Here is a 115,343-nt window from a genome sequence, read left to right on the forward strand (position 1 = left end):
ATGCAGATGGCCAAAACCAGTGCTGCGTTAAAGCGACTATCCGATGCAAAGCTCCCTTATATATCCGTGTTAACCGACCAAACCTTTGGTGGAGTCTCGGCAAGTATAGCTATGCTTGGTGACATCAATATAGGTGAACCTAAAGCGCGAATTGGTTTTGCCGGTCGCAGAGTGATTGAGCAAACGGTACGTGAAAAATTACCTGACGATTTTCAGCAGAGTGAGTTCCTACTCGAGCATGGTGCTTTAGACATGATTGTTGATAGACGTGAGATGCGCGCCCGAGTAGCTAAGCTAATCGCAATGATGACTAACACTCAGATTCAAGTTGAGCATTAAAAACCTCCCCCTCAAATGACCAACAACGATCTCTTTAGATTAACGACCGAGGGGGAGAACATTCTTTATCGCTGAACATACAGCAACACTTGTAACGTTAGAATTCCGTTTCTCCCCTTTCCTTCGCTACGATCAATAAGAGATTGAAGAAGTAAGACCACTCGACTGCATTCCATTGGATTGCTTAATTTGCACTGGCTTCTTATGGTTAAAATGCCTATTGTACAAACCATAAAATTATAAAGACTCGCGGCCTTTGCCACAGAGACTCTCCATTTAAAGCGAAAAGACTTACTATGAATTTTGATATCAATGCACTGAAACATCACCAACTGGTCGAAGATGGTCAATTAGAAGGATGTTACATTCATCAGCCTGTGCAAGGCAGTCAGCCAGATGACAAGGCTGTTTTAGAAGAACGCCAAGCGTTGGAAAGCCAAGGATATAAGGTGGTTCAGGTTAAAGCAAAAGGCGGAACAACAACGTTTGCCGAGGCTATGCAAGAGCTTGCGAAGAAGACAGGCCGCCAGCCTAAATAGTAAGCGAGTGGATAGAGGGAGTTACAAAGTTCGCTAACAGCAGTCCTTCGTGCCCCTCTACCGCGCGATCTCAATATGCGCCATTTCATACTGACAACAAGGGCTGTAATTGGTGCTTTTTTGAGTTAGTTAGCCCTTATTGTCATAGCCTCCCCTTTCATGTTTCAAAGGGATTGCTTTTATCCGTTGACGACTCATACCACTTGACCTGTCTACAGGTAACGACTTTAGAATGATTAGCCTTATGCTTATCATGACTAAAGAGGCACATTTCGTTGTACCAATTACGAGACTTACAGCAGTCAAAGATATTTCAGCTCTTCGACCATCTACCATCGACAATGAAAGGGATCACTCTTGCCCTTATATCTACAGCACTGTTTACGATCGTTGGGGTATTTGTTCGACAGCTCAGCACAGACTATGACACCTTTCAGATCCTGTTCTTTCGCCAGCTCATCTTTATGTTGTTGCTCATGCCTGCGATCAGCAAAAATATCGGCGTGCTACTTAAGCCCAACAAAATATCGCTTCACCTACTAAGAATACTAGGCGCTTTTACCGCTCTATATTTTGGCTTTATTGCAGTAAGCAATATTCCATTTGCTGACGCAACAGCACTCGGTTTCTTGCAGGTGCTTTTTGTGGCTCTAATCGCTCATTTCGTGTTGGCAGAGCAGATCACCAGCAGTCGAATTTTCACGATTGTGGTTGGATTTATCGGGGTAATGACGGTTGTTCGCCCGACCTTTGCTGCAAGCCATAACCTTTATGTTTTATCTGGCGTGATTGCCGCACTAGGCGCGTCGGTAGCGGTAGTGTGTGTTAGGAAAGTGGCACAGAGCGAACCCAAGATAACATTAATGGCATACCAAGCTCTGGCAATTGGTTTGATGACATTAATACCAACCCTTTACTTATGGCGCACGCCAACAGTCGAAGACTTCATGTTACTGCTGTTAGTTGGCCTCATCTCTTCGTTTGCTCAGTATGTTGGTATCTCTGCATATAAATGGGCACAAGCCAACATCATTGCCAATGTTGAGTATGTAAAGATTATCTATTCACTTATTATTGGCTTAGTTGTCTTTTCTGAAATTCCTGATTTATGGTCAATGATTGGCGCACTGATTATTCTTATTAGTGCATTGATTCCATTGATTTGGTCTCACTATCAAACAACCAAAGAGGATAGCCCTAAGTGTTGAGCATCAAACAATTTTGTGAGCGACTTGAGGTATCTCGAACAACGGTTCTCTACTACGAGCGAAAGGGGCTAATCACTCCTACAGCTAGAGCATCTAACGGTTATCGCCAATATGGCGAACGAGAACTTGAAAGGTTTAGAGCAATACTTGCCTATCGTTCTTATGGTATTCCCGTCAGTGAGATTGAGAGCCTGCTACAGCAATCTCAGGATGAAGATCGAGATACGGTACTAAGACAACAGTTTGCTGCCCTCGATCTAGAGATTCAAAAGTTACGCCAGCAACAACAATCCATAATGGCTTTACTCAAAGAGCCTGAACTTCTTAATCAAGGCCTACTCACCAAAGAGCGTTGGACAGAGATACTTAAAGAGTCAGGGATGGATGAACAGGGTATGATTAATTGGCACAAACGCTTTGAGCAGATGGAGCCACTAGGACATCTCAAATTCCTCCAATCTTTAAATATCGATGAAGATGAAATTGAGCAAATAAGGGCGTGGTCACGAAAGCCGTGAGGTGTTGAAATAAATTGCCCACATTCCACGAGTTAAAGGCTATTAGGTGATTCATCGACGCATTTTTCTAGGATTTGTTCTAGGTTGGTTTATTGTTATTACCTGAATTCCTAAAGGCCTCGCAGTTCGAGGCCTTACGTTTTTCATTTAACGTTTACAGCTACCCTACTTCACTGATTTCTCTTGTTAACTTACCTTACTGACCTAAGTTACTGAGTAAGCTGACTGAACTTCGGCAAGCTCTTCACAAACCTCTGGTGTACATCCATATAAGTTTGCATATAGATTTCATCGATATTGTCACTACTCGGGAAGCTGGATGAGAAATCTGCGTGGTTGCGGTCGATGGACAATTTAGCGGCCTCGACAATATGAGCAATGAACATTCTAGGGTCTTCTAAGCCGATAGAGATACGCATTGTGGTCGGTTTGATGCCTGCTTCATTGAGCGCCTCGTCGCTGAGCTCCGAGTGCGTGGTCAGTGCCGGACACAACGCGACCGTATTGGTTTGCCCTAAGCTGACTTGCATGCCGATTGCTGGCTCAAGCATGTCGAAGAACTGTTTAAAGCCATCTCGATTAATTGGCGGACGATCGCCGTTACCTTCCATATCGATAGTGAAAAGCGCCGCTGGTAGCCCCAAGTACATGTTGTTCTGGCAGTGTTCATAGTTGTCACTGTCTGGCAAAGCTGGACACGACACATTGATGTCTGGGTGAGCATCAAAGATCTTCGCGAGAGTCAGGGTATTAATCGTTTTTTGCACCACGCGCATCTCATAGGTTTTCATGCCATTGAGCACTTCAAACGCTTTGTCTGCATCTAAGAATGCGCCCTTAATGTAGTACACATTCCAAAACAGCGTTTCGTTCCATGGGATTTTGGCCTCATCACCGTTAGGTTTGGTGAAAATCACCTCCTCTCCTTTTGGCACAAACATAGTCTCATTGCGACCAATCACAACCCCAGCGGTTGTGGTACCAGAACCCGCCAGTTCTTTGGTGTAGGAGTGAATCACATAGTCTGGCCTTTCCATCACATCATCACGTTTCAGTACTGGATGTAATAAAGGCGTTCCCACTGTCGAGTCAACAATTACGTCCCAACCTCGAGAGTGGCCGGCTTTACTGATACTAGCAACATCTAACACGTATCCATGCGGGTTACACGGTGACTCTAGGTAAACGTAGATTTTCTTACCCGCGGCTAGGCGGTCTGCGTATTTATCGGCAACCTCATCAAGGCGCGTCGCAAACTCATCCCCGGAGTAACCATCGACCCACTCTACCGCGACATTAAGGTTCGACGGCTTGCCAAACCAATCTTCCAACAGCTGGTAAGAACCGCCGTAGATGTTGCGTGAAGCTAAGACTATATCTTCATGCCCGAGCAAATGGCTCAACAACCCATCAATGGCCGCCATACCCGAGTTAAAGTTCCATGCGAGGTACTCATTGGCTCTAGAGCCAGCCTCTAGGTCAACCATGTGGTTTGCCAGTGAGATCGATGTCGGGTTAAGCAGTCGAGAATAGATATCGTGTAGCGGCTCTTTACCATTGAACGCATCTTCAATCCATTCTGTACACGCAAACAAATAGGTCGCGGTTCTTGTAATCACAGGGCTAGCAGAGAAAATAGCAGCCACATTATCGAAAATTGGATACGCACCTTTAGACGCAAAATTACCATTATTGGTGGCGATAGACTGGTAAGTGGCGCGCAGTGGGTTTTGCAGATTATCGAGGATCTTAGCGATCTGGAATGACAAAAAACGTTTGGCGTTAAACCAAGCGATTCGGTCGCTCTTATCGAGTTCTGAAAGTCCATCAACCGTCAGTGCCCAAAGATCGTGAGTCTTGGTATTAGCTTGGTACAAGGTCGTCGCCAGTTCAATCAGCGTGACGCCGTAATCACTGTTTGGGTCGATACCAAAATGCTTTGCTTGCTCAATGGCAAGGGCTTCTGCTTGTTCATGTTTGGTTGTTTTACGCAGCGGGCTAAGTTGAGTTGATGTATTCATAATTCCTAAGTCATTCCATGCTTGTTGTTCCTCCTTTAATTTTAGTTTTGTGCAGATGTTAAAAATTGCTATTTGCGAAGTAAGACATACACTTTGAGCAATAATATTGCCAAACTTAACTCAATGTTCATGGAATATGCTAATGGATGAGATCGACAAAAAGATACTGGCTGAACTGCAAAGCAACGCGCGACTCACTAACCAAGAGTTGGCCGATCGCGTGGCACTGTCACCCTCTCCTTGTTTGCGTCGAGTTCGAGCATTAGAGAAACAAGGGATAATTCGTGGTTACCATGCCAGCGTTGACCAAGAAGCATGCGGCCTGCCGGTTAATGTGTTTGTGTTGGTGAAGCTTGAAAAGCCGACAGAAGAGAACATGCGAGACTTTGAACAGCACATCGAAGTGATTGACGAGGTGTTGGAGTGCTTTTTGATGACAGGTAATCACGACTACCTATTGCATGTAGTCAGTGAGTCGCTCAAAAGCTACGAGCAGTTCATCCGCAAACAACTAACTCGCCTGCCCAATATTGCTTCTATTGAATCCAGCTTCGCGTTTGGTCAGGTAAAAACAAAGACCAAGTTGCCAGTAAGATAGAGAAGTGCGTTTGTGCACGCTAAGAGTATGTTAATCCTTATACTTGAGCAGTTGCCAAAAGTTGCGTCACTTTAAGATTTATTAGTTCTACGACCTTTTTTACAAACTGGGTCCTTTCATTCCCCGACAATTCTAGGGCTGCAGCTAGGTTGGGGATAGCCCAATGAAGGCGATGTGGAACGTGCGAACAAACCACGTTGACGCATCCAATAAACAGGTGACATTGTTCATCGCTTGATTGGTCACACAGCGTAATCACGTAATCAAATTTTTCATTAGCCTTTTTGTATTCAAATACCGTTTTACTCTCGGCCTTGACCGCCACATCGAGCACATTAGACAGCTCATCTAAGATAACTTTAGGGGTTTCCCCAGGTTCGAAACCTGAGCAGGTAGCTCGTATCATCCCATTAGATTTCTGTTCTACCATCGCTTTGGCGATAGCCGCTCTCACGCCTTTTTTAACGCAAACAAATAGAACGCTGATAGGAGCTACATCCATATTAAATACCCCTTTTGAGTTAGTCACCGTATATTAAACATAGATAGTTAAAGGAGATTTTCAACAGCAAGCTTACTGGTGACAACCAAGAAGCTCCGGCCTAAGTATTCGACCAGATGGATTAATCCCGCTCTTAAAGAAGATATTTATCCTATATTTTTCATATAACTTCGAAAAATAACATGGAAGTAATTTAAGCATGGCAAAGCTATCTTCAATTAGTCCTAAAGTGCTGCTTGTACTCTTTCTTTTGCTTACGTCTTTGACATACGGTGGCATATCGCTCTATGTACTCACTAATCACAGTCAATCGACCGTCAAACAGTTGCAAAGCGGTAACAGCCGTTTTGAGCTTGAGTCTGCAAAAATTTTTATGGAGAAATACCTAGAAGTTGCAGAAGATCGCATTGTTTTAGCTTCGCAATACCAAGGAGTCATCGACGCAGCGTCGAGCTCAGATCTAGAGCGCCTGTCATTTAACCTAGAGCGATTCAAAGGACAGAATCAATCTATGCAATTTGCTGTGCGAGATCGCACCGGTCAATTGTTGTTTGAAGATACCTTTCGCCACCCTGCTTCAAAACAAGAGCAAGCCATCTTTAACGCAATCGCTAATCAAGAAGTAGAAGAGCGTATTTTGTACCTTTTGCATGACGATGCTAATCATATTTGTATCAAACTCTTTATGCCTCTATACCAAAATGGAGATTTTACAGGAGTTTTATATGGTGAAACTGCCGTCGATTATGACGATTTCTTTGGTTCATTTGTCACCAATCGTGAGCGCTGGTATGAGCTTAGTCAAACAGAGTCACCGATAGCATCTTTGATCGAAAATGATGCCCCCCACAAGCATAGTGATCATTCACATACCACAGTGGAGAACAAATACAGTGAGGAAGAGTGGCTATTGACTCAAACGGCGTTGACCAGAGGAGGGTTAGTGTTAACCCAAGGGATAAGCCGCTCTTTTGTAACAGAGCAGTTATTGAGTTTACAAAAGGAACTGCTAAACGGGCTTTTGATTGTTTTAGCTCTTGGTTCTATCTTAGTTTTTTTGATGGGGCAAAAATTATTTGTTAACCCCCACCGAGAATTAGAAGGGTCGAAGAAGCTACTTGAAGAATCGAATAAGCGATTAGCAGAACAAGAACGTGAAAGTCACCTTCTTGCAACGGTAGTTAAAACGGCCAGAGATGGCGTTGTTATAACGGATAAGAAAGGACGCATAGAGTGGGTAAACAGTGCTTTTGAGACAATGACGGGCTATCACTTAGATTCAATAAAAGGACTAAGACCAGGAGCCTTTTTACAAGGGGAAGACACTTGTATCAAAACGGCTAGCCGTATAGGTTCAGCTATCCAAAAAGGCAACCAAGTTAAAGCGGAAATATTGAATTACGCGCTCGACAAAACCCCCTATTGGATCGACATTGATATCGTACCTTTACGTAATGATAAAGGTGACGTTGAGCGTTTTATCGCGATTGAACGTAATATCACAGAATTTAAAAAGCTTGAGCTTGAATTAGAAGATCAAGCAAATAAAGCAAGCCAAGCGAGTGAGGCAAAATCACTATTTTTGGCCACCATGAGCCATGAGATTAGAACTCCGATGAACGGCTTGCTTGGGATTCTACAAATGCTTGTCGACGACTTGGAAAAAGAAGAACAGAAAGAGGTTCTTCGGTTAGCGCTTGATTCAGGAGAGCACCTAATTGCGATTCTCAATGATATTTTGGACTTAGCGAAAATAGAAAAGGACAGTTTAGAGATCGATTCACACCCATTCAAAATGTCCGACATTACCAATCCCGTCTTGAACACATATCAAACCTTGTGCTCTGAAAAAGGCATTGGATTTTCTTTGCTTGATGATAGCGATGCCGCCTTCTCATACAATGGCGATTCCGTCCGAATCCGACAAGTCATTCTTAATTTAGTCGGAAATGCACTTAAGTTCACCGAAAGTGGCTCAATCAACGTCACTATCAAACCTCTAGGCGGTTCTGCGATGGAGTTCGCTGTAGAGGATAGCGGCATCGGGATCCCAAATAGTAGGCTGCTCTCCATCTTTAATGAGTTTGAGCAAGCCGATCTATCTACGACAAGGAACTATGGCGGCACTGGGCTTGGATTAGCAATTTGTCATAAGCTTGTGACTTTGATGAACGGACAGCTCCATGTAACAAGTGAACTAGGTACAGGAAGCCGCTTTAGTTTTGTCATCGACCTGCCAACGGTTGCGTCTGAGGATGAGAAAATAACAACAACGCAAGAAGTCGACCTCACTCCGTTTAAAGTTCTAGTAACCGATGACAACAAAATGAACCTTCTCATCGCCAACGGTTTTCTAGATAAACTGAACGTTGAGTGTCTCACTTGTAACAACGGTTATGAGGCTTTAGCGCATCTTGAGACAGGTCGTTTCAACCTCGCCATTATTGATAACCATATGCCAAACATGAATGGTCTAGAAACAGTCAAGAAAATAAGACAAGCTGGACATGACGATCTTGTTATCTTCGGCTGGACAGCAGATATCATGCAAACATCGACACAAGCTTTCTTAGAGGCTGGTGCAAATGAAGTGTTAGCGAAACCCTTGATAAAAGATGACCTCGTCGAAGCACTTTCTCGCTACCTCAACCACATTAAAACGGTAGACAGAGCAAGCTAGCCAGGCTTTTATAACTGGCTCGTTTTATCATAAGCTTGTTTTTTCATAATTAACGCGGCAAGCTTTCGCTTCATTGTATAGAAGGCATTGGATAATCATCTCCAATCATACAGATAAGTGCGCCGCCAAAAGCTTTGTCGTAACGTATTTTTCCTGTCGCATCAGAGCTTTCTATGCTCGAACTGCCGTCCACAATCTTATTAATTTCTTGTGCAACTTTTGTTGGTACCAACCAGATACAAGCTGCAACAGAGCAAGTGGATGACGACGATTCGCAACCGGTCTCGGAGCTTCCTCGTACCCAAAGGCTATCCTTTTCCTTAAGCAGTAATTGCGTTGCTATGTAATCTGGATGGTCGATGTACTGATCGCCCCCTATCCATGTATCGTCATAAGGTAGGTATGGCCCTTGCCATGTGGATAAGCCCGGATTTTCAATTAAGTGATTGATGTTTAAGTAGCCGAAGTTCGTATCGGTATCGGAGGTAATCGGAGGCAGAGAGCCATTATCACGAGAATATTGCTCCGCAGCATCCAAAACAGTATTCAGTTGCCCGATTAGAAATTTTGCCTCATCGACACGGGACATACGGTTCCCGAACTGGTTGTAGATAAAAAAAGCGGCAATGAGCATCAATAAGCCAAACGTTACAAGTTTCCATTTTTTTATCTGACGCAAAAGTTTCAACATCTATTTTTATCTCTCATCAAGAAGGTTCTGATAACGCTAAGGTCGCCCCTATGGGAAAGATTATACCAGAGTAAAATCAAGCGTTTTGCATTGAAACGTACTTGTCCATGTCTGCGGCAAATAAGCCTAGTTCTGATGTGCCCAACTTCTAGCTAGAACCTCCCTAAAAACAAACAATCATCACACCCTATTTCACTGACTTAACCCCTTACATCAACCTTGTGTTGATTGATTCAGTAAAACAAACCAAAGCGATGGGAATCGATTCGAAGTGATCGTTTTATCTGACTGTCATCTAATTTTTGTACTTTGATATAACAAATAGCTTAAAAGATATTGAGCGATCGTTCAATTGCGTGAAATTTCCACTATAGTTGTTTGGTCAAACAACTCACAACAAGGAAAAGTTATGAATCCAAATACCGAATCGCAATCAACGCCGACTCGATCTACCCCTCAAGAAGCATTTGATTGGTACGACGAATATGCACACGGCCTGATTGATCGCAGAGAGTTTATGGCTCGTCTATCTGGTCTAGCTGTACTTGGCTTAACCATGACGACGTTAACTTCTGCACTGATTCCTAATTATGCGCAGGCAGAACAAGTCTCTTTCAATGATCCTTCCATCAAAGCAACCTACGAGAAGTTTCCTTCACCTAAAGGACACGGCGAAGGCTATGGCTACTTGGTGGTACCCAAAGAGCTAAAAGGCAATGCGCCTGTTGTATTGGTCATTCATGAAAATAGAGGCCTCAATCCATACATAAAAGATGTGGCAAGACGACTCGCTGCGGCGGGGTTTATTGCGTTTGCACCTGATGCACTCTATTCGCTTGGCGGGTATCCAGGTAATGATGATGAAGGTCGAACAATGCAGAAGTCACTATCACGAGAGAAAATCGAAGAAGACTTTATCGCTGCTGCAAACTTCTTGAGATCCCATGAAAAAAGTAATGGCAAGCTAGGCGCAGTCGGATTTTGCTTCGGTGGCTATATCGTAAATATGTTGGCGGCGGTAATGACAGAACAACTCGATGCGGGCGTTCCGTTCTATGGTACTCCTGCCGCACCTGATTTAAGAAAGAATGTAAAAGGCCCCTTGCTCATCCAATTTGCAGGAATCGATAAACGTGTGAACGCGACTTGGCCAGACTATGAAGCCGAACTCAAAGAGAACGAAGCAGACTACACTGCTTACATCTATGACGGCGTGAACCATGGCTTCCATAACGATTCAACTGGCCGCTATGCTGAAGAAGAAGCAGAGTTAGCGTGGGAACGTACACTTGAGTTCTTTAACCAAAAGCTTTCTTAATAGGCAATAGAGTAATTTGATCTGTTGTGGAATCTAAATTTACATTGTGCAGTTATCTGGAAGGTGTTACTAATTTGTCCTATGAACAGAATTGACCTAAATGCAAAAACCACCACTACCACCATGAGGTTACTCAGGGTGTAGGCTTTTGCGTCGTCAAAAAACCTCTGAGTGAGTCATCGCCAGAGGTTTTTTTGTATCTAGGCTTTGTATTTCACTCAGAACAAATAAGAGATGTTCGTTCTACGCGAATTAAATTGAACTTCAGCTATTAATTATAGATAGAAGTGGTAACTCAGTTAGGAGAAGACATGCAACCTAAAGATAATAAAGAGCAAGTAAGCCCAGTTTCATCTCGGTTTGAAGAAACTGCTGTAATACCTGGCTCGGCACAAATAACACCGATTCTTGTTTATGGTAAGCGTCGTATTAAAAAAGAAAAACTTGGCGAATTTAAAAGTGCATTTCAAGCTTTCTCCAAATCAGCTTACGAAGAAAACCCAGACATAAAAGCAATCTTTGCCTTTCCTGATAAAGAAGATCCTTTGGCATACTGGCATATTTTATGGATACGAGGTGCCCGAGCGTTTAACGATTACTTGTCTCGCCCTACTCAAGGAAAACCCTTATGGGATACGTATGATTTCTCATCTGAAAGCCCAGACACTTTAGCTGTGTATGGCGGGTGGGATGAAGAGACAAGAACGAAAACTCAAGCTGTTTCAGGCGTACGCTACGAATTTAAGAATAGTATTGCAGGCTTCATGAAACCTGATGGCGGTAGAGAAGAAGGTCCTCCGTTATTTGGGTTTACTACGCGTTACGTAAAACCTGGCCGAATACAGAATCTAGGCACTTCATTCCAGACCGTATGTGACATGTGGTTCCAAAAGATTCCAGGTATCTTGATGGCTGCTGTCTTCCCAGATGAAAACACACCTAATTTGGTTCACGACTTGAGAATATTTGCCAACCATAGCTCTTACTTAGCGCATGTCGACAAGTCTGACAATTTGCTAACGGAAGCAATGGCTGCATGGTTTGAAAATTACGACACCAGCATCCCATTTTCAGGACAACTTTATGCCGCGAACACAAAAGATGAAGCTCTGCATACAAGTTCGATTAAATCGAGTTCCACGCCCAGAGCCCAACTTGAGACATTCCATTTCGGCGAAGATGGTATGTTGGGGCAAATGCCGAATATGACTCGAAATGACTAACAACGGGCTCAGTATCTATCGAGCAACTCTAGTTCATAAAGGCCTCGCACACGCGAGGCCTTAGTTTTTTCTCTCTAGCAACAAATATAATCTAGAAACTACTGTAAGAATGAGGAACGCGATTTTCTTCATCCCAGCCTGACAGCTCAATATTGATCAATAACTTGCGCTTCTCATTGCACAGTGAAGCGATATTGATGATAGGCAGCTGGCTGCAAAACTGCGCGGTGAGTATCACCTTTTTACTCTCACTAAGGCTACTTCGACATTGCGCCAAAATCGCCTCAGTATCTAGCTGGTGTGCGTTCTCGATAATTTGGATATCAGCGTTTTCTTGATAGCAATCTATCAGCCAAGATACAGCAGGCTCTTCGATGCTGGTGAGCACGATAACATCTTTTGTTGTGACCAGTTCTTTGAGTTCAGATAGTTTGAGTTCAGTTTCCATAATTACTCTCATTCAGCTGCAAATACATTAAAGTCGATTGCCCAGTTTAGCCTGTGCCAAATGGTAACCTCTGTCTATCATCTCTTGTGAACGATCAAACTCTAAAGTGCCACAGGCATTGCGTGGGAGTTCGAGCGTAATATCGGCGGGATAAGCGGCCAGTTTTTGGCGAGCGATGGTCGATTGCATTGCATCAAACGCTTGGTTAGCAATGTCGTAGGCCGCAAAATTGAAGCTCATTTTACTTTTTACACTGCTGCCTAGATTATCGATAAAATGAACAACCTTCTCGTGGAGGTTGCTCTCTTTCGTTGGTAGAGAAACAGGTATCACTTCCTGTTGAAGCATTTCAGGTTCACCCCCTAAGTTCACAGCCAGTGTAAAGTCTGTGTTGTCACCGAAGGTAGGCGCAATTGGTACGGGATTGAGTACTCCGCCATCAATGAGTTCTTCGCCATTGACGACATGAGGTGTAAAGAACAATGGCAAAGAGATAGAGGCACGAATGGCATCAAACAGAGAACCTGATTGCAGCCAAACCTCTTTTTCATCGGCGACGTTAGCGGCAACGGCGGTATAAGGGATGGGCAGATCTTCAATTGAAATCTCGCCGATCAGTCCACGCAGTGTGTCGATGATCTTGTCGCCTTTGAACATACCACTCGATTGCCATGAAAAGTCCAACAACATCGCCATGTCCCCTTGGTCGATACTGGTGACCCACTCTTCAAATTCATCCAACTTGCCCGCAGCGTAGACACCACCGATAAGTGCGCCAATTGAACAGCCAGAGATGGATTTGATCTGATAGCCATGCTCAATTAACCAACGGATCACTCCAACGTGAACCAAGCCTCTTGCGCCGCCACTGCCAAGTACCAATGAGATCGTTTTTGCCATCGTATCAATCCTTTAATTCATTAGCTCTTCAAAGCTTTAGGCAAAAATTATATCACCTCGTCTAACTGTACGCAGTGTCATGCTTTGAAAAGACCTAAAGCCGCTGGTGAACATCTTCATTTTGGGATAGTAAAAATTATCTTCTAGCGTATACCTTGGTCTCAGGCGACTGAACAACGTTGAAGGGTGTTTCACCATCCACCCTCCAAAACGTCAGAAAGCACTGATTGGTGGACGTTATCTGCCGCTTTAGCACCAAGCATTTCTTGTTGGATATTCGTTTATTACCAATAAAGCTCATCACCTACAAATAAACAGACACATACTATCTATCAAGTCTAATACTAGTCGGCTTGCTCTACGACTAATGTCTAACCGACTGAGTCTATTTGTTTTTTTTGGTTTGGTATAAGGTACTAACAACTAAATGTTAATGAATCTTTAATTATAAGTTGACGCATTGTTTGCGCTTCTGCGTGAGTAAACAACGTTTGTTGGAATAACACACCTAAGAGTGTGAACGAAAGGAATCAAAATGAGCACTACTTTAGAGTCCGCACATATACAAACAGAGAAGCCTCAAGCCAATGAGGATGAACTCACCTATGAACAACAACATAAACCAAGCTCAGAGTTTGAATCCCGAGAACAGTATCTAGAACACGAATTGCAAATCATGTCGCCTAAGCGCTGGCGTCCAAATTTGCCGTTTAAAGATTATCGATTTGAGATAGAAGACACCATCCCAGCGATGGCTGCGACCATTGGTAAAGTAGTAATGGTCGGTGCAATTGCTGCCACTTTTGCTGGAGCGCTTGGATTAAATGAAGACTTTATTCTAGAAAACGTTCGATACGAACTCCTTATTGCCTCTGTTTTCATCATCCTTTTCTCTGGTTTTCTATTGCCGACTGCAAACCTCGCAGGTACACACGGCCCACTTATCCCTTTGATTCCGATTGTGGTTGCAGCAGGTGGACACCCGATGGCGTTTGGCCTGTTGATTGGCGCTTTTGGCTTACTCTTAGCCATCAGTAAAGGTGGCAGTATGTTAGCCAACCTCACCAGTAAAGGCGTGTGTGGTGGCTTGCTACTCTACCTTGGCTTTGTGGGCACCGCTTCTCAAGTGAAAAAGCTATTCGCTTGGGCTGAAGGAATCGGCATGAGCCACATCGCTTTTGTTGTGATTTTTTGCACCATTATTCTGTACGCGCTATTGGAGCACTTCCGTAAGCGTTGGTTAGCTGTACCTCTTAGCTGCTTGTTGGGTGGTACGATTGCATTTGCCATGGGTGCCCCATTCGCTTTCCACACTGAGCCAGGCTTGCCTAATATGAACCCTATGTATTGGTGGGGAGAAGATACAGGTTGGATGCTAGGTCTACCGACGATTGAGCACTTCATGGTGGTATTGCCGTTTGCAATTTTGGCTGTCGCTATGTGGTCACCAGATTTCTTAGGACATCAAGTATTCCAAAAGATCAGCTACCCAGAGCGCACCGAAAAAGTACACATGAACATTGACGACACCATGACCACTGCGTCTATTCGTCAAACGTTTGGTTCTCTGCTTGGTGGTACTAACTTTACGTCTTCATGGGGGACTTACATCGTACCAGCGGCGATTGCTAAACGCCCTATTCCTGCGGGCGCTTTGCTCACGGCTCTGTTCTGTATCATCGCCGCAGTTTGGGGCTACCCGATGGATTTAGCTATCTGGCAACCTGTACTGTGTGTTGCGCTGATTGTGGGTGTATTTGTGCCATTGTTAGAAGCGGGAATGGAAATGACGCGTGAAGGAAAAACCACACAGTCAGCAGCGATTGTTGTATTTTCTTCAGCGCTCGTTAACCCTGCATTTGGTTGGGCTCTCACCATGCTGTTGGACAACTTAGGCTTAGTTGGTTGTAAAGAACGTAGTAGCGAACTGAGCAAGATGAGCCGTTGGGTATTGCCAGGCATTATGTTTATTGTGCTAACAAGTGTCATGGCGTTGGTTGGCCTTCTACCAGGAATTCCAGCGATTATCCCAAGCTTTCGTTAAGCTAGATTAATCGTTAACTTCGCTAGAAATACAAAGGCCTCGAACATGCGAGGCCTTAGTTTTTCTATCAAGGGTTAATAGCCCTACTTCACTGGCTTTAATTCATTCGGGTAATGAAGGTTTGCTCGTCATCGACAAAAGCCACGTAGTCGCCGTGATAGATGAAAACGCGCCCTCTGCCCTCAACGATACACGCAAGCTGCGGGTTCAAATCTTCTTCAAGATCCTTACTTTGGTAGGTGCCAGTATCAGTGATGACGCCACGGAGTGTCGGTAAAAACCCACAGCTGCGCTTAGCTTGATCAATCAGGCTTAATTCACTGCTAATAGAAAAGTAAGACGGGATAGGACCAGCATCTTCGATAAACATCGGTTTCAGTTCTTCAAAAGCTGTAATCACCAGCCAGTCGATGCCGTTCACATGATGGATAAACATTGTTTATAAATACCTAGATTCTCGATAGTTCTGATGCGGGGATTCTATCACTATCAAGGGTAGAACGTGGGAGAAATTGAGTTTCACTCGGAACACAAGAAGGCCCCGCAATCGCGAGGCCTGCGTTTTTCTATCGAACCGTTACCGCTATCCTTTAACAACGACAGCCCCCTACTCCAACTTCGCTGACTTCACCACTTTCATTAACGTTGTGTTCAATTGCTGTGATTGCTCTAGCACCGGGAAATGGCTTGCCCCTTCAATGTAGAAAACACTGCAAACCCTGATGTGTTTCTTGTTCACTTCCGAGTCCGCCAACGTCAAAATATTCTTGCTAAAAAGGTAGAAAAGTTTATAGTATTTTTTAGCTAAACTTGAGAATCAATATGTCATTACAAAAAAAACAATCCAAAGTATCACTGAACATTAAAATTTCATCAGACTTAGATGTTCGTCTTAAACGAGCGAGAAAAGCAGCGCGTGAACAGGGGTTGATGTTCAACGTATCTCAAGAAGTTGAAAAGTTTCTTGAGAAGGAAATAAAGAAAGTGGAACGCCAACTATCAATCGATGAAGAGATTAAGAATAACCTCGAGGATCTTGGTGGGCTTGATATAGATAAAATGATGAAATCAATGGATTAATCAAAAATAACAAAGCGTGGAGATAATTATGGGCACAATAATCGGACTGTTAATTTTAGCTGGTATCACTGTATTCCTAAAGCGTCAAACGGGACTTCATTTGCATGAGTGGATTGCAAAGAAATATAAAGACTCTCAAGACAAAAAATAATGGACTCTATCAGTTTGACAGGCTCCATCGATTTGACTTAAAAAACTAAGGCCCCGTAATCGCTAGGCCTTGGTTTTATCTTCTAACGGCTATAACTATCTTTTAATAACTACCGCACCCAACTTCACCGCTTTCATCAACGTTAGGTGAACTGCTTTGGTTACTCTAACAATAGGAAATGACCAGTCAGATAAATGAGTGTCGCTATTGGTTCTGTAGCTTATCGAATCCATTAATTCGCTGATGAAGCTGCGTGCCCATAGTCAACGACACCGACAAGCTAATCAAAGCAATCACTGCTCCTGTAACAAACACCCATTGATAACCAGACATCCAGATGATTCCCAACAAAAATGGAAGGAACACCGCTGCAATATGGTTGATGGTGAATGACAAACTCGCCGTTGAAGCCACTTCATCTTCCCTAATTGTCTTTTTAAAGTAGGTGTTTAAAGCTATCGCAAAACTAAAAATGATACTGTCGATAACATACAGCGCCGCTGCCGCATAATGATCATCCACAAATGCGTAAGATAAGAACACCAACACTAACGCGGCATACTCAATGATCAAAGCGAGCCTCTCTCCGACTCGATCGATAAATCTCCCAACATAAGGTAGAACAAGCGTCGCAGCTAAGCTGGAGACCATAAACAGAGCGGCCATCATCGCGATCGAATACTGAAACTTGGTCACCATCAGTAAGCCAGCAAATGCCGCAAATATTTGTCTCCTTGCCCCACTCAAAAAGGTAAGAATGTAATAGGTCGTGTACTCGCGTCGGACAATGAGTTTGGTGTGTTGCTTCACCTCTGTGTGAGTATCTTGAAACGTGACCAAGTAAACCGCCAGCCAGAAACATATAGCTCCACAAGTAAAAAAAATGGCCTTATCTGAAACATCAAACAGATAGCTCGCGACCATGATGCCTAGAAAGGTCACCATCGAGAAAAAAGAGGCTGCAGAGCGAATTTTCCCCAGTGATTCACTAAAGTTCTCGGCTTCTAACAATTGTGTTGAGAGTGATTTGTTCACCGCCTCTAAATAATGGAAACCAATAGACATGATCGTCGTGCTGAAATAGAAGCCATAAATCGAAGGCAAATACCCAGTCACGGCAACACCTAGCCCTAATGTTGCAACCGACAGTACAGCGACTCTTTGTTCTGAAGCGATGAACAACAGAAACAAAACAGTAAATGAAAGCAAGCCTGGGATTTCCCTAACACTCTGCAATGCACCCACATCAGCACCGGTCATACCAACAGTGTCGACAGCGAAGTTATTCATCACAACTCGCCATCCAGTATTCGCTATCACTGACGCGATAGCGATAATAACCAACATCGCGAATGAGCTCCGCGATGTTAAAAGCCTAAGCCAAAGAGTCATTTAAGCCGCCGATTCTAAAAGAAAATTTTGAATATGATCGCGCATAAATGAAGCCGTCATTAGTTTTCCGTTCATATTCAGATCCTCAAAAATAATGGTATGTTCTGAGCTTGGTAACGATATGCAACTAAGAAAAAGAACACAGAGACAATACAACCCGCTAACAAATTGTTACACGATCGTTTTTAGAATGTTATTTCTTGAGATTGGTAAGTATTCAGAGAGGTTTTACTTATTTGAGATATTCATTGGAGACTGTTATTTGTCACTGAACATACAGCTGCACTGGCAACGATCGGTATTCAGTTCCTCCCCTTTCTCGTTGCCAGCAAGAAGTTGGAGATGTAAACCAAGGGGAGGTTAGGAGGGGATTTTCAGCCGATTCTCAAGTGTATCTACCACTTTGATTCGCTCTACAGAACACAAAAGGCCTCGCACACGCGAGGCCTTGTTTTGTCTAAGTTTCAACGAACGATCAACGAAGTAATTGGCGGTGTCAAACCAAATCAACTCGAGAGCCATTCATCCAATACTTTGATGAATTTAGGGTTGATTAGATAGCCGATGGAAGCATGTGGATTGCTTTCTCCGTTGCGAATATTGAGGTTGTAGATCGGGTGGATGTCTTTCATTCCGCCGGGTATCAGATCCAGTTTGAGCATATCTTTAAAGTCATTTCTAATTTTGCTGTCATGAGAGATAAAATCATCTTCTGCCGAAATGTTTATCCACTGCTGAATGTTTAAAGGGTACTTCTTCTCATCTTTCAAGCGGCTCCCCTCTAGCCTGTCTTTTACGTTTTCATCTCCTAAGGGTGACCCGAGCGTCAGCAATAAGTTGACCTTCTTGTCTGCTCCATAGTCGTGTCTATACTCTCCGTAATGAGACAGCTTCCATAACACGTCATAACTGATCATCGACCCAAGGCTATGCGATACAATCATCACATCATCTTGATTATCAAACGCTTCCTTCAGCTCAACCATTAGCCTATGCCTGACATCGCTACCAAAATAGGTATCTTCATTCCAATAGTGAGACATATCCGGCGCGACCTTCGTTATGAGTGTCTCAGCCACACCCAGCTTTCCAAACAGCGATGAAAAAGTATCTGCTAACGCCTCTTTTAGAAAACCAATTTTAGATACCTTGTTATACGTTGTTTTATTGAACTGACTTGTCTTGTACTTTTTGAGTTCAGACAACGCTTGCTGTCGACTTGCAGGGTCTTCCGTTGGTTTCTCTAACAATGTGTTTGATAGTTCACCGTAATAGACAAACCGTTTATCGACATCTTTAAAAGCTTGTAATGAACTTGAGTCTTCACAATCTCGCTGCAAGCCATGTTCTATGGCCTCGTACCAAAGTGATTGAAGGGAATCTTTATCGGGCTTTTGAGCGCGACCATGAATGAATATTATTTTCTTAGCCATAGCAGGGCGTCCTAAACACATAGTTAAAGTGATTGTCACTAGAAAGCACCACTAGATTCGGTCAGCCCTTGCTAATAACAGTGGTGCTGATTACGTATCTAGAGGTGGTTGATAGAGCATTTATATAACTATGAGGCCGTTGTTTAAGGACCATAAACGAATGAACGATGCGATCATTGCTCGCAAATTGGGAATGAAATTAGCTAGCAAAATCTCCAACTAACAAAAAGACCTCGCACACGCGAGGCCTTAGTTTTATCTATCAAAGTTTACAACCGCCCTACTTCACTGACTTCACCGCTTTCATTAACGTTGCGTTGAACTGCTGTGGCTGCTCAAGCATTGGGAAGTGGCCTGAATCTTCAATGTAGTAAATGCTGTAATCCTTAATGTGTTTCTTATTCGCTTCTGAATCGGTTGGCCATAGGCGGGCGTTAACCAATATTACTGGCACATTCACGTTCTCATACACGCGGTGGGCTTCGCCTGTTACGTATTGGCCTAGATAATGGTGGAACTGGTTTATCGCGATAGCTGGCGGTGCTGAAGCCATGTCTTGCGTTACCCAGTAAAGTAAATCCGTGTCTACGTCTTTTGGTAGCGAGTCTTTCACGAACATAGTAATGCCCGCTTGGAAGTCTGCTTCAAATGGTTTGGTCATTGCATCTAGGTCGCTTTGTGAAACCGCTAGTGCGACGTTTTGCGATGTATCGACACCAATAATGCCCTTCACTCTTTTCGGCATCAGTTTAGCGGCTTCTGCAACTACACCACCAGCCATTGAATGACCAACTAAGACAACGGATTCGAGTTGTTCTTTCTCGATGACTGCTTTGATGTCTTCAGCGAACGCAACCATGGTGTACTCTTCACGATTGAACGATGAGTTACCGTGCCCGGCTAAGTCCATAGTGATCACTTGATACTGCTTTGAAAACTCACTCACTTGGTTTTGCCAAAGCCTGCTGTCTAAGCTCCAACCGTGAATGAAGATCAGCGCCGTCTCCCCGCTCCCACTTTTGCCATACGCAATTTGCTCACCATCGTGAGATATCGCAATACCGTACTTAACCGTTGAATCATGAGCCATGGCATTAAAGCTACCAAGTGTCATAAATACCAAGAGTGTGATGTTTAGAATTAAACGTTTCATAGTGTCTCTCTACTTACTTTGGAGGGAACACAGAAAGCGCCCCTCTCAATCAATATAGGCACTATAAAGTGTGAAGTTGTAGACGGATAAAGAGAAATCTAGGAGAAAGGGGGAATCAACATTCAAAGAGAAAGCTAACGATGGGGTTAGTTACTTAACTAAATAAAGCGTAGTTGAACCAAGTTAGGGGCTGAAATAGCCTTTTATTTGACTTACATTCCTTTACTAAATATAAAGAAGCTTTACCATAAACATCAAATAGTACAAACAGTTAGAATCAGTATGGCTAGAAAACAATTTGATAAAACGTTTATTACTCTAGCGGATATATATATCGCTTATAGAAAAGCTAAATCAGAAGCTTTCTACGATAACTCCGCACCAACAGCATTGGATTTTGCTGAGTTTGAGCAAAACATCAAAGAAAACATTGAGACCTTGTTCAAGGAAATCACAGAAAACACCTGTACATGGTGGGAGAAAAAAAGCTTCATTGGCGACTATTACTACGTCCCTAAAAACCTTGATGACACTGCATGGAACAATGAACAACAAGTTCATTACCGCTCTGTTGACCCTTCAGTAGATTGGAAGTTGAGATTCAATGAAAGTGGTAACAAGAAGCTAGATGCTAAATACCGATTAGTTATTAAACCAACTGTAAACTACCAAATAATTTCAGCGCTCTGGATTCTTAAAGTTGGACACCAATTCGAGTCAAAACTAGACAAAAATCTGTCATATGGGAATAGGCTTCGCAGAAAACGTCACAATTCATCTAATGGTGAGTTAAATCATGATTCGTCTGGGCTTTTTTCTCCATATTTTTCAGCTTATAAGTCTTGGCGAGAAAATGGCTTGTCTGCAATGAGAAGTCTTCTCGAAAAAGGCAAAAATGCAACTGCAGTAACAATGGATCTGGCTGGGTTTTACCACAATGCTTCCCCGAACTTTCTGTTGAAACCTTCTTTCTTATCTGAAATTGATATTACTTTAACCAAAGACCAAAAGAGGTTTACAAAGCAATTGCTTTCTTCGATGAGATATTGGTACTCACTCACGCCTGACTTTGCAGAAAGACCAGAGGGAGCTTTACCCGTCGGTATTTCAGCGTCAAAAGTAATTTCCAACGTTCTCCTATACCAACTAGATAAAGAAATTCATTCTAATCTCAAACCAGCATATTATGGTCGATATGTCGATGATATCTTTTTAGTCTTTGAAACGCCCGCGAATACTAATACTGGTGATGCAATTATTTCTCATATAAGCAAAGAAGTAGATTGTATAAAAATATCTCGACAGAAAGGGAAACAACCAAGTTTAAGACTGAGGTTTATATACGCGCAAGACTCTGATCTGACATTTACCGCAAGTAAGCAAAAGATTTTTAGTTTGTCATCTGAACATGGCGAAGATTTCATCAATCAAATTGAAAGCCAAATTCGAGAACAATCTAGCGAATATCGGTTACTTCCAGAAGTACCTCATTCTTCCGCTCTTATGGCAGAAAAGACACTACTCGCCTCTCCTGACGCATCTTTGATTGCTGACGCTCTTAGAAAAGCTGATGTAGTTTCAGTTAAGAGAATGGGGCTTTCTCTACTAATCAGAGATATTGAAAGCTATACTTCTGACTTAGTTGCAAAAGACTGGATCGGAATCAGAGAAGAATTCTATGGTCTTGTCGAACGCTATCTATTAACGCCTAAAGGGCTATTTGATTTATCCGGTTATCTTCCTCGTGTATTTAGTCTGATGATTTCGAATCAAGACTTTAATGCAACTAAGGCATTTCTTTCTGAGTTGAACAAATGCCTTGAACTTTTAGAGCAAACAACCGAGCCTAGTTCAAAAGCACAACTCACCTCTTGCAGAGAATATTTATTTTTGTCACTCAAAGAGACTGCTTTAAAAGCGTCAACATCTAAAGGGTTTAGTAACTGGGATTCTCTCTACTCTAGTTTAGAAAGCTTAGATGAAATACGCACAACGTCGGGAGAAAAAAATACCTCAATTGAAGACATACGACGATATAGTAGGCTATTGCTACTATCTGACTTGGGAAGTCGTCCATATAAAGACTTTTGGTATTATGACCAAGAAAGAGAATTCAGAACTAAACGCTTCCCTCGTGCTAAAAGTATTCAGAAAGTACTAAGACTCAAGTTAATCAAACGTTTTCGGGAAGAAGCCAATCTTAAGACCCCCCATTGGCCTGCATTGGCATTTCCAACGCGGCCATTAAGTATCCAAGAAATAGCAATAATCTGCCCTACAGTTCTGAGTGATTCTAAGTTATTCGAAGATTCTATTTTAGGGCTGAGAGGAGCAGGAACGTATAGTCTTGGTAACCTTGGGCTCAATACCGATGAAATAGATGGCGAATGCTACACCGTTCCTAAATATAGCGAAAGAAAGGTAATCGTAGCTCTCACAAATTTTGAGACTACTGACGAACAGTTTATGAATGCTCTAAAAGGTACTCCTGATAGAAGCGTAGAAAGGTATGAGTCAGTAAACCGCTTAATAAATAACATACTAAAAACTAAGCCGAAAGCTGATTACATCGTTTTCCCAGAATGTTCTATGCCACGACGCTGGGGCTTCAACATAGCCAGCCGATTGGCTAGACAAAATATATCATTCATCGCTGGCCTCGAGTACTATCAACACAACAATCGGAACAATATTATTCGGAATGATTGCTTAGTTTCTCTCACAACGCGTGCTACAGGGTATTTAAGTAATTTGGTATTCATGCAGCCGAAACTCATGCCCGCTCATGAAGAAAGCGTAACACTAAGCAAAAAACGTAAAAAACTCTATGCACCTCTTTGTAATGATAAAGCACTACCAATTTATAAACATGGCTCTTATCAATTTGGAGTTATAGTGTGTAGCGATCTCACTAACCCACAGAACCGAGTTAGGTTTCAAGGAAAGGTTGATAGTCTCTTTGTTCTAGAATGGAACCCCGACGTAAAAACTTTTAGTTTTTTAGTTGAAGGGGCTGCTCATGACGTTCATACATTTGTTGTTCAAGTAAACAACCGAAGATATGGCGATAGTAGGGTCAGAGCACCCTACAAAGTCGACTACAAAAGAGACTCAGTTCGTATTAAAGGAGGAGTTTCAGATTACTTTGTGTTAGCCAAAATTGATTATGGTAGCTTACGAAGCTTTCAGAATAAATCGTCGCGAAATAGCAATAATGATGAATTCAAGCCTGTACCTATCGGATTCAAAATATCTAAAAACCGTAATTAACAAAAGAACAAAAACAAATGATTAGTAGTGAAGTTTGTATCAAGCTCAAGGAACACCCATTAGTAGATGCCGCATTGTGGGACAGCATTCTAAATGTACTATCTAACATAGCGACCATTTCCGCAGCAATCATAGCTGGGATTGCAGGATATATTGCCTATCAACAATTAATTGCTAGTCGCAAGCAAAATGCTGCAACTTTTTACAAAGAATATTTGCAGCTTTGTATCGACAATCCCAATTTTGCACAAGGAATATACACACCAAACAACAAGAGAGAATATCGATGGTTCGTATCTCAAGTTCTTTTTACTTTTGAGCAAGTGCTGATTGCAAACAGAGGGGATCAACAATGGGTAGAGACAATAGAGTATCAATTATCTACCCACAAACAACACCTCTCAGTATCTAGAACAGCCAATAGTGGAGAGTGGGAAAAAGAACTAGATACACTTATCAAAAAATTGTTAACTGATAACTAACCTCCCCCTTAAGACCTAAACTGATACTCTTTTAAATATTACAAAAAAGGCCTCGCAATGCGAGGCCTTTGGTTTTTCTATCTATCAGAAGATATTAGTCGCCAAGTGCTGCGCCAAATTTCTCTGAGATTGAAGCTACGATAGCATCTATCGAAATCCTGCCCTTTCTCAGCCTAACTAAAGAAACAATACTGAATTCACACCTTGTTGATTTATAAAAACCAATAAATTCAATGATTAATATCTTTTATTGTAACGAACAAAAGACGTAATCAAGCTCACAACTTAGTGTGATCTCCGTCAAATATAATCAGATATTGCTAACTATAATGCAGCTCATTTTATTGTTAACTAAGAAAAATATGAATAATAAGGTTCTTGTAATATCTAGCGTAATTCTGTCTTTTATACTCTCAGCTTGTGGCGGTGGTTCTAGTAGCTCTAGCGACCCAATATACCCACCAACAACTCCGGAATGGGAGCAGTTAAGTCACGGCATTACCTACGATAACATTAGTTATGGTAGTGATTATGAAGTTAATTATCATGGTAAAACGATTTACGCTGTATCAAGTTATGATGCTTCTCGAGGGGCGCACAATTACAACTTGTTTAGTTACAAGGTAAATGAAACGGGCTCACGTTCAATCGGCTTTTATGGTGTTATTGTTCGGAGTGAGCTTGACGACCTTGATTACTTATATACCTATAACAACGGTGGAATCATCCAATATAGTTCAATTACGTGGACACGTGAAATATATAGCGGCGAACTTGAAGGTAATGCGAACGGACTAACTTACACCTTTAAGTCCATTGATCACCTGCCTCGTGTAAGCCGTGAAATGAGCATAACATCTGGTCACGTAATGATCTCAGATCCTACAAGAGACAAGCAATATATTGGAAACTACGTAAGCGGTATTCAATTGACTCAAATAGGTTATGAAAGTTATGCGTTGAATGCTGAGTTATTTAACAACGACTACGTTTTTGATTACTACTTATCCCCTACTACGCATGGGAGCACCAATTTATCAATCTCCGAACAAGGTAACCAAATCTCACTGATTAACTCTAGTTACAGCGAAACCGTTACTTTATTTGGGCATGAACATCTGTTGTCATTTGACGTACAGCATGATTCCAGAACAGACGATATTCTTTACACTGTTAGTTCATTCACAGAAAATTTTGGTTTGAATAGAACGGACTCGATTGACTATGAATACTCCAACATCACAGAACTAGGCAATTAACTTAGTCCAAAGTCATCCCAAACAAAAAGGCCTCGCAATGCGAGGCCTTTGTTTTTCTATCTATCAGAAGAGATTAGTCGCGAAGTGCTGCGCCAAATTTCTCTGAGATTGAAGCTACGATAGCATCTACTGAACCAGCGATGTCTGCATCTTCTAGTGTGCGCTCTACAGACTGTAGGCTAAGTGCGATTGCTAGGCTCTTCTTACCTTCTTCAACGCCTTGACCAACGTATACGTCGAACAGTTTAGCGCCTGTTAGGAATTCGCCACCAGCAGCGATACACGCTTCTACGATGTCGCCAGAAGCGACTGCTTCGTCAACAACTACTGCGATATCACGACGGTTTGCAGGGAACTTAGATACGGCTACTGCTTCAGGAAGCACGCGAGTGTTGATAGCTGCCCATTCGATTTCGAATACGATAGTGCGGCCGTTAAGACCAAACTTGCGCTCTAGTTCTGGGTGAACAGTACCAATGATACCCACTTCTTTGCCGTCTACTACGATAGCCGCAGTTTGACCTGGGTGAAGTGCTGGGTGCTTCGCTGCTTTGAAGCTGTATGCGATTTCGTTTGCAGAAAGCTCAAGAACGGCTTCTAGGTCACCTTTAAGATCGAAGAAATCTACAGTGTTAGTTGCAATGTCCCAGTGCTCTTCGCCACGAGTACCAGAGATAACGCCCGCAAGCATCATTTCTTGGCGCATGCCGTTTTCAGCAGTTGCTTCAGGGATGAAACGTAGGCCTGATTCGAATAGACGAACGCGAGACTGTTGACGCTTCTGGTTGTGAACAACTGTGTTTAGAAGACCTTGGATTAGGCCAAGACGCATTGCTGACATGTCCGCAGAGATTGGGAATGGCAGGATTAGCGGCTCAACACCAGGTACAACAAGTTTTTGCTGTTCTGGTTCTACGAAGCTGTATGTGATTGCTTCGTGGTAGCCACGGTCTACAAGAAGGTCACGAACGCGCTTAAGCGGTTGGTTAGCTTCTTTGTGGTCATTCATTTTAAGTGCCGCTTTAGGCGCTTGGTTTGGAATGTTATCGTAACCGTAGATACGACCTACTTCTTCAATTAGGTCTTGCTCGATTGCGATATCAAAACGCCAAGATGGAGACGTTGCCGTCCAACCAGCTTCTGTCGTTTCAACTTCACAACCTAGGCGAGTAAGAATTTCCACTACGTCTGTAGATGGAATTTCGTGACCTAGTAGGCTGTCTAGCTTAGCGCGACGTAGAGCAACTACGTTTGCTTTAGGAAGATCAGCTTCAGATTCGCTGCCGTTTACTGGCGCAACTTCACCACCACAGATTTCAACTAGAAGCTGTGTTGCACGCTCCATTGCTGCTGCTTGTAGCGTTGAATCAACACCACGTTCGAAACGTAGAGAAGAATCAGTGTGAAGACCGTAAGCACGTGCGCGACCACGGATGTGATCCGGTGCGAAGAATGCTGCTTCAAGAAGTACGTCTGTTGTTTCAGTCGTAACACCTGAATCTTGACCGCCAAAGATACCAGCGATTGCTAGTGCTTTGTTGTGGTCAGCGATAACAAGTGTGTTGCTGTTTAGTTCAGCTTCGTTGCCATCTAGAAGTGTTAGCTTTTCGCCCTGTTCTGCTAGACGAACCACGATACCACCTTCGATCTTAGCTAGATCAAATGCGTGCATTGGTTGGCCTTGCTCTAGCATCACGTAGTTTGTGATGTCTACAACTGGGTCGATTGAACGGATACCACAACGACGCAGTTTTTCTTGCATCCAGATTGGAGATTCCGCTTTCACGTTTACGTTCTTAACCACACGGCCAAGATAACGTGGACAAGCATCAGTTGCTTTGATTTCAACAGATACTGTGTCTTCAATGCTTGTTGCAACAGCTTCAACTGTTGGCTCTGTAACGTCTGCGCGGTTTAGTACGCCAACTTCACGAGCAAGGCCACGGATGCTGAAGCAGTCTGCGCGGTTTGCTGTTAGGTCTACGTCGATAGTTACGTCGTTAAGCTCAAGAAGCTCACGTACGTCCATACCTAGCGTTGTGCCTTCTGGCAGCTCAAGGATGCCGTCTGACTCTACGTCGATACCTAGCTCAGAGAAAGAACAAAGCATGCCGTGCGATGGAACGCCACGTAGTTTTGCTTTCTTGATTTTGAAGTCACCAGGAAGTACTGCGCCAACTGTTGCTACTGCTACAGTTAGGCCAAGACGACAGTTAGATGCACCACAAACGATGTCTAAAAGTTCTTCTTCGCCGATATCAATTTTTGTAACTTGTAGTTTGTCTGCGTCTGGGTGCTGACCGCACTCAACCACTTTACCTACTTTAACGCCGGTGAATTCACCAGCAACAGGTTCTACATCGTCAACTTCCAAACCAGCCATAGTGATTTGGTGAGCTAGCTCTTCGCTGTTAATTGCAGGTTTAACCCACTCGCGTAGCCAAGATTCACTGAATTTCATAGTTTTGACTGCCCCGGATTACTTGAATTGTTTAAGGAAACGAAGGTCGTTCTCGAAGAACGCACGAAGGTCATTTACGCCGTAACGAAGCATCGTTAGACGCTCTACACCCATACCGAATGCAAAACCAGAGTATTTCTCAGGGTCGATGCCAACAGAGCGAAGTACGTTAGGGTGAACCATGCCACAGCCTAGAACTTCTAGCCATTTGCCATCTTTACGTTTCACGTCAACTTCAGCTGAAGGCTCTGTGAATGGGAAGAATGAAGGACGGAAACGCACTTCAACTTCTTCTTCAAAGAAGTTACAAAGGAAATCGTTAAGAATGCCTTTAAGTTGTGCGAAGTTTACGTTCTCATCAACTAACATACCTTCCACTTGGTGGAACATTGGCGTGTGAGTTTGATCGTAGTCGTTACGGTAAACACGACCCGGAGCAATGAAGCGGAATGGCGGTTTGCCGTTTTCCATCGTACGGATTTGAACACCAGAAGTGTGCGTACGTAGCATTAGATCAGGGTTGAAGAAGAAAGTATCGTGATCAGTACGAGCTGGGTGATCGTCTGCGATGTTTAGTGCATCAAAGTTGTGGAATGCATCTTCGATCTCAGGGCCAGACTCAGTGCTAAAGCCAAGCTCACCAAAGAACTGTTCGATACGCTCAACCGTGCGAGTAACTGGGTGAAGACCACCGTTCTCAATGCGACGACCTGGTAGGCTCACATCGATAGTTTCTTCAGCTAGTTTCGCTTCAAGCTCTGCACGTTGTAGTGCGTCTTTGCGAGCTGCGATCGCTTGTTGAACAGCACCTTTCGCTTTGTTGATCTCTTGACCAGCAGTGCGACGCTCTTCAGGTGGAAGTTTACCTAGGCTTTGTAGTTGAAGAGTTAGTTCACCCTTCTTACCTAAATACTGAACTCGCACTTCATCAAGTGCGACTAACGAATCTGCTGTATCAATAGCAGTCGTTGCATTAGCAATGATCTCTTCTAGATGTTGCATCATTTCCTCATCTACCAGTTGGTAGTGTCCGTATCGGATGATTAGTTTTTTTAGATAGCTACACATAGTAATCAAACACGCATCCAATGCCAAATTGAATCGTTAAAAGAGCAAGTTATTGACTAAAAACACGGCAAATTTAACAGGATATTAATGAGGAGTAAGAGGAAGTGGCACAAATACGAGTACCACTCCTTTGTTTAGAAGTGAGCGAGACTTTAGATTTACAGAGAGCTGAGTTCTAAATCTCTAGTGAACCGAGATCTAAAACTAAAGCGAACTTGGATCTGAACTTGAAATAAACCAGTTTTAAATCTGAATCGAACAAACACTGTTTTTGCCTGCACTTTTCGCTAGATAAACAGACTCATCGGCGGCTTTAATTAACTCGTTCATTGAGCCGAATTCTTGAGTTATTTCAGCCACACCGACACTAATACTGCCAATCCAAACTTGATGACTGGTTTCAACCTCTAATTCAGACACTTTCTGGCGAGCCGTTTCCGCGATGTGCATGCCACCTTTGAGGTCGGTGTTAGGGCAAATAACCAAGAACTCATCGCCACCTAACCGGCAAACAATATCATCATTACGGAACGTATTTTTCAGTTCACGCGAGAGGGTTTGTAGAACCAAATCACCTGCATCATGACCACTGGTGTCATTAATGCGCTTGAAGTTGTCGGCATCAATCATAATGCACACTAAAGGCATACCCAGTTCTTTGGAGTCTTGCCAATGTAGCGCTAACTGTTTAAAGGCACTGCGGCGGTTAGGTAAATGAGTGAGTGAGTCTGTTAACGACAGTTCTTCAAGTTTCTTACTCGCTCGTTTCAATTCTGCCGTCCGTTCCTCGACTTTGTCTTCGAGTAACTGATTGAAGCGTAACAACTGTTTGTTTCGTTCAGAGACTTGTTCAAACAGGCCGTTAAGCGCAGCCAACAGCGGGACAGTCGCAGAATCTTGCTGCTTTTCTTCTGCTTCAAAGGCTTGTAGAGGTGTTGCGCCCTCTTCTATGGCGGTGATTTGTCGCGCCATGTTTTGGTCGATGCCGAGAATGTGGTAAGCAAGCCAATGGATGAGGAAGTCCAATAACTGCCGTGCTGACACCTGATCTTCTTCCAAGATGAAAGCTTGCATACTGTAGATATCTTGCATAAACACACGATGCGCTTTGATGTGTTCTTCAATGTGTAACTGATGTACACCGCAATCTCTCATCAAAGATTCTTCTTCTTTAAAGTGAAATTCGGCATAGCGTGTGAGATCAAGTAAAGCGATGTTAATGTCGTCTATAGAGATTGTATTCTCTGACAAAAGATTTCCGTAGTGGTTGATAAAACCAACAAGGTATTGATGTTGTTCATCGACAACACCAATGCCCGTTTCAAAGTTTTGATCCCAATTAAATAAACTCATAGATCCCTTAGGGCCGATACCACCAGCACGATTTACATGCATATTCGGAGGTTATAGATACTCAAAAAATATAACCATCTTACCTGTGGGACTATTCGATTATTTGCTCTATTTTATAAAAAGATGACGTTGAACATTATAAATATAGCGCGTCTTAAATCTGAGACGCCCCCTTTAACAAGAACGCCCCACCAAACTAACACTAGAAATAATATTCCAACGCTACCTCAACAAAATCATCCTTACGAGCGAAGAACAATAAGTCTTCTGGGGTTTCGTTCTCAAACAACCAAGCATTCAGTCGCCACTTGAGGTTGTTATTGATACGGCTTGAAGCTTCTAGCTTCGCACTGTAGACATCGCTGTTATCTAAGTCTTGAGTAATGCCCGTTAATACTTCGGTGCCGTCTTCATCATTCAAGGCGAAGCGAGCCCCGAGGAACACATCGTTTTGGCCGATGGTTTGGGCATTGTTGCCTCGGCTGTCATACAGGTATTCAGCAATGAAGCCGATGTCCCAATACGATTCAAGCGCCCCAACCCATGTGTATTCAAAGCCTGTCGCCACGCCTGTGTGGTTGTCGTAGCTGTCGCGATAAATGCTTTCCAGCTTCCATAACCAGTCACCGATAATGCCTTGCACATCGAGTCCGAAGTGCTGCATTTGTGCGTAGTATGGCTTGAGCTGATTGCCTTCCACACGGTAGTAAGGGTCGCGATTTGTGCCGCCTAAGTAACTTAAACCGACATCCCAATCGCCGTACATTTGGCTATAACGCAATGCCACATCGACGTGCTTTTCTTCTCTCGAAGATTCGTACAACGCATCATCGGATACTGGCACTGTTGGCCTTAATCTGCCGTCTTCCCCAGCGAAGGTACGCTCACGAAAATATGGCAGCAACATGGCGTCTATGGTTCCCCAGCCTTTGATCGAGGTGAAGTGGACCATTGGCTGACCTAACTTAGATTCGCCATCGACCGATTCAATGGCATCGGTTTGGTTTACCACATCCACCAAATGCGCTGATTCGGTTACACCCCAAAACACCTTCCCGACACCCGCTCGCAGTTCGTAATCATCCCAATACGTGAGGTACAGAGCTTCACGAACATCACCATGAGTTCGCTCATCATCTTCGCTGTCTAGGCGGTAAAACGGCGTGAAGGTAAAGCTGCCATTGCCCTCTTGTTGTTCCCAATAAAACTCTGGTTGCAACACCAACGAGCTTTGCCCTTTATCTTGCCCTTGCAAGCCGTCGCTAAAGAACTGCCTGTGTTCAAGGTTAACCTGCCCTGCTAGCTCCGGGGTGACCTGTTCTACGAACTCAGAGCTAAAGCCTGCCGCCACACATGGCAACGACACCTGCATAAGCCCGACTGTCGCCGCCAAGGTTAAAGATAACTGCGTTCCTGTTAACACAATCCTTTTCATATTCTTGCCTTACTTTGCACGTTTGAGTGTGTTTTTCTGGAAATCTTTATCCTTAAGACCGGTTTGGAACGCTAAATCTGTCGTGGTTAGTACAGTACTTTTGCCTGTTTGGTGGTTTTGCATCGACATGGTGTGTGCGCGCCAGTATTGGTTTAGGTATTGTTTGTAGTCTTGGAACGACAGGGTTTTCAGCAATGCGCCTTTACGGTCGTAAAACTCCACTTGAACAGGGCGGTAATATTGCTGGTCTAGCCATACCTTTTGCATGGTGTAACCAGAGTTTTTATCGGTCGGAACTTGCTCCAAGACAAAGGTATCAACGCCTTCGATTTTGGCGTCTTCAATGTAGTTGAAGGTGTACTTTTCTAGCTCAAACGAGCTTAAGTCTTCGTAAGCAAATTCACTGCCCATAAACGGGCCCGATTTGTTGCGTGAAGAGATGCGCTTTACACGCTTAAGTGCAGGCAGATACAGCCACTGGTCATCGGATTTGGTGATGTGTGAATGGTTTAGGAAAGCCGTACCTTTTACATCACGTGGCTCATCAAAAATGGTTAAGCCTTTGTCGCCATCGTCATCGACTTCCAAAGATTTCAATCGCATTAGGCGTGTGCTGCTTTCGCCCTGTTTATTGCGAAGTAGCATTTCCATGGTTGCGACAGAATCGCCCCACCCAACATCGACCGCTTTACGCTGCTCGGCAATTTCTAAGCCTTTCGCTGGGTCTGCTAACGCTGGGAAAGCGGCAAATGTGCTCACAGTCAACGAGCTGACAGTAAATAATGTAGTAACGAATGTTTGTTTAACGCTTTTCATAAATATCTCCTTGAGTCAGCCCACCGCAGCAGGCTGACGTTTCCTTATTTGGTCGATGTAGTCAGTTCGGCCGTCGAGTTAGGCTGTGCTGTTTTAGATAGCTCTGTTTTAGACGGTTGCGATTCGTGCTGAGGTTTATCTGCATAGTGAGTCTGTTTGTCGAAGATCATCAGTAAGCTTGGTAGTAAGATGAAGTCGACCACCAGTGCAATGAAAATCACAATCGCACTGAGTAAGCCCATGTCGGAGTTGAGTCTAAAGCTCGACATCGCCAGAACAGAGAAACCAGCCACGAGTACGACAGTGGTGATCCACAATGCGCGTCCAACGGTGTGGAAAGCGTAACGAACCGCTTCTTCTGCTGATTTCCCTTCGATTCTGGCGCGTTGGTATTTACTTAAGAAGTGCACCGCATCATCAACCACGATACCCAGAGTGAGCGTAACCACCACGGACAAACCAAGGTTGATTTCACCAGAGATAAGCGCCCATAAACCAAAGCCAATGATCGCAGGCGCAATGTTTGGCACTAGGCTGATCATGCCTAAACGAACCGAGCGCAATGCAAAGATCATCAAGCCAGAGATAAGCACTAAGGTGATAGGCAGAGTTGAGAGCATGCTCGCCATGTTGGTCTCACCAATGTGGGCAAACATCAGTGATGGGCTCGACGCGACTACTTCATACTGAGGCGCATTAGCGGCAAACCATGAGTAAATACGCTCTTCGAGTTCCACTAGCTCGACGCTGCCGAGGTTATCGACGGTAAGGACCATTTTGATCGATGACTTATCGACGTTGATTTGGTTGTTCAAGTCCAAGCCATAAGGCAAAGACATCTCATAAAGCAGTAGGTATTGCGCGGCAAGTTCACGGTTAAGCGGTAGCTTGTAGTAGCTGTCATCGTCGCCATGCATATTCTTGTTCAAACGCATGTAAACATCAGAAAGCGTTGCCACGTGGTCGGTCTCTGGTTGGACGCGTAGCCACTCAGTAAAGTCGCCTATCGCTTGCAAAAACACAGGATCGGCAATCGCTTGAGACTCGTTAGTTTTCACGGCGATGCTGATGGTGGTCATGCCGCTTACGGTCTGTTCCATGAAGTCGGCTGCTTGTCTGAATTCACTTGAGGTATCGAAGTACTTCACCGATTCATCGTTCACTTTATTGAGTGGAATTAACGCCGCAGCACCAACAATCACCAGAGTTGAAATCGGCAGCAGTGCTTTACGGTTAGTCACCACAAAATCACCGAGCTTATCCATGAAGGTGACTTTGTCTGCCGCCTTAGGATTGGCAGATAGGCGTTTAACTGGCAGCAGTTTTAACAATGCAGGCAGCATAGTTACAGATAGGAAGCACGCGATGAGTACGCCCAACGCCGACAAGTTACCGAAATCACGCAGCACTGGAGAATCCGACATGTTCATCATCAAGAAACCGATCGCAGTCGTCACTGAGGTGATCAGAATCGGCATCGCATTGAGCTTGATGCTGTATTGAATGGCTTGTGCTTTCGCCATCCCGCGCTGCATGGCTTGTCTCATAGTCACAATCACGTGAACACAATCGGCAACGGCAAGGGTTAATACCAAGGTTGGAACGTTGACCGTTGCGGTGCTGAGGAACATCCCTGCCCAACCAGATAAACCCATGGTGGCAACGATTGAAGAGATGATCACAATAAGCGTCGCCACCACACTAAAGAGCGAGCGCAACATAAAGGTCAGGAACACCAACACCACCAATAGCATTAATGGTACCAGCGTTGAGCTGTCTTCTTGAGCCGAGGTCATAAAGGCGTTATTCATGGCTATGATACCCGCTTTATGGAATTCGACATTTGGGTACTGAGCTTGGTACTTGCCGATCATGGCGTTGATGGCCGCAATCACCTCTTGCACTTCCGCGGTCTTATCCACTTCTGGCAATTGCACGGTGACGTTCACAATGGTCACGTCGCCAGAGGCTGACACCAAGGCATTCTTAAGCAGTGGTTCGTTTAGGGCGATCTGTTTGACTTTGGCGATTCGCTCGGGCGTGTGCTCGTATTCTTCATACAGCAGGTCTTCCACTAAGAGGTCATCTTCAATGGCTTCGGTATGCTGATAATTGGCAAGGGAATCGACACGGCTTGAGTACGGGATCTGCCACGCATCGACCGTGAGGTTTTGAATTAAGGTGAGAGTTTCTGGGGTGAAGACATTGCCATCTTCAGGGGCGACAACAATCGCAAGGTTGTCGGTTTTCGCAAACGTAGTTTGGATCTCATCAAATGCCATCAACTGTTTGTTGGTGCCTTCGAAGAAGATGTTGTAGTCCCCTCTAAAGTAGAGGTTCTTTGCCCCTAATGCAGAGAGAATGATGATTGAAAAAACCACCAGCAGAACGATAAACGAACGCTTGGTCGGTATTGAGTGCCAACTGTTATTTAGATCCCCGTTTACGCTATCGACGTTACGGTTATCTCGATTTTGGTGATCGAAAGCTGGCTTCTGGCTGTCATGTTCCATCACAGTCTCCATTTGTGACGATTCGTCATTGTTGTGTCTTAAAAAGCCAGCCGAAGCTGACAAAAACACAATTCTTAGTCATATACTCAAGAAAACCAAAACCACACTAGGCTAAACTTAAGTTTATGACGAATCGTCACTAATGGTTATTAATAAACCCACATGAGTGGGTTTAATGGAAGCTATCGACCTACAGATTCTAAGTAGGCAATCTCTTCGCTGAACAGTTCTTGTTCTACACGACGCCAAGTTTTGCGGTAGTCCCAATCAGTAGAAAGAGGCTGCCAGTTGAGGCCGTCTAGTAGCATGTTCGCGTTGTATAATACTGAATACGGGTCTTGTAACCGCTTAATACAATGACTGTTTGAAGCATTCTGTGACAAGGCATTTGAACCAAATGCGATTGACCAGTTTGCAAACACGATGGCGTCTGAACCCATACCGGAAGGGAACTTTAGGTCACCAGCATCAACTGCTTGGTTAACCATTAAATCGGCTTGTTCAATCACCAATTCTTCCAGTTCATTCATCTCGGCTACGCGTGCACTAGACGCTTTCTCTAGTACCCACGGGCTTTTTGCCATGATCGCACAGGTTGATAGTACCGGCTCCATGCGAACATAGATTCGGTAAGCAACGTGTAATGCAACGACCTTTTCGCGTGTGTTGCCTTCAAACTCTCCTGAACGAGCAAACATTAATGCTTCGGCCTTTAAAGAGTGAATACACAAGGCTAAAACTACGTCCTCTTTGCTGCAAAAGTGATTGTATATCGTACCTTTTGAATAAGAACTCGCTGCCGTTAGCTTATCCATCGTGAGGTTTCCGAACCCTTGTTCTCGAACCAGATCTTTTGCTAGCAACATCAATTCTACTTCTCGGTCTGCGATAGACTGCTGCTTTTTAGACAACACGCCTTTGCAACCAAAGATACCTTGTTTATCGCCTTTACAACCAAAGCCAAACATAATTTCTCAGTCCGTATTTTAGCTTAGCTATCATCTAAGCTTCGCCAGTATTTAAAACACTCCTATCCAAGATATTAACACGAATAGTAAATTCATGTAGTTAACCATTTTGTGACGCTTCGTCATTTCTGACTTATCGTCATAATAGCGCAAATATTGATCATATCAAGGTGTTTTATAAATTAAATACAATTTATGAATAGAAAGATAAATGTATCAATAGTCAAAAGGTGTGATGATGATGTGAGCGTGCTACGAGAAAATTGGCGAGTCATGCTGCCTTTATGGGGCAGACGTCTCCTTATGGTCAATATTTGGCTTACTAATGTCGTTTTCTGTTAAGTTGCTATAAATTCGGTAAGGGGTGACTTACAATAGTGACAACGACTTACCTTTTTTGAGAACACGATATTGAGCGCCAAATATTCTTATTTAGCTTGGCAAGTGAATACTTCTAGCCCTGCAGAAAAGCTGGTTTTATTGATGCTTGCAGACGGTGCTGACGAATTCGGCTACACCAATGTGTGCCTACAAACAGCAGGTCAACTTTGTGCTCTCTCTACGTTTGGTTTAGCCGACTGTCTTAAGTGTTTAGTCGACCAAGGTTTTCTCGATAAGGTGAAAGTAGATTATCGAGATAAAAAAGAGATTCACGTTTTCAAAATGCTCATTGAGCAAGAGCAAGCTACGGCGCACGTTGAGGTTCAACCGACCAATAGTATTCCGGTCTACTCTACTGCACCTGCACCTGCACCTGCACCTGCACCTAAGTTTCAGCCTGCTCCGGCGCCAATGCAACACATGCAACAGGCCCCTCGCCCACAAGGCCGAGGCTCAATGACCAGCAACACCGTTTCAACGCATGATTTGGATGAAGAGATCATTCCAACATGGGCGGAACGTGCGTTTAAATTCTCCGGCCTTGCTGGTGACCATAGTTTAGTATGGAAAAAATTTGTCCTCTGGTATAAAGCCAAAGCCAATGAACTAATGCCAATATCACGCATCGAATCTAAGTTGCAGTACTGGTTAGTTAACGAGAAGCAAAATGAAAGACAACAACAGCAGAAGACCTCTCAATATTCAGGAAATGCAGGACAAGCTCAAGGAAATGGGTATCGACAAAAGCTTAGCCCATCTGAACGCTTCAGGCAGCAGCTCATTCAAAAAGGCAAAAAGCCAACCTTCTGAGCCAACTTCACCTGTTGTACCTGACGCTACCGTTCTGCCTAAAGGTTCAGTAGTACCTGACGTTATTGAAGCGCAAAGTACCGAAGTGAAAGTAGCGGCTGCACAAGCTGCGGATTCTGGTGCGTCTCAACAAGTGCCTGTTGTTGATCAAGATCCTGCAGAATTGGAACTAACGGATTGGTGTATTCACGTGTTCGGCTCTTTCTTGAGCGTGTACGAAACACAGTGGGAATATCAGTACGGTAGTGAGCCAAGCGGTAAGTTTATTGAGTTTGCTAACTCTGTTGATTCAGACGGCCTTAACCGTGTGCTAATGCACTGTCACGAGCGTATTCAGCTTGGCAACAGTTGGCCGCCGCAAATGGGTGAGCTTTGGATCCTAAAAGATTCTCTAACGGAAGAAGAGTTGCTGGATAGCCGTATCCGTGTGTTGTCGCGCACTGCGGTGAACAAGATTGAAAAATGGTTAATCCAAAACAAACTGTACGACTTAAAGCGCACCGCAGAAAACAAGTTGGATGGTCTGTTTAAGAAGTACTACTTGGAAGCGAAGCGTTTAGATGAGAAAGGCATGCTGGAAACGGAGTTGCCGCAATTCCTTCTTGCCGCTAACTCAGTGAAGAACCTGAACGATTTAAAACGTGAAGAGTACGAAAGCCAACACGGCAAAGCGATTAACCCAAGAATCCAGCGTATTCTAAACAGTAAAAAGTAACCATCCGCTCGCTATCTGTTCTAAGAAAACAGAGTTGCGATTGCACGGTTAACAGATACAAAAATGCCAGCTATCAAGCTGGCATTTTTTTATGAATTCTCACGAACTCTTTAACGACTATCCGACCGTTATTTACGATCGTTTTACTGTTTAATTACAGTAGGTGGATAGTTGCGTTTAGCGTGAATACGCCTGAGTCGTCATCTTTCATTTTGAAGTTTTGGTAGCTAGCGCCTACAGATAGTGGACCAAAGATGAAGTATTCAGCGCCTACACCGTACATTACATCTTCACCTGATTGCTTGAAGCCGTCAGATTTAAGATCGTAAGAGTGAAGACCAGCTTTCGCGTATACGTGAAGAGGACCGAAATCGATGCTTGGTTTGATCGCTAGGTAAGCAGTGCTTGCATCTAGGTTTGTTAGGTCACGGTTGCCGTACTTAACGCTGTCGAAAGAACCTAGATCCCAGTAACCCGCTTCAACACCGATTAGTGGAAGGATGCCTGTACCCACGTGGATACCCATCGCTGTTTCTTCTTTGTTGCCTAATGAGTTTTGGCCCCCCATTACACCGCCGTACAACCAAGAATCAGCCATTGCTGTTGAAGATGCACCTAGTAGTGCTAGTGCCAATAACGTTTTTTTCATATTCGACCTTTTTCGTCCTAGTGGCAGGCCTTGAGTGGTAATAAATTGCCACCAAGTCGCCCTGTATGTAATAACTATTCAATTAGTAATGCAATAAGCAAGATTTATACCCAAACCTTGCCATTGCGTCTAGCTTTATTCCTTTAGCAAGCATCAATCGCGTTTTTAACACGCTTATCTGATACTGGGTAAGGCGTACCGAGCTGCTGTGCGAAGAAGCTTACACGAAGCTCTTCTATCATCCAACGCACCTCTTTTACATTTTCTGGAACCGCGATCCCTTTTGGAATTTTATTCAACAGTTCTTTGTAATCATTCATTACTGACTCAACTTTGATCATATGAAGACGATCTTTGTTCGGGTCAATTGGCAGTTTTTCCATGCGGCGTTCAATCGCTCTCATATAGCGTAGAATATCCGGCAGGCGTTTCCACCCACATTCTGTGGCAAAACCCTTAAAAATCAAACCTTCTACTTGAGCTTTTATGTCAGAAAGTGCGAATGCCATTGAAAGATCCACGCGTCCTTTCAGCTTTTTACTGATGCTGAATGCCGTGGTTAGGATGGTTTCAACCTGTTGAGCAATCTCAACTACGGTATCACCCAGCTCTGCACGTACGTGTTCTTTCAGTGCTTCAAACTGCTCTGGTTCCCAAACCAAACCGCCCTTCTCTTCAATCAGCTTATCAATACCACAAGCGATACAGTCATCGATAAGATCGAGTACCTGTCCGTATGGGTTGAAGTACAAGCCAAGTTTCGATTTGTTCGGCAGGTTAGAGTGCAAGTATTTGATCGGTGATGGCACGTTCAACAGGATTAAACGACGCTGACCCGATTTCATTGCCGAGATCTGCTCTTGCTCGGTTTCGAACAGTTTGATCTCTACGCTGTCTTTGGTATCCACCAACGCAGGGAAGGCTTTAACATCGTAGCCGCCGCGTTTCTGTTGGTAGACTTTTGGTAGCTCACCAAAGCTCCACGTGTGCAGGTTCTGCTGCTCGATATCGTCGTCTGCTACTTTAGAAAGCGTTTCTTGAACCTTATCTTTCAGGCTCTCTTTCAGCTCATGCAGATCTTTCTGTTCTTTCAGCTTACGCTTGCGATGATCGACAGCGCGGAATGTTACCTTTAAGTGCTCTGGAATCTGGTCTAACTTCCAGTCATCACGTACCACTTCCACACCCGTCATGCGGCGTAGCTCTTTCTCAAGAGAATCCAGTAACGGTGCTTCAAGTGGTGTCACGCGAGCCAAGAATGCATCAGCGTAGTTTGGTGCAGGTACAAAGTTACGGCGTAGCGTTTTAGGTAACGACTTAATCAAGCTAATCACTAGCTCTTGGCGTAGACCTGGGATCTGCCAATCAAAACCGTTCTGGTCGATCTGGTTCAAGATAGGCAGCGGAATGTGTACCGTTACACCATCATTGTCGTCGCCCGGCTCAAATTGGTAGCTCAGCTTGAGCTTAATACCGTTTTGATGCCAGAAGTTCGGGTAATCCAAATCGGTAACGTGGCTAGCATCGCCTCGGAACAGCATCGACTTTTCAAAGTTCAGCAGCTCAGGGGTTTTCTGACTGGTCTTCTTCCACCATGTATCAAAGTGACGGCCAGAAACCGCCTCTTCACCCACACGTTGGTCATAGAAATCGAACAGTTCATCATCATCGATCAAGATGTCACGACGACGTGATTTATGCTCTAGCTCTTCGACTTCCTGTAGAAGCTTACGGTTCTGCTTGAAGAAAGCATGTTTGGTTTCCCACTCACCTTCTACTAATGCACTGCGTACAAACAACTCACGGCTGACGGTTGCGTCAATCGCGCCGTAGTTCACAAGGCGCTTAGGTACGATTGGGATTCCGTAAAGCATCACTTTTTCGTGTGCCATTACCGCTGCTTGTTTCTTCGACCAATGTGGTTCGCTGTAACTGCGTTTAATCAGGTGTTTCGCTAGCGGTTCAATCCATTCAGGTTGAATCTTCGCGATAACACGTCCCCAAAGTTTTGAGGTTTCCACCAGTTCAGCAGACATGATCCACTTAGGCTGTTTCTTAAATAAGCCAGACGCAGGGAAGATATGGAAACGCGCATTACGTGCACCTTGATACTCATTCTTCTCTTGGTCTTTCATACCGATGTGCGAAAGCAAACCTGATAGCAGTGACATGTGAATGCCATCGTAGCTGCCCGGTTCTGTATTCAACTTAGTATCCAGTTCACGCATCGCTTGGTGGATTTGGAAGTACACATCTTGCCATTCACGGATACGTAAATAGTTGAGGTAATCTTGCTTACACTGTTTGCGGAACTGGTTACTCGACAGCGCTTTTTGCTGCTGCTTGATGTAATCCCATAGGTTCACAAACGTGATGAAATCAGATTCTTTATCGAAGAAGCGCTTGTGCTTGTCATCAGACGATTGTTGCTTATCTGATGGACGCTCACGCGGATCTTGAATCGACAACGCAGACGCGATCACCATCACTTCGTGTAGGCATCGGTTACGTGGCGCTTCAATAACCATACGCGCTAAACGTGGATCGATAGGTAGCTTCGCGAGCTTACGACCAATCGCCGTTAGCTTCTTCTTGTCGTCGCCGTGGTTCTTGTTTTTGTTCGCTGACGGTTCAACAGTCGCGATCGCACCAAGCTCTTCAAGCAGCCTTACACCATCTTGAATGTTGCGCTTATCGGGCGCTTCAACAAATGGGAACGCTTGAATATCGCCTAGGCCTAGCGCTGTCATCTGAAGGATAACCGATGCTAGGTTAGTACGAAGGATCTCTGGGTCAGTAAACTCTGGACGTGATTCGAAATCTTCCTCTGAGTACAGACGAATACAGATACCTTCCGCAACACGACCACAACGACCTTTACGCTGGTTAGCACTCGCTTGAGATACCGGCTCAATCGGTAGGCGTTGTACCTTAGTACGATAGCTGTAGCGGCTGATACGCGCCGTACCCGGGTCGATAACATACTTGATGCCCGGAACGGTTAACGAGGTTTCTGCCACGTTGGTTGCCAGCACGATGCGTCGACCAGTATGAGACTGGAAGATTCGGTTCTGTTCACCGGCCGATAAACGCGCGTAAAGCGGAACAATTTCAGTATCACGAAGGTTGCGTTTACTCAATGCATCTGCGGTATCACGAATCTCTCGCTCACCGTTCATGAAGATCAAGATATCGCCAAGCCCTTCATCACACAGCTCATCAACGGCTTCAAAGATGCCTTCGATTTGGTCGCGGTCTGAATCACTTTCATCACCACCTAATGGGCGGTAGCGCGTATCAACTGGGTAAGTACGGCCAGACACTTCAATGATCGGTGCATTGTTAAAGTGCTTAGAGAAACGCTCTGGATCGATGGTTGCCGACGTGATGATCACTTTTAGATCAGGACGCTTTGGCAGCAACTCTTTCAGGTAACCCATGATGAAATCGATGTTCAGGCTACGTTCGTGCGCTTCATCGATGATGATGGTGTCGTACTGATTTAAGAATCGGTCGTGTTGAATTTCCGCCAGCAGAATACCGTCGGTCATCAATTTGATTTGGGTGTTGTCAGAAATCTGATCGTTAAATCGAACCTTATAACCAACAAACTCACCAAGCTGTGTTTCCATCTCTTCAGCAATACGGTTCGCAACCGAGCGCGCCGCAAGACGACGAGGCTGAGTGTGACCAATTAAGCCAAAGCGGCCGCGGCCAAGCTCAGAACAGATTTTTGGTAACTGAGTGGTTTTACCCGAACCCGTTTCACCCGCCACGATAACCACTTGGTTTTCAGCGATGGCTTTCGCGATGTCTTCGCGTTTTTGGCTAACCGGTAGAATTTCTGGGTATTCAATCGTTGGTTTCTGTGCCGCACGCTGAGTTGCCGTCATCATTGACTTAGCAATGTCTAACGCAATCTCATCAAAGACAGCGTGCTTAGCTTGTTCGTTCTTAATTTTGCTCGCACCAGCAATTCGCTTACTCAAACGGAAGCGATCGCGCATCATACATTCGTTGAGCGCTTTACGAAGAGAGGCTGGGCTATTCTGAGATGATTTGTTGTTTATCGCTGATTGATCAGCTTTTTTGGTATTTGATTGTTCAGCATTTAATTGTTTAGCAGGTCGGTTCGATACAGGCTTATTTGATTTCGCTTTGCTCTGTGAAGAACTTGGCTGTGCTGCATTCTTGTTGTTATCTGCTTTTTCCGGAGACGAAGTCAAAGCGTGTCCTATTCTTGTACTTATTAAACTCGCGCGATTATATCACAAGTCTCAAACAAAAAAGCCTGACAGCAAAGGGAAAACCTTTTGCTATCAGGCTGATTAATCTAGCTAACACTCGCAGGAGCTATGAAAGCTCGGTCAAATGTAAGTCGTACTTAGTCAACTACGGCTAAAAACGACGTTTCAAAACTAACCTTAGAACTCGTACTGGAAGTAAACCGTGTTGTAGTTACTGCCGCCTTTGATTCGTCCGAACTGGGACGCGTTTTCAAAGATTGCAGAACGGTGATGCAATGAATAACCGAACCATAAGTTGTTCAAGTCATTCTTACCGATCAAGTCGCCGACGTTGACATCAAATGAGAAGTCTAAGTAGTTCAACAGATGGCTTGCGGTGTAACCTTTGCGGTCCATCTCAGAGCCTTCGATGTAGGTAATCGAATCAATATAAGACATGCCTTCTGCCACACCAACACGCCACTGAGTTGGCCAATCAAAGGTGTAGTACGCCTTGATTGCGATAATGTATTCGGTGCTGCTTGATTGAACGTCTGAACTCCAGTGGTGCGCAATACCCGGCGTTAGGTAGATGTCCAATGGGAAGCCAAAGATCTCATCGGTTAACGGGTGTCCATAGAAGAACGAGGTCAACTGGTTGTTGTATTCGTCTTTCTCTCGATTGAACTTCATGATGTCGCCAATATTGGATGGCGTTGCCCAGCCGTGTGCGACACGTAAGTACGGCGCATTGCTCAGTTTAGGTTTTGGCGCTTTCTCTTTGTCGTTAAAGAAACCAAAGCCAAGATACAATTCACCTTGATAACGGTCTTCAACAATCGAAGAATCGTAAGCGTTGTCGTCCAATCGAGTCACACTGGTTGAACCCAATAAGTACAAGTTTGAAACCACATGGTAACGCGTTTCAACTCCAACATTTAAGTCAACACCGGCACCGATGGTTTCATTAGACGCGGAGTAATACTCACTGTTGAAGTCAGCACTTTTATAACGAAGTGTCGCGCTCGGGTAAAACTCCCAATCTCCGGTTTCATACTTAGCTTTAGCACGTAAGTTACCGTGGAAGTTGTATTCACTGTCGCTCATTAATTCCATCTCAACTGACCAAGAATCATCAAGTTGGTAGGTCAGTTGAGCACCGAAATCCGCCGTATCGCCTTCAATCGCGTTCTGCTCAGATGCCGGGATATCAATAAAGCGCATGCGAGAGATAGCATTGAAAGACCACTTCTCATCGTCAGTTTGATAGAGGTATGCCCCCATCTCGGTACCGTCAATGAACACATAATCGTTCTTAAAAAACAGCATCGGTACGAATGAGCTAACCGATTGGTCACCACCAGACGTGTCATAAGGGATGCTCGCAGTACGGAACATTGCAGCGATGCCCCACTCTTGCTCTTCAGCGGCCCACGCGTTAGCACTCAGGAAAACGCTACTTAGGAAAGCACTACCTAGTAAAACTACCCCAGATGAAGGGAGAGTCGGTAAATATTTGAGCTTCATTCTTATCTAATTACTCTTTGTAATAAATATTGTGTTACTGAATAGACATTTATTAACCATGACGGCTAACTATTTTTAGGTTTGCTCGGCATTGACCGTTACAATGTAGAATATTCTCGGTTAAATGAAAGTATTGTGAAAGTCTCCGAATTACAAAACATTATAGATCACTTACCCAAATATTCCGATCCAGATATTGTTATGGGTGAGGCGTGGTTGCCCGAGCGTTTGGTGGATACCAAACTAGACGGTGACATGCTATTTCTTGAATTCGATAATGCCCCTGAAGACAATCAAGGGGATGAAGAAGGCCGTGGTTTTGTTGAACACGAGATTGCTATGATTCGTGAAAAGCTCGAACTGTTATTAGACGAGCCTTCAGATACCAAGACCAAAGCCGATGCCCTATTGGCAGTATTTCTAATGGGCCATGAACTTTCTAGCTCGGAAGTTATCGAAATACTTGAATCAACGGAATCTGAAACGACAGAGCCTGAGATTGCAGAGCATAAAACAACAGAATCTGACTCAGTAGAACTTGAAGCATCACAGCTTGAAACCACAAAGCCAGACACGAATAAGCTCGAAACAAAAGAACACCACGACGACTAACCACTAACGATTTTAGGTACCGTATTGAAACCCTCTACGACATCATCTCTTCCCCTGTTACTCGCCGGACCCATTTTAAGAAAAACCACCGCGACTGAAGTGGTACTTTGGTTAGTCACCAGCTCGCCTCTTAAAGGCAGAGCTGAACTTCACATTCAAGAAACAGGCTTTTCGAACGAAAAAGAGCATTCTGAAGCAGAACAAGATCTGCCGTTTTATACCTCATCGCTTGAAGAGCATGATTCGATTCAAATCGGTACACATGCGTGGGTAACGCTAATTCGCTTACAAGGTGAATTCCCGACTAATACGCTTCTTGAATATGACATTCACACAGAGTCTGGTTCACTAAAAGAGCTCGCCCCTCACCTTGTTTACAACGGTAAATCTCGCGTTGAGTTTAAGATATCGACCTCGGCTGATTACATTCTGCATGGCTCTTGCCGCAATCCGCATCATCCAAGCAAGGACAGTCTAGTCGCAGCCGACAACAAGATGGCCGATCAAACCGTCGCTGAAAGACCCGACATGCTGATGATGAGCGGCGATCAGATCTACGCCGACCATGTGGCAGGCCCAACGCTTGATGCTATTCAGCAAGTGATTCAACTGCTTGGCCTTGTAGGCGAGAGCTTACCGACTGATTCGCAAATTAAACAAATCAACAGCAGTGACGCTCTGTATAACAGTGAATATCACTTATATCAGCGTCATCACTATTTACCGCACCACACCGCTTCAGAATCCATGCTCGATAAGTTCTTCCCGAATCGTGGCGTGCCGATTTTTAGCTCTACCGATTGTGAAAACCACTTGGTCACACTGTCTGAGTTTATCGCGATGTACTTGTTGGTTTGGTCTCCGACACTGTGGCAATGCGTCAATCGAGAGCGTTTAATTGAGAATAACTTCACTCAAGGTGGACGCCAATTAACACCGACTGAGCAGCAACAGTGGCGTGATGAAAGCGTCATCATGGATGATTTCATTGCTGGCTTACCGCAAGTACAACGTCTGTTCGCGCATATTCCAACGTACATGATCTTTGATGATCACGATGTGACTGATGATTGGAACCTTACCGTGGGCTGGGAACATGCCGTCGACCAAAACCAGTTCGCCACTCAAGTCATTGGCAACGGCCTCGCGGCTTACTGGATGTGTCAGGGTTGGGGTAACAAACCGGAGAGCTTCGACGAAACGTTTATCGAGCAAGCAAAACAGCTTTTTGTCGATCAACCGCTCATGACTAAACAACCGCGTATTACTAAACAAACGCATAGCGAAGCCGGCAATGCAGCGACTACTCACTCTGTCAGCAATATCGAGCCAGACAAGCATCAAGCCTTCATTGAGATGCTGAGTCGCTTTGAAGAGTGGCATTACACAATAGATACCTCACCTAAAGTCATTGTGTTGGATACTCGAACGCGTCGTTGGCGTTCAGAGTCACGCATGAACAAGCCTTCAGGTTTAATGGACTGGGAAGCCTTGATTGAGTTTCAACATCAGTTAATGAATCAAGATAAAGTGGTGATCGTTTCTGCTGCACCGATGTTTGGCGTGAAGTTTATTGAAACACTGCAAAAGATGGCGACCACAATCGGCAAGCCATTAGTGATTGACGCTGAAAACTGGATGGCACATCCGGGCAGTGCTAATACACTGATCAGCATCTTTACCCATACCAAAACACCAACCAACTTCGTGGTACTTTCTGGTGACGTTCACTACTCCTTCGCTTATGACATCAAGCTTAGGTATCGTCGCAACAGCCCGAACATCTATCAAATCACCTGTAGTGGTATTAAAAATCAGTTCCCTGCTCCGCTGCTTAAATTCTGCGATGTATGGGACCGCCTGTTATACAGCCCTCGCTCAGTTTTGAACTACTTCACTAAGCGTAAACGCTTGAAGATCGAAAAGCGAAGCCCCGACAATCAAACCTTCTATCGCCTTTCAAACCGCAGTGCGATTGGAGAATTGAGGCTAGACAATGATGGGAAACCGCAATCGATCACCACCCTGAGCGGCGATGGTAAGGTTACGCGTTTTCCGGAACCGGACTAGGAAGTGCTCCTTATCGCTCGCGTATCCGTAATGTCAGTTTTTAGTAAAGACGCTTGCGATCACACTCTGTAGACCCAATAGTTATGGTTATAGTTGATAGCTATCAGCGTTACGGAACCCGATACAAATTTTAACTGGAGCTCGTTATGTTCAATTCTCTCACATCAATGTTTAAACAATTGATTGAAGGCCAGGACCTAAGCAAAAACCAAGGCACATCACCTAATATCGCCATCGCGAGTTTGTTGTGTGAAGTTGCGGGAGCCGACCATCAGATCAATGAATCAGAAAGAGTCGCTAAGCTACAGCTTCTGCAACGCTTGCTGGATTTAGATGAAGAACAAGCAAAGATGCTGCTCGAGCAAGCAGAGCCGAAAGTAGAGCAATCAGTATCGCTGTATGACTTTACATCGCAACTCAGAGACCTTTCTCAGCCAGTGCGAATCGACTTAATCAAAGCGATGTGGGAAGTGGCGCATGCCGACGGGGAAATTGACCCTATCGAAGACTCTGTGATCCGTAAAACAGCAGAACTGCTCTACGTTGACCACAGTGACTTTATCAAAACTAAGTTGAACGTCCTCGGTAAAAGCTAACCACAGGCTTTCTATTCGCGTTAAGCCTCTGTATTAACGTAATCGATCGCCACGCATGATGCCTTTAAGTTCTAATGGTGCGCCTTTTTTCGTTACATAAAGGCCGCGCTGATTCGATACCAACACACTGCGCTTACCTTGGGTTTGTTGAATGTATAAGTGCTTGATATTGAATGTCTGTTTATCTTGGGCCTGCTCTTGGTCCAATTGATAAAGGTAGTAGTGATTCCCCCAGCGTAAGAACACACCAAACATTTGCTTGGTTTGGACGACATTCCCATCCATGTCGTAACCAATGTACTGCATTTTAACTCGACCATTTTCCAATCGAAGTGAGATTTTCTCCCAGCCTATCATCGGATATTCTGCGGTGAATTTATAAGTACTTTTGGTTGCGAGCCCAGAAATTAAGCCTACATTTAGAATCACAAAAAGCGTCAACAAGATAGGCATCCAAAACTTACGATTCATATCGGCTATCCTCGCTCATCGTCATTGTCGTCATCACAAGAGAGCGATTTAAACTGATGGCTCATCTCTTTCCAGCGCCCGTTTATCAAAGCAACGGCTTGAATGTTCTGACACCCAACGCCAATGCGATGCAGGTAGAGTGACTCAACACCGAGTTCTGACACAGTATTCAACTCAGTTAAAAGCTCTTGATCAAAATTCAAACTGTCGTGATAAACATCCATGCCGTGATAACTCGTTTTATCCATAAAAAAAGCAAACTGATAAAAGAGCATGAGAAGAAATCCGCTGACTAATATTCCTGAGATACGAGAGCGATGACGCGCGACAAAATGCTGCACCTGACGCTGTTTATACGAGTCTGGTTGCTTCGTTAAGGCTGGTTCACGTTCATTATCACCACGCTCAGTACTCGAGCTCCTTGATACTGAGGTTTCTTTAAGCGCTTCAACTCGAGACGATTCATATTGAGGTAGTTCAACTTGAATAGCCGAGGTGGGTGTTGATAAGTAGCCACCAAGCTGTTGAGGCCTGCTAAAACTGTACCCTTCCTTTTGCACCGTTAATATTTTGCAATCACACTTAAGTGAACCTAATGCTGTACGAATGTTCTTCACTGCAACATTAAGCGAACTGCCTGTCACCACCCTGCCTGGCCAACAATGCTCAAGCAAGAAGTCGCGACCCACAGCTTTGGGGCTGTTCTTCACTAAGAACTCAAGAATCAAGGCTTCTGAGGGAGACAAAGTCACCCGCTTGTCCAAGTTCGAATCAATGAGTGTGTTGTTAATCATCTCGATACCCGAAGCGTCTAAGATGATTTTTTCAGGGCTACTGGCGTTCATTTCGGCGAGGTGTTCATAAATAAAAAGGTCATCAAAAAGGTGTTTGTTTGGTCGAGCTAATGCCAAACCATACATAGAAAAGAATAGTGATAAGTTTAGCCAATAATTAAGCCAAATATAAGCTCAGCAGGTAACAAGATAAAATAACAATAAGGTGAGTGAGTCACGCAGACTCACTCACCTTAGTACAAAGCCTAGCCATTAGAACAACTAATGAGGTCTATAGAAAGAAAGCTACATCGATTGATTTTGATAATTCTCGTTTTCGATAGCTTTCGTTTTCTTTAGTTCTTATTGTCTATAGATCTCATTTATTTATAGGTCTAGTTTAAAGCCCAGTTCACTGACCATGACTTCAGCAAAGCCTAGCTTTACTGCATTCAACTGGCTAGCAACTTCGCGAGCTTGTTGTTCGTCTTTAGCCAATATTGCCATTGAGTAGATAGGTCTGATCATCGCTTTTTGGTTTGGCTTCTCTTGAGCTATTTCTTGATGCTTTAAGTAAGCAGACGTAATCACGCCTTGAGCGCTCCAATCGACAACCATTTGTAAATCTTGGCTGATAATCTCATCGACAATGAATTGATTCTCAGGCTCTGTCCAAGCGAGTTCGACTGCGTAGTTTTTGAAAGCGACTTCAGTGTTTAACCACTTATTACCGATGTCTCTGATTTCAGTCACCTCGACAAGCTCTTTAAATTGGAATGGTAAGTTCCCAATCAACTCACGAACGTGCTGCTCACTGTCCGCTTCAATCACAAACTTGATGATCGGAAACTTCTTATCTCCGACAAAGCTTTCTGATACGAACATGTCGTGGACCAAGCCTGCATCAACTAAGTTAGCAAAGGCTTTCTGCTGATGAGGCATTGCCTCAAATACCGCTTGAGCATCATCAGTTTTCCAAGCCACTGACACGCCGTATGCCGCAGCATGGCTATAGCTAGAGAATAGAATCGCTGAAAATAGAAAGCTAAAAATAGCTAAAAAGGTTCCTCGAATTGTTTTCATTATGTGGTTTCCTAATTAGTCGCGAATAATTTCATACAAGTTAGGGTCAGCAGAAACCCCTTCGATTTTTAGAGGTGGTAGCTCTTTTCTCATCACTTGTATTGCATCATGGAATTGCTTCTTACTTTCCCATTCAGCGACATTGATAAAGCGGTATGTCGCGTCCGAGCTTAAAGAGCGGTGCAATTTGGTAGAGATATATCCGGGTTGCTTCACCAATACATCTCGCGCATCTTCCCAATACGTTAATGTCGCAGCTTCATGGGCTGGCTCGACTGAAAAAGTGTTTATCAATACAACGGGTTGTGCCGAAACCAACGCACTTACGCTTAGCGCCCCCAGTGCCAATCCATACTTAATTATGTTCTTCATCCTATTCTCCTTGTTTTGGGTGAGCTAACGCTATCATCTAGCCCAACCCAATCAAGGCTGCTACCTGCGATTTAATATTAATTAAAAAGCTAAATTTCAAACCAATAATATTCACTCGTTAAATAAGCGATGTAGCCATTCACTATTGATAAACCACTCGCTGAAATGAGTTTTCTTTGGAAGGGCATTTTCCTTAAATTACAGGCACAAAAAAACCACCTAATAAGTAGGTGGCTCTTAATTTGAATAACTCACAAGAGTCTTGCTGGTTTGAGTTTTAACCAAGCGCCGTTTAATGCAAACGACTACAGCATCGTCAACGTTAGCTTAGCCAAGTTATAAGCATCGACATAACCCGAGTGCTGACGACCTTCCCACTCAATGTTTTTCGCTTCTTGTGCGGCGCGGTGACCAATACGTTTGTCTTTCAATCGATTCTGAACTCGATAAAGCGTGGCGATATTCAAGAACTCGCTGAACGGAGGCTCGATGCCTTTTTCAATACACTCTTTGTGTAAGATGAGGTCGTCACGTCCCCACGCTGCATAGATTTTTTTTGGACCGCCGAAGTTCTTAATCATCGACTTGATGACAGACTCTAATGGGCGACCCTGCTTTTCGATTTTACGAGGTGTAATGCCCGTTAACTCGGCACAGAATAGAGAGACTTCGTCTTTCTCTGGCTTAACGTAGTATTGTGCTCGCTTCACGATAGTGCCGGATGCTAGATCAATCTCAGCAAGACCAACTTCAATGATCTCCCCTGTTGTTCCCACACCGTCTTCGCTCCAACAGCACATTTCCAAATCGAAACACACCACTCGATTGTGATTCATACGTCGCCTAATTCTCTCGTCAAAAATTTCGTGAAATTGTACATGAGCCCAATAAAGAACTCGACCCTAGTTGTATCAAGTGCTCATTTAGCCTGCAATTGTCACTCGATTTCGGCCATTCGACTTACTTTGATAGAGCATGCTGTCTGTTTTTTGCAGAATCTCTTCCGTGTTTTCGTTGGCACGAATGGCAGCACCAATACTCAAAGTACAACTGAGCTGTCGACCTTTATGCTCACAATGAGAGTGACTCACTGTACTTAGAATGCATTGTAGATATCTGTCTAGCGCTTCATGGTTTGTAATACTAGAAATGATACAGAACTCATCTCCACCTATACGAAACAGGTTGTCACCCTCTTTCAGGCTAACTGAAATCAGCTTAATGACATGAATGAGTAAAGCATCCCCTGCAGGGTGACCGAATTGATCGTTAATGCCTTTGAACTTATCGACGTCAAATCCAATAAGACTAAAGGGTTCATTTCGCTGTATCGCTTTATCTAACATCTTATTAAAAGCACGTCGGTTATAAACTTCCGTAAGACTGTCATGGTTGGCTAGAAAACGAAGCTCTTCCGTTCTTTTATCAAGCATTTGATACAAACGCTCTTTCTCTCGAATTTGCATGTTAACGATATACGCCAACAACAATGAGATGGTTGTCCCCACCAAAACAATTCCGGTTAACACCAAATAGCCATAGAAAGAGATGCATGAATCTATTTTGTAATCGACCTTCCAATCACGGTTAGTCAATTCAATCGTCTTTGTTATGTGGTGGCCAGAAACGGCTTCATAACCCTCGGTTTCAAACAAAATTGGAGAGTCTTCTGCTTCGAAGCCCGTATCGGTAACACGGATATAGACATCCATGTCGCCCACTGCCGAAGCCAGTAGATTTTCAAAGTAATAAGTCGTGCGAACCACACCAATCACAACACCGAGCAGGTTGTCGCTTTCACCCTCAAATACAGGGTGATAAACCAGCATACCTGTCTTTGGTGTGTCTTGATCTAAGCCGTCTTGAAGCAAGCGAACTTTGTCTGAAATATTCGCTTTACGCGTCTGTCTGATGTTATCTAAAACCAGCTTGAAGCGCTCTCGAGAAGAGTAAAAACCAAGAACGTTGTCGTTTGCTTGTGTATTGGGATACAGGTCACTAGCAATGAACGCCGGCTCGCCATCTAAGATGTAACCAAAGGTTTTTGCTTCATGTTTTGGAATCGTGAACAGTTCGTAAGACGGGTATTTTTCTTTCATCTTAGCGGTATGCTCGGCAATCTCGTCTGCCGGCACTTTTTGCATCCACTGCAAACCAATCAGGCTCTTTGAGTCGTTAATGGTTTGCTGAGCAAAACGATCAAACTTATCCCAGTTTTCAGGATCATTTGCGTAGAAAAAATTAGCACCGGAGCCAATGTAAGCCACGTCATTAGCGATAAACGCTTCCAAACTTAGTGTCTGGTGAGTAGCAAAGCTATCCAAGTTCATATTTAGCGCGCGGTTTTGGTTTAACGCGACTAACATAAAACACAACACTGTAATCAAAAAACTGACCAAAAATACGACCAATGGGAGAGTTCGTCTCTTCAACCCTGTTAGTGGGTCAGTAGTGTGCGGCATGTGGCTTCCAAATAGGCTCTAATGAGTTAAAAGTATATAACGGAAGGGAATGATGCTCCATTTAAGTTTGGTTTTAAAAATGACATAAAATGGGCATTGTTTACCTCGCCCTTACATCGACGACCAATATTCGAACGAATCTCGACTAAATTTCAAGCTAACACACCAAAAACCCACGTGATTAAAAACATTAAATACCACTCTTAAGCCTTGAATATGCTAGTATCCATCCATATTTATAGCTTGAAAGTGACCGTTTCGGCTTAATGCCAATGAGTTTCTTTCCAACCTGTATATTCCTTTGAACCGACGAATATACCGTTAAATCAATTTTAAAGAGAAATCACTATGATCGTTGATTTGAACCTAATCCCACAAACGTTTGATATACTTCACGCAGGCCTAACTGCATCAAGCGTTTTACTACTGCTAATTGCCGTTTCTCGTAAAACCAAAGTGGTTGAGAAAGTCGTAGAAAAACCAGTAGAGAAGATCGTTGAAGTTGAAAAGCCAGTTGAAAAAATTGTCGAAGTAGAAAAAGTTGTTGAAGTTGAACGTGTTATCGAAAAAGTAGTAGAAGTTGAATCTAAGCTGGCAACAGCCCCAACTGATTCAGCGATGCAGCTACTGTCTATCATGCAGCAAGAAGCGCGTTTAATTGACTTCCTAAAAGAAGACCTAACGTCATTCTCTGATGAAGAAGTTGGCGCAGCAGCTCGTGTTATTCACACTGGCGGTCAAAAAGTATTAGCAGACTACGTAACGCTTTCTCATATCCGCAGCGAAGATGAAGAAACACGTATCACTATCGCTGAAGGTTTCAACCCTCAAGAAATTCGCCTAACAGGCAACGTAACAGGCAATGCGCCATTCAACGGCACACTGGTTCACAAAGGCTGGAAAGCAACTGACATGAATCTGCCTAAGCTTGCTGAAAACTACGATGCATCTGTAATTGCACCGGCAGAGGTGGAGCTATAATGGAACACCAAAGTCATTCAGCTCAAGAGCATTCACAAGAGCAACAAGCACCTAAGTTCAGTGTTGGTATCGATTTAGGTACCACACACTGCGTTTTGTCTTTCATCGATACAACCAATGAAGGTGCACGCGTTGAGGTGATGCCAATCCCTCAGCTTACGGCTCCTGGTACAGTAGAAACTCGCAGCCAACTTGGCTCGTTCCTATACCAACCACACGAACATGAAATGAATGCGGGCTCTCGCGTTCTTCCTTGGTCTTCAGAGCCAAAAGCGCTAGTGGGTGCAATTGCTCGTAACCTTGGTTCTAAAACCCCTATCCGTTTGGTAGCAAGTGCAAAATCTTGGTTGTGCCACGGTGGTGTTAACCGTCGCGATGCTTTCCTTCCTGCAGGCAGCCCTGAAGAAGTTGAAAAAGTATCTCCGCTTAAGACAACTGAATTGTACCTTGAGCATCTTAAAGACGCATGGAACCACGCAAACCCAGAACACAAACTGGCAGACCAAGATGTAACGATCACGGTGCCTGCTTCGTTTGATCCTGCGGCTCGTGACCTAACAGCAGAAGCTGCACGTAATGTTGGTTTCACTCACCTAACGCTTCTTGAAGAGCCACAAGCGGCTCTTTACAGCTGGATTGATAACAGCAACGACACATGGCGTGATGAAGTAAACGTTGGTGACATCGTTCTTGTTGTCGATATCGGTGGTGGTACAACCGACCTTTCGTTAGTTGAAGTAACACAAGATGACGGCAACTTAAGCCTGAACCGTATCGCAGTAGGTGAACATATCCTACTTGGCGGCGACAACATGGACTTAGCACTGGCTTACCGCCTGAAAATGAAACTGGCACAAGAAGGCAAAGAACTGGCTCCTTGGCAGGTTCAAGCTATGACTCACGCATGTCGTGATGCGAAAGAAGCACTACTAAACGATGCTGAACTGCAATCTGTGCCTATCGTTGTTCCAAGCCGTGGTTCTAAACTACTTGGCGCAACACTGAAAACAGAACTGACTCAGCAAGAAGTACAACAAACATTGGTTGATGGCTTCTTCCCGAAAGTGGCTGTGACTGAGCACCCAGTACAAAAAACGCGTGGTGCACTGACTCAAATGGGTCTGCCTTACGCTCAAGACGCAGGTATTACTCGTCACATTGCCGCATTCCTTTCTAAGCAAGCGAACGCGCTTTCTGGAAATAGCGAAACGGCTCAGCAAGATTTCAACCCGTTTGCAAACATGCCCGGTATGCCAGGTGCAGAAGCGCAAGGGTCAGAAGCGCCAGCGGCAGACTTCATCAAACCAACAGCAATCCTGTTCAATGGTGGTGTTCTAAAATCGAACCTACTTGCAGATCGTCTTTCAGATACGATCAACGAATGGCTGATCAATGCTGACGAAGAGTTCGCAAAACAACTTTCAGGTTTAGATTTAGACCTAGCGGTTGCAAGCGGCGCTTCATACTACGGCGCAGTTCGTCGTGGCCAAGGCGTTCGTATCCGTGGCGGTATCGCTTCTTCTTACTACGTAGGAATTGAAAGCGCGATGCCAGCAATCCCAGGTATGGCTCCTCCAATGGAAGCACTGTGTGTTGCACCATTTGGTATGGAAGAAGGCTCAAGCGTACAAGTACCTAGTCAAGAGTTCGGTCTAGTGATTGGTCAGCCAGTACACTTCCAGTTCTTCGGTTCAACCATTCGTCGTGAAGATGAAGCGGGTACGCACCTTGATCATTGGGCGCCTGAAGAGCTTGATGAGCTTCCTGAAATCCAAGTGACACTGCCTGTATCTGAAGGCCGTCGCGAAGGTGAAGTGGTTCCAGTGACTTTGGCTTCTCGCGTTACTGAGCTAGGTACCTTATACCTAGAAGCGATTGCTACTGACAACGGTCAGAAATGGCACGTTGAGTTCGACGTTCGTGAAGACTCGAATAACGACTCAAACGAACAAGCATAATGAATCAACGGCACCTTAGCGGGTGCCGTTACTTTATCAATGCATTTGTCAATCTAGTCCTGCCTGTTTCTCAGGAATGACGTTTACGAATAACAACAATAAGACCAAAGCTATCAAAAAACTGGTCATCACTCTGGAAGAATAAGGTTTTGTATGGCAACTCCTCGTTTTTTAGTCGGCATTGACTTAGGCACAACCAATACGGTTGTCGCTTACTGTGAAATCAACGACGACCTACAACATGCTCCCGTTTCTCTTTTCGATATTGACCAACTCATCGGCCCAGGTGAAGTGGTTCGCAAGCCCCTACTTCCATCCTTTCGTTACCACCCAGCACAAGGTCAAATCTCCCCTTCTGACCTGACAATGCCGTGGGAACCAAGCCCCGTTGAAGGCGATATTAACAACGTTATCGTCGGTGAATGGGCGCGTGAATTAGGCGCTAAGGTTGAAGGCCGCCAAGTATCGAGTGCTAAGAGTTGGCTATCACACCAAGCGGTTGATCGTAACTCCGACATTCTGCCTTGGGCTGGCGCAGCTGATGTCGATAAAGTCTCGCCAGTTGTGGCGAGTGCAAGCTACCTCAACCACATTCGCCAAGCATGGAACTACCGTAACCCGAGCAACAAGCTTGAAGATCAAGATGTTGTGGTTACCGTTCCTGCTTCCTTCGATGAGACAGCGCGTAAGCTGACACTCGAAGCCGCAGAACTGGCGGGCTTAGGTAAGATTCTGTTACTCGAAGAGCCGCAAGCCGTTTGTTATGACTGGTATGCTCGTCACCAACAAACCGCAGCAGATGAACTTCAACAGATCCCGCTGATTCTAGTGTGTGATGTTGGCGGTGGTACCACCGATTTAAGCTTAATTGAAGCCAAATTCGATGCGAACAACGACGGTAATAACGAGCTCGCACTCGACCGTATTGGCGTTGGTGAACACTTGATGCTTGGTGGTGATAACCTCGATTTAGCACTTGCTCACCTTGCTGAGCAACGCTTCAATCAAAACAAAAAGCTGAATGCTTCTAGCCTAACCAAACTGATTCAGCAAACTCGCGCCGCAAAAGAGAGCCTACTTTCTGCCAATGCACCCGATGATGTGAAGATCACCATGCTGGGCAGCGGTTCAAAGCTACTTGGCGGTACTAAAAGTATTGGTTTAACCAAACAAGAAGTTCATCAAATCGCATTGGAAGGTTTCTTCCCGCTTTCTGAATTTACAGAAGTGCCTGACAAACGCCGCAGTGCGGTGGTTGAGTTTGGTCTGCCTTACGTGGCTGACCCTGCGGTGAGTAAACACGTTGCAGAATTCCTAGCAACACACCAACAAGTATCTAAAGCCGCATTAGAAAACTCAGACTCTATTGAGTTCGATGACACCAAACCTGCAATTCCAGTTGGCGTGCTGCTAAATGGTGGTGTGTTTAACAGTGAATTGGTCACTGAACGAATCACACAGCTACTGGGCAACTGGAACGGCTCTCCAATCACAGTGCTTGATAACCCTCATCCAGATTGGTCTGTTGCCCTTGGCGCGGTTGCCTTTGGTAAAGCCCGCCGTGGTGCACAACTGAAAATCGGTGGTGGTGCCGCTCGTTCTTACTTCTTGCATCTACAAGAGAAGAACAAGATGGGTAAAGCGCTTTGTCTGCTTGCCAAAGGTACTGAGGAAGGACAAGAGATACGCTTAAACAGCCGTCGTTTCTCGCTGACTTTAGGAGAGCCAGTACGATTTAATCTACTGACTTCAACACACGATCAAATTGCTCATGACACCGCTATTCAAAACGGCGTGATGGTCAATGTGGATGCCGACTTGTTCTCCCCTCTTCCACCGTATATTTCTACGTTGGAAGGTTCAGGTACTGCAGAACTTCAAGCCAACCAAAAAGAGCGTGTTGAAGTGCTGCTCGCTTGTCAGTTAACCGAAGTCGGCACACTGAAAATGGAGTGTGTGAGTACAGAAGATGACTCTAAACGTTGGTTGCTTGAGTTTGAAGTAAGAAACAAGCAAGGCGATGAATCTGATACCTCCGCGCTTCACCCAAGATTGGAAGAGTGTAAGGAATTGATTTCTCGCCTCTACAGCGGCAACAAGAAGAGTGCTGAATCGAAAGAGATCAAAACGCTATCGAAAGATCTTGAGAAGCGACTAGGTAAACGCGATGAATGGGACTTCACGACCCTTCGTCATCTGTTTGATACGTTCTCATTAGGTCGTAAACGTCGTCGCCGCTCAGAGGCACACGAGAAGAACTGGCTACGTTTGGCAGGATACTCGCTACGTCCTGGCTTTGGCGATCCAACGGACTCATGGCGTATCGAACAGATTTGGGGCCTTTACCAACAGAACATTCAGTTTAAAAACCACCAAGGCTGGACAGACTGGTGGGTATTCTGGCGTCGTGTCGCTGGCGGACTTAACCAAGAGCAGCAAGAGAGTATCTTGTCGGACATCGCTAAGTACCTTCACCCAGGTGCAATGAAGAACCCTAAGACAGCCAAAGATGCGCAAGACAATGGTTATGAAGCCATGGTTCGTTTAGCGGCGTCACTTGAGCAACTTGAGGTTGAAGACAAAGTACTGCTGGCAAGTTGGTTCTTAAGCAAAGCGATTAACCATAATCAGTTTGAGCAAGCGCACTGGTGGGCGCTAGGCCGATTGGCTTCAAGAACACCTTTGTATGGTAGCCAACACAGCGTGATTCCTAGAGAACAAGCTGAACAATGGTTGCCGAAACTACTTGAGCAGAACTGGCATAAAGAGCAGATGATCGCCTTTGCAGCGGTGATGATCTGTCGAAAAACCGGTGACCGTCAGTTTGATATCTCTGACGACTATCGCAATCAAGTGATTGAGAAGCTTAAGCAAAGCAAGGTACCTGACTCATGGTTAACACTAGTGAGTGAAGTGACTGAGCTTTCTGAGAGTGAATCTAAGCGTGTGTTTGGTGATGCGTTACCAAGCGGATTAAGCCTAATCAATAACTAGGTTTGAAAACGATTAGCTTTCGTTGCTAATGGTAAAGAAGCTAGCAAGAAAAGAAAAAGCCACTTTCGATTCGTTGAAAGTGGCTTTTTTATTGGTGGCTTAAGGCTGGTATGTGTAATCGACTTATAGCTTTTTGGTTAAGAGCCTTAGCCGTGTTGCAGTTCATCATTGTTAATGTTTGGTTCCAGTTGGGTTGATAGGAAAATCCGTATTTTCATAAATGTCAGATAGTTTTTTCGGTTTTTTCTCTTTTGCTCCTTTGTTTGATTGATTATGAGTTTCGCTTAAAAGCCATTCCTCATGCATTTTTGCTGAATCCAAAAACTCTGGATCCTCCATTGCTTCCTTGCGAAGTTTATTTACACGTTCGAGAGTATCCCAAATCATAATACTTCACCTCCACTAAGGCAGTAATATAAAGATAGCTCAACCCCATAAAACTTCAACTAACCCAATGAGATAGCGATCTCAATTTCGTAATTTACCCGCATTGAACGAATGAAAATGGTCACCTTTGTCAGCGCTCAAATAGTGGGTACTTTTCCATGATCTTCGAAGATCATCAGGCACAAAAAAAGCGAGCTCAATGCTCGCTTTTTGTTTATCTATCTGCTGTTCGAATCACCAACACCTGCTCGATTAAATCACACCGAGGTTAAGCACGGTTACCGATTTTTACCTTGCCATTGGTAGCAAACCAAAGGGCTTCTGAACGACGGCGACCAATTAAAATCGGGCCATCATCGTAGAACAAGAAGTTCTTCCAATGCTTCTTGAAAATCGCCCATTTGGTTTCAAGAACATTGTACTTTTCGTAACAAAAATAAACAGTTACGTCATCTTGCCAATCAATAAAGTTAAGAATCTCTTCTGGCATTTCAGGCTCATCCGCTTCCCAATGCGCCATCCAGCTGATCTCTTCATTCCAGTTCGATGCCTTGCTTGGCCAGTCTTGCGAGCTCAGTCGTTCTGCGTCTGGACTTTGAGGGCTCACGTTCTCTTTCCAGAACTGAGATGCTCTCGCCTGTGTCATTGGCTTAATCTTTTCCAAGTCCTCTGCCGGCAGCGGCATTGACTGGTGGGTGAAAATCCATTTTCTTTGGTATTCGTCCAAAGTTGTGTATGACATCAAAATTCCTCAAATATCTTCTCAGGCTGATGGATTTACCATGCCTATCTGTTCTTTTTGATGCAGTGACGGTTTCATTTTATCTATGTCGTCACTGCCTCTAAATCTGTATTTACGCTTAATTGATACTTACGCCTAATGACTATTGGTCTCTATACAGCGCGTCTATCTTCCCAGTTTGGGTTAACTAATGCGGTCAGTATATGGTCTTCCCATTTACCGTTGATCTGTAGGTAGTCTTTAGCAAAACCTTCTCGGACAAAACCAAGATGTTCTAATACACCAGCGCTACGTTCGTTGTGGGGCATGTAACCCGCCATTAAGCGGTGCATGTTCTGCACATCAAACATGTAGTCTTTGGCCATGCTCAAGCCTCTGCGCATGTAACCGTGCCCCTGTGCACTTTGCGCCAATGAGTAACCGACATTACAAGCGTAGAACGGGAAACGCGACAAATTACTGAACGATATGGTGCCTAACATTTCATTAGAGTCAGCGTTAATCAGTAAACAGTAATAGCCTAGCCCCATTTTATGAAGCTCGTTTAACTTGATCAGTCGCTGCGCCCAACTCGCTCTATCAAAGAACGCGTCTTCGCGAATCGGCTCCCAAGGTTTCAGGTACTCTCTGTTAACCTGAAAGTACTCGCTGATCATGCCAGCGTCATCGATTTCAGCCGTGCGTAGAATCAGATTACCATCATGCTTATAAATGCGCTCTGGTGTACTCAAATCTTCCATAATCTTGTTCTTATTCGATCAGTTCTTTCTGATACCGTAATCACGAAGCTTATTCGCAATTGAGGTATGAGATACATTCAAACGTTTTGCTAGCTTACGGCTTGATGGGAAAGACTGATAAAGCTTCTCTAGAATCTGAGATTCATAGTCTTTCATTATTTCATCGAGCGAGCCATCTAAGCTCAGGTTCGCCATTCCAGCCGTCATTGTTTCAAGCTGTGGCAAATGGAATTGCTCAACCGTTAGTGTGTCTGAATCCAACTCTGTTAGTGCGCGTAGAACCATGTTGTCTAACTGACGAATATTGCCCGGCCATTGGTAATTGCCAAGCTGGTCGACTAACTCTTGAGTCAGTTTTGGTTTCAACATACCTAACTGCTGCGCGTATTTCGCAACGAACAGTTCCAACAGCGGCGCTACGTCGTTTGAGCGTTCACGCAATGCTGGAATAGACAGAGTCAGTACATTCAAGCGGTAGAACAAGTCTTCACGGAACGAACCCGAGTCGGCTAATTCAGAAAGACGATGGCGCGTTGATGCGATAATACGAACATCCGCGTGCATCTCTTCTTCTTCACCAACACGACGGAATGAACCATCTTGTAGGAAACGCAGCAGTTTGATTTGTAGATGCGGGCTCATCTCGCCAATTTCATCTAAAAATACCGTACCGCCATTCGCTTGCTCGAAAATGCCTTTATGACCTTGCTCATGGTTGAATGAACCCGGCGCATGACCAAACAATTCCGTTTCCGCTACGTCATCAGGCATCGATGCACAGCTTAGAATCAAGAATGGGAAAGAAGAACGATTTGAACGGTTATGACACGCTTTTGCTAGCATCTCTTTACCCGTACCCGTATCGCCTTCAATTAATAGAGGCTGATCCAGCATAGCCAATTTCTTAGCTTGGCTGATCAAGGCTTTATGGCGATTAGAGACACCAACAAAGTGTTCGAAACCTAGGTTGTTCTGTTCTGGGATTGAATCTGGCGAGTTCATCTCTTGATTACAAGAACGAATCGTCATTACTGCGCTTGCCAGTACCGCTTCGTTGACATCACCACCAAGGTAAATCGGCAGGATCTCAATAGAGAAATCTAAACCATCCAACACGACAACTTCACGATGACGCGTTACATCGCCTTCGATCCAGCGAGCAAAGTTAAAGCTAGGAACAAACGTCGCTAGCGGTTCACCGATGACTTCATCTTCTTGTTTGTTGAAGAGGTTCAATGCAGCGTGGTTAGCCATATCGACTGAGCCTTTAAGGTCAATCGCAATCACAGGATCAGGTAGGTTTGCCAGCAGAGCAATCAGCTCTGTGTTATGCCTTTCGCTTGGCATAAATTGGATTTTACGTACATCCTTCACACCTGAAATTCGGCGAATTTCAGCCATAAGTTCACTAAAAGCATCAAAATCGATATCAGGGCAGTTTAGGTAAATAATGCCTTTAACATCAATTTCGATTCCTCTTAAATCAATGCTTTTTGAGGCCAAGATATCGAGCAACTCACGCGTTAAGCCGAGTCTGTCTTCACACAATACTTCAAGACGCACAAATAGTCCTATTATAGGTGTCAGGATAAGTTGACAGTAGTGTGGATTAAGCTCTGAGTTCAGTCAAGAAGAAGAGTAAACATATGTTTACTCTTCTTCTCAAACTATTGAGCTTCAAATGCCTTATTTGAGAGTGATACGCTTTATTTCAGAAAGGACGGCTTTGCGAAGATCTGATATTTTTACTTTTCGCTCATTATGCCAAGGCATAGGACGCAGCAATGTCATGGCTTTTAAACCCAGTCTCGCAGTGAGAATACCGACACCGAGCCCCTGCCCTGCTCGAGCTGAAACCTTGCCTGCAAGATCCATCGAGACGAGGTCCATACTCGCGTCTATCGCAAGTTCACTGGCACCCGCAGCTGCCATGTTGATTAACACCAGTTTAAATAGCTTAATACGAGACCAGTAGCCAAGCTCAATGCCATACACATCAGCAAGCTTGTCTATCATGGTGAAATTTCGCCAAGCCACCAGCAACATATCAGCCGCTGCCAATGGACTCACCGCGACCAAAGCCGCCGATTCGGTCGAGAACTTAGTGACGATTTGAGTCGCAACCTTATCTTGTTGACTCACGACTAACGCATCGTACATATCCAACACTTCTGCATCACTGTGTGCTGGGTTAATGCTGTTTCGCCACTTATCGTACGAAGGAGACTCAGCGATAATGCCGCCTTGCTTGGCGATGTTTTCACAGAACGCTTTGCCCTTGCCGACACTTTGACTTTGGAGTAGCTCTTCACTCTGCTCTTGCACACTAAAGTGATCTTTAAGTGAGCGCAGTTTCCACAGCTCTTTGCCTATTGCGCCTAAACCCAATGAAGCAATGGCAGCAATAAAGCCAGCCCAACCTAACGCAAGCCAGTCAGCCGTTTGAATCGCGGTAATCACCGAATCAATTGCCTGCCATCCAACTAGACCAGAGAAAGCGACCAATAAACCCGTTCCAAACCACTTCTTCTTTTTGCTCGGTCGAATCACTTGTTCCAATTGCTGCTCAGCTTCACCATCAAGTTCGGCTTCCACTTGCGGTGCGACAGGGACAAATTTCTCTTGCTCTGTGAACAGTTGTTGAGCGCCTAAATCCGGGCCAGCTTCGCTCTTGTCTTGCTCATCAAAAGAGGTCTTCAACGGTTCATTAAAGACCTGCTTTGTTTTTAATTCACTCATTTTGATTGCCTCAATTACTTCAACTTGTCGCCAATGAGATACTCTAAAACCTTGTCGACTCTTAGATGTTGGCAAGGTTCATCGGAATGTTGCTCCATCGGTCTAAAGCTCGTGAAATCAAACTGGTTGGTTTCCCAATACTGTTTGTTGGGCAACTTACGCGGCACCTCTCCCGGATACATGGTTTGAGGGACATTATCCAAAGTCACACCTTGCAACGCCGGAACATTGTCTGAGCCAGACGAGATATAACCTGCGCTGGTCGCTTGAATAGACGCGATGCTCATACAACTCATATCTATGTGTTCAAACGCCGCCTGTTGCCAAGCCGGATGCACCATCTGTTGTAACAGTGACACCAAGTTCGGATGTTGATCCGGTGTCACGTGGTCAGCCTTGGTGGCTGCAAACAAGATCTTGTCGATCTTCGGCGCGAATAAACGTCTTAAGATATTGCTTCGACCGTACTTAAAGCTCTTAAGTAACTGTTCTAACGCGCCACGCATATCCATGAAAGAGTCATAGCCCGCATTAAGTGGTTGTAAGCAATCCACCAACACGATTTGTCTGTCGAACGTCGCGAAGTGATTCTTGTAGAACGCTTTCACGACCTTCTGTTGATACTCTTCATAACGCGCTTTCAGTACCGCATAGTTACTTGTTTTGGAGAACTTACCTTCAGGCGCGATACACGGAAAGAATTGCAACACAGGCGCGCCTTCAAGCTCACCGGGTAATACAAATCGACCCGGCTGCACCCAATGCAGTCCGTTACTTTTACAAGTATGAAGGTACTGAGTGTAGCTATCGGCAATCGCGACCAGTTTCTTTTCGTCCGCTTCTGCTAGCAAATCGATATCACCACGCATTGCGTTCCACTGTTGGGAGTAAGTTTCTCTGTCGCCTTTCAATGCGGCAAACTGAGATTGGCTCCAGGTATCGAAGTCCATATCCAGTAACGGCAAATCAAGCAGCCACTCTCCTGGATAATCGACAATATCGAGATAAAGCGTACTGTTTTTGCTCAGTAGCTTTTTCGCGCCCTTCGCAGGCTTATATTTAATGGCTAGACGAATCTCACTGACATCACGCGTTGGCACTGGCCATTCTGGTGGCTGTGCATTCAACGACTCCATCGCTTCATCATAAGAGAAGCGTGGAATCATCATGTTGTGTTGCGGGATGCGCTTTGCGCCAATAATTCTTCCATCTCTCGCTGATGCAAGTAGCGGTAGATTTTTGTGGGTAGACGTATGAAGAAGCTGATTAACCAGCGAAGTAATGAATGCTGTCTTACCCGCACGAGAGAGCCCCGTGACCGCTACTCGAATATGAGAATCCGTTCCTCTGCTTATAAAGTCACTCATTTCTTGAGTTAGGTGTTTCATTTGAACGACTCCGTGATAGTTAGGCTAGCTGGTTATGATAATAGAGAGGCAAGCCTATGTTCTTTCCCAGTTGGGATAGTTTGTATGCTTTTGTTTGTTCTTTTGCTAATAGTGGTGAGTATGCAATATCCATTCTTAATGCTAGATGAATAAAAGCCCCTGACTACATTCATAATCAGGGGCTTTAGAATTTTTGCACGATATCCGACGTTTAATCGTCTTCAATCAACTTGTAGATAACAAACAGTGCAATCTCTGCAATTAGCCAAAGCGCACATGTAATCGTCACGTATTTATTATCAAAGATACTGATCCCTTTCAAGATCAGGTCGTAGCCAACAAAAGCACCAATCACCACTGCCAAGATAATTTGTAGGATCTGAATAAAACGAGGCATTCCTCTCTCCTATGTTCTTATATCAAACTATGTGTTTATCACTATATCATTGATAATATGACAAAAGTGCAGATAATGCTGCACTTTTGTCTTTAACTTTCTGTCAAAAATTGCAATTCAAACACTGAAGTTAACGACAATTACAATTTTTTGGCGTCGGTTAATTACGCTTTCTCAGCTTCAGCAATCTTCACTTTCCAAGTGTCAGGGCCGATCTGGTGTGCGTTCACGCCGTTAGAGTCAACCGCTACCGTTACAGGCATATCTTCAACTTCAAACTCGTAAATCGCTTCCATACCGAGATCTTCAAACGCAACTACACGTGCTTTTTTAATTGCTTTCGCGACTAAATAAGCTGCACCGCCAACCGCCATTAGGTAAACCGCTTTGTGCTCTTTGATTGATTCAACCGTTGCAGGGCCACGTTCCGCTTTACCGATCATGCCCATAATGCCAGTTTCGTTCAGCATCATGTCAGTGAACTTATCCATACGTGTTGAAGTTGTTGGACCTGCAGGACCTACCGCTTCATCACCTACAGCATCAACAGGACCCACGTAGTAAATGAACTTGCCTTTGAAATCAACGCCAGCTGGTAAGCCTTCGCCGCTTTCTAGCATGCCTTGAATACGTTTATGAGCAGCATCACGACCGGTTAAGATCTTACCTGACAGAAGAACCGTTTCTCCGGTCTTCCACTCTTGTACGTCTTCTTTAGTCACTTCATCAAGGTTAACACGGCGTGTATTTGCGCCCGCTTCCCAAGTGATGTCTGGCCACTCTTCTAGTTTAGGTGGCGTTAGCTCTGCTGGGCCGCTGCCGTCTAGTGTGAAGTGAACGTGACGCGTTGCTGCACAGTTCGGGATTAGGCAAACTGGCTTAGATGCTGCGTGCGTTGGTGCAGTTTTGATTTTCACGTCAACCACAGTCGTTAGACCGCCAAGACCTTGTGCACCAATACCAAGCTTATTTACACGGTTGAAGATGTCTAAACGAAGCTCTTCTTCTGCGTTCTCTGGGCCTTTTTCGATAAGCTCTTGAATATCGATGTGTTCCATCAAAGATTCTTTTGCTAGTACCGCTGCTTTTTCAGCCGTACCGCCGATGCCTATACCTAGCATGCCCGGTGGACACCAGCCTGCACCCATTGTTGGCAGCGTCTTCTCTACCCATTCTGCAATATCATCAGAAGGGTTCAGCATAACCATCTTGGTTTTGTTCTCAGAACCGCCGCCCTTAGCCGCGATTTGAATTTCAACTTTGTTGCCTGGAACCATATTAATGTGGACAACCGCTGGTGTGTTGTCTTTGGTATTAATACGCTTACCTGCAGGGTCCATTAGGACAGATGCACGCAATGGGTTATCTGGGTTGTTGTAAGCTTGACGAACGCCTTCATCAACCATCTGTTGTACTGTTTGATCCGTTTCCCACCTAACATCCATACCGATGTTCACGAAACAAGTAACAATACCCGTATCCTGACAAATTGGACGATGGCCTTCCGCAGACATGCGTGAGTTGATAAGAATCTGAGCAATAGCATCTTTAGCTGCTTGGCTCTCTTCTTTCTCGTACGCTTTTTCTAGGGCTTGGACAAAGTCTAAGGGGTGATAATAAGAAATGTACTGAAGTGCGTCAGCGACACTGCTGATCACATCTTGCTTACGAATAACCGTCATTGCATGCCTCTTTATTGTTCTGGTTCCATGTGGGTTCACAGTTTGGCTATCTATGCCAAATCGAATTAGGTGGTTTAGCTTTTTATTGTGTTGAGCTGTATTTAGTTGCTTTAGCAATCGCTTGCATAGCTTTAAACTAAACCACTTGGATTACTCCGTTCTAATCAAGAACCCATTTTATTTTCAATTTATGATACTCTTGCTTCCTCTCACACGCCATGCAGTGATCGAACTCTTTGTCACAAATTAAACAAATGAATAACAACGAATTTCGCTCTATCCAAATCAAGCCGCTTGAATATCAATCAACTTTAGCTAAACAGCTGTTTTCCCATATTGAAAACCTGCCGTGGGCAATGCTATTACGCTCCGCTTCAGAAAGCCACGTTGATAGTCGATACGATATTTTAGTTGCTCAACCCATCGCCACCTTCGAGACAATCGGTGCAAAAACGACCGTTAATGTTAATGAGACGTGGGAGGTTTCAGACTCCGATCCTTTCGAACTACTCGACCAATATCAGCAACAGTTATTGCCTGCGACTAAAGAGCACACTGAGCTGCCATTCGTTGGCGGCGCTTTAGGCTATTTCAGTTATGACTTGGGGCGCAGAGTCGAGACACTTCCATCACTCGCAACGCGTGATATTGAAGCACCTGACATGGCGGTTGGCTTGTATGAATGGGCTGTTATCGTTGATCACCAACTGAAAACGGCGTGTATTGTCGGTAACAATATCGATGAACATCATGATTGGCTGATGCAGAAAATGGGTCAATCACACCTAACACATGCGCCCTTTGGATTAACCACACCGTGGAAATCCAATATGAGCGAAGAGAGCTACGCCACCAAGTTCGATAGCGTTCAAGAATACCTGTTATCCGGGGACTGCTATCAGATCAACTTAGCTCAGCGCTTCAATGCTCAATACCAAGGCAGTGAATGGCTGGCTTATGACAAGTTAGAGCAGTACAACTCAGCGCCCTTTTCGGGTTTTATCCGTTTGGCCGACTGCGCAATCATCAGTGTTTCGCCAGAGCGTTTCTTAGAACTCAAAGACAATGTGATTGAAACCAAGCCAATTAAAGGCACACGACCTCGTTCTGAGAACCCGATGATTGATGATGCTAACGCGCAAGATCTTGCAAGCGCCGATAAAGATCAGGCGGAAAACTTGATGATCGTCGACCTACTTCGTAATGACATTGGCCGAGTGGCAAAACCGGGCACAGTGCATGTACCAAAGTTGTTCGATATTGAGAGCTTCCCTGCCGTGCACCACTTGGTAAGCACGATACGAGCAGACCTTGATGAGCAATATTCTGCGACTGACCTTCTGAGAGCGTCTTTCCCTGGAGGGTCGATTACTGGCGCACCAAAAGTTCGCGCGATGCAGATCATTGAAGAGTTAGAACCGCATCGACGTTCAGCGTACTGCGGCAGTATTGGCTACATCAGCCGAAATGGCAGAATGGACACCAGCATTACCATTCGTACATTAGTCGCCGAGAATAATACGCTTTATGCATGGGCTGGCGGTGGTGTAGTGTTTGATAGTGAGTGTGCTTCTGAATACCAAGAAACACTGGATAAGCTGAGTCGAATTCTACCGGTACTTGAAGATTGCTAAACCTAGCGTCATTAACTGCGAGTTCCGCTACTTAATGACGAGTTCTGCGGCTTAACGCTCAGCAAAAGCTCTATATAAGAAGAAACCGAAGGATCTGAAGGTCACTTCGGTTTTTTAGTCTTTGAACCAGTGCATTGCTCACAACGCTTTATTCACGTGTTTAAGCGACCTTCACCGCAGAGACACCCCATTTCTTAAGCATCTCTTTAAGATCATTGGCGGTGTAAGGCTTACTCAAAATATCATCCATTCCACACTGAATACAACGTTCGCGTTCTTCAAGTGTCGTTCCGGCGGTCAGTGCCACAATAGATTTAACGTAACCCTTCTCTCTTAGCTTCTCTGTTGCTTCAAACCCGTCCATAACAGGCATTCTGCAATCCATGAATACAATGTCGTATTCGTTGTCTAACGCGAGTTCAAACCCTTCGACACCATTACTTGCGATAGCCGGTTCAATCTCATGTTTACGAAGCATTTGTTGGATGATGATCTGGTTCATTTTAATATCATCAACCACCAGCACTTTAAGTAGTGACAATTCCACTTCAGACTCGAAGCCCTTGGCGACACTATCACTCTCAGCCGGAACATCGACAACTTGAAGAGGAATCGAAATGGTAAACGTCGTGCCTGAACCAACGACACTGGTCACCCCAATATCACCATTCATCAGAGCCACCAGTTTGCGACAAATCGCTAACCCAAGTCCAGTGCCCTCATAGTTTCGGCTACTTGAGTTATCTGCCTGCGTAAAAGGTTCAAACAGCGTCTTATGCGCCGATTCAGCAATCCCTAACCCGGTATCTTCTACAGAGAAAACAAATTGGTTATTGTCCCACTCGATATCAACATTCACATGCCCATCTTCAGTAAACTTAATTGCATTACCGATTAAGTTCACAAACAGTTGAGTGATGCGCTCTAAATCGCCTTGAAAATGGGAGGGAACGTTTGACGCAACACTGATATTGAATTCGAGCTGCTTCTCAATTGCTCGATTGACGAAGATGCTTTCAATCGTGTTTCTCAAATCACGTAGGGCAAATTTCTTTGGAATAAGCTCCAACATCCCTGCATTGATTTTGCTGTAATCCAATAGATCATTAATGATGGTTCTGAGAAACTCTCCAGACTGGCTCAGGTTGTTCACTATTTCACGCTGAGAACTGTTGAGTTCGGTATCACTGATCAATTCGGCACTACCTAACAAGCCATTAAGCGGAGTTCTTAACTCATGGTTAATCATGGCCACAAAGTCACGCGTTGCCCTTTCGGACTCTTCCGCTCGTTTACGTGATTCAATATTTCGGTTAATCGCTAGCTGATGAGTCAAGGCACTGCAGATGAGGTCGGTCACCAACAACAGTTGGCTTTGTATAAACTCGTAGTCTTGGTCTAACAACCTGACTCTGACGATTAACGCGCCGACTATGACTTTTTCAACCTCTAAGGGCACGGTCAGTAGGTTGTCTTGCCAATGAGGTTCTTGAATGTCTTGCTCTAACACCTCGACGGTCTCATCGCCATAATCATAGGTCTGCAACTGAGGGATGAGCTTGGGAGGTAGAATCAAACGACTGGCTTCGATTAAGTAACTGTTAGTCACGTTCGTCGTTAGTTCAGATAGCATGACATCATCGAGATCATTTCTTAGAAACGCGCGCCCAAAATCAATCAACAGGTTGTCGATTTGTTCTTGGAATTCAATGCGTCGTATATTCGCGTTGGAGCGCTTTTCTAACTGACGCAAAGCAAGCTCAAGTTGTTGGTTAGCCTTGAACAGCTCGAGGCTCTTCTGTTCCAACAATCCTTCAGCCGCTTTTCTTGCCGCGATTTGACGCTTAAGCTTCTTCTCTAGGGCAGATGCCAGATCCATATTACTTTTCTACTTTGAGATTAAACCTAACCACGCTTTGGTCATCATTTTGTGGCGTCATCTCCACCGCGATAGATTCACCGTGGTATTCAGCGCATCCTTCTATAAGTCCTAAGCAAACATGAGACATACACCTTGCGCTTTTGTAGTCAAAAACAAGTTGTGCTTCGGTCGTGGTGATAAAACTGAATTCAGGTGGCTCAGCATCTGGATAGAGCTTCTTCACTTCAACGTGAATGTAGCGCTCTACGTGCTGAATAAATTGAAAGGTGGTCGTGCTATGAGCAAGGCTCGCTTTATTCGGTAATGAGGCCAGTAAGTTCTTAAATACAGACTGCCCAAACACGCGTTGCAAGCTTGCCGCATCAATATCGGTTTTTTTGCTCAGATTAATGATGAGTTTAACCAGATCTTTGTGATCGTAACTTCCGACAGATGTGTAGATCCCTTCATCTTCTGACATCTCTAGAACTTCTTCCAAAAGCTCTAACCCAAACTTGTCTTCAACAAGCTCTAAAAATTCGGTGAATATGATTCCTTTCATCTCATACCTTTTCTTCTATTTCTTTTTAGAATGGTTCACTAAGTCATTGTTATCAAATTCTTAAACGCAAAATCTACGCTTCGTAACCCAATTTTATGACATGGGTAACGCTTACTCGCAGATGTGTACATATTGAATATAGCAAAAACCAGCATTTTAAGGATGTCAGTCACTAAGTGGCCCTTAATTACGCCTAGTTAATCGCTAAACTAAAAGTAAGTAAATGAAGACACACTCAAAATTGGTAATCAGCCCACGGTTATGTCTATACTTAAAATCATAATAATCAATATATTGGCTTGATATGAATAAAGAAAACTTCCTTCAACAATTCCAACTAAACCCTACCGTTGGCTATCACCCAGAGTCAGTAGAGCGTGTTTCGCATATCAATGGCGATCAATTACGTAAAGCGGCAGTGGTGGTAGGTTTAGTTGAAAGAGAAGATGGTTTACATGTCATTTTTACTAAAAGAGCGTCTCATTTAAAGCATCATCCTGGCCAAGTCAGTTTTCCTGGCGGTAAACACGAACTCTCAGACCCTTCTATGCAATTTACTGCACTTAGAGAGCTCCATGAAGAGGTAGGAATTCGATCGGATCAAGTTAAAATTGTTGGGCAATTACCCGCTTTGAGTACTATTAGTAAATTTTCTGTGACACCGATTGTTGCTCTGGTCGATCCTGACTATGAAGCCATCATCGATGAGAATGAAGTTGCCTCTATTTTTGAGGTGCCAGCCACCTATGTTTTAGACCAAGCCAAGCTACACAGCCACACTATTAACTTCAAACAAATCAAGCATCGTGTTTTTGCGATTCCCTTCCAAGAGCACCTAATTTGGGGCGTTACGGCGCAAATTATCCAATCGCTGCAGCAGCATGTAGTGCAACAAATCACATAGCAACTACGTTTTGTTTAATCTCTGTTAACAAATCGCAAGCTTTGTATGGAACAGAATTATTAATGCAATTTTACGCAAACGTTTACTTGCTATAGATCTATACAACCCGCCCTTTCGCATAAAAAAAACTAATACCAAGCATAAACATAAATCACCTGTGGCACGCTATTTTCGTGATCAAAAATCCGTTTTTCGCATATCATGTGACACGCCGTTTCATTACATGATTTAGATCTATTTTTTGCAGACGAAAATTCTGCAGAATTAGCCCCGACTTATTTCCTGTTCCCAAAAAATGAGTAATTTAACATGAACACAACAACTTCTTCGGCAAATGCCGTTAAAGATTCAAGCAAGTTTAACTATAAAGATTTTACCTGGTGTTTATCACTATTCGGTACAGCAGTTGGTGCTGGCGTACTATTCCTTCCAATCAAAGCTGGTGCGGGTGGTTTTTGGCCATTAGTTATCCTAGCTCTAATTGCGGCACCAATGACTTGGTTCGCACACAAATCTCTAGCTCGTTTCGTACTGTCTGCTAAAAACCCTGAAGCTGACATTACAGACACAGTTGAAGAGCACTTCGGTAAGACTGGCGCAAACATTATTACTTTTGCTTACTTCTTCGCTATCTATCCGATCGTTCTTATCTACGGTGTTGGTATCACAAACACGGTTGATTCTTTCCTAGTAAACCAAATGGGTATGGAATCTATTCCACGTCCTCTTCTTTCTGGTGCACTTATCCTTGCTATGACAGCAGGTGTTGTATTCGGTAAAGAGCTGATGCTTAAAGCAACTTCAGCAATGGTTTACCCACTAGTATTCATCCTACTAGCGCTATCTTTTTACCTAGTTCCTGATTGGAACACTTCAATGATGGACGTAAGCCCAGAATGGTCAACAATGCCTTCTATTATCTGGCTTGCTATTCCAATCATCGTGTTCTCTTTCAACCACAGCCCAATCATTTCACAGTTCTCTAAAGAGCAACGTCGTGTATACGGTGAAGACGCAGTTAAGAAAACTGACGCAATCACTGGTGGCGCAGCAATGATGCTGATGGGTTTTGTAATGTTCTTCGTATTCTCTGTAGTACTTTCTCTATCTCCAGAGCAACTAGCAACAGCACAAGCGCAAAACATCTCGGTACTTTCTTACCTAGCTAACGTTCACGAGTCTCCACTTATCTCTTACATGGGTCCTCTTGTAGCGTTCGCAGCGATTACTTCTAGCTACTTCGGTCACTTCCTAGGTGCTCACGAAGGTCTTGTTGGTCTAATCAAGTCTCGCTCTGGTTCTTCAATCTCTAAGATTGAAAAAGCATCTCTAGCGTTCATCGTTGTTACAACTTGGATTGTTGCGGTAGTTAACCCAAGCATCCTAGGTATGATTGAAACAATGGGTGCTCCAATGATTGCAGCTATCCTGTTCCTAATGCCTGTATTCGCGATGCAGAAAGTACCAGCTATGGCTAAGTATAAAACTTCAGCACCTGTACAAATCTTTACAGCTTTATGTGGTCTAGCGGCTATTAGTTCTGTAATCTACGGCGCTCTTTAATCTCAAGCCCTTTTTATAAGATGACATCCATCTTATATCGCGAGATTAGACAAAAAATATAATGATAATAAATGAGCCTCCCTACTCCCCTTGGGAGGCTCTCTTTTTGAGGTAATCGCTATGATTAGTGTATTTGATATCTATAAAATCGGTGTTGGTCCATCGAGCTCACACACAGTTGGACCAATGAAAGCGGGTAAAGAATTTATTGATGACCTACGTTCAATGGGAAAATTGCGCGACATCACTAAAATCACCGTGGACGTATATGGATCACTATCACTGACAGGGAAAGGTCACCACACAGATATCGCAATCATCATGGGTCTTGCTGGCAATACTCCTGAGCGTGTTGATATCGATTCTATTGCTGGCTTCATTGCTCGCGTAGAAGAAACTGAGCGCCTTCCTGTTGGCATGCACTGTCATACAGTATCGTTCCCACGCGATGGCGGTATGAACTTCCACACTAGCAACCTTTCTCTACACGAGAACGGCATGAGTATTCATGCGTGGGTTGGTGACGAAGTTGCATACTCAAAAACGTACTACTCAATTGGTGGCGGTTTCATCGTTGACGAAGAGAACTTCGGCAAAGAAGAAGAAAACCCAATCAAAGCACCTTACGAATTCACAACAGCTGAAGAGCTGGTTAATCAGTGTAAAGAAAGCGGTCTTTCTATCAGTACACTGGTTATGAAAAACCAAGCAGCATTTCACTCAGACGAAGAGTCTCGCACTTACTTCGCTAACATCTGGAAAACGATGCGTGAGTGTATGGATCGCGGTATGAATACTGAAGGTATCCTGCCTGGTCCACTGCGTGTACCTCGTCGTGCAGCAGCACTTCGCCAACAGCTGATTACTTCAGAAAAAACAACCAATGATCCAATGACAGTTGTTGACTGGGTAAACATGTTTGCTTTCGCAGTAAACGAAGAAAACGCAGCTGGCGGTCGTGTAGTAACGGCACCAACAAACGGCGCATGTGGCATCATCCCTGCTGTACTGGCTTACTACGATAAGTTCATCCAAACAGTGACAGAGAAAGACTACATCCGTTACTTCGCTGCTTCTGGCGCGATCGGTGGTCTTTACAAGCGTAACGCTTCTATCTCTGGTGCTGAAGTTGGCTGTCAGGGTGAAGTTGGTGTGGCATGTTCTATGGCTGCGGCTGGTCTTGCTGAGCTTATGGGTGGTAGCCCTGAGCAAGTATGTATGGCTGCAGAAATCGGCATGGAGCACAACCTAGGTCTAACGTGTGACCCAGTTGCTGGCCAAGTACAAGTACCATGTATCGAGCGCAACGGTATTGCTGCAGTTAAAGCAATCAACTCGACTCGTATGGCACTTCGTCGCTCTTCTGCTCCTACTGTTTCTCTAGATAAAGTTATCGAAACAATGCTAGAAACCGGTAAAGACATGAACGCTAAATACCGTGAGACATCTCAAGGTGGTTTGGCTGTTAAGGTGGTTTGTTAATTAGCATTAGTTTGCTAATAGCCTCTTACACAGCTTGCTTGGTAACGAGCAAATAATAAAAAGGAACGCCGATGCGTTCCTTTTTTTGTATCTAAATTCCGGCCACTTATCTCTAAGATGCTCGTAGATAATGGACCAAAGAACTAGATCACTTGTGAGATAAGCAGGAAGCAACCAAACAGCAGTGAGAACAACATCATTGCGCTGCCACCTTCTGCTCGGTATCTATCATCAGCAACTTTCATGAAGCGCTGCTTGTGAACCATCACCAGAGGAACAAACACCGCTAGGAACACCAAGATGATGCCAGCGTAGTTCAGTACTTGTAGGAACTTGTCTGCAGCAAGCAGTGAACCCGCCAACGGCAAGATAAAGCTAATACAGTACGTTACTGCCGTATTTTGGTTGAACATGTCTTTGTTCTGGTTGAACAACGCCATCGCCACACCAAAGAAAGAAGTCAACAACGCCAAGCCCGTGAAGGTAGACAGAACGTTACCCACCCAAGGAGACTGAGCCTCAAACGCCGCCATCAAATCTGATACGTTCTCAAAGCTTCTAAATTGCTCTTCACTCAAGTTACCCACTACCGCAAACAACCAACACAAGTAACACACTAATGGGATCAGAGAACCGATAATCACCATGTTACGCAGCTGTTTGTCTGTCGCTTCGTGGTTGTAAGAAACCAAGGTTGGAATCACAACCATAAAGCCAAAGCTCGTAAACAGGATGGCACTGGTTTTGATTAGATCAACGTGGTCATGGCTGGTTACCTGCATCAAGTTTTCTTGAGTCATGCTCGGCGCCAAGAAAGCCATGGTTGCAAACAAGCTAGCAAGCATCACGAAGAACAATGCTCGGTTGAGCTTATCAATCACACCAGTACCACTTGCGACTACAGCACCAGCAAGCAAGGTAAACACGGTTTGGCTGGTAGTCGCGCTGATTTCAACGCCAAAGTTAGACAGTAACTTACTCAGCAAGTCACCTGCGCCCAGAATGTAAGCCATTAATAGGCAAATCAACAACGCGTATAGCAAGCCGTTGGTAAGCAACTGACCTTGTTTACCCAAGGTTTTTCGGGCAATAGAGTTTAATCCTAGACCGCCACCCGCTTTGATGGTCGCTTCTAGAAGTAGTAATGCTGCGTAAGTCGTACCGAAACAGATCAGTACCATAAGCAGTGTGCCGTAAAGCAATCCGAATTGAGCTAATACCATTGGGATCGCAAGCATACCAGCACCGAGAGCGGTACCAGCGATAATTAGGGAGCTACCCATCATTTTAATATTCATTGTTTTTAACTTATTTGTTTAGTTTTTATAGATGTGAGTCTTCGTTCATCGAGCGGATGACAAAGGAGTTCAGATAGAAATAAAGTTATAAAACGAATAACAATAGGAGCGATAAGCGGTAAAGAAGCGTGCAGAGACGTTGTCGAACAGGGCGTTCAAAGGGGAGCTTGTCTTAAAAGAGGTAAAACGAGAAGCGTGAGTAAGCATTAACTGATGTGGTGAACCTTCCGTAGGTTCAATAATCGGTGATGTAATCTTGAATTTCATGTATGTGTCCAATAAGTCACATTCCATAGTATTTGAAGCAGCGTATCCGTTGCTGCCCTACCTCTATCATAGAGGTCTTTTCATCTTATCGAATGAGCCTCGAAACACAACGCTATAACCACAATTTTTGCTATTAAATTGAACAAAACAGCCATTTGGATATAAATTAACCACTAAGACGTCTAAAACAATAGTCTTTATTGATAAAAGACAAGCGGACAAATACATCGAGCTAATCAACAACCAAGACTCTTCTAATTATCAATCCAATCACAGCACTCTATTCCCAAAACAGCAGTCTGTTTCAATAACAGCTGTATGTTTCAACAACACTATGTTTTAAGAACAGTGACGAGCTTGAAGCGCGTTCCATTTCAACATCAGATACAACACAAACTCGCTACATCACAGAAACATAACCACAACCGGAGTGTGGTCACACAATTCGTTATACCCCATAGGTGGTAGGGATTCTTACTAGTACAGTATTTGCGTCATTATAATTAATAAAAACAACCACCTTATGCGCTCAACAATCACCTTCAAAATCCTGGTGGCCCTCGCCATCGTGTTCACTTTTTTGCTGGCAATATCGACCTATTTCCAATACTCGCAGCAAAAACAACTGGTTAACTCGGTGTTGAGTGAACAGCTACACGACAAAGCAAGTAACTACTTCGATAGCCTCAACATGATGATGCTCACCGGCACCATGGCACAGAAAGAGACCCTTCGTCAGAAAGCACTGGCTCAAGAAGGCATCGAAGACGTTCGTGTTTTGCGTGCCGACGCTGTCAGCAAGTTATACGGCCCAGGTAATGACAACCAAACACCGGTTGACGATATTGATAAACGAGCGCTAGCGGGCGAAACCGTTATCGAACCTTTTTCTGCTGATTGGGGCAAAGGCTTGGTTATTGCTCTGCCAATGAAGTCGAGTGAAGATTACCGAGGAACCAATTGTGTCGCCTGTCATATGGCACCAGAAGGTGAAGTCTTGGGTGCAATTCGCCTCGAATATAACCTCAACTATGTTAACTCGCTGATCAACACTCAAACCATGGCTGCTATTGGCATTATGGCGGTGATATCGTTTGCCGGATTCGTGCTTACGATGGGATTAATTCGTAAGATTATCGTACGCCCGCTGCAACAGACCTCTCGCTTTATGACCCAAGTCAGCAACGATAAAAACCTATCCACTCGCCTGCCGGAACAAAGCAAGGATGAGATTGGCACGCTGGCTAACTCCATCAACTCGTTCATGGGAACCGTATCTGACAGCTTAGAAAAGGTACAAAGCACCTCGCACAAGTTGAATGCCTCGGCTAACCAACTGACTAGCGTCGCGCAAATTACCGAGCAAGCTGCCAGCGACCAGCAAAGCGAAACCGCTGAAGTGCAACACAATGTCGAAGGGATACAGGCACAGCAAGTCAATGTAGAACAAGCGACTTTAACGGCTTCAGAGCTTATCAACCACACCGCCGATGTGGCGTGTAAGAGTGCCAACCAAGCACACGACGCAAGCAGTGAGATAAAAAACCTAGTCAGTAGCATAGAAGAAGTGAAACACAAAATACTGACACTCAATGAGCAAACCGGAGAGGTCTCTTCAATATTGAGTGTGATTCGTGGCATTGCTGACCAAACCAATCTTCTGGCCTTGAATGCAGCGATTGAAGCAGCTCGTGCGGGAGAACAAGGTCGTGGGTTTGCGGTAGTGGCAGATGAAGTTCGCCACCTTGCATCGCGAACCGCAGAAGCAACAGGCAGCATTGAGTCAATCATTCATCAATTCCAGCAAGGCAGTGAAGAGTCGCTAACTTCTGCCGATCGCGTTTGCGAACAAGCCCATCAAAGCTCAACCGATATCGACGCACTTTCAATTGAAATGAATGGTGTGGTCGAAGAGATGAAACAAGTCTTGGCTCACGCACAGAATATTCAGCAGCAAACACAATCCACCACACAAGCGACTCAAGATGTTCAACAAAAGGTTGAAACCATCACCTCTCACGCCAACAACACATCGCAATCTGCGGCTGAAACTCGCAACATCAGCAATGACTTAGAAGAACTGTCTGATCACCTTGAGTCACTGATTAATCAGTTTACTTTGTCGAGTACAAAGAAGAAGTCATAAATCGCCTACAACAAAAAAGCGCTCAACAATGAGCGCTTTATCTTCATAACAATGTCTAGTTCAGGCTTTAAGGCTTTAAGGCTTTAAGGCTTTAAAAGTACCTTAAATCAAGATTAGTGCGTAATGGAAACCGCGGTTAAGTCTTTATGCTTGTGATACATCGCGTGTTTGACTATCAGGTTCGCACTCACGCTATCCATTCCTGACACTTCAACGTAAGCCCCTTTTTTACGGAACTTGAACACAACCTTATCAAGCGCCTCGACCGAGGTATTATCTAAGAATGACGCATCCGATATATCGATGGTCACTAAAGAGGTCGCGTTGTCATAATCAAATAAGTCGACAAACGCATCTGACGAAGCAAAGAAGACATGGCCTTTTACTCGGTGAATGGTGTGCATTTCGTTTGTCACAACTTCATCGGATATAAACACCATGGATTTGCTGGCATGTGCATAAAACAGAGCCGACAGCACCACGCCAACCGCAACACCTATTGCTAAGTTATGAGTAAACACCACCACCGCCACGGTTGCTAGCATGGTTACATTGGTTGGCAGTGTGTGATCTTTAAGCTCAACAATAGAACGCCATGAGAATGTGCCGATTGAAACCATGATCATCACAGACACTAAAGCCGCCATCGGTATCAGCTTCAACCAATCAGAAACAAACACCACCATTAACAACAAAACCACCCCAGCGATCATGCTGGATAATCGGGTTAAGCCACCTGATTTGATGTTAATGATCGACTGACCGATCATTGCGCAGCCCGCCATTCCACCAAATAATGAGGCAACGATGTTCGCTACTCCCTGCCCTTTACACTCATTGTTTTTGTTACTTTCAGTATCTGTCAGATCATCGACTATGGTCGCTGTCATCAAGGATTCCAACAAGCCAACCAGAGATAGAGCAATCGAATATGGCAGGATGGTCGCAAGCGTATCAAACGTGAATGGAATATTAGGAATCAAGAACACAGGCAGTGAATCAGGAAGCTTGCCCATATCGCCAATCGTTCTCACATCTAAGCCGAACAGCAAACTAATGATTGTCAGGGTAACAATCGCAACCAGTGGAGAAGGTATTGCGCGACCAAACTTGGGAAAATAAGGAAGCAGATAAATGATCGCCAAACCCAAAACGACTAACACGTAAACGCTTGATGGGACGTTGATTAATTCAGGAAGTTGGGCCATGAAAATTAGAATGGCGAGCGCGTTAACAAATCCAGTAATCACCGATTTGGAAACGAAATTCATCAGATTACCAAGCTTTAGGTATCCAGCCGCGATTTGAATGACGCCAGCTAGAAACGAAGCGGCGAGTAGATATTCTAATCCGTGCTCTCTCACTAAGGTGACCATTAATAGCGCCATAGCGCCTGTTGCACCAGAGATCATTCCCGGACGACTGCCAACCAAAGCAGTGACGACACAAATACAGAACGAGGCATAGAGCCCTACTTTAGGGTCAACGCCTGCAATAATTGAAAATGCGATGGCTTCGGGGATCAATGCGAGTGCAACCACAATCCCAGATAATGAATCTCCTTTAACGTTTGATAACCAGTGTTTTTTTAAATAATTAAGCATGTAATTCTCTTTTACTTGTACAGCCAGTCCTGCCTTGTTGAGACATAATTTGATCGACTGTTTTTCTTGAATGAGCGAGCGCTCGAAAAGTGCGGGTGTAGAGAGAATACAGGGGTTAAGGCGGCGTAATTAACACGTAGATATTAAACTCCTCTTGTTGCTTTATTGGGGAAATAAGAAGGTGATCAAGTCGAAAATGACTGAATCCGCGCCAATATAGAGTGAGTCTCAACACAATCACACTCCCATTATTGAAAACAAAGGTTTCGATTACGCCATGCTCGTTCAACAGCTCACATAGGGTCAAAGGTAAGGCAGACGCTAAGATTGAACAAAAAACACACCCTCAAACCTATTTATCGTCAGTAGACACAATATTTCTTTCACCAAGCAAGAATAAAGGTTGAAGCTGTCGGTATGACAGGTAATATGTTCAATCGATTTAAAAAGTTTATACAACTTGATGTTTCGGCTAATTATTGTGCAAATGTATGTTTATTTGCAGCAATGCCAGAGACTTTGAGTTGAATTTGTCCCTCAATGGAGAATGAAATCAACATGACTTACGCGCCTGTAACAGACGTACTTGGCGGCAAGCTAGCGGTAGACAGTGAAGTAACTGTTCGCGGCTGGATCCGTTCACGTCGTGATTCCAAAGCTGGAATCTCTTTCCTTGCCATTTATGACGGCTCTTGTTTCGACCCGATTCAGGCCGTGGTTCCTAATAATCTTAATAATTACGAAGACGAAGTATTAAAGCTAACAACTGGCTGCTCTGTTGAAGTAACGGGTAAGATTGTTGAGTCTCCTGCGAAAGGTCAAGACTTCGAACTAGCAGCAACTGGCGTTAAAGTTGTGGGTTGGGTTGAAGATGCTGACACTTACCCAATGGCTAAGACACGTCACTCTATCGAATACCTTCGTGAAGTTGCTCACCTACGTCCACGTACAAACGTGATTGGCGCAGTAGCACGTGTACGTAACTGTCTATCTCAAGCGATTCACCGTTTCTACCACGAGCAAGGCTTCTTCTGGACTTCTGCTCCGCTTATCACTGCATCTGATGCAGAAGGCGCTGGTGAAATGTTCCGTGTTTCTACGCTAGACATGGAAAACCTACCACGCACTGAAAAAGGCGACGTAGACTTCAACGAAGATTTCTTCGGTAAAGAGACGTTCCTAACAGTATCTGGCCAACTTAATGCTGAAGCTTACGCTTGTGCACTAAGCAAGGTTTACACGTTCGGTCCTACGTTCCGTGCTGAAAACTCAAACACAAGCCGCCACCTAGCTGAGTTCTGGATGGTAGAGCCTGAAGTTGCGTTTGCAGACCTTAACGATGTAGCGAAACTGGCTGAAGACATGCTTAAGTACGTTTTCGCTGCTGTTCTTGAAGAGCGCCGCGACGACCTTGAGTTCTTCGCTTCTCGCATCGACAAGCAAGCAATTACTCGTCTAGAGCAATTCGTTGACGCTGACTTCGCACAAGTTGACTACACTGACGCAATCCAAATCCTACTAGACTCTGGTAAGAAATTTGAGTTTGACGTTGAGTGGGGCATCGACATGTCTTCTGAGCATGAGCGTTACCTAGCTGAAGAGCACTTTAAAGCTCCTGTTATCGTTAAGAACTACCCGAAAGACATCAAAGCTTTCTACATGCGCTTAAACGACGACGGCAAAACAGTTGCAGCAATGGACGTACTTGCACCAGGCATCGGTGAAATCATCGGTGGTGCACAACGTGAAGAGCGTCTAGACATTCTAGACGAGCGTATGATTGCTATGGGTATCGACCCTGAGCACATGAGCTGGTACCGCGACCTACGTAAATATGGCACAGTGCCACACGCTGGTTTCGGTCTTGGTTTCGAGCGTCTAGTATCTTACGTAACAGGTATGGGCAACGTTCGTGACGTGATTCCATTCCCACGTACACCACGCTCTGCAAACTTCTAATTCGAAACCTATTCGATATTAAAAGTTAAGAACAAATAAAAACCTCCGCACTTGCGGAGGTTTTTTTATGTTCAGAATAAAACGAGACGACGGCTGTTTCTGCGTACTACCATCTGGACTCGTTATTCAAAAGCTAATCCACGTCTTGGTCGATAGCGTATTTTATTGCGAAACCGCAGATTGCCATCATAACGAATGGGATCGCGGCAGTGGTGTATTCCGCCCACGCCATATCAGCGAATGCTTTTGCCAGCAGTACGTGGCCGAGAATAAGCAGAAGCGCACACACAATCGCGACAATAATCAGCTTAACTTCATTTCCCATAGTCATTTTCAACATAACGGTATCTCCAATATTTGGTCTACCGTTATTGAATCACAACTCTTTGGCCAATTAGGCGTACAGTTACCCCACAAACAACCCGTACAGTTGGAATGATTGTCTTTTTTATGAGGGACTTAAGGTTTTACGAGTGCGTAAGTTGATGTGCCAGTTTGCCAAGCCAGATGAGAGCCTGTTCTTTCTCTTCTGTCAGTTCATAAGAGAAGTTCAATCGTATCGCGTTATCCACTCTGCCCTGCTCACTAAACAGATCGCCAGATGCGACGCTAATACCTTGCTCGATAGCCAGTTGATGAAACTGTTGGCTGTCGAATTTTTCAGAAAAGCGAATCCATATCAAGTAGCCACCAGCCGGCTCTTCAATCTCGATTGAATGCGGAAAGTACTGCTTAATGACATCGATAAATCGCTCTTTCCTGACGACAAGGTTTTTACGCAGTTTACGAAGGTGATTGTCGTAGCTTTCATGTGTTAAGAAATGGGCGACACCAAGTTGAACGGGAGCACTGCTCGATAACGTAGAAAGAAGCTGTAACTTTTGAATCGCATCGTTAAAACGCGTGTTCACAACCCACCCTACTCGATAACCGGGACACAAGCTTTTTGAATACGACCCACAAAGCAAGACGGAATCGGTCTTATCGAAAGCCTTTAATGGCTTCGGCTTGTGCCCTTCATAATAAAGATCGCCATACACGTCATCTTCAATAATGTAGGTTCCATGCTGTTCTGCAATCTCTACCACACGGCGCTTTGACTGTTCCGACAAACTGGTTCCCGTTGGGTTTTGAAAAGTAGTCATCAGCCAACACGCTTTAACATCTTGGTTTTGTAGTGCGTTTTCAAACTGCTCTATATTCAACCCATTGGTTGGGCAAACGTCTACTTCGATAGGGTTCAGCCCGAGCCTCTCAACGGCCTGTAGAGCACCATAAAAGGCGGGAGACTCTATCACGACGTTATCACCCGACTTAGTGACCGTTTGCAGGCTCAAGTTGAGCGCTTCCATAGCACCCGACGTAATCACGATGTCTTGATGATTAACTGTAATCCCTTGCTGCAGATAACGCTGCGCGATTTGTCTTCTCAAGGACTCACTGCCCGGTGGCAAATTATTGATCACACTCGCGCCAGTCATTTTCCTACCCGCGCTGGCAAGGTTTCGAGTCAAGGTAGGTAACGGGAACAGGTCGGGATCTGGGAATGCAGAGCCGAAAGGAATCACACCTTCGGCTGAACTCGACTTCAAGAAATCAAATAAGCGGTCATTAATGGCTTTCTTTTCACTAACAAGCGGCTGTGTGTAATCAACGCCGTCCAGCCTTGGCGCAACAAAGTAGCCCGACTGAGGTTTAGCAATGATCCACCCTTCGCTTTCTAGCAACTGGTAGGCTTGTAAGACAGTACTGTTGCTGACGTTGTAATTTCGACAACTCATGCGTACCGAAGGGATCTTCTCTCCGGATCGCCACGTATTGTTAGCTATCTGAGTTCGAATATCCTTTGCAAGCTCTTCATAACGCGCCATCTAATTGTACTACCTAGAGAAATTCTGTGAGCCGGTGATTTTATCACTTACGCCAACAACTATTGCTGCTATCCATATGATCACACCTAATTTCCACAATAGTGTGAATTAGTTCACAGATAACTTTGTAAGCTTTGCTAAGTTTGTACCCAAGGTAGGAGCTAAGTTGGCTTTCTACCTCAATAATTTGATGTAACCCAAAAACATGCGAGATAACAATGAAAAAAATAGAAGCAGACCAATTAAGTTATAAAGGAGAGTCAAACGGTGTTCACAGTTGGACAACACCGAGCGGTCAGCCATATTACTGGCACCCAGATTGGCTCCATATTGCTGAAGATGCGACAGGCTCACATCCAAAGCAAAAGATCGATGTCGAACAAGACCAAGCACCAACGGAAAAACACGCGGTGTCTGCTATTCTGAAACACATCAACCAATGGGCTGCAGACAAACTAGCGTCTCACCCTGAGATTGAAACCGGCTCAATCGAAGCTGAAATCAATCTCAAAAAGTAACGGGTTAAAGTAGATAGCGAACTCAATCACTCGCGATTCTAACCCAGTACACAGACTGAATAGCCTCGAACCTCGACCGAGGCTATTCAAGTATCTTCATAAAAATGCTGCAATAACCCCCACCTAGCTAACAAATCTCTAACACAAACCAGTTTCTTGTATCAATCCACGAAAGCTATCGATAGAATTTCCGGTCGTATTCACGCCAGTTATGCTAATCATTCGCAATTCTAAAGTCGTGAATCAATGAATGCGTGAATCTAATAAGAATGAGAACAAAGGCTTATCGATGGATACTTCAAATTACAATCAATCGCTAACGACTAAGTTATACGTCATTGCTGGCGTGCTGTTTGGCACCTATGGCAGTCGGGTGTGTCCTATGCTCGAGAGCTTAACGACGTTAGAGATTTTCACACAAGTCAGTATTGTATTTGTCTTATTATGGCTCGCGCGTCGTTACCTATTGGCGCAACATACCTTGGTCAAGCAAGGCCGATTCGCGCAACTCGATACCCTGCTATTTTTTGCTGCAAGTGTGCCTTTCGCGCTCTACTACAACTTAAGCTATGAATTCACCATAGATAGCAATTTGAAGGTGCTGTTTGGCATGAGTCTATTCGGCTTCTTTACCGGAACCATTCTTCAATTGAACGCCAAGCTCAGCCAAATGGATAAAATGGAGACGACTGGGCAATTCGACTTCCAACTGGTTGGTGAAAGAAGTTCACTGGTCAAGCAGATGATAGGCTTGGTTATCGTGCTTCTGGTAACACTGACGACTATGTTGACGATGATTGCCGTTAAAGACATCTTCTGGCTAGAACACAACCCTGACCGCTTATTGGATGGCACCGGCAAGATCAGCGTGATCAAAGAGTTCATTTATTTGGCTGTGGTACTGGGTGGCTACGCGATTACCATCATGACGCTTTGGAGCAAGCTAATTAAGCGCATTCTCTTAAGCCAAGAGCACGCATTAAACAAAGTCACCAATGGCGAGCAAGGCGTTCGCTTACCTATTTTCGGCTACAACGAGCTTGGCTCAATGGCATCTATGACCAATACCATGCTTGATAGCCTTGAAACCGCGCAAAACGAAGTCAAAACCACACGTGACGTGGCCATTGTGAGCTTATCGGCATTGGCTGAATCTCGAGACAATGAAACGGGCGCTCATATCCTCAGAACTCAAGAGTACGTCAAAGTACTCGCACAAGAGCTCAGCAAATCAGAAACCCACTCAAGCTTGTTAACACCAAACTACATCGAGTTGCTTTACAAATCTGCACCTTTGCACGACGTGGGCAAAGTCGGTGTGCCTGATAGCGTGTTATTGAAACCGGGTAAATTGACGGACGAAGAGTTTGAGATAATGAAAGGTCACCCCGCGATTGGTGCTGAAGCGTTATCTATTGCAGAAAAGCAGCTGGGAAGTAGCTCTTTCTTAAGAGTTGCAAAGGAGATATCTCTGACTCACCACGAGAAATGGAATGGCAGCGGTTACCCTAATCAGTTGTCGGGGGAAGATATTCCTCTATCGGGTCGTTTGATGGCATTGGCCGATGTTTATGATGCGCTCATCTCGAAGCGAGTCTACAAACCAGCCTTTACTCATGAACAAGCTAAACAAATCATCTTAGAGAGCAATGGGACGCATTTTGATCCGCAAGTTGTCGACGCCTTTCTAGCGGTTGAACAAGCGTTTGTTTCAATTGCCGCGACCTACAAAGATGGCAAAAATATCGCAAGTGAACTCGAGCGCGAAAGCTTTATTACTCAACCAGCGTAATCGATTCAAAAACCACTAACTTCTTGCACCCTATAGGTTAATCCGTAGGGTGTTTTGTTATCAAATACCCTCTTTAGTCAATAAATCTGATTGAAATGGATTTTTTTTAGCCTTTCTGTTCACTTCGTATTGTCTTAAAAATTCCATACAGGTATAACTACCCATAGATACTATCCCCTCTCAATTGACATGGATGAAGATTATGTTTGAAAAAGTGTTAGCTGCTCCCGCCGATCCTATCCTCGGCCTTACTGAAGAGTTTAAAAAAGACTCTCGTGCAGAGAAAATCAACCTTGGTGTTGGCATCTACAAAAATGAAGATGGTCAAACGCCTGTACTTAAAACAGTAAAGAAAGCAGAAGCTGCACTTCTTGAAAACGAAAAAACCAAATCTTACCTAACGATTGAAGGTACGGCTGAATACGGTCTAGCGGTTCAGAAACTTCTTTTCGGTTCAGACGCAGAGATCGTAGCATCTCAGCGCGCTAAAACAGCACAAGCTCCAGGTGGTACAGGTGCACTTCGCGTAGCGGGTGAATTCATCAAGCGCCAACTGGGTGATGTGAAAATCTGGATCAGTAACCCAACTTGGGCTAACCACAACGGTGTTTTCGCTGCTGCAGGTATCGAAACTGCTCAATACAGCTACTACAACGCTGAAACTAAAGACAAAGACTTCGCTGGCATGGTTGCTGACCTAGAGAAAGCTTCTGAAGGCGATATCGTTCTTCTTCACGGCTGCTGTCACAACCCAACAGGTATCGACCCAACAACTGAAGAGTGGGAAGTTCTTGCTAAACTGGTTGCTGAGAAGAAACTGCTTCCTCTATTCGATTTTGCTTACCAAGGTTTTGCAAAAGGCGTTGAAGAAGATGCTGCTGGCCTACGTATTTTTGCTCAATACAACAAAGAGATCCTTGTTGCTAGCTCGTTCTCTAAGAACTTCGGCTTGTACAACGAGCGTGTTGGCGCATTCACTCTGGTTGCAGAATCAGCAGACGTAGCAACAACAGCATTCTCTCAAGTTAAGAGCATTATCCGCTCGATCTACTCTAACCCACCAGCACACGGCAGTGCTGTCGTTACTCACATCCTTGGTGATGCTGACCTACGTGCTGAATGGGAAGCAGAAGTAGCAGAAATGCGTGACCGTATCCAAGAGATGCGTGAACTATTCGTAACAACACTGAAATCTGAAGGTGTTGATGCAGACTTCACATTCATCGAACGTCAAAACGGCATGTTCTCTTTCTCTGGTCTAAGCAAAGAGCAAGTAACTCGCCTAAAAGACGAATTCGCAATCTACATTGTTGGTTCTGGCCGTATCAGTGTTGCTGGTATGACTAAGTCAAACATGGGTCCTCTATGTAAAGGTATCGCTGCGGTTCTTTAATCGTAAAGTGAAATCTGCACTTGCAGACCAATAGATATGCAAAAGCCAGCAATTAAGCTGGCTTTTTTGTGTCTCGACTTTCAGGTTTAGATGCTTTGTAAGTTAATACTCTAAGAAAAACTCCACGCCCAGCTCATTGGTTCGTTCACTGCGAATCTTACCTTCACCGTCTCGATGTTGGTATGACCCACCAATCGCAAACTTGTTGGTCACTAGATAGCGTAAACCTAAGTGATAGATCTCTTCATCAAACAGGTCACTTCGATTCACTTGCACACTGCCGTTAGCTATCCAACGTTTCGCAAAGCCATAGTTAAGCTCAGCTTTTACCCCTTGGATGAACTCAGTGTCTGAAGATTCAGTTCGGTTGGTATCATTATCTTCAACCTTACCTTTAGTGATACCAAGCAGGTAGTAAGCCACTATATCTAAATCTTTCTTAATGCTGTAACGGTAACCAACACCTGGCATCAGCGTATCAATTCGAGTTGTGGTGTCATCAGGGTGAATGAAACGTGCGCTGTAGTCTCCCAGCAACAACCAATCATCCGTCATCGCGTAACTGACGCCTAATCCATACGACGAGGCATTATTATTACTGCCTGCATCTTCATTTAAACTGCCCGAATGCGCCGTGGCATAAATATGGTCGTAATCCAAAATATCCACCGCGTTAGTGTCCGCCCACAAACTTGGAGAAAACATAAAAACCGCAGATACAAAACTAAGCTTCCACTTCGACATTCCTATCATCCTTAAACTGTCACTCCATTAATTGAAAGGTTAGTCTATCCATAAGACTTTAAAAAGGTTTTAGCTCACAGATTGATTTGTGACGGCAAAATATTATCAAATGTTGTACCATGAAATCATACAAACCAATGGATGATCATTATGGATGCTGAGTTATTAGAGATTCAAAACTTTCTGGCACAATACCCCCCTTTCACAGAACTCCCTGAGGAGATGTTGGCGAAAGTGACCAGTAGCGTGGAAATTTCTTATTACCGCCAAGATACCCCTATCATTCACTTTGGTGATCAAATTCATGACTTATACATCGTTCGAAGTGGCGAAGTCGAAGTCTACCGTCGTAAGGGCGAGCTCTATAACCGCCTGGATGAAGGCCACTTGTTCGGTCAAATGGGCCTACTGACCAACAACAAGGTGCGTTTCCCTGTTAAAGCGACCGAAGATACCCTGCTCTACTGTATTCCTGAGCCTATCTTTCAAGAGCTCTACGACAACTACGACTCCTTTGCCGATTTCGTAGAAGTAGAAGATAACGCGCGACTGCGCCAAGCCAACTCCGACAGCAACGACGCTAACGACCTAACAACATCCAAGGTTAAAACGCTACTGACCAGCGAAGCGCCAATGATCGAAAAAACGCGCACGATTCAGCAAGCTGCGACCATGATGGCACAAGATAATGTTTCCTCTTTGCTGATCATCGACCCAGATATCGTTGAAGATGATGAAGATGACTCAACACCCGTGATTGGCATCATCACCGACCGAGATTTATGTACGCGTGTCCTCGCTGAAGGTCTCGACCCATCGGATGAAGTATCCAGCGTGATGACACCCGAGGTTATCTCACTCGACCACAACGCCTATGTATACGAAGCCATGATGACCATGCTTCGTTACAACGTGCACCATTTACCAGTGCTTAAAGATAAGAAGCCAATTGGTATTATCGAAGCGACCGATATTGTTCGTTACGAATCTCAAAACTCGCTGTTATTGGTAAGCAGCATCTTCCAACAACAAAGCATTGAAGATCTAAAGGTGCTTTCCGAGCAAGTGAAAGACAGCTTTGTGCGCTTAGTTAACGAAGATGCCAACGCCCACATGGTGGGTACTGCAATGTCGGTAATTGGTCGTAGCTTTAAGCAGCGAATTATCGAACTGGGTGAAGAGAAATTGGGCAAGGCGCCTATTCCTTACTGTTTCCTTGCATTAGGATCTATGGGCCGTGATGAGCAGCTACTGGTTACAGACCAAGATAACGCAATCATTCTTGATGATACCTACGACGAGAAAAAGCATGGTAAGTACTTTGAAGAGCTATCGACCTTCATTTGTGATGGCTTAGACCAATGTGGTTATGTGTACTGTACTGGTGACATCATGGCAACTAACCCAACGTGGCGTATGACTCGTCGACAATGGGAAGAGTGCTTTGCCGATTGGATTGATGATCCAAACCCGAAAGCCCTATTGAATGCTTCTATCTTCTTCGACTTAGATGGCGTTTATGGTCGCCTGAAATGGGCGGAGCAATTGAACAGCTTTATTGTTCGACGCGCACGTAAGAACAACCGTTTCTTGGCGTGTCTTGCACGTAACGCACTCAACCGCACACCGCCGCTTGGCTTCTTCAAAGATTTCGTCATGGAAAAAGATGGCCGTCACAACAACTCAATCAACCTTAAGCGTCGTGGTACTGCACCACTGGCCGATTTGATTCGTGTTCACTCGCTCGCGGTAGCGTCTCGCTCTAAGAACTCATTCGAACGCTTAGATGACATTATTGACGCTGGTATTCTGCCAAAAGGTCGAGCTCAAGATTTGAAAGATGCCATGGAGTTTATCTCTCTGGTTCGTATTCGCCACCAAGCACACGATGTCGACAACAACATCGAGCCTGATAACAACATCGAGCCAGAGAACCTGTCTGACTTCGAGCGACGTAACCTAAAGGATGCATTCCAAATATTAAGTAATGCGCAAAACTTCCTTAAGTTCCGTTATCAAGCCAGCAACAAGTTTAAGTAGGGCCTATGAACAAACTATTCAGATCACCTGCGGTCGATTGGCCATTTAAGTTTGCTCAGAAGCTAGAACGAGCGAGAGACGAGCGCTTAAAGCACTTTTATAGCCAGCCTCTTCCTGCGCCTGATACGCCACTTTCAGAAGTGATGTTCTTGGCTGTCGACTTTGAAACGACGGGGTTAAACCCAAACAAAGACGGCATCATTACCATTGGTTTAGTCCCATTTACGCTCAATCGCATCTACTTGCGACAAGCCAAACACTGGACGCTAAGACCAAAACAGAAGTTAGAAGAAGAGTCTGTCGTGATTCATGGCATCACGCACAATGACATCATTGATGCGCCAGACCTTAGTGAAGTGTTGGGCGAGATCTTAGAATCAATGGCGGGGCATATCCCTGTGGTTCACTATCGTCGTATCGAACGTGACTTTTTGGATAATGCATTGAAAGTGCGACTCGGTGAAGGCATTGAGTTCCCAGTCCTCGACACGCTCGAGATTGAATCTCAGATCCAAAATAAACTGGCTGGCGGCTTGTGGAATAAGCTAAAAGGTAAGAAGCCAGCTTCAGTGAGACTGGGGCAGAGTCGTCGTCGATACCACCTACCCGACTACACGCCGCATCATGCATTAACTGACGCTATTGCGACCGCTGAGCTCCTCCAAGCACAGATTGCTCATCACTTTGACGCTGAGATGCCTCTGAAGAGTTTCTGGCTCTAGCTGGCGTTGAACAGAACGTACACATGTAAAGCCCACCATTTCCATAAGTGGGCTTTGTCATTTTTATCGTCTGTGTTTATACGGCAGTTGGCCCAACCAAACGCATCTCCCAATCTTCAACTTCGCCCGTTTCGAGACGACGCTCAACCAGTTTCCCCCAAGACTCGACCAAAGGAAGTTCAGCCATCTGGCTCAGTTCTTTTCTATCTAGGCTTCCGGTAAAGACAGCGCCCATAATGCGCGCGAGCGACCAATCAGGGTATGGTCTTTCACACAAAGTAATCTCATCACCTGCGCCAATATCGCCCTCTTCCAATACACGGAAGTACCAGCCAGTTCGAAGCGTGTCTTGCAGTCTTCTCGCCATATCGTTTTGATCGAATCGCACATTAAGCTTCCAACAAGGCATGCGCCCTTGCGAAACTTCCAATAATGTTGAACCAATTCGAATCTTATCTTTTAAACAAATAGACGTTTCAGTCACTCCGCTTGAGCTTAGGTTCTCGCCAAATGCGCCTGCAGTTTGAAAGATGGCTTTGCTGCCCAAGTCCTTTTCCCAAACTGGGTAATGTTCGCTTGGGTAAATATGAAGGGCTTTTTGAATGCCGCCATGAAAACGAGGGTCACCTTGTTCGTCATTGGTAAAACCAAGCTCTGTGGCGTGTTGACGTTCCGACAAAACCTGTTTGTTGATGGCACTCTGTGTACCGTGAGCAAAGGCAACGGTTTTACCTACCAATACGCTGTTGATTATACCTAACTTCTTCATATCCCTTCCCTATTGCTGGACACTTTATTACTGAAAACATACTTGTTGAACTGTATGAGGTAAGACGACATCACACTCGACTTCATTCACTATGCCGAGCATGATAGCCTAACAAGCCAATGTCAGAGTAGAGATGTAAGGACAATCAACAATGCCAACCCGCCAAATAGATTCTCACTCCGATGTCATGACTTCCAACGAGATGATGGCTGCCAACCCCAACTCACCAGCGCTAGTAAAGACCATCGACATGCCTAAAGGTTTCATCGATGCAATGCACCAACATGCTTGGCATCAAGTGATCTTTCCAATCAGAGGTTTATTGCAAACTAAGACTGATCACTACCAGCATCTTGTCCCGCACACTTCTGCGCTGTTGGTACCTGCGGGTACTCAACATGAATCGATCGCATTGAGCCATACAACGTTTGTCGGCATCTACCTTAACCCTGCGTTTGGCAGTGAATATGAACCTGAAGTGCGAACCATTACCCTCACGCCATTTCTAAATGAACTATTGCAAGAGATCCGAAGGCAGTGCGAAGGATTAGTGAGTGATGATGAAGTCTCGCGTTTGCTCGCGGTTCTGCACGACCAAATAATGAAAGATAATGTGCAAACCTTTCAATTATTGCTACCCGAAGACAGACGCTTGAAGCTGATATTCGAAGCACTGACAGACACACCAAGATTAGATTATTCGCTAAAAGATTGGGGAGAAAAAGTCGGCGCGTCGGAGCGAACGTTATCGCGCTTGTTCTCAAAAGAGTTCAACACGTCATTTCAGTTGTGGAGACAACAGATCCGACTGATTTATTCGTTATCTTTGCTTGATGAAGAGCTCTCGATCCAACGTATTGCTGACCAAGTTGGCTATCAAAACGACTCTTCGTACATCAAAGCGTTTAAAGCTTATTTTAATGTCACACCGCAGCAGTTTCGCTGTAATGGGCGTCGAAAATCGTGATAGCTATTTGTCAGCGTGATTGGCATTACTTCCCAACCACAGACAACGTTTGGTAATAACGACGCTTTTGCTGATACATATTCTCATCAGCGACTGAGAACAGTTGCTCAACGTCTGTTGAATCACTAGAGGCTGCACCAATCGAGAATCTGACAGGAATAGAGATACCCGTTTTGGTCTCGATTGTCTGTTGCTCCTGAGCAATATACAACTGCTCAGCCATCTCTGCGACATTGAGCGAATTCGACTCACCAGACGTTAAGGTAAGCACCGCAAATTCATCTCCACCCAAACGATATAGATTACTGGCAGATGTCAACCCGTGGCTGATTACGTCTACGCAGCGTTGTATCAACTCATCCCCGACTTCATGTCCATGAACATCATTCGTGGTTTTCAAGCCATTGATATCAATGATGATCAAAGAAATCTTATTTTGATTGTCGTTAATGCTGCGTTTACTAAATTCGAGATCTTCATTAAAAGCTTTACGATTCAAACAGCCAGTCGGCATGTTAATCCGTGTAATATTTTCGAGCTCTAGCCAACCTGCTAACTGTTTTTGGTACATGTCAAAAATCAGAAGATCTTCTTCACTGAGTAGATCAAATGAACGTGAACAAAAATACCCGATTGCCGTCCCCTGTGAGTCACAGAGTCTCAAGTCAGCCTCGCCAGCACGGTTAAAATGAAACTGAATTGAATGTTGATCAAGTAATGTCTTTAACTCTTGATCGACCATTTGAGGAATCAGCCGATATTCAGCTGCCTGTCTCGATGATGCAAACTGCACGATCTTCAAAATACGATGCTTCTGGGATTCTTCACGCGCGAGCGAATACGTTAACTTGCTGGTTTTCTCTTCGACTAAGTCCTCTAGCTGAACATTAAATCTTTCGAGTTTATCGTTACTTTCGGTAAGCTCACGGACTTGGTATTGTATGCGACCCCACAAGGTTTCCAATAAACGACTCAGCGTGACGAACTCTGTAAAACGATGTTCATCCACACTATGAGTCGGTGACTGGTTATGCGAATACGACGTAACAGATTCAGCCAACAAGTTTAACTGCCCAGAGAACCAGCGGCTTAGGAACAGAGCAAACACAATCGCGATGGCAAGCGTCGCCACTAATATTCTGACAAAGACCACCTGAGCTTGTTGCATCTCTAATAAACGCGCACTGTCGGAAATATGATGTTTGACGTTCAGTACCAATTTGTCGGTAAAGAATTTACTGTCGATAGAGATAATGTTCGCACTTTGTTCAGAAGACTGAGCATCCGTTGAATCAACATAATTAAACTCAACCGACTCATTTTGATAAAGGAAAGGCATCACTTTAGTGTTAAGTCTGTCATACCCCATAAGAACCACAAGATAACCCTGCGGCGTGTATGTAGAACCTTCAATCAAACGATAAGGTAAAATCGGCGCGACAAAAGCAATACCGGCAGTGGCATTATCCGCCACTTCAGTTTCGGTAAACTCGGTGTGGAACAATTTTCCTTGCCCATAAACCGATTGAGGACGCTTCAAGCTTTCTAATAACTGGCTTTGCTCAAAGTGGTACAAACTGCCTTTGCTGTCATAAATGGGCTTCCAGTTTTGGTCCAGAATATAAGTCGCGGACACACTCTCCGCTAGCGCATTGAAGCTATCCATCTTGTCCCAAACAACACTCGAGAAAAAGATATTACCACCCGCTTTAATCAATGATCGGTCTTGCGAATACCATTGGGTTAGGCTCGCCGTCAGCTTAATTTGCTCTTGTACGGTTTGACGAATACCGGTCGTAGAGTTGTCCAGCTTGGTTTCTTTTTGCTCTAAAGAACTTTGGTTTTGTTTATTGAGAATCAACTGTCCCGCTAAGTAAACAGGAAGCATTGAGCAAGCCAGCAACACCAAGCCCATGGTGTATTTTAATGATAGCTTCAATCTCTTACCCTCATATTCGCCGAGTAATATTGAACAAAATCATTGTAAAACTTATGAAGTTCACTCTTTGGCATCCCTGACTTGTAACGCTGATACGCCCGAGCCGATGCCTCCCAAACGATCGCCATCTTGTAGTCACTCGACATCATTTGCGACGCTTGAAACTCATCGTACATATTTGAAAATGTCTGGTTACCTTCCTCAACACGGCGTTGATTAACCTCATAAAACGGCGACACCATGGCACTCGAGTGAGCTAAATAGGTGAAACTGTTTGATTGCAGGTATTGAACGACTTCTTTCAAAGCTAATTTCTTATCTGAGTTTTGCATGCCTTTTTCCGTGACAGCAAAAATCTTCGCGCCACTAAATGAAGACATACTTTCACCACGATAGGTCGGCAACGAATTGATGTATAAATCTCGACCAAAAGCAGCATCGAGTTCGCTGAAAGCCCAGTCGCCGTCAATCAAAAACTCGACTTCCCCATTGATGAATCTCTGCCTCGCGCAAATATCACTGCACGATGATTCAATGACTTTTTTCTGCTGTAACATGTCGATGAAATCAAAAATGGCAACTAACCCTTCACCGTTAACATTCTTCGACGATAATAAGTCTTCAGAAAAAAGCTGATAGAAAGCTAGATAGAAGTACATGTTTGGATTGGGAAAAAGCACACTCACTTGATCGGACTTAGCAGAGCGTTCAATTAGGCTTTCCCATGTCACAACTTGCGCTTGAGGCTTGCTCGAATACAGAACGACCTGGTTTCCAATACCAACCGGTAACGCCTTAAGCTCACCGTTAATGACCACCGCATCGAGTGCCTTTTTCTCATAGCGTTGGGTATCAACCCAAGCCTCGGGAAGTGTCGCTAATTCGATATATTCAGTTAGACCTAAGAAGTCAGAAGGAACCCAAATGGCATCGGGAAAGGTATTGTCTCTAGGGTCAGCAACAAGAAGTTCAGAACGAATACTGTTGACGTCAAACGAACGAATTTCTACACGATGATCAGTCATCGCTTCGATATGTTCTTTTACATAATCGGCCGTTTCATAATTAATACCAGCCCATATTTCAAGTGTGGACGAACAAGCAACGGCTGGAAATAGCATCGCAAATAGACTCAATAACCTCACACTTGATTCCTTGTGGTAAAAATTAGACGTTGGATTTTAATTGCCCATCAATAAACCGGTCGATGCAGCTTATCGCTCGCTGTTCATGATTGGAGATTCAGCTTTGGGCGACACGTTATATAGTAAAAAGTGTCTGAAAAACAGTTGGTACTCTCGCTTTAAGAGAAAGGTCTGCTCATTCCGATACATCCGTCATATCTCTGGATGGCTGTTCTTACAATAAATCAACATACCATACCCTTTATTATTAACGACAAAAAAAATGCCGCAAAAGCGGCATTTATCTCGTTCGGTGCATTCGACACAATAAAAATCAAATAAGCAATTTATCGGTCAAAGCCCTGTCATCGATTAAGCGTACTTCTCTTCGAAATCTTTCATGAAGCTAACCAGCGCTTGAACGCCTTCCAGAGACATTGCGTTGTAAAGTGAAGCTCTCATTCCACCTACTGCTCTATGGCCTTTCAGTGATTTCAGACCTGCAGCATCAGCCAATTCTAGGAACTTACCATCTAACTCAGGTTTCGCCAGTTGGAACGGCACGTTCATTCTAGAACGGTTTGCAGTGTGAACATCGTTTTTGTAGAAAGCTGAGCTATCAATTGCACCGTAAAGCAACGCTGCTTTCTCTTTGTTCACCAACTCCATCGCTTCAACGCCACCTTGAGCTTTCAACCACTTGAACACAAGGCCTGATAGGTACCAAGCGTACGTTGGTGGTGTGTTGAACATTGAGTCTTTTTCAGCAAGTACTTTGTAGTTCAGAATACTCGGCAACACGTCGTTTGCGAGTTCGAGTAGATCATCACGTACGATTGCAATGCAGATACCCGCTGGGCCAATATTCTTTTGCGCGCCCGCGTAGATCACACCATACTGAGACACATCGATCTTACGAGACAGAATGTTAGATGACATATCCGCTACGATTGGCTTATCCGTTTGAGGAAGCTCGCTGATTTCAATACCATCGATGGTTTCGTTTGGACAGAAATGTACATACGCCGCTTCCGGGTCGATTTTCCAATCTTTAGCTGGAACAACCGCTGCTTTGCCATCAATTGACGTCTTCGCGTTGAATACATCGATTTCGCAATATTTGCTCGCTTCAGTCACTGCACTTTCTGCCCAGTAACCCGCATCGATGTAAGTCGCTTTCGTCGCGTCACCTAAAAGGTTTAGAGGAACAGCAGCGAATTGAGCACGAGCGCCCCCCTGACAGAAAAGAACTTTGTAGTTGTCTGGGATGTTCAGAAGATCACGTAGGTCCTGTTCGGACTCGTCAGCAACTTGAATAAATTCCTTGCTGCGATGGCTGATTTCCATCACGGAAGTCCCTAAACCATTCCAATCAATAAAGTCCGCTTGCGCTTGTTTCATTACCGGTTTAGGCAGTGCAGCTGGGCCAGCACTGAAGTTGAATACGTTATCTAATGTAAGTTCCATGGGGATGATTGCTCCTGCTAAATAATAACTATGCAAGTAATACCATGTTTTACCCAACATAAAAACAACAAAAGAGGTCTTAAGACCTCTTTTGTTTTGTACCGTATAAAATGTTTAAGCTTAACCTGCTAAATCACCCTATCAGTATTCAAGCCTGCTCTGTTTATTGAACAAAAACCGGCATAAGTAGAGCGATTAATGGAATTTCTTGTCCATTTTCGAACACTAGGTTTCCATTTTCTAGGTCAGCGCTGATTTCATAACCACTGTCCGTTTCCTTGATCATTTCCATCACAAGCAATTCATCGATACCTTCACGGATGAATGGGTACTCTTCAACAAGTTCATTTGAGAAGCTAGAGTGAACGTTGCCCGTTAATGCAGGCATGATCATCGAAGGGTTGCTGCTGATGTTTTCGGTCCCTTCCGGTACGCTCACCAACCACTTAGATTCGAACTGCCCCTTACCTAGCTCTAGTGACATGTTGTTCATTGAAAGGTCGAAACCTTTAGCAAACAGGATATCGATAAATGGAATGATCTCTGCAACGTCTTCTTGCGTCATCACAGGATTAGATTGGTAAATCTCAAAGATTTTCTCAAACGACTCGCTATCCAACTTCGACATTTCAAAATCGACGTTTAGGTTGTTCAACTGGCCTTCACTGGTCTCGATGTTTGCGATATCCAGCTTGAGGTTGCTGCGCAGACGCTTAGTTGCTTCATCTAGATGTGATTCAAAATCGTACTTAGAGTTTTCAATGGTCATGAAAGGCTGCATTGCAGAGTCTGAAACCAAGAAGCTATCGATAGTAAAATTCTGAGTACCTAACCAGTAGCCTTTCGCTTGTTGGCCTGAACCCACACCTTTCAGATTAGACAGCGTTACCTCTTCACCGGTTTCAAAATCAATTTGAACTGAAGGGATTGAAAGCTCGTAATCAACTTGACCTAAAACAGTCGCATGGCCAGAAAGATTCGATTTAGTGATCGATACCGACGTACCATTCTCATCAGAACCTTGATGATTGAACTGGCTTAACTCGAAGTTAAAGTCAGTGTTGCCGTTTAGCTCAGTGCTGGTAGTCAGAGTTAAAGGCAGAATATCGGTATTCTCAAACGTCGACAGTGCATTTAAGCTCACCAAACCGTGGCTAACCGCACTGTTGATGACAAACTCACTCGGCAGCCCATCAATCGCAAGTTGCTCTTTCAGGTTTTCATCCGTCACAGTTAGACGTGTGGTTACGTTGGAAGACAGGTAACCTCTATCGTATTCCACGATCTCAGCTTGAATGCTTGAATTGTTAAGCTTTGCAACACCATCAGTAATCGCATTTTGTCCAATTTGGCCAACCGCTAAAGGCCAACAAAGTGCCAATGAGATTGCTCCGCCAATTGCACCAATTTTTCTTAACTGTTCCATGAGTTCTCTTTCTACACGTGTCTGTTTTTTTTAGTCTAACCCATCAGTAGCAAACAAGAAACATTGAGTTAAATCAGTCTATTGCTCGATACTTCGATTGCCTCAATAAATTAACGGCTAGCTCTCATCCTTATCCGGCGGTTCTTGCTAGGCTAGAGACGTCGCTACTATTAAGGTTGAGCTGTGAATCAATACGCTGTTATCTGTTTGGACAATAATCCGGTTAGCATTGAAAGAATACGTTCGGAGCTGGCTCCGTTGGCTTCTGTATTCGATATTTATACTGCCGAGAACATAGAAGACGCACATCACGCATTAGAAGATATTCATGATCACAACCAAACCGTAGCCTTGGTGATCACTCATCATCATTCTGAATTTAATGGCGTGCAATTTCTGATTGAACTCGAACAGCTGCCCCATAGTAATACCGCAAGAACGATATTAGTCAGCGCTTCGTCAGACATTCAATCTATTCTGACCGCCGTAAATGAAGGCAGGCTCAACCACTGTCTAACCAAACCGGTTCAAGATCAGGTTCTATTCAAATCAGCACAAAAAGAGCTAACCTCTTTTGTCATCCAATACGACTCAGAAAACCTGCTCTCTTACAGTGATGCATTGGATCAACATCGCTTACTCAGAGCGCACATTGAGCAAAAGATTCACTCTTTCCAATCGGGGTTCATTCACGACTACCACCAGCTTTCTGATAATGCCCTTGCAGAGCGTGTCGTCAGTGCCTTACAAGATGTGTTTTCAAAAGATGACAAAATCAAGGCGATTCGTGACTACTCCCCCGAGCACCTGCTCACTGTAGAAGGCGAAGACAATCGCTTTTTATGGCTGCTCATTGAGGGTGAAGCGGCTCTGTATAAGAAAGATGAACTTGGGCAACAACGGGAAGTGGTTCGTCACTCCAAAGGCAACATTGTTGGCGGGATGTCATTTGTGACAGGTGAGCCTTCGTTTTCTACCGCGATCACCCTAACGCAAACACGCGTTATCAAACTGGATAAAGATAGCTTTGCTCAGGTGATGCATTCAAACAATACCCTGCTGCCTTTATTTACCAATCTATTGCTCCGTCATTTCAATCGACGTTTACAACGCAGCATCACCAATAAGATCAAACTGCAGCAAACACTAGAATCATTAGAGTCTGCACATCAACAACTGATCGAAAAAGAGAAAATGGCGATGCTCGGGCAGCTAGTCGCGGGAGTCGCACATGAGCTGAATAACCCGATTGCAGCCATATTGAGAAGCATTGAAACTCTGTCAGAACATCTCGACCAGATATTGGCAAACCTATCCGTTCCTGAGTCCAATAAGGGGACTGACGTACTGGCACATTCAAAGTTAGCTAAGCCACTATCGACGGCTCAAGAAAGACAGCTCGTAAAGCATCTGACGTCGACGATTGATGACCGTGCTTTAGCAAAAAAAGCCGTGAGACTAAACCTAAGCCAAGACTCTACGGTTTTAGACACATTAAAAGAGTCCCCTGTCGCAGGCAAAGAGCTGCTCAATGACTTAGAGCATTACCACTATGTTGGAAACTCTATCCGCTCGATTCAAGTGTGCAGCAAGCGTATTGCCGATATGGTCAAAAGCCTAAAAAGCTATGCTAGAGAAGATGACGAAGTTCGCCACTACACAGATATCCACGAAGGGCTTGAAGATACCTTAGTGATCTTCGAAAACAGGCTTAAACACCACCAACTCGAAAAGCATTACGACACCGACTTGCCGCCTTTATTGTGCCAGTCGCTCTCGCTGCAACAAGTGTGGACCAACCTTATCTCCAATGCGCTCGATGCCCTTTCTGAACGAGGAAAAGTGTCCATCACCACTTCTCAACAGACAAAAGGCGACGACACGTTTCTTGTGGTGCAAATCTCCGATACTGGCCACGGCATTGCCAAAGAAGACATCAAAACCATCTTCAACCCAAATTTCACGACCAAAAAAGAAGGCAACTTTGGTTTAGGGATTGGGTTATCCATTTCTCAACAAATTGTTTCGGCTCATCAAGGGTTTATTTTGGTGGAGTCAGAGGTAGGCAGTCATACAAACATGCAAGTGTGGCTTCCATTCAAACAAGAAGGAGCACCCCATGAATAAGTACCTAATTTTATGTGTCGATGATGAACCTGAAGTTCTCAATAGTGTCCTTCAGGACTTGGCGATATTTGAAGAGAACTTTCTGGTTGAAGGTGCTGAGTCGGTCGATGAAGCCAAGCAAGTCATCAAAGAAATGGGACAAGATGGTATTAAGCTCGCGTTAATCTTGTGCGACCACATCATGCCAGAAGAAACCGGCATTGATTTTCTGATCGAACTCAACCAACACGACGCGACCAAGCCAACGCGTAAACTGCTACTCACAGGGCAAGCTGGGCTTGAAGATACCGTCACGGCCATTAACAACGCTGCACTTGATTTCTATATTTCAAAACCTTGGCAAGGCGACCAACTGAGAGACACGATTACTCAACAATTGACTGACTATGTCATTGCCAACGACAAACAATTGCTTAACTGGACTTCCATCTTAGATACCGAGCGTATACTGACTTCCATGGCGGATAAACGCACCAGTTTTGGTGAATAGCATTAATTGGTTAATAGATACTGAGAAAAGCAGCATTCGATATAAGAACCGTCCGAATACATACAAATTTTGGATAATTCGTTCTTCTATTTTCCTCATTCGCCCTAAAACATGAGATCTCCGTTACAGACTGATCCTTAATTTGCTTGTTTTTTAACTAAATGAGTAAGGTTTTACATTTTAAAGGATTACTTTTCCGTGAGTTAGATTAAACTGTCTCAATGTTTATGGTTTGCCGATTTGTCTCAAACCAAAGGAATTAACACTAATATAGGTTTACGGTCGTTATGCGCAAAATTCTACTTACTACCGCTATGCTATTGGCTTCTGGTCAAGCACTAGCTGTTGATGAACAACCACAGGTAATGAGCAACTTTAACTATGATTACTTTGAAGCACGCATCGGTGCTAGCCCAGTAACATTTGGTGGTGCGTTCAGTAAGTCAATTCACCCGAACGCTCATGCTGTAGCACGTATCGATTCAGAATTTGAAGGCGATTACGACTCAGCTGTAGGTCTTGGTTTCCACGCTCCATTAAACAACTGGGCAGACCTAACAGGTGAAATGCTAGCTCGTATCGTTCAGCCAGAGAACTCAAGCTCTACTGATATCGGTATGGAAATCAACGTTGGTGTTCGCCAATGGCTTGGTCCACAACTAGAAGTTGGTGGTAAAGGTGGTTACGTTTCTATCGATGACAACGATGATTGGACAGGTTCTGTTTACGCGCGTTTCCACTCTACAGAGCTTTTCTCTCTAGGTGCTGAAGCTCGTATTAACGACTTCTACGGTGACCAACTTATGTTCACTGCTCGTTTCAAGTACTAGTACTTAACGTTAAAGCCCGAACAGATAAGCTCTTAGCCTCTCAAACTTGCTAAGACAAAAACAAAAAAACCGAGGACATTCCTCGGTTTTTATTTATTAACAGTAATCTTAAGCATATAAGGCAAACTTCTTTAGTGGCAGCTCTTTAGTAATTGCTGCTTGCGTGGCTCTTGTAATAGTTTCCAGTGAATACCATCAATTGCACCCGCAAATTTCCAAAGTAGTTTTAGGTCAACATCGTTTCCGTACGCTTCGCGAACCTTATTAAACACTTCAGGCGCGCCCAACTGCATAAACATTGAAACATCATCCACACCCGCCTTTTTAACCATGCGTTCTAACGTAAGTTGCATGTTTGGTAGATCTCTTAATCTGCGGCTAGCTGATGATTTCTTGAAGCTACGTTGCTGAATTGAGTTATCGATTGAAGCACGAATAATACTATCCAATTCAGGATGTTCACATGTAAACAGATCCGTAATATCGTAGTAATTTACGGTAGCTGTTGTCTGTTTTTTTACATGACGATACTTTTCACAATCAAGATCGGTCAGTTTTTTATCTAATGATTTTCCACCTCTAATGAATAAACAACCTTCACTCAATAAAGCGAACATAGCGTCATTTTGAAAGAGGCCAATACCTCCGAACATAGAACGTTTTTGATGCTCACCAAATTGATTCACGTAATTAATAAATGCTGTCTCGGTCATATCCGTTGATCCTTAATCAAATTACCCCGATTAGGTTGATCACCAGACAAGCAGCTTGTTATGCGAAAAATTTTAAATCTATTTTGTTATTCTATAGGTGAATATTATGGTTTCGTTTTCCACCTTTAAATAAATCATACTTCGAAAAGAAAAATAAGTCTGGACATAGTTCACATCAATCAATTGAGTATTCTGGTTTTTCATGATTGACGTCACAGTAAACTATCAAACCATGCTTGAATTTGGACACCTAGTGATACACCGGTTCAAATTATTAAAGGTTATGTGGACGGATGAGTATTGCCTCGCAGCATCGTGGCTTGTAAAATGGCAGGACATACATGTTTTTACTTTTTATATGAATCATTTATCGTTTTTCTGGCTACCACAAAATAAGACTCTTCTCTTAAAGGGTCTAGAATCAGAGTTTGCCCAACTTGTTGGCCATTCTATCTCAGCGGGAAAAATAACACTTCCTCCTATCCCTAACGTTGTACTGAAAATTCAAAAGCTCTGTACCCTTGAGTCAACCGGGATTGCCGAAGTTGCCGAGTGCCTACTCGAAGATCCAGGCCTCACTGCTATCGTCATTCGTGTGGCTAACTCTGTCGTCTTTAACCGACGTAATATTACTTGTGTTGATATCATGACAGCCGTGTCCCGCCTTGGCATATTAAGAGTTCGTGACATCGTGACAGCTCAAGCCATAGAGCAACTCAAACATTCAGTGAACCTAAGCAGAGAATGTAATGAGTTATTGGTTAATAGCGCTTCTGTATCCAAAGAGCTGGGCGCCACCATGGTATTGGTTACCAACGGCTTCAAAGAGCTCTCTCCTATTGAATACCGCTACCTTGAACATGAAAAATCACTGCTTGTTGGATTGCTGGCTGATATTGGCTTGTTCTGTTTGGTTAGCGAATACCACCTCTACCTCGAAAATGGCAATTACCTAGACCACGACATTGCTCTACAAATCTTCCAAGGCCAATGTTCTGCTACCAGTAAATTGGTGCTTAATCGTTGGGGCTTCGACAGCGACTTTATTGATGTGTGCAGCAATACCATCAATAACCTCGAACAACGTGAAGTGTCTTACTTAGATATCGCTCGAATCGCTAACCACCTACTGATGTTCAGAAACAAGGATGAGAATATCGATGAACACGAAGTTGAACTTAATGTGACAGGTGCAGAGGTGCTCTATAAATTAAGCAACTTGAGCAAACATGATTTTAATGCAAAGCTAAGCGACGTGATCAATACTAGCGGCTTCTAAGTCACTGTTAAGTGACAAGTAAATGTAATATGAAGTAAATGCAATGGGGAAAGCATGTTTACAGGGATGATCTTTATATTTGCGCCACTCGTCGTGGGGTATCTTTTTTCTATTTCGAACGCTCAGACATTAGAATTTATCAACCGCTCAACATCGCGGTTGATCTACGTGATTCTGGCGTTGATGGGACTAAGCTTAGCCGCCCTCGATAACCTAGGCAGTAATCTGCAGACAATCCTTCTATATACCGTCACTTTCTTTGTCTGCTTAAGCGTTTGTAACTTAATGGCACTGCCCGCTATTGATAAGCTACTACCACTCAAAACCGACAGTAGTAAGAAGAAGCTTCCCCTCTCTTCTATGGCGATGGAATCTGCCAAACTCATCTTAGTGGTGGGTTCAGGGCTAATCGCTGGCTTAGTGCTGCCTATTGGCCTTGATTGGGTTGATACCGCAAGCGAATGGATTCTGTTTGTTCTTCTGTTCTTTATCGGCATTCAGCTGCGTAATAGCGGGCTCACACTTCGTCAGATCTTACTCAACAAGCACGGCATGGTTATCGCAATCACCATTATCATCACCTCAATGTTAGGTGGTGTAATCGCGGCTTACATCCTAGATATCCCTCTGTTCAAGGCCTTGGCAATGTCTTCTGGATTTGGTTGGTACTCTCTGGCTGGTATCTTAATGGGTGACGCCTTTGGCCCTGTCTATGGTGGCGCTTCTTTCATGCTTGAACTGTTAAGAGAGTTAGTTGCCTTGGTACTGATTCCAGTGCTGATTCGCAGTTATCCATGCACTTCCATTGGTTATGCTGGTGCGACTGCGATGGACTTCACCCTACCGGTCATTCAAACAACAGGCGGCGTTCGATGTGTGCCTATCGCTATCGTCAGTGGCTTTATCCTCAGTTTGCTTGTTCCGATATTGATGTTGTTCTTTGTATCTCTTGCTAACTAGATCGCAGGAATAGCGTTTGTTTTAGATTAGAATGCAACTCGAATACCAATGCCCAGACACCGATACAGTTACCGAAATAAAAAGACACTAAGTGTCATTGCTCAACAAATAACGATCACGGTAACCTGTAACGACAAAGTTATAAAAAGAATAAACTTACAAAAGGAACTACTATGAAACGCCTTTGCGTCGCATTACTGCTAGCTTCAACTTCTACTTTCTCTTTTGCAGCAGATTCAATGTCTGAGACAAACCAGTGCCAAGCAAAAAAATATGATGCGTACATCGACGCTTCTTTGAATTGGTATGCCGACCTTGCTGCATTAACCTCTGAGCAATATCCAGAGCTAACAGAAGTGAGTGAGTGGTTCCTAGAAGGTCGTAAGCACCACTTTGAGCTGAATCGTGCTGCGGTTAACTACTACCTTGTGAACGATTCAAGCAAAGTGGCAACAGAGCAGCCTGTAGAAGGCTGGTTGCAACTTGAGCAACACGACATTAAAACGCTATCAACACGTGATGATGAGCTTGGTAAAATCGCGAAAACAACGTTCGACGACCGCCAATCAACGCCTCACGCTCAAAACTACGAGCTACGTTCTGCCTTTGCAGAATTGCTTAGCCACCCTAAGCAAATCGACTCGGCGCTACAGCGTTACAACCAGTCGATCAGTAAACTTGAAGCGATTAAGTGTAAATAACCCCGCATTTAATATGCTTTTTTGAGAAGTTGGATTTCATAATTAAGACGGGACATTGTTCCCGTTTTCGTTTAGATTGTCCCGCTCGCGTCAATATTAGAAAAATAACTCGCTTGCTATGGTTACGGAACAAAAAACAGCAGATGTTAGCTTCGACAGTCTTCTACGTATCTTCACGGTACCTGAAGGCCCAGATTCAACACTCACTCAAATTGAAGACAAACTTTCACGAAACCTGAATCAATTCTTACGTGAACATATTGTGGCTGAAGAAAAGCCGCTGCGTGAAATTGAGAAAGATTTTTCAAATGCTCATATCCCAGAGCAGCCTGAGTTTGTTTCTGAACATACTGAGCATCTCCTCGATTCTCTTGTGTCTCATTCGGTTCACACGTCTTCGCCAAGTTTTATTGGCCACATGACCTCTGCGTTGCCGTACTTCCTGATGCCGCTTTCAAAAATCATGATTGCGTTGAATCAGAATCTAGTAAAAATCGAGACCTCAAAAGCTTTCACTCCCCTAGAACGTCAAGTTCTGGGCATGTTACATCGCCTGATTTATCAAGATAGTGACCAGTTTTATTCTCGTTGGATGCACAGCGCAAACCACTCTTTAGGTGCGTTTTGTTCTGGCGGTACCATCGCGAACATTACGGCGCTTTGGGTTGCACGTAACAACGCACTAAAAGCACAAGGTTCGTTCAAAGGTGTGGAAAAAGAGGGCTTGTTTAAAGCCATGAAGCACTACGACTACGAAGGGCTTGCCATCTTAGTCTCTGAACGTGGTCACTACTCTCTGAAAAAAGCCGCGGATGTCCTTGGTATTGGTCAAGAAGGTCTAGTGTCTGTTAAAACAGATAATGACAATCGTATTTGTACTGATGATCTAAGACTCAAGATTGAGCAACTCAAGCAGAACAAGATCAAACCTTTCGCTGTCATTGGTGTGGCTGGTACAACCGAAACCGGTAATATCGACCCGCTAAGAGACATTGCTGAGGTGTGTGCCGAATCCGATTGTCATTTCCACGTTGATGCTGCTTGGGGCGGTGCGACTCTAATGTCCAACAATCATCGTCACCTGCTTGATGGTATTGAACTGGCGGATTCAGTCACGATTGATGCGCATAAACAGCTTTATATCCCAATGGGTGCGGGCATGGTTCTGTTTAAGAAGCCAGATGCGATGACAGCGATTGAACATCATGCTCAATACATTCTTCGTAAAGGCTCAAAAGATTTAGGTAGCCATACGTTAGAAGGTTCTCGTTCAGGTATGGCAATGCTGGTTTACGCCGCAATGCACATCATTAGCCGCCCAGGTTATGAACTGCTGATCGACCAAAGCATCAACAAAGCGCGCTACTTTGCCGACCTAATTAAAGATCAAAGCGACTTCGAACTGGTTTCAGAACCTGAGCTTTGCCTACTGACTTATCGCTACGTACCTGAATCAGTCAAAGCTGCACTGCTTAAAGCTGAGCCTGAACATCGTGTCGAAGTGAATGAGTTGCTCAATGAACTGACTAAGTTTATCCAGAAGAAGCAGCGTGAAACAGGTAAGTCTTTCGTGTCACGTACACGCTTAAACCCTGAAGCATGGGTACATCAGCCAATCATCGTTTTCCGCGTGGTGTTAGCAAACCCACTAACAGGCAATGACATTCTTTCGTCAGTGCTTGAGGAACAACGTGAGATCTCTAAACTAGCACCAAACTTGATGGGCAAAATCAACAAACTGGTTACGCAAATCAACGCATAGTCATTCAATTTTAGTTGCATCAAATTGAAAATTTCTTTCTTTTTGATGTAACTAAGCTGTCAGTTCATACTCATTTTGCATTCTTTTTGCTCAAACTCTCTTCCAATTCTGTAGTTTTCTAAAATTTTGTTGAGGTTTGTCATATTCTTAAGCATTCATGCCCTGTTTTTGTATTAGTAAATAGTATGTTGGGTTTATACTGACTCTATGGTGCTAGTTAGCTTGATATCTATTTGACGCAGCAGTATTTACGATACCGAATATACATTTGGCTTTGTGTTTACTGATATTTGCTTCAGCCATACCCCCTGGTAAAAGATATTAACTAGCAAGTTGTTCTCTATACCCTTGTGAACACTATGAATACATTAGAAAAAATACAAAAAAATCTGGAAAATTTCAGCAAGTCTGAGCGCAAGGTAGCCGAAGTAATTATGGCTTCCCCTCAAACTGCAATTCATTCTAGCATTGCTACTTTAGCTAAAATGGCTGACGTGAGTGAGCCTACAGTTAACCGCTTCTGTCGTCGATTAGACACAAAGGGCTTCCCTGACTTCAAACTTCACCTAGCTCAAAGCTTGGCGAACGGTACACCTTACGTGAACCGTAATGTTGAAGAAGATGATGGTCCAGATGCTTATACGCATAAGATTTTCGAATCAACTATGGCTTGTCTAGACGTTGCTAAAAACAGTTTAGATGCGATGCAAGTAAACCGTGCGGTTGACTTGTTGACTCAAGCAAAACGCATTTCATTCTTCGGACTGGGTGCCTCTTCTGCTGTCGCCAAAGATGCTCAAAACAAGTTCATTCGTTTTAATATCCCAATCACGTGTTTCGAAGACATCGTGATGCAACGAATGAGCTGCATTAACTGCAGTGATAACGACGTTATTGTTCTTATCTCTCATACTGGCCGCACTAAAAGCCAAGTTGAGATTGCAAACTTAGCGCGTGAAAACGGTGCGACAGTGATTGCTATCACAGCAAAAGATTCTCCACTGGATAAAGCGAGCTCGTTGTCTATTTCTCTGGATGTTCCAGAAGACACTGACGTTTACATGCCAATGGCAAGTCGCGTTGTTCAAATGACGGTTATCGATGTGCTAGCGACAGGCTTTACGCTACGTCGTGGTTCTGGTTTCAGAGAGAACCTAAAGCGCGTCAAAGAATCACTTCGTGATTCACGTTACGAGAAGTACTCTCAGTTCTAATCTGCTTAGTCATGAACTAAAAACAGATGACCAGAGAACAAGCGAAATAAAAAACGGAGCCTAGCGCTCCGTTTTTATTTGTCTGTATAAAATGACTTATACAACGAACGAGTTTAAGACCGCTAGATAGTCCAGCTATTGCCCTTCTCAACCACGCTGTTTTCGGACGCATAAGAATTGATAATGGTAAAACTCGACTCGACAGCAGGTTCATGATCAATTTGATTCATTAAAGTTTCCTCATACTCCCCCTCTCCACAACTGCACTTCTCGCATACCTGCTTCAAAATATGCACGAGCCTCTCTTGGTTCAATGGCAAAGGGTTCCCTTTAATCGCCACTGACTTGAGCGCATCGGCAGACACCTCATCAAACTGGGCTTCACAGACACCAAATTCCAGCAAGTTGGGTAACTTAAGCGTATCTAGCACTTCAGATAACCAAGAAATTGCGTCTTCTTCTACTGGTTCTACGTTACCTGTTACTATCTGAGCGATTCGCTGATAACGCGCTAGGATGTCGCTTCTTTGCTGCTCTTTTGCAACGGCTATGTTCTCCAACATCACAAACGGCGCTAAACGCGCGGTAATCACACTATGAGGCGCACAAATCTTACCTCCTAGTGCGGAGGCTAAACCGTGGGCTGCGCCAAGCTTGGCATTAGTTATCGCCATTCCACCGAGCATAGAAGCGAAAGCAAGATCAGAACGCGCTTGAGGCTCATCATAAACACACGCTTTAACCACAGAACCACTCAACTTACTCAGCCCTTCTTCACAAATCATATCGGTTAGCGGATTCGGCTCACCACACACGTAGGCTTCCATTAGATGAGTAAAGGCATCCATCGCACCTCGTCCAGATAGATAAAGATTAGTTCCATGAGTTAGGGTTGGGTCGACAATCGCCACGTCGGCCAGCATATCTGGGCTTCTAAGGCTGATTTTTACTTGGTCTTGGCCTGATTTCAGCACCGCGTTTTTAGTCACCTCTGCGCCGGTACTCGCTGTGGTTGGAATTGCGATAAACGGAAGTGGTTTGGTTTTAAGAGGAACATTACGCCCGACCACTTCAACATAGTCATATAAATTGCCTTGATTAGGTAAAACCGCAGCTAACGCCTTTCCCATATCGATGGCGCTACCGCCCCCCATGGCGACAACCATGTCTGGCTTAAATCGACGTGCAGAAATAGCCGCCTCTTCAACCATTTTAATATTAGGTTCACCGGAAACGGCGATGTGCTGATAACGCATACTCTGCGCATCCAGATAATCAGTAACAATTGAAGTGCGCTCTAATGTATTGCCTGTAACCAATAACACGCTGTAGCCGTATTGATTAAAGAGAGACAATGAAGCGGAAAGTGCTCCATCACCAAAGATGATCTTTGTAGATGTCATAAATTGAAACATGGTGCCTCCTGCGCCTATGACCGAACAAAACTGCGAACTCTTGGTTATTGGAATTTAGCCTTTATATCGTGCATCAGTATTAAGATGCCTCGTTCTGTATGCGCTTTTTTTGACGAGGTGCAACTTGTCGCATTAAAGATGGATTAATGTCGTATTCTTAGGGGTAATTCACACTCTTAAATTAAGGGTAATCAATCTGAATACCCATCAGAAATCAGCATGGATCCTTTTTGTGACCATTATTTGCTCTGATAGACAAAACCTATTGTATTAAGAGGTAATTCCATCTTTATTTCCCCATGGCATTGAGGCATAGTTGGTTTTAAGAAATTTTGAGTGGCATTCACTAAAGAATAGTTAACATAATCGAGTTAACGAGCCTCATCCCGTATTTAGGAGAAATTAAATGTTTGTAGTTATTTTTGGTCGCCCTGCTTGCCCATTCTGTGTTCGTGCAAAAGAGCATGCTGAAACTCTTAAAGCTAAACGCGATGACTTCAACTACCGTTACGTTGACATCCACGCTGAAGGTATCAGCAAAGCTGATCTAGAGAAGACTGTTGGTAAGCCTGTAGACACAGTGCCACAAATCTTCATCGACCAAGACCACATCGGCGGCTGCACAGAATTTGAAGCATACGCAAAAGAAAACCTAGGTCTTTTCGACTAAGCTAAGATTTCTCAAACGAGAATCAAGGCTAAAGCCTTAAACAGCTGACCCATTTAGGCGTTAGACTGTACGATTTATAGAAAGCCCGCTCACTGTAGCAGGCTTTTTTTATGACCAGTTTTCATACGGAATAAGAATAAGGTCAAAATCAAGTAAATTAGCAAAATATTGCTTATAATTTATTTATATTTAGATACAATTCACATCTCAAACTTACCCTGTGTTCCACGCCAATTATTGAGCGACCACCGTGAATATCGACGTTGTTTTTCTGTTAGAACAAAACCCCATTCTCCTCATCTTTGTTGTTTTATCGATTGGATTAGCCATTGGTAAAATTCGTTTCGGTAGCCTCCAACTTGGTAATTCAATCGGTGTTTTGATTACTTCCCTTATCATGGGACATCTTGGCTTTTCTTTTAACGCAGATGCGCTCACCATTGGTTTCATGCTGTTCATCTACTGTGTTGGCATTGAAGCTGGACCAAACTTCTTCGGTATCTTCTTCAGAGATGGTAAGCACTACCTCATTCTGAGCCTTGTGGTTCTCTCTACCGCAATTGCTTTAACCTATTTCAGTAGCCACTACCTTGGGCTAGGCTTTGGTTTATCCGCTGGTATGATGGCTGGTGCCTTAACAGCAACGCCGATATTGGTAGGTGCTCAAGATGCTCTGAATTCTGGGCTTGCAGAATTACCAAGAAATATGGATTTGAGCCTGATTATCGAAAACCTATCAGTGGGTTACGCTATGGCTTACTTGGTTGGCTTAATCAGTATGATTATGTTTGCCCGCTTGATTCCAAAGCTTCAAAAAGTGAACCTACACGACTCGGCAGAGCAAATCGCCCAAGAGCGTGGTTTAGGCGCTTCAGGTCAGCGTAAGGTTTACCTACCCATTATTCGTGCTTATCGAGTGGGTCCAGAGCTTATCTCTTGGACTGACGGTAAGAACCTGCGTGAACTAGGCATCTATCGCCAAACAGGCTGTTACATCGAGCGTATTCGACGTAATGGTATTCTTGCCCACCCAGATGGTGATGCAATTCTGCAAGAAGGTGATGAGATCGCATTGGTTGGTTTCCCAGACAGCCACGCTCGTCTAGACCCAAGCTTCCGTAACGGTAAAGAGGTTTTCGACCGTAACCTTCTCGACCTGCGTATCGTGGAAGAAGAGATCGTCGTTAAAAGTGACAGCATCGCAGGTAAGCGCCTTTCAGACTTAAACCTGTCTGAATATGGCTGTTTCCTTAACCGCGTAGTGCGTGCTCAAATAGAGATGCCGATGGACTTAAACATCGTACTTTCTAAGGGTGATGTACTGCAGGTGAGTGGCGAAAAGAGTCGTGTGCATGGCCTAGCAGAGAAAATTGGTTTCATCTCAATCCACAGCCAAATGGCGGATTTGATGGCCTTCTGTAGCTTCTTCATTTTGGGTATTTTGTTTGGGTTGATCACCATGACATTCGGTCAGGTGTCGTTTGGACTCGGTAACGCGGTTGGTCTACTTCTGTCAGGCATCATGCTTGGTTTCCTACGGGCGAACCACCCTACTTTCGGTTATGTACCTCAAGGAGCGCTGAACATGGTCAAAGACCTCGGTTTGATGTTCTTTATGGTCGGTATCGGCTTAAGCGCCGGTGGTAAGATATTTGAGCACTTAACTCAAGTTGGTCCGCAGGTCATTGGTATCGCTCTGGTCGTCAGTGTCTTGCCAGTATTCTTCGCGTACTTAGTTGGCGCTTACGTATTGAAGATGAACCGAGCTCTGTTGTTTGGTGCGATCATTGGCGCGCGAACTTGCGCTCCAGCGATGGACATCGTTAATGACCACGCTCGCTCAACCATTCCAGCTCTGGGTTACGCAGGTACTTACGCAATAGCCAATATATTGATGACCTTAGCAGGTACTTTCATCATCATAATTAGCTAGCTTATTCAGCGTTATCGCGCTTTAGATTAGATATTTTAAATGCACTAGTTCATGTTTGGATTAGTGCATTTTTTATGGCTTCTTTTCTCTCACTTATTCTTAGAGATCATCGAACCTCGAATCCCATATCTGTTCTTAAAGCTCTTCGCATCCCGCCACCCTAATCCCGTATCTGCTCTTAAATCTCTTCGCATCTAGAATCTCGTCACTCGTATCTGCTCTTAAGCTCTTCGCATCTCGCCACTCGAATCCCTCATCTACTTTTGAGCAAAAAAATAGGCGCTCAATGAGCGCCTATTTCGTTTTGATTCGATTGTTTGAATTAGATGTCAGCTACATCAAATTCAACAGCTGGGTTAACCTCAGCTTCGTAATCAACACCTTCAACACCGAAACCGAATAGCTTCAAGAACTCTTCTTTGTACTCTACGTAGTCAGTCAGTTCTTTTAGGTTCTCGGTTGTGATTTGAGGCCATAGGTTACGACAGTGATCTTGAATGTCTTCGCGAAGTTCTAGGTCATCTAGACGTAGACGGTTCACTTCATCCACTTCTGCTGCGCTGCCGTCTTCTTTGTATAGACGTTGGCTGAACATACGGAAGATCTGTTCCATACAACCTTCGTGAATACCTTCTTCACGCATCTTCTTGAACACCATAGCGATGTAAAGAGGCATTACAGGAATAGCAGAGCTTGCTTGAGTCACAACAGACTTAAGAACAGCAACATTTGCAGTACCGCCAGTTTGGCCTAGTTTCTCGTTAAGCGCTGACGCTGCACGGTCTAGATCCATCTTAGCTTTACCTAGCGCGCCATCCCAGTAGATTGGCCACGTTAGTTCAGTACCGATGTAGCTGTAAGCAACAGTTTTACAACCGTCAGCTAGAACACCCGCTTCAGATAGAGTGTTGATCCAAAGTTCCCAATCTTCACCGCCCATTACAGTAACAGTGTCTTTGATCTCTTCTTCAGATGCAGGCTCAACGCTTGCTTCGATGATCATGTCTTTGTTGGTATCAACAGCCGTTGATGTGTACGTTTCACCGATAGGTTTTAGAGCTGAACGAATCACTTCGCCAGTCTCTGGCATTTTACGCACTGGAGATGCCAGTGAGTACACAACCATATCGATTTGGCCTAGATCTTCTTTGATCAGGTCAATCGTTTTCTGTTTCGCTTCGTTAGAGAAAGCATCGCCGTTCAGGCTTTTTGAATACAGGCCTTCTTCTTTAGCTAGCTTATCGAACGCTGCTGAGTTGTAAAAACCAGCTGTGCCCGGTTTTTTCTCAGTACCGGCTTTCTCAAAGAAAACACCGATAGTTGAAGCGCCGCCACCAAATGCAGCCGCAATACGTGAAGACAAGCCGTAGCCACTTGAAGAGCCAACAACTAGTACACGTTTAGGTGCGTTTGCGATTGGGCCTTGAGCTTTTGTGTAAGCAATTTGTTCTTTTACATTAGCTTCACAACCGACTGGATGTGTTGTAGTACAGATGAATCCGCGAATTCGAGGTTTGATGATCATATTCAACTTCCTTAAAAAATCAGGTTAAGGATAAAAGTTTCGTACGCAAATGGCATCTAATTTCTGTAAAAATGTGGTGAAAATGCAAGTGGTTGGAGCACTCAGCTGATATTTGCTGACTAAGTCACCATTTGTTAACGCATCTATTGCGACTTCTACGACAAAAACAAAAAAAGGCACCTTATTAGGTGCCTTTTATCATTTCTTTATCTAAGCAACGCTATTTAGCTTAGGTTTTAACTCTTTTCGCGTCAAAGTTTCACTAAAGTCATGACTGAAGTGGTCAACTTGAATCGCTGTATAGCGTAGTTTATCAGCAGCAACAATTTGGTCGACTTCTTCTTGTGTCAGAACATCAGCTGCAAGTGCTTGAGCCAGTTTATCCGCAAGCAAGCCTTTACGAGCCACTTTGCCCTCTTTCACTGCTTTGAAGATCTTACGCTCCAGAGGCTTGATGCTGTACATCGCATTGAAAGCATTCTCCATAAGGCCAACACTATCATCTTCCTCTTTGCCAATGTAACAAAGGTGCGTCAGACGTTCACGGTGTGCGCCCGGAGTCATCAAGCTTTCTGCTAGTTGAACTGTTAGGTTATCACTCGGTTTTTCGAAGTGGTTACCGACAGGGAAAACTAGACCTTTCAGTACTTTACCAACCATCTTGTTCGGGAAGTTTCTGTACGCTTCTTGTAGCGATTTAGCCGCGTTGTGGAAACAGTGCTGAACCGCGTAGTGTACGTAATCTAGGTCAGCTTGTTGACGACCTTCGTCTTCATACTTCTTAAGCGCTGCAGACGCCATGTATAGGTAGCTTAGACCATCACCTAAACGTGCTGAGATAAGCTCTTTACGTTTCAGTTCACCACCTAGCGTTAGCATTGCGAAATCCGCACTGACTGCAAGCGCACGGCTCAAACGAGTTAAGTCTTGGTAGTAAGGCTTAGTTGGACCGCTCATGTCGGCTTTAATGAACTTAGAGCCAGTTAGTGCTGCGCCAAACGCGCCGAACGTATTCTTAGTTGCGTGAGATATATGCTTGAACAGCAAGCTATCA

The 115,343-nt window shown here is 44.2% G+C and carries 93 protein-coding genes (2 of these 93 only partly in view); 43 read left to right on the plus strand and 50 right to left on the minus strand.

The window, feature by feature from the left end:
• The 4 genes from accD to MSG36_RS12515 form a co-directional block, all read left to right on the plus strand.
• Positions 1–339 carry the end of an acetyl-CoA carboxylase, carboxyltransferase subunit beta gene (gene accD, locus MSG36_RS12500; RefSeq protein WP_248368127.1) on the plus strand. The gene continues 528 nt to the left of window position 1, outside the view, so the window shows 339 of its 867 coding nt (coding positions 529–867); the start codon falls outside the window, past its left edge; its stop codon occupies positions 337–339.
• A 296-nt stretch (positions 340–635) separates the two neighbouring features.
• Positions 636–878 (plus strand): hypothetical protein, encoded by a 243-nt coding sequence (locus MSG36_RS12505; protein WP_248368130.1) that lies wholly within the window; start codon positions 636–638, stop codon positions 876–878.
• A gap of 341 nt (positions 879–1,219) precedes the next feature.
• Positions 1,220–2,086: a DMT family transporter gene (locus MSG36_RS12510; RefSeq protein ID WP_248368133.1), complete on the plus strand. Its 867-nt coding sequence runs from the start codon at positions 1,220–1,222 to the stop codon at positions 2,084–2,086.
• Positions 2,080–2,604 (plus strand): MerR family transcriptional regulator, encoded by a 525-nt coding sequence (locus tag MSG36_RS12515; RefSeq protein ID WP_248368135.1) that lies wholly within the window; start codon positions 2,080–2,082, stop codon positions 2,602–2,604. The genes MSG36_RS12510 and MSG36_RS12515 overlap by 7 nt, the downstream gene beginning before the upstream one ends.
• Before the next feature lie 209 nt (positions 2,605–2,813).
• Here MSG36_RS12515 and MSG36_RS12520 read toward each other — a convergent pair whose 3' ends face one another.
• The gene (locus MSG36_RS12520) at positions 2,814–4,625 is read right to left on the minus strand and encodes a PLP-dependent transferase (protein WP_248368137.1); all 1,812 of its coding nucleotides are present in this window, start codon (positions 4,623–4,625) and stop codon (positions 2,814–2,816) included.
• Positions 4,626–4,767: 142 nt separating this feature from the next.
• On the opposite strand from MSG36_RS12520, the gene MSG36_RS12525 reads away from it, so the two are divergent.
• Positions 4,768–5,223, plus strand: a complete 456-nt coding sequence (locus tag MSG36_RS12525) for an Lrp/AsnC family transcriptional regulator (RefSeq protein WP_012604166.1) — start codon at positions 4,768–4,770, stop codon at positions 5,221–5,223.
• Positions 5,224–5,260: 37 nt separating this feature from the next.
• Here MSG36_RS12525 and MSG36_RS12530 read toward each other — a convergent pair whose 3' ends face one another.
• Positions 5,261–5,725: an arsenate reductase gene (locus MSG36_RS12530; RefSeq protein ID WP_050649548.1), complete on the minus strand. Its 465-nt coding sequence runs from the start codon at positions 5,723–5,725 to the stop codon at positions 5,261–5,263.
• Positions 5,726–5,924: 199 nt separating this feature from the next.
• Between MSG36_RS12530 and MSG36_RS12535 the strand changes: the two genes are divergently transcribed.
• On the plus strand, positions 5,925–8,405 hold the full coding sequence (locus tag MSG36_RS12535) for an ATP-binding protein (RefSeq protein WP_248368138.1): 2,481 nt from the start codon (positions 5,925–5,927) through the stop codon (positions 8,403–8,405).
• Between the two features lie 70 nt (positions 8,406–8,475).
• Here the strand turns inward: MSG36_RS12535 and MSG36_RS12540 are convergent, their stop codons facing one another.
• Entirely contained in the window at positions 8,476–9,096 is a 621-nt protein-coding gene (locus MSG36_RS12540; RefSeq protein ID WP_248368139.1) for a type II secretion system protein GspG, read from the minus strand.
• A 409-nt stretch (positions 9,097–9,505) separates the two neighbouring features.
• Between MSG36_RS12540 and MSG36_RS12545 the strand changes: the two genes are divergently transcribed.
• Together MSG36_RS12545 and MSG36_RS12550 are read left to right on the plus strand one after the other, a co-directional pair.
• Positions 9,506–10,414, plus strand: a complete 909-nt coding sequence (locus tag MSG36_RS12545) for a dienelactone hydrolase family protein (protein ID WP_248368140.1) — start codon at positions 9,506–9,508, stop codon at positions 10,412–10,414.
• Between the two features lie 311 nt (positions 10,415–10,725).
• A complete protein-coding gene (locus tag MSG36_RS12550; protein ID WP_248368141.1) occupies positions 10,726–11,637 on the plus strand; it encodes a hypothetical protein in 912 nt (303 codons plus the stop codon).
• Between the two features lie 91 nt (positions 11,638–11,728).
• Here MSG36_RS12550 and MSG36_RS12555 read toward each other — a convergent pair whose 3' ends face one another.
• A complete protein-coding gene (locus tag MSG36_RS12555; protein WP_248368142.1) occupies positions 11,729–12,085 on the minus strand; it encodes a hypothetical protein in 357 nt (118 codons plus the stop codon).
• A gap of 27 nt (positions 12,086–12,112) precedes the next feature.
• Positions 12,113–12,985, minus strand: coding sequence for a patatin-like phospholipase family protein (locus MSG36_RS12560; protein WP_050646783.1), 873 nt, complete (start codon positions 12,983–12,985; stop codon positions 12,113–12,115).
• A gap of 535 nt (positions 12,986–13,520) precedes the next feature.
• Between MSG36_RS12560 and MSG36_RS12565 the strand changes: the two genes are divergently transcribed.
• Entirely contained in the window at positions 13,521–15,029 is a 1,509-nt protein-coding gene (locus tag MSG36_RS12565; protein ID WP_048611698.1) for a DUF3360 domain-containing protein, read from the plus strand.
• Between the two features lie 97 nt (positions 15,030–15,126).
• On the opposite strand, the gene MSG36_RS12570 is transcribed toward MSG36_RS12565, so the two are convergent.
• Entirely contained in the window at positions 15,127–15,465 is a 339-nt protein-coding gene (locus MSG36_RS12570) for a hypothetical protein (protein WP_048617429.1), read from the minus strand.
• Between the two features lie 386 nt (positions 15,466–15,851).
• Here MSG36_RS12570 and MSG36_RS12575 point away from each other — a divergent pair, with 386 nt between their 5' ends.
• On the plus strand, positions 15,852–16,109 hold the full coding sequence (locus MSG36_RS12575; RefSeq protein WP_048609136.1) for a hypothetical protein: 258 nt from the start codon (positions 15,852–15,854) through the stop codon (positions 16,107–16,109).
• Positions 16,110–16,464: 355 nt separating this feature from the next.
• On the opposite strand, the gene MSG36_RS12580 is transcribed toward MSG36_RS12575, so the two are convergent.
• From MSG36_RS12580 to MSG36_RS12590, 3 genes are all read right to left on the minus strand, one after another.
• On the minus strand, positions 16,465–17,607 hold the full coding sequence (locus MSG36_RS12580) for an MFS transporter (RefSeq protein ID WP_248368143.1): 1,143 nt from the start codon (positions 17,605–17,607) through the stop codon (positions 16,465–16,467).
• A 551-nt stretch (positions 17,608–18,158) separates the two neighbouring features.
• Complete coding sequence (locus MSG36_RS12585; RefSeq protein WP_248368144.1) at positions 18,159–19,085, minus strand: hypothetical protein; 927 nt, start codon at positions 19,083–19,085, stop codon at positions 18,159–18,161.
• 280 nt (positions 19,086–19,365) lie between these two features.
• A complete protein-coding gene (locus MSG36_RS12590) occupies positions 19,366–20,238 on the minus strand; it encodes an alpha/beta hydrolase (protein ID WP_248368145.1) in 873 nt (290 codons plus the stop codon).
• A gap of 282 nt (positions 20,239–20,520) precedes the next feature.
• Between MSG36_RS12590 and MSG36_RS12595 the strand changes: the two genes are divergently transcribed.
• The 3 genes from MSG36_RS12595 to MSG36_RS12605 all read left to right on the plus strand — a co-directional run bounded on the left by MSG36_RS12595 (position 20,521) and on the right by MSG36_RS12605 (position 25,249).
• Positions 20,521–23,508 carry a reverse transcriptase domain-containing protein gene (locus MSG36_RS12595; RefSeq protein ID WP_248368147.1) on the plus strand — a complete coding sequence of 996 codons (2,988 nt, stop codon included), beginning with the start codon at positions 20,521–20,523 and terminating at the stop codon, positions 23,506–23,508.
• Between the two features lie 17 nt (positions 23,509–23,525).
• A complete protein-coding gene (locus MSG36_RS12600) occupies positions 23,526–23,990 on the plus strand; it encodes a hypothetical protein (RefSeq protein ID WP_248368149.1) in 465 nt (154 codons plus the stop codon).
• 329 nt (positions 23,991–24,319) lie between these two features.
• A complete protein-coding gene (locus MSG36_RS12605; RefSeq protein ID WP_248368151.1) occupies positions 24,320–25,249 on the plus strand; it encodes a hypothetical protein in 930 nt (309 codons plus the stop codon).
• A gap of 73 nt (positions 25,250–25,322) precedes the next feature.
• On the opposite strand, the gene pheT is transcribed toward MSG36_RS12605, so the two are convergent.
• The 7 genes from pheT to MSG36_RS12640 form a co-directional block, all read right to left on the minus strand.
• A complete protein-coding gene (gene pheT / locus MSG36_RS12610; RefSeq protein WP_102295597.1) occupies positions 25,323–27,710 on the minus strand; it encodes a phenylalanine--tRNA ligase subunit beta in 2,388 nt (795 codons plus the stop codon).
• Between the two features lie 18 nt (positions 27,711–27,728).
• Entirely contained in the window at positions 27,729–28,712 is a 984-nt protein-coding gene (gene pheS / locus MSG36_RS12615; protein ID WP_004734764.1) for a phenylalanine--tRNA ligase subunit alpha, read from the minus strand.
• Positions 28,713–29,021: 309 nt separating this feature from the next.
• The gene (locus MSG36_RS12620) at positions 29,022–30,131 is read right to left on the minus strand and encodes a GGDEF domain-containing protein (RefSeq protein WP_248368154.1); all 1,110 of its coding nucleotides are present in this window, start codon (positions 30,129–30,131) and stop codon (positions 29,022–29,024) included.
• 202 nt (positions 30,132–30,333) lie between these two features.
• Positions 30,334–31,566 (minus strand): hypothetical protein, encoded by a 1,233-nt coding sequence (locus MSG36_RS12625; RefSeq protein WP_248368157.1) that lies wholly within the window; start codon positions 31,564–31,566, stop codon positions 30,334–30,336.
• A 9-nt stretch (positions 31,567–31,575) separates the two neighbouring features.
• The gene (locus tag MSG36_RS12630; protein ID WP_248368160.1) at positions 31,576–32,382 is read right to left on the minus strand and encodes an outer membrane lipoprotein-sorting protein; all 807 of its coding nucleotides are present in this window, start codon (positions 32,380–32,382) and stop codon (positions 31,576–31,578) included.
• A gap of 44 nt (positions 32,383–32,426) precedes the next feature.
• A complete protein-coding gene (locus MSG36_RS12635) occupies positions 32,427–34,958 on the minus strand; it encodes an MMPL family transporter (RefSeq protein WP_248368349.1) in 2,532 nt (843 codons plus the stop codon).
• Positions 34,959–35,077: 119 nt separating this feature from the next.
• On the minus strand, positions 35,078–35,863 hold the full coding sequence (locus tag MSG36_RS12640) for a TetR/AcrR family transcriptional regulator (RefSeq protein WP_048611674.1): 786 nt from the start codon (positions 35,861–35,863) through the stop codon (positions 35,078–35,080).
• 411 nt (positions 35,864–36,274) lie between these two features.
• Between MSG36_RS12640 and MSG36_RS12645 the strand changes: the two genes are divergently transcribed.
• A complete protein-coding gene (locus MSG36_RS12645) occupies positions 36,275–37,054 on the plus strand; it encodes a hypothetical protein (RefSeq protein ID WP_248368163.1) in 780 nt (259 codons plus the stop codon).
• Positions 36,975–37,769, plus strand: coding sequence for a hypothetical protein (locus MSG36_RS12650; RefSeq protein WP_248368166.1), 795 nt, complete (start codon positions 36,975–36,977; stop codon positions 37,767–37,769). Before MSG36_RS12645 ends, MSG36_RS12650 begins: the two co-directional genes overlap by 80 nt.
• Positions 37,770–37,923: 154 nt before the next feature.
• Here MSG36_RS12650 and MSG36_RS12655 read toward each other — a convergent pair whose 3' ends face one another.
• The 3 genes from MSG36_RS12655 to MSG36_RS12665 all read right to left on the minus strand — a co-directional run bounded on the left by MSG36_RS12655 (position 37,924) and on the right by MSG36_RS12665 (position 44,171).
• On the minus strand, positions 37,924–38,418 hold the full coding sequence (locus tag MSG36_RS12655; RefSeq protein WP_050650132.1) for an outer membrane beta-barrel protein: 495 nt from the start codon (positions 38,416–38,418) through the stop codon (positions 37,924–37,926).
• Between the two features lie 143 nt (positions 38,419–38,561).
• A complete protein-coding gene (gene hrpA, locus MSG36_RS12660) occupies positions 38,562–42,644 on the minus strand; it encodes an ATP-dependent RNA helicase HrpA (RefSeq protein WP_248368168.1) in 4,083 nt (1,360 codons plus the stop codon).
• Between the two features lie 198 nt (positions 42,645–42,842).
• Positions 42,843–44,171 carry a MipA/OmpV family protein gene (locus MSG36_RS12665; protein ID WP_248368170.1) on the minus strand — a complete coding sequence of 443 codons (1,329 nt, stop codon included), beginning with the start codon at positions 44,169–44,171 and terminating at the stop codon, positions 42,843–42,845.
• 81 nt (positions 44,172–44,252) lie between these two features.
• Between MSG36_RS12665 and MSG36_RS12670 the strand changes: the two genes are divergently transcribed.
• The 3 genes from MSG36_RS12670 (at position 44,253) to MSG36_RS12680 (ending at position 47,449) form a co-directional block, all read left to right on the plus strand.
• Entirely contained in the window at positions 44,253–44,783 is a 531-nt protein-coding gene (locus tag MSG36_RS12670) for a hypothetical protein (RefSeq protein ID WP_248368172.1), read from the plus strand.
• A 24-nt stretch (positions 44,784–44,807) separates the two neighbouring features.
• A complete protein-coding gene (locus MSG36_RS12675; protein WP_248368174.1) occupies positions 44,808–46,853 on the plus strand; it encodes an alkaline phosphatase family protein in 2,046 nt (681 codons plus the stop codon).
• Positions 46,854–46,999: 146 nt separating this feature from the next.
• Positions 47,000–47,449 carry a TerB family tellurite resistance protein gene (locus MSG36_RS12680; protein WP_248368175.1) on the plus strand — a complete coding sequence of 150 codons (450 nt, stop codon included), beginning with the start codon at positions 47,000–47,002 and terminating at the stop codon, positions 47,447–47,449.
• Between the two features lie 33 nt (positions 47,450–47,482).
• Here MSG36_RS12680 and MSG36_RS12685 read toward each other — a convergent pair whose 3' ends face one another.
• The 6 genes from MSG36_RS12685 to MSG36_RS12710 all read right to left on the minus strand — a co-directional run bounded on the left by MSG36_RS12685 (position 47,483) and on the right by MSG36_RS12710 (position 52,610).
• Positions 47,483–47,920, minus strand: a complete 438-nt coding sequence (locus MSG36_RS12685) for a hypothetical protein (RefSeq protein WP_248368176.1) — start codon at positions 47,918–47,920, stop codon at positions 47,483–47,485.
• Positions 47,921–47,925: 5 nt separating this feature from the next.
• Positions 47,926–48,765, minus strand: coding sequence for a helix-turn-helix domain-containing protein (locus tag MSG36_RS12690; protein WP_248368177.1), 840 nt, complete (start codon positions 48,763–48,765; stop codon positions 47,926–47,928).
• 315 nt (positions 48,766–49,080) lie between these two features.
• Complete coding sequence (locus MSG36_RS12695) at positions 49,081–49,776, minus strand: hypothetical protein (protein WP_050654444.1); 696 nt, start codon at positions 49,774–49,776, stop codon at positions 49,081–49,083.
• A gap of 15 nt (positions 49,777–49,791) precedes the next feature.
• Complete coding sequence (locus MSG36_RS12700; protein WP_048609176.1) at positions 49,792–50,148, minus strand: antibiotic biosynthesis monooxygenase family protein; 357 nt, start codon at positions 50,146–50,148, stop codon at positions 49,792–49,794.
• Positions 50,149–50,453: 305 nt separating this feature from the next.
• Complete coding sequence (locus MSG36_RS12705; RefSeq protein ID WP_017068784.1) at positions 50,454–50,984, minus strand: 3'-5' exonuclease; 531 nt, start codon at positions 50,982–50,984, stop codon at positions 50,454–50,456.
• 87 nt (positions 50,985–51,071) lie between these two features.
• Positions 51,072–52,610: a sensor domain-containing diguanylate cyclase gene (locus MSG36_RS12710; RefSeq protein WP_193842229.1), complete on the minus strand. Its 1,539-nt coding sequence runs from the start codon at positions 52,608–52,610 to the stop codon at positions 51,072–51,074.
• A 348-nt stretch (positions 52,611–52,958) separates the two neighbouring features.
• Between MSG36_RS12710 and MSG36_RS12715 the strand changes: the two genes are divergently transcribed.
• The 3 genes from MSG36_RS12715 to MSG36_RS12725 all read left to right on the plus strand — a co-directional run bounded on the left by MSG36_RS12715 (position 52,959) and on the right by MSG36_RS12725 (position 58,543).
• A complete protein-coding gene (locus tag MSG36_RS12715) occupies positions 52,959–53,591 on the plus strand; it encodes a DUF2760 domain-containing protein (RefSeq protein WP_248368178.1) in 633 nt (210 codons plus the stop codon).
• Entirely contained in the window at positions 53,591–55,549 is a 1,959-nt protein-coding gene (locus MSG36_RS12720) for an Hsp70 family protein (RefSeq protein WP_248368180.1), read from the plus strand. Before MSG36_RS12715 ends, MSG36_RS12720 begins: the two co-directional genes overlap by 1 nt.
• A 153-nt stretch (positions 55,550–55,702) precedes the next feature.
• A complete protein-coding gene (locus MSG36_RS12725; protein ID WP_248368183.1) occupies positions 55,703–58,543 on the plus strand; it encodes an Hsp70 family protein in 2,841 nt (946 codons plus the stop codon).
• 171 nt (positions 58,544–58,714) lie between these two features.
• Here MSG36_RS12725 and MSG36_RS12730 read toward each other — a convergent pair whose 3' ends face one another.
• From MSG36_RS12730 to MSG36_RS12765, 8 genes are all read right to left on the minus strand, one after another.
• Entirely contained in the window at positions 58,715–58,930 is a 216-nt protein-coding gene (locus MSG36_RS12730; RefSeq protein WP_012604204.1) for a hypothetical protein, read from the minus strand.
• A gap of 268 nt (positions 58,931–59,198) precedes the next feature.
• Complete coding sequence (locus tag MSG36_RS12735) at positions 59,199–59,672, minus strand: DUF2947 domain-containing protein (RefSeq protein WP_017060433.1); 474 nt, start codon at positions 59,670–59,672, stop codon at positions 59,199–59,201.
• Between the two features lie 152 nt (positions 59,673–59,824).
• Positions 59,825–60,412 (minus strand): ribosomal protein S5-alanine N-acetyltransferase, encoded by a 588-nt coding sequence (gene rimJ, locus MSG36_RS12740; RefSeq protein ID WP_017060432.1) that lies wholly within the window; start codon positions 60,410–60,412, stop codon positions 59,825–59,827.
• A gap of 18 nt (positions 60,413–60,430) precedes the next feature.
• On the minus strand, positions 60,431–61,975 hold the full coding sequence (tyrR, locus tag MSG36_RS12745) for a transcriptional regulator TyrR (protein WP_048611644.1): 1,545 nt from the start codon (positions 61,973–61,975) through the stop codon (positions 60,431–60,433).
• Between the two features lie 123 nt (positions 61,976–62,098).
• Complete coding sequence (locus MSG36_RS12750) at positions 62,099–63,151, minus strand: TIGR01620 family protein (protein ID WP_248368185.1); 1,053 nt, start codon at positions 63,149–63,151, stop codon at positions 62,099–62,101.
• A 14-nt stretch (positions 63,152–63,165) separates the two neighbouring features.
• A complete protein-coding gene (locus MSG36_RS12755) occupies positions 63,166–64,539 on the minus strand; it encodes a YcjX family protein (RefSeq protein ID WP_017067718.1) in 1,374 nt (457 codons plus the stop codon).
• Between the two features lie 211 nt (positions 64,540–64,750).
• Positions 64,751–64,936 carry a hypothetical protein gene (locus MSG36_RS12760; RefSeq protein ID WP_004734731.1) on the minus strand — a complete coding sequence of 62 codons (186 nt, stop codon included), beginning with the start codon at positions 64,934–64,936 and terminating at the stop codon, positions 64,751–64,753.
• A 164-nt stretch (positions 64,937–65,100) separates the two neighbouring features.
• The gene (locus MSG36_RS12765) at positions 65,101–66,618 is read right to left on the minus strand and encodes a fumarate hydratase (RefSeq protein WP_017068776.1); all 1,518 of its coding nucleotides are present in this window, start codon (positions 66,616–66,618) and stop codon (positions 65,101–65,103) included.
• Between the two features lie 254 nt (positions 66,619–66,872).
• On the opposite strand from MSG36_RS12765, the gene pabB reads away from it, so the two are divergent.
• Positions 66,873–68,252, plus strand: coding sequence for an aminodeoxychorismate synthase component I (pabB, locus tag MSG36_RS12770; RefSeq protein WP_248368188.1), 1,380 nt, complete (start codon positions 66,873–66,875; stop codon positions 68,250–68,252).
• 160 nt (positions 68,253–68,412) lie between these two features.
• Here pabB and MSG36_RS12775 read toward each other — a convergent pair whose 3' ends face one another.
• Together MSG36_RS12775 and MSG36_RS12780 are read right to left on the minus strand one after the other, a co-directional pair.
• Entirely contained in the window at positions 68,413–70,131 is a 1,719-nt protein-coding gene (locus MSG36_RS12775; RefSeq protein WP_248368191.1) for an ATP-binding protein, read from the minus strand.
• Position 70,132: 1 nt separating this feature from the next.
• Positions 70,133–70,675, minus strand: a complete 543-nt coding sequence (locus MSG36_RS12780; protein WP_248368193.1) for a heme NO-binding domain-containing protein — start codon at positions 70,673–70,675, stop codon at positions 70,133–70,135.
• Between the two features lie 304 nt (positions 70,676–70,979).
• On the opposite strand from MSG36_RS12780, the gene MSG36_RS12785 reads away from it, so the two are divergent.
• The 3 genes from MSG36_RS12785 to MSG36_RS12795 all read left to right on the plus strand — a co-directional run bounded on the left by MSG36_RS12785 (position 70,980) and on the right by MSG36_RS12795 (position 74,624).
• Positions 70,980–71,579: a CoA pyrophosphatase gene (locus MSG36_RS12785; protein WP_248368195.1), complete on the plus strand. Its 600-nt coding sequence runs from the start codon at positions 70,980–70,982 to the stop codon at positions 71,577–71,579.
• A 309-nt stretch (positions 71,580–71,888) separates the two neighbouring features.
• Positions 71,889–73,142: an aromatic amino acid transport family protein gene (locus MSG36_RS12790; protein ID WP_052878186.1), complete on the plus strand. Its 1,254-nt coding sequence runs from the start codon at positions 71,889–71,891 to the stop codon at positions 73,140–73,142.
• A 120-nt stretch (positions 73,143–73,262) separates the two neighbouring features.
• A complete protein-coding gene (locus MSG36_RS12795) occupies positions 73,263–74,624 on the plus strand; it encodes an L-serine ammonia-lyase (RefSeq protein WP_048609201.1) in 1,362 nt (453 codons plus the stop codon).
• Between the two features lie 143 nt (positions 74,625–74,767).
• Here MSG36_RS12795 and MSG36_RS12800 read toward each other — a convergent pair whose 3' ends face one another.
• On the minus strand, positions 74,768–75,910 hold the full coding sequence (locus MSG36_RS12800; protein WP_248368352.1) for an aromatic amino acid transport family protein: 1,143 nt from the start codon (positions 75,908–75,910) through the stop codon (positions 74,768–74,770).
• Positions 75,911–75,991: 81 nt separating this feature from the next.
• On the minus strand, positions 75,992–76,189 hold the full coding sequence (locus tag MSG36_RS12805; RefSeq protein ID WP_048611631.1) for a hypothetical protein: 198 nt from the start codon (positions 76,187–76,189) through the stop codon (positions 75,992–75,994).
• A gap of 523 nt (positions 76,190–76,712) precedes the next feature.
• On the opposite strand from MSG36_RS12805, the gene MSG36_RS12810 reads away from it, so the two are divergent.
• Positions 76,713–78,335 carry a methyl-accepting chemotaxis protein gene (locus tag MSG36_RS12810; RefSeq protein WP_248368196.1) on the plus strand — a complete coding sequence of 541 codons (1,623 nt, stop codon included), beginning with the start codon at positions 76,713–76,715 and terminating at the stop codon, positions 78,333–78,335.
• A 113-nt stretch (positions 78,336–78,448) separates the two neighbouring features.
• Here the strand turns inward: MSG36_RS12810 and MSG36_RS12815 are convergent, their stop codons facing one another.
• On the minus strand, positions 78,449–79,939 hold the full coding sequence (locus MSG36_RS12815) for a SulP family inorganic anion transporter (protein WP_050634570.1): 1,491 nt from the start codon (positions 79,937–79,939) through the stop codon (positions 78,449–78,451).
• 558 nt (positions 79,940–80,497) lie between these two features.
• Here MSG36_RS12815 and asnS point away from each other — a divergent pair.
• Positions 80,498–81,898 carry an asparagine--tRNA ligase gene (asnS, locus tag MSG36_RS12820; RefSeq protein WP_248368197.1) on the plus strand — a complete coding sequence of 467 codons (1,401 nt, stop codon included), beginning with the start codon at positions 80,498–80,500 and terminating at the stop codon, positions 81,896–81,898.
• Positions 81,899–82,031: 133 nt separating this feature from the next.
• On the opposite strand, the gene MSG36_RS12825 is transcribed toward asnS, so the two are convergent.
• Both MSG36_RS12825 and MSG36_RS12830 read right to left on the minus strand, forming a co-directional pair.
• Entirely contained in the window at positions 82,032–82,238 is a 207-nt protein-coding gene (locus MSG36_RS12825) for a hypothetical protein (protein WP_102394299.1), read from the minus strand.
• A gap of 127 nt (positions 82,239–82,365) precedes the next feature.
• Positions 82,366–83,769: a PLP-dependent aminotransferase family protein gene (locus MSG36_RS12830; protein ID WP_248368198.1), complete on the minus strand. Its 1,404-nt coding sequence runs from the start codon at positions 83,767–83,769 to the stop codon at positions 82,366–82,368.
• A 218-nt stretch (positions 83,770–83,987) separates the two neighbouring features.
• Here MSG36_RS12830 and MSG36_RS12835 point away from each other — a divergent pair, with 218 nt between their 5' ends.
• The 3 genes from MSG36_RS12835 (at position 83,988) to MSG36_RS12845 (ending at position 87,472) form a co-directional block, all read left to right on the plus strand.
• Positions 83,988–84,287: a hypothetical protein gene (locus MSG36_RS12835; RefSeq protein WP_017060414.1), complete on the plus strand. Its 300-nt coding sequence runs from the start codon at positions 83,988–83,990 to the stop codon at positions 84,285–84,287.
• A gap of 250 nt (positions 84,288–84,537) precedes the next feature.
• On the plus strand, positions 84,538–86,079 hold the full coding sequence (locus MSG36_RS12840; RefSeq protein ID WP_248368199.1) for an HD domain-containing phosphohydrolase: 1,542 nt from the start codon (positions 84,538–84,540) through the stop codon (positions 86,077–86,079).
• A gap of 202 nt (positions 86,080–86,281) precedes the next feature.
• On the plus strand, positions 86,282–87,472 hold the full coding sequence (locus tag MSG36_RS12845; protein ID WP_019822582.1) for an amino acid aminotransferase: 1,191 nt from the start codon (positions 86,282–86,284) through the stop codon (positions 87,470–87,472).
• A gap of 102 nt (positions 87,473–87,574) precedes the next feature.
• On the opposite strand, the gene MSG36_RS12850 is transcribed toward MSG36_RS12845, so the two are convergent.
• On the minus strand, positions 87,575–88,216 hold the full coding sequence (locus tag MSG36_RS12850; RefSeq protein ID WP_029405474.1) for an outer membrane beta-barrel protein: 642 nt from the start codon (positions 88,214–88,216) through the stop codon (positions 87,575–87,577).
• A 150-nt stretch (positions 88,217–88,366) separates the two neighbouring features.
• Here MSG36_RS12850 and MSG36_RS12855 point away from each other — a divergent pair, with 150 nt between their 5' ends.
• Together MSG36_RS12855 and MSG36_RS12860 are read left to right on the plus strand one after the other, a co-directional pair.
• On the plus strand, positions 88,367–90,256 hold the full coding sequence (locus MSG36_RS12855; protein ID WP_048609207.1) for a DUF294 nucleotidyltransferase-like domain-containing protein: 1,890 nt from the start codon (positions 88,367–88,369) through the stop codon (positions 90,254–90,256).
• A gap of 5 nt (positions 90,257–90,261) precedes the next feature.
• Positions 90,262–90,978, plus strand: a complete 717-nt coding sequence (locus tag MSG36_RS12860; RefSeq protein WP_050634574.1) for a 3'-5' exonuclease — start codon at positions 90,262–90,264, stop codon at positions 90,976–90,978.
• A gap of 76 nt (positions 90,979–91,054) precedes the next feature.
• Here the strand turns inward: MSG36_RS12860 and MSG36_RS12865 are convergent, their stop codons facing one another.
• On the minus strand, positions 91,055–91,747 hold the full coding sequence (locus MSG36_RS12865) for an MOSC domain-containing protein (RefSeq protein WP_248368200.1): 693 nt from the start codon (positions 91,745–91,747) through the stop codon (positions 91,055–91,057).
• 151 nt (positions 91,748–91,898) lie between these two features.
• Here MSG36_RS12865 and MSG36_RS12870 point away from each other — a divergent pair, with 151 nt between their 5' ends.
• Positions 91,899–92,714, plus strand: a complete 816-nt coding sequence (locus MSG36_RS12870; RefSeq protein ID WP_248368202.1) for a helix-turn-helix transcriptional regulator — start codon at positions 91,899–91,901, stop codon at positions 92,712–92,714.
• A gap of 25 nt (positions 92,715–92,739) precedes the next feature.
• On the opposite strand, the gene MSG36_RS12875 is transcribed toward MSG36_RS12870, so the two are convergent.
• The 4 genes from MSG36_RS12875 to MSG36_RS12890 form a co-directional block, all read right to left on the minus strand.
• Positions 92,740–94,629 carry a GGDEF domain-containing protein gene (locus MSG36_RS12875; RefSeq protein WP_248368355.1) on the minus strand — a complete coding sequence of 630 codons (1,890 nt, stop codon included), beginning with the start codon at positions 94,627–94,629 and terminating at the stop codon, positions 92,740–92,742.
• Between the two features lie 20 nt (positions 94,630–94,649).
• Positions 94,650–95,774, minus strand: a complete 1,125-nt coding sequence (locus MSG36_RS12880; RefSeq protein ID WP_248368357.1) for an extracellular solute-binding protein — start codon at positions 95,772–95,774, stop codon at positions 94,650–94,652.
• Between the two features lie 375 nt (positions 95,775–96,149).
• On the minus strand, positions 96,150–97,244 hold the full coding sequence (gene serC / locus MSG36_RS12885; protein ID WP_048611612.1) for a 3-phosphoserine/phosphohydroxythreonine transaminase: 1,095 nt from the start codon (positions 97,242–97,244) through the stop codon (positions 96,150–96,152).
• A gap of 163 nt (positions 97,245–97,407) precedes the next feature.
• A complete protein-coding gene (locus MSG36_RS12890) occupies positions 97,408–98,670 on the minus strand; it encodes a DUF945 family protein (protein ID WP_017060405.1) in 1,263 nt (420 codons plus the stop codon).
• A 183-nt stretch (positions 98,671–98,853) separates the two neighbouring features.
• Here MSG36_RS12890 and MSG36_RS12895 point away from each other — a divergent pair, with 183 nt between their 5' ends.
• The 3 genes from MSG36_RS12895 (at position 98,854) to MSG36_RS12905 (ending at position 102,117) form a co-directional block, all read left to right on the plus strand.
• Positions 98,854–100,797, plus strand: a complete 1,944-nt coding sequence (locus MSG36_RS12895; protein WP_248368204.1) for an ATP-binding protein — start codon at positions 98,854–98,856, stop codon at positions 100,795–100,797.
• Entirely contained in the window at positions 100,790–101,287 is a 498-nt protein-coding gene (locus MSG36_RS12900) for a response regulator (RefSeq protein ID WP_017065410.1), read from the plus strand. The genes MSG36_RS12895 and MSG36_RS12900 overlap by 8 nt, the downstream gene beginning before the upstream one ends.
• 287 nt (positions 101,288–101,574) lie before the next feature.
• A complete protein-coding gene (locus MSG36_RS12905; RefSeq protein WP_019822601.1) occupies positions 101,575–102,117 on the plus strand; it encodes a hypothetical protein in 543 nt (180 codons plus the stop codon).
• Positions 102,118–102,248: 131 nt separating this feature from the next.
• Here MSG36_RS12905 and MSG36_RS12910 read toward each other — a convergent pair whose 3' ends face one another.
• Positions 102,249–102,830, minus strand: a complete 582-nt coding sequence (locus MSG36_RS12910; RefSeq protein ID WP_248368206.1) for a TfoX/Sxy family DNA transformation protein — start codon at positions 102,828–102,830, stop codon at positions 102,249–102,251.
• A 358-nt stretch (positions 102,831–103,188) separates the two neighbouring features.
• On the opposite strand from MSG36_RS12910, the gene MSG36_RS12915 reads away from it, so the two are divergent.
• The 5 genes from MSG36_RS12915 to MSG36_RS12935 all read left to right on the plus strand — a co-directional run bounded on the left by MSG36_RS12915 (position 103,189) and on the right by MSG36_RS12935 (position 108,746).
• Entirely contained in the window at positions 103,189–104,109 is a 921-nt protein-coding gene (locus MSG36_RS12915) for an HDOD domain-containing protein (protein ID WP_048609215.1), read from the plus strand.
• A 54-nt stretch (positions 104,110–104,163) separates the two neighbouring features.
• Positions 104,164–105,069, plus strand: coding sequence for a lysine exporter LysO family protein (locus MSG36_RS12920; protein ID WP_048609216.1), 906 nt, complete (start codon positions 104,164–104,166; stop codon positions 105,067–105,069).
• A 173-nt stretch (positions 105,070–105,242) separates the two neighbouring features.
• A complete protein-coding gene (locus MSG36_RS12925) occupies positions 105,243–105,770 on the plus strand; it encodes a hypothetical protein (protein WP_017065407.1) in 528 nt (175 codons plus the stop codon).
• Between the two features lie 118 nt (positions 105,771–105,888).
• The gene (gene panP / locus MSG36_RS12930) at positions 105,889–107,532 is read left to right on the plus strand and encodes a pyridoxal-dependent aspartate 1-decarboxylase PanP (protein ID WP_248368208.1); all 1,644 of its coding nucleotides are present in this window, start codon (positions 105,889–105,891) and stop codon (positions 107,530–107,532) included.
• 359 nt (positions 107,533–107,891) lie between these two features.
• On the plus strand, positions 107,892–108,746 hold the full coding sequence (locus tag MSG36_RS12935; protein ID WP_004734686.1) for a MurR/RpiR family transcriptional regulator: 855 nt from the start codon (positions 107,892–107,894) through the stop codon (positions 108,744–108,746).
• Between the two features lie 122 nt (positions 108,747–108,868).
• Here the strand turns inward: MSG36_RS12935 and MSG36_RS12940 are convergent, their stop codons facing one another.
• Positions 108,869–110,161, minus strand: coding sequence for an iron-containing alcohol dehydrogenase (locus MSG36_RS12940; protein ID WP_248368212.1), 1,293 nt, complete (start codon positions 110,159–110,161; stop codon positions 108,869–108,871).
• A 406-nt stretch (positions 110,162–110,567) separates the two neighbouring features.
• On the opposite strand from MSG36_RS12940, the gene MSG36_RS12945 reads away from it, so the two are divergent.
• On the plus strand, positions 110,568–110,831 hold the full coding sequence (locus MSG36_RS12945) for a GrxA family glutaredoxin (protein WP_009847069.1): 264 nt from the start codon (positions 110,568–110,570) through the stop codon (positions 110,829–110,831).
• Between the two features lie 250 nt (positions 110,832–111,081).
• Entirely contained in the window at positions 111,082–112,764 is a 1,683-nt protein-coding gene (locus MSG36_RS12950) for an aspartate:alanine antiporter (RefSeq protein ID WP_017060395.1), read from the plus strand.
• Between the two features lie 322 nt (positions 112,765–113,086).
• On the opposite strand, the gene fabV is transcribed toward MSG36_RS12950, so the two are convergent.
• Entirely contained in the window at positions 113,087–114,289 is a 1,203-nt protein-coding gene (gene fabV / locus MSG36_RS12955; protein WP_248368214.1) for an enoyl-ACP reductase FabV, read from the minus strand.
• A 210-nt stretch (positions 114,290–114,499) separates the two neighbouring features.
• On the minus strand, positions 114,500–115,343 hold the final stretch of the coding sequence (locus MSG36_RS12960; RefSeq protein ID WP_193842244.1) for an acyl-CoA dehydrogenase. Its footprint extends 1,439 nt past the window's final position; only the last 844 of its 2,283 coding nucleotides appear in the window; its start codon lies beyond the right edge, outside the window; the stop codon is at positions 114,500–114,502.

The sequence above is a fragment of the Vibrio sp. 1CM8B genome (genome assembly GCF_023161685.1).
GTDB lineage: Bacteria > Pseudomonadota > Gammaproteobacteria > Enterobacterales > Vibrionaceae > Vibrio > Vibrio coralliirubri.

What these genes read in the sequence shown, in the direction of transcription:
- serC (WP_048611612.1), bottom strand. Translation starts at nt 97,244, where the DNA reads ATGGAACTTACATTAGATAACGTATTCAACTTCAGTGCTGGCCCAGCT.
- MSG36_RS12625 (WP_248368157.1), bottom strand. Translation starts at nt 31,566, where the DNA reads ATGAAAAGGATTGTGTTAACAGGAACGCAGTTATCTTTAACCTTGGCG.
- pheS (WP_004734764.1), bottom strand. Translation starts at nt 28,712, where the DNA reads ATGCAACATCTAGAAGAGATCATTGCTAATGCAACGACTGCTATTGAT.
- MSG36_RS12685 (WP_248368176.1), bottom strand. Translation starts at nt 47,920, where the DNA reads ATGAATCGTAAGTTTTGGATGCCTATCTTGTTGACGCTTTTTGTGATT.
- MSG36_RS12540 (WP_248368139.1), bottom strand. Translation starts at nt 9,096, where the DNA reads ATGTTGAAACTTTTGCGTCAGATAAAAAAATGGAAACTTGTAACGTTT.
- MSG36_RS12805 (WP_048611631.1), bottom strand. Translation starts at nt 76,189, where the DNA reads ATGAAATTCAAGATTACATCACCGATTATTGAACCTACGGAAGGTTCA.
- MSG36_RS12700 (WP_048609176.1), bottom strand. Translation starts at nt 50,148, where the DNA reads ATGAAGAACATAATTAAGTATGGATTGGCACTGGGGGCGCTAAGCGTA.
- MSG36_RS12935 (WP_004734686.1), top strand. Translation starts at nt 107,892, where the DNA reads ATGAATACATTAGAAAAAATACAAAAAAATCTGGAAAATTTCAGCAAG.
- MSG36_RS12585 (WP_248368144.1), bottom strand. Translation starts at nt 19,085, where the DNA reads ATGGCTAAGAAAATAATATTCATTCATGGTCGCGCTCAAAAGCCCGAT.
- MSG36_RS12765 (WP_017068776.1), bottom strand. Translation starts at nt 66,618, where the DNA reads ATGACGGTTATTCGTAAGCAAGATGTGATCAGCAGTGTCGCTGACGCA.
- MSG36_RS12630 (WP_248368160.1), bottom strand. Translation starts at nt 32,382, where the DNA reads ATGAAAAGCGTTAAACAAACATTCGTTACTACATTATTTACTGTCAGC.
- MSG36_RS12750 (WP_248368185.1), bottom strand. Translation starts at nt 63,151, where the DNA reads ATGAGTGAATTAAAAACAAAGCAGGTCTTTAATGAACCGTTGAAGACC.
- MSG36_RS12815 (WP_050634570.1), bottom strand. Translation starts at nt 79,939, where the DNA reads ATGCTTAATTATTTAAAAAAACACTGGTTATCAAACGTTAAAGGAGAT.
- MSG36_RS12545 (WP_248368140.1), top strand. Translation starts at nt 9,506, where the DNA reads ATGAATCCAAATACCGAATCGCAATCAACGCCGACTCGATCTACCCCT.
- MSG36_RS12575 (WP_048609136.1), top strand. Translation starts at nt 15,852, where the DNA reads ATGTCATTACAAAAAAAACAATCCAAAGTATCACTGAACATTAAAATT.
- MSG36_RS12520 (WP_248368137.1), bottom strand. Translation starts at nt 4,625, where the DNA reads ATGAATACATCAACTCAACTTAGCCCGCTGCGTAAAACAACCAAACAT.
- MSG36_RS12560 (WP_050646783.1), bottom strand. Translation starts at nt 12,985, where the DNA reads ATGGCAAAAACGATCTCATTGGTACTTGGCAGTGGCGGCGCAAGAGGC.
- MSG36_RS12720 (WP_248368180.1), top strand. Translation starts at nt 53,591, where the DNA reads ATGGAACACCAAAGTCATTCAGCTCAAGAGCATTCACAAGAGCAACAA.
- MSG36_RS12855 (WP_048609207.1), top strand. Translation starts at nt 88,367, where the DNA reads ATGGATGCTGAGTTATTAGAGATTCAAAACTTTCTGGCACAATACCCC.
- MSG36_RS12865 (WP_248368200.1), bottom strand. Translation starts at nt 91,747, where the DNA reads ATGAAGAAGTTAGGTATAATCAACAGCGTATTGGTAGGTAAAACCGTT.
- MSG36_RS12725 (WP_248368183.1), top strand. Translation starts at nt 55,703, where the DNA reads ATGGCAACTCCTCGTTTTTTAGTCGGCATTGACTTAGGCACAACCAAT.
- MSG36_RS12735 (WP_017060433.1), bottom strand. Translation starts at nt 59,672, where the DNA reads ATGTCATACACAACTTTGGACGAATACCAAAGAAAATGGATTTTCACC.
- MSG36_RS12730 (WP_012604204.1), bottom strand. Translation starts at nt 58,930, where the DNA reads ATGATTTGGGATACTCTCGAACGTGTAAATAAACTTCGCAAGGAAGCA.
- MSG36_RS12920 (WP_048609216.1), top strand. Translation starts at nt 104,164, where the DNA reads ATGTTTACAGGGATGATCTTTATATTTGCGCCACTCGTCGTGGGGTAT.
- MSG36_RS12850 (WP_029405474.1), bottom strand. Translation starts at nt 88,216, where the DNA reads ATGTCGAAGTGGAAGCTTAGTTTTGTATCTGCGGTTTTTATGTTTTCT.
- MSG36_RS12665 (WP_248368170.1), bottom strand. Translation starts at nt 44,171, where the DNA reads ATGAAGCTCAAATATTTACCGACTCTCCCTTCATCTGGGGTAGTTTTA.
- MSG36_RS12525 (WP_012604166.1), top strand. Translation starts at nt 4,768, where the DNA reads ATGGATGAGATCGACAAAAAGATACTGGCTGAACTGCAAAGCAACGCG.
- MSG36_RS12640 (WP_048611674.1), bottom strand. Translation starts at nt 35,863, where the DNA reads ATGTTTGGCTTTGGTTGTAAAGGCGATAAACAAGGTATCTTTGGTTGC.
- MSG36_RS12845 (WP_019822582.1), top strand. Translation starts at nt 86,282, where the DNA reads ATGTTTGAAAAAGTGTTAGCTGCTCCCGCCGATCCTATCCTCGGCCTT.
- MSG36_RS12650 (WP_248368166.1), top strand. Translation starts at nt 36,975, where the DNA reads ATGGGTATCGACAAAAGCTTAGCCCATCTGAACGCTTCAGGCAGCAGC.
- MSG36_RS12785 (WP_248368195.1), top strand. Translation starts at nt 70,980, where the DNA reads ATGAATAAAGAAAACTTCCTTCAACAATTCCAACTAAACCCTACCGTT.
- MSG36_RS12825 (WP_102394299.1), bottom strand. Translation starts at nt 82,238, where the DNA reads ATGTTGAAAATGACTATGGGAAATGAAGTTAAGCTGATTATTGTCGCG.
- MSG36_RS12600 (WP_248368149.1), top strand. Translation starts at nt 23,526, where the DNA reads ATGATTAGTAGTGAAGTTTGTATCAAGCTCAAGGAACACCCATTAGTA.
- MSG36_RS12790 (WP_052878186.1), top strand. Translation starts at nt 71,889, where the DNA reads ATGAACACAACAACTTCTTCGGCAAATGCCGTTAAAGATTCAAGCAAG.
- MSG36_RS12905 (WP_019822601.1), top strand. Translation starts at nt 101,575, where the DNA reads ATGCGCAAAATTCTACTTACTACCGCTATGCTATTGGCTTCTGGTCAA.
- panP (WP_248368208.1), top strand. Translation starts at nt 105,889, where the DNA reads ATGGTTACGGAACAAAAAACAGCAGATGTTAGCTTCGACAGTCTTCTA.
- MSG36_RS12680 (WP_248368175.1), top strand. Translation starts at nt 47,000, where the DNA reads ATGTTCAATTCTCTCACATCAATGTTTAAACAATTGATTGAAGGCCAG.
- MSG36_RS12875 (WP_248368355.1), bottom strand. Translation starts at nt 94,629, where the DNA reads ATGGGCTTGGTGTTGCTGGCTTGCTCAATGCTTCCTGTTTACTTAGCG.
- MSG36_RS12655 (WP_050650132.1), bottom strand. Translation starts at nt 38,418, where the DNA reads ATGAAAAAAACGTTATTGGCACTAGCACTACTAGGTGCATCTTCAACA.
- MSG36_RS12565 (WP_048611698.1), top strand. Translation starts at nt 13,521, where the DNA reads ATGAGCACTACTTTAGAGTCCGCACATATACAAACAGAGAAGCCTCAA.
- MSG36_RS12535 (WP_248368138.1), top strand. Translation starts at nt 5,925, where the DNA reads ATGGCAAAGCTATCTTCAATTAGTCCTAAAGTGCTGCTTGTACTCTTT.
- MSG36_RS12925 (WP_017065407.1), top strand. Translation starts at nt 105,243, where the DNA reads ATGAAACGCCTTTGCGTCGCATTACTGCTAGCTTCAACTTCTACTTTC.
- MSG36_RS12590 (WP_248368145.1), bottom strand. Translation starts at nt 20,238, where the DNA reads ATGAAACGTTTAATTCTAAACATCACACTCTTGGTATTTATGACACTT.
- rimJ (WP_017060432.1), bottom strand. Translation starts at nt 60,412, where the DNA reads ATGGAAGATTTGAGTACACCAGAGCGCATTTATAAGCATGATGGTAAT.
- MSG36_RS12810 (WP_248368196.1), top strand. Translation starts at nt 76,713, where the DNA reads ATGCGCTCAACAATCACCTTCAAAATCCTGGTGGCCCTCGCCATCGTG.
- MSG36_RS12705 (WP_017068784.1), bottom strand. Translation starts at nt 50,984, where the DNA reads ATGAATCACAATCGAGTGGTGTGTTTCGATTTGGAAATGTGCTGTTGG.
- MSG36_RS12900 (WP_017065410.1), top strand. Translation starts at nt 100,790, where the DNA reads ATGAATAAGTACCTAATTTTATGTGTCGATGATGAACCTGAAGTTCTC.
- MSG36_RS12860 (WP_050634574.1), top strand. Translation starts at nt 90,262, where the DNA reads ATGAACAAACTATTCAGATCACCTGCGGTCGATTGGCCATTTAAGTTT.
- MSG36_RS12910 (WP_248368206.1), bottom strand. Translation starts at nt 102,830, where the DNA reads ATGACCGAGACAGCATTTATTAATTACGTGAATCAATTTGGTGAGCAT.
- MSG36_RS12510 (WP_248368133.1), top strand. Translation starts at nt 1,220, where the DNA reads ATGAAAGGGATCACTCTTGCCCTTATATCTACAGCACTGTTTACGATC.
- MSG36_RS12715 (WP_248368178.1), top strand. Translation starts at nt 52,959, where the DNA reads ATGATCGTTGATTTGAACCTAATCCCACAAACGTTTGATATACTTCAC.
- MSG36_RS12530 (WP_050649548.1), bottom strand. Translation starts at nt 5,725, where the DNA reads ATGGATGTAGCTCCTATCAGCGTTCTATTTGTTTGCGTTAAAAAAGGC.
- MSG36_RS12620 (WP_248368154.1), bottom strand. Translation starts at nt 30,131, where the DNA reads ATGAGTTTATTTAATTGGGATCAAAACTTTGAAACGGGCATTGGTGTT.
- MSG36_RS12570 (WP_048617429.1), bottom strand. Translation starts at nt 15,465, where the DNA reads ATGTTTATCCATCATGTGAACGGCATCGACTGGCTGGTGATTACAGCT.
- MSG36_RS12870 (WP_248368202.1), top strand. Translation starts at nt 91,899, where the DNA reads ATGCCAACCCGCCAAATAGATTCTCACTCCGATGTCATGACTTCCAAC.
- MSG36_RS12550 (WP_248368141.1), top strand. Translation starts at nt 10,726, where the DNA reads ATGCAACCTAAAGATAATAAAGAGCAAGTAAGCCCAGTTTCATCTCGG.
- MSG36_RS12760 (WP_004734731.1), bottom strand. Translation starts at nt 64,936, where the DNA reads ATGCCTCGTTTTATTCAGATCCTACAAATTATCTTGGCAGTGGTGATT.
- pheT (WP_102295597.1), bottom strand. Translation starts at nt 27,710, where the DNA reads ATGAAATTCAGTGAATCTTGGCTACGCGAGTGGGTTAAACCTGCAATT.
- MSG36_RS12605 (WP_248368151.1), top strand. Translation starts at nt 24,320, where the DNA reads ATGCAGCTCATTTTATTGTTAACTAAGAAAAATATGAATAATAAGGTT.
- pabB (WP_248368188.1), top strand. Translation starts at nt 66,873, where the DNA reads ATGAATAACAACGAATTTCGCTCTATCCAAATCAAGCCGCTTGAATAT.
- MSG36_RS12830 (WP_248368198.1), bottom strand. Translation starts at nt 83,769, where the DNA reads ATGGCGCGTTATGAAGAGCTTGCAAAGGATATTCGAACTCAGATAGCT.
- MSG36_RS12775 (WP_248368191.1), bottom strand. Translation starts at nt 70,131, where the DNA reads ATGGATCTGGCATCTGCCCTAGAGAAGAAGCTTAAGCGTCAAATCGCG.
- MSG36_RS12695 (WP_050654444.1), bottom strand. Translation starts at nt 49,776, where the DNA reads ATGAAAACAATTCGAGGAACCTTTTTAGCTATTTTTAGCTTTCTATTT.
- MSG36_RS12505 (WP_248368130.1), top strand. Translation starts at nt 636, where the DNA reads ATGAATTTTGATATCAATGCACTGAAACATCACCAACTGGTCGAAGAT.
- MSG36_RS12880 (WP_248368357.1), bottom strand. Translation starts at nt 95,774, where the DNA reads ATGCTATTTCCAGCCGTTGCTTGTTCGTCCACACTTGAAATATGGGCT.
- MSG36_RS12840 (WP_248368199.1), top strand. Translation starts at nt 84,538, where the DNA reads ATGCGTGAATCTAATAAGAATGAGAACAAAGGCTTATCGATGGATACT.
- MSG36_RS12580 (WP_248368143.1), bottom strand. Translation starts at nt 17,607, where the DNA reads ATGTTGGTTATTATCGCTATCGCGTCAGTGATAGCGAATACTGGATGG.
- MSG36_RS12945 (WP_009847069.1), top strand. Translation starts at nt 110,568, where the DNA reads ATGTTTGTAGTTATTTTTGGTCGCCCTGCTTGCCCATTCTGTGTTCGT.
- MSG36_RS12890 (WP_017060405.1), bottom strand. Translation starts at nt 98,670, where the DNA reads ATGGAACAGTTAAGAAAAATTGGTGCAATTGGCGGAGCAATCTCATTG.
- MSG36_RS12940 (WP_248368212.1), bottom strand. Translation starts at nt 110,161, where the DNA reads ATGTTTCAATTTATGACATCTACAAAGATCATCTTTGGTGATGGAGCA.
- MSG36_RS12795 (WP_048609201.1), top strand. Translation starts at nt 73,263, where the DNA reads ATGATTAGTGTATTTGATATCTATAAAATCGGTGTTGGTCCATCGAGC.
- MSG36_RS12555 (WP_248368142.1), bottom strand. Translation starts at nt 12,085, where the DNA reads ATGGAAACTGAACTCAAACTATCTGAACTCAAAGAACTGGTCACAACA.
- MSG36_RS12595 (WP_248368147.1), top strand. Translation starts at nt 20,521, where the DNA reads ATGGCTAGAAAACAATTTGATAAAACGTTTATTACTCTAGCGGATATA.
- MSG36_RS12915 (WP_048609215.1), top strand. Translation starts at nt 103,189, where the DNA reads ATGAATCATTTATCGTTTTTCTGGCTACCACAAAATAAGACTCTTCTC.
- asnS (WP_248368197.1), top strand. Translation starts at nt 80,498, where the DNA reads ATGACTTACGCGCCTGTAACAGACGTACTTGGCGGCAAGCTAGCGGTA.
- MSG36_RS12755 (WP_017067718.1), bottom strand. Translation starts at nt 64,539, where the DNA reads ATGAAACACCTAACTCAAGAAATGAGTGACTTTATAAGCAGAGGAACG.
- MSG36_RS12835 (WP_017060414.1), top strand. Translation starts at nt 83,988, where the DNA reads ATGAAAAAAATAGAAGCAGACCAATTAAGTTATAAAGGAGAGTCAAAC.
- MSG36_RS12690 (WP_248368177.1), bottom strand. Translation starts at nt 48,765, where the DNA reads ATGAACGCCAGTAGCCCTGAAAAAATCATCTTAGACGCTTCGGGTATC.
- MSG36_RS12780 (WP_248368193.1), bottom strand. Translation starts at nt 70,675, where the DNA reads ATGAAAGGAATCATATTCACCGAATTTTTAGAGCTTGTTGAAGACAAG.
- MSG36_RS12710 (WP_193842229.1), bottom strand. Translation starts at nt 52,610, where the DNA reads ATGCCGCACACTACTGACCCACTAACAGGGTTGAAGAGACGAACTCTC.
- fabV (WP_248368214.1), bottom strand. Translation starts at nt 114,289, where the DNA reads ATGATCATCAAACCTCGAATTCGCGGATTCATCTGTACTACAACACAT.
- MSG36_RS12800 (WP_248368352.1), bottom strand. Translation starts at nt 75,910, where the DNA reads ATGATGGGTAGCTCCCTAATTATCGCTGGTACCGCTCTCGGTGCTGGT.